This is a genomic window from Limnoraphis robusta BA-68 BA1, assembly GCF_034932365.1.
In the GTDB taxonomy this organism is placed as follows: domain Bacteria; phylum Cyanobacteriota; class Cyanobacteriia; order Cyanobacteriales; family Microcoleaceae; genus Capilliphycus; species Capilliphycus robustus.
The window spans coordinates 1-99,739 of sequence record NZ_JAYGHR010000074.1; the positions used below are offsets into that span (position 1 = coordinate 1).

The 99,739-nt window shown below is 42.3% G+C and carries 89 protein-coding genes, 1 tRNA gene and 1 other RNA gene; 51 read left to right on the forward strand and 40 right to left on the reverse strand.

Annotation, left to right across the window (positions count from 1 at the left end; genetic code table 11):
* Positions 1-172 precede the first annotated feature (172 nt).
* A complete protein-coding gene (locus VB836_RS21075) occupies positions 173-1,063 on the reverse strand; it encodes an alpha/beta hydrolase (RefSeq protein ID WP_323222263.1) in 891 nt (296 codons plus the stop codon).
* Positions 1,064-1,392: 329 nt separating this feature from the next.
* Between VB836_RS21075 and uvrA the strand changes: the two genes are divergently transcribed.
* On the forward strand, positions 1,393-4,440 hold the full coding sequence (gene uvrA / locus VB836_RS21080) for an excinuclease ABC subunit UvrA (RefSeq protein ID WP_323222381.1): 3,048 nt from the start codon (positions 1,393-1,395) through the stop codon (positions 4,438-4,440).
* Between the two features lie 780 nt (positions 4,441-5,220).
* Here the strand turns inward: uvrA and VB836_RS21085 are convergent.
* Complete coding sequence (locus tag VB836_RS21085; RefSeq protein WP_049560755.1) at positions 5,221-6,174, reverse strand: formylglycine-generating enzyme family protein; 954 nt, start codon at positions 6,172-6,174, stop codon at positions 5,221-5,223.
* A gap of 359 nt (positions 6,175-6,533) precedes the next feature.
* Positions 6,534-7,895, reverse strand: a complete 1,362-nt coding sequence (locus VB836_RS21090) for a DUF3370 domain-containing protein (RefSeq protein WP_323222383.1) — start codon at positions 7,893-7,895, stop codon at positions 6,534-6,536.
* A gap of 277 nt (positions 7,896-8,172) precedes the next feature.
* Between VB836_RS21090 and VB836_RS21095 the strand changes: the two genes are divergently transcribed.
* The 5 genes from VB836_RS21095 to VB836_RS21115 all read left to right on the forward strand — a co-directional run bounded on the left by VB836_RS21095 (position 8,173) and on the right by VB836_RS21115 (position 12,298).
* A complete protein-coding gene (locus VB836_RS21095; protein ID WP_407659721.1) occupies positions 8,173-8,733 on the forward strand; it encodes a Uma2 family endonuclease in 561 nt (186 codons plus the stop codon).
* Positions 8,734-8,874: 141 nt separating this feature from the next.
* A complete protein-coding gene (gene alaS / locus VB836_RS21100) occupies positions 8,875-11,505 on the forward strand; it encodes an alanine--tRNA ligase (RefSeq protein WP_323222268.1) in 2,631 nt (876 codons plus the stop codon).
* 42 nt (positions 11,506-11,547) lie between these two features.
* Positions 11,548-11,859 carry a DUF4258 domain-containing protein gene (locus VB836_RS21105; protein ID WP_046280927.1) on the forward strand — a complete coding sequence of 104 codons (312 nt, stop codon included), beginning with the start codon at positions 11,548-11,550 and terminating at the stop codon, positions 11,857-11,859.
* The gene (locus tag VB836_RS21110; protein WP_046280926.1) at positions 11,844-12,062 is read left to right on the forward strand and encodes a DUF2283 domain-containing protein; all 219 of its coding nucleotides are present in this window, start codon (positions 11,844-11,846) and stop codon (positions 12,060-12,062) included. Before VB836_RS21105 ends, VB836_RS21110 begins: the two co-directional genes overlap by 16 nt.
* A 32-nt stretch (positions 12,063-12,094) precedes the next feature.
* Complete coding sequence (locus tag VB836_RS21115; protein ID WP_200906312.1) at positions 12,095-12,298, forward strand: hypothetical protein; 204 nt, start codon at positions 12,095-12,097, stop codon at positions 12,296-12,298.
* Between the two features lie 138 nt (positions 12,299-12,436).
* Here VB836_RS21115 and VB836_RS21120 read toward each other — a convergent pair whose 3' ends face one another.
* Positions 12,437-13,861: a hypothetical protein gene (locus tag VB836_RS21120; RefSeq protein WP_046280924.1), complete on the reverse strand. Its 1,425-nt coding sequence runs from the start codon at positions 13,859-13,861 to the stop codon at positions 12,437-12,439.
* A gap of 99 nt (positions 13,862-13,960) precedes the next feature.
* Positions 13,961-14,317 carry a hypothetical protein gene (locus tag VB836_RS21125; RefSeq protein ID WP_046280923.1) on the reverse strand — a complete coding sequence of 119 codons (357 nt, stop codon included), beginning with the start codon at positions 14,315-14,317 and terminating at the stop codon, positions 13,961-13,963.
* A 4-nt stretch (positions 14,318-14,321) separates the two neighbouring features.
* Here VB836_RS21125 and VB836_RS21130 point away from each other — a divergent pair, with 4 nt between their 5' ends.
* From VB836_RS21130 to VB836_RS21165, 8 genes are all read left to right on the forward strand, one after another.
* Entirely contained in the window at positions 14,322-14,564 is a 243-nt protein-coding gene (locus tag VB836_RS21130) for a hypothetical protein (protein ID WP_046280922.1), read from the forward strand.
* Between the two features lie 162 nt (positions 14,565-14,726).
* Positions 14,727-14,948, forward strand: coding sequence for an addiction module protein (locus tag VB836_RS21135; RefSeq protein WP_046280921.1), 222 nt, complete (start codon positions 14,727-14,729; stop codon positions 14,946-14,948).
* On the forward strand, positions 14,945-15,073 hold the full coding sequence (locus VB836_RS21140; RefSeq protein WP_281062894.1) for a hypothetical protein: 129 nt from the start codon (positions 14,945-14,947) through the stop codon (positions 15,071-15,073). The genes VB836_RS21135 and VB836_RS21140 overlap by 4 nt, the downstream gene beginning before the upstream one ends.
* 236 nt (positions 15,074-15,309) lie before the next feature.
* Positions 15,310-16,377 (forward strand): tocopherol cyclase family protein, encoded by a 1,068-nt coding sequence (locus VB836_RS21145; RefSeq protein ID WP_323222274.1) that lies wholly within the window; start codon positions 15,310-15,312, stop codon positions 16,375-16,377.
* A 559-nt stretch (positions 16,378-16,936) separates the two neighbouring features.
* The gene (glgA, locus tag VB836_RS21150; protein WP_323222276.1) at positions 16,937-18,412 is read left to right on the forward strand and encodes a glycogen synthase GlgA; all 1,476 of its coding nucleotides are present in this window, start codon (positions 16,937-16,939) and stop codon (positions 18,410-18,412) included.
* Between the two features lie 40 nt (positions 18,413-18,452).
* Positions 18,453-19,409 carry an ROK family protein gene (locus VB836_RS21155; protein ID WP_323222278.1) on the forward strand — a complete coding sequence of 319 codons (957 nt, stop codon included), beginning with the start codon at positions 18,453-18,455 and terminating at the stop codon, positions 19,407-19,409.
* Positions 19,410-19,880: 471 nt separating this feature from the next.
* On the forward strand, positions 19,881-20,444 hold the full coding sequence (locus VB836_RS21160; protein WP_323222280.1) for a GNAT family N-acetyltransferase: 564 nt from the start codon (positions 19,881-19,883) through the stop codon (positions 20,442-20,444).
* A gap of 121 nt (positions 20,445-20,565) precedes the next feature.
* Positions 20,566-21,438 carry an alpha/beta fold hydrolase gene (locus VB836_RS21165; protein ID WP_323222282.1) on the forward strand — a complete coding sequence of 291 codons (873 nt, stop codon included), beginning with the start codon at positions 20,566-20,568 and terminating at the stop codon, positions 21,436-21,438.
* Positions 21,439-21,518: 80 nt separating this feature from the next.
* Here VB836_RS21165 and VB836_RS21170 read toward each other — a convergent pair whose 3' ends face one another.
* From VB836_RS21170 to VB836_RS21190, 5 genes are all read right to left on the reverse strand, one after another.
* Entirely contained in the window at positions 21,519-27,860 is a 6,342-nt protein-coding gene (locus VB836_RS21170; protein WP_323222284.1) for a Calx-beta domain-containing protein, read from the reverse strand.
* 540 nt (positions 27,861-28,400) lie between these two features.
* On the reverse strand, positions 28,401-29,156 hold the full coding sequence (locus tag VB836_RS21175; protein WP_046280915.1) for a metallophosphoesterase family protein: 756 nt from the start codon (positions 29,154-29,156) through the stop codon (positions 28,401-28,403).
* 44 nt (positions 29,157-29,200) lie between these two features.
* Complete coding sequence (locus VB836_RS21180) at positions 29,201-29,950, reverse strand: DUF1995 family protein (RefSeq protein WP_323222286.1); 750 nt, start codon at positions 29,948-29,950, stop codon at positions 29,201-29,203.
* 391 nt (positions 29,951-30,341) lie between these two features.
* A complete protein-coding gene (locus VB836_RS21185) occupies positions 30,342-31,517 on the reverse strand; it encodes a cysteine desulfurase family protein (protein WP_323222288.1) in 1,176 nt (391 codons plus the stop codon).
* Between the two features lie 89 nt (positions 31,518-31,606).
* Complete coding sequence (locus VB836_RS21190) at positions 31,607-32,008, reverse strand: DUF7682 family zinc-binding protein (protein ID WP_046280912.1); 402 nt, start codon at positions 32,006-32,008, stop codon at positions 31,607-31,609.
* A 597-nt stretch (positions 32,009-32,605) separates the two neighbouring features.
* On the opposite strand from VB836_RS21190, the gene VB836_RS21195 reads away from it, so the two are divergent.
* The 3 genes from VB836_RS21195 to VB836_RS21205 all read left to right on the forward strand — a co-directional run bounded on the left by VB836_RS21195 (position 32,606) and on the right by VB836_RS21205 (position 35,587).
* On the forward strand, positions 32,606-34,186 hold the full coding sequence (locus VB836_RS21195; RefSeq protein ID WP_323222291.1) for a DUF655 domain-containing protein: 1,581 nt from the start codon (positions 32,606-32,608) through the stop codon (positions 34,184-34,186).
* A 61-nt stretch (positions 34,187-34,247) separates the two neighbouring features.
* Positions 34,248-34,904 (forward strand): DUF1295 domain-containing protein, encoded by a 657-nt coding sequence (locus tag VB836_RS21200; RefSeq protein WP_046280910.1) that lies wholly within the window; start codon positions 34,248-34,250, stop codon positions 34,902-34,904.
* A 95-nt stretch (positions 34,905-34,999) separates the two neighbouring features.
* Positions 35,000-35,587 carry a Uma2 family endonuclease gene (locus VB836_RS21205; RefSeq protein WP_323222294.1) on the forward strand — a complete coding sequence of 196 codons (588 nt, stop codon included), beginning with the start codon at positions 35,000-35,002 and terminating at the stop codon, positions 35,585-35,587.
* Between the two features lies 1 nt (position 35,588).
* Here VB836_RS21205 and VB836_RS21210 read toward each other — a convergent pair whose 3' ends face one another.
* Positions 35,589-35,873 (reverse strand): UPF0175 family protein, encoded by a 285-nt coding sequence (locus VB836_RS21210; protein WP_046280908.1) that lies wholly within the window; start codon positions 35,871-35,873, stop codon positions 35,589-35,591.
* A gap of 130 nt (positions 35,874-36,003) precedes the next feature.
* Between VB836_RS21210 and proS the strand changes: the two genes are divergently transcribed.
* The 12 genes from proS to VB836_RS21270 all read left to right on the forward strand — a co-directional run bounded on the left by proS (position 36,004) and on the right by VB836_RS21270 (position 46,051).
* Positions 36,004-37,818 carry a proline--tRNA ligase gene (gene proS / locus VB836_RS21215; protein WP_323222296.1) on the forward strand — a complete coding sequence of 605 codons (1,815 nt, stop codon included), beginning with the start codon at positions 36,004-36,006 and terminating at the stop codon, positions 37,816-37,818.
* Between the two features lie 365 nt (positions 37,819-38,183).
* Positions 38,184-38,534, forward strand: coding sequence for an ATP synthase subunit I (locus VB836_RS21220; RefSeq protein WP_046280906.1), 351 nt, complete (start codon positions 38,184-38,186; stop codon positions 38,532-38,534).
* A 56-nt stretch (positions 38,535-38,590) separates the two neighbouring features.
* A complete protein-coding gene (atpB, locus tag VB836_RS21225) occupies positions 38,591-39,346 on the forward strand; it encodes a F0F1 ATP synthase subunit A (RefSeq protein ID WP_046280905.1) in 756 nt (251 codons plus the stop codon).
* 121 nt (positions 39,347-39,467) lie between these two features.
* Positions 39,468-39,713 carry an ATP synthase F0 subunit C gene (gene atpE / locus VB836_RS21230; RefSeq protein WP_009782610.1) on the forward strand — a complete coding sequence of 82 codons (246 nt, stop codon included), beginning with the start codon at positions 39,468-39,470 and terminating at the stop codon, positions 39,711-39,713.
* 106 nt (positions 39,714-39,819) lie between these two features.
* On the forward strand, positions 39,820-40,305 hold the full coding sequence (locus tag VB836_RS21235; RefSeq protein WP_046280904.1) for a F0F1 ATP synthase subunit B': 486 nt from the start codon (positions 39,820-39,822) through the stop codon (positions 40,303-40,305).
* A 53-nt stretch (positions 40,306-40,358) separates the two neighbouring features.
* On the forward strand, positions 40,359-40,880 hold the full coding sequence (locus VB836_RS21240) for a F0F1 ATP synthase subunit B (protein ID WP_323222300.1): 522 nt from the start codon (positions 40,359-40,361) through the stop codon (positions 40,878-40,880).
* Between the two features lie 8 nt (positions 40,881-40,888).
* Positions 40,889-41,434 carry an ATP synthase F1 subunit delta gene (atpH, locus tag VB836_RS21245; protein WP_323222302.1) on the forward strand — a complete coding sequence of 182 codons (546 nt, stop codon included), beginning with the start codon at positions 40,889-40,891 and terminating at the stop codon, positions 41,432-41,434.
* Between the two features lie 112 nt (positions 41,435-41,546).
* Positions 41,547-43,064: a F0F1 ATP synthase subunit alpha gene (atpA, locus tag VB836_RS21250; RefSeq protein WP_046280901.1), complete on the forward strand. Its 1,518-nt coding sequence runs from the start codon at positions 41,547-41,549 to the stop codon at positions 43,062-43,064.
* A 91-nt stretch (positions 43,065-43,155) separates the two neighbouring features.
* Entirely contained in the window at positions 43,156-44,106 is a 951-nt protein-coding gene (locus tag VB836_RS21255; RefSeq protein WP_323222304.1) for a F0F1 ATP synthase subunit gamma, read from the forward strand.
* Positions 44,107-44,678: 572 nt separating this feature from the next.
* Entirely contained in the window at positions 44,679-45,338 is a 660-nt protein-coding gene (gene upp / locus VB836_RS21260) for a uracil phosphoribosyltransferase (protein ID WP_046280899.1), read from the forward strand.
* 30 nt (positions 45,339-45,368) lie between these two features.
* Positions 45,369-45,683 carry a hypothetical protein gene (locus VB836_RS21265; RefSeq protein ID WP_323222306.1) on the forward strand — a complete coding sequence of 105 codons (315 nt, stop codon included), beginning with the start codon at positions 45,369-45,371 and terminating at the stop codon, positions 45,681-45,683.
* A gap of 89 nt (positions 45,684-45,772) precedes the next feature.
* Positions 45,773-46,051 carry a YggT family protein gene (locus tag VB836_RS21270; protein ID WP_323222308.1) on the forward strand — a complete coding sequence of 93 codons (279 nt, stop codon included), beginning with the start codon at positions 45,773-45,775 and terminating at the stop codon, positions 46,049-46,051.
* Positions 46,052-46,115: 64 nt separating this feature from the next.
* On the opposite strand, the gene VB836_RS21275 is transcribed toward VB836_RS21270, so the two are convergent.
* The 5 genes from VB836_RS21275 to VB836_RS21295 all read right to left on the reverse strand — a co-directional run bounded on the left by VB836_RS21275 (position 46,116) and on the right by VB836_RS21295 (position 50,841).
* Positions 46,116-46,550 (reverse strand): FxLYD domain-containing protein, encoded by a 435-nt coding sequence (locus VB836_RS21275; protein ID WP_323222310.1) that lies wholly within the window; start codon positions 46,548-46,550, stop codon positions 46,116-46,118.
* An 82-nt stretch (positions 46,551-46,632) separates the two neighbouring features.
* Entirely contained in the window at positions 46,633-47,064 is a 432-nt protein-coding gene (locus VB836_RS21280) for a hypothetical protein (RefSeq protein WP_323222312.1), read from the reverse strand.
* 142 nt (positions 47,065-47,206) lie between these two features.
* The gene (locus VB836_RS21285; RefSeq protein WP_323222315.1) at positions 47,207-48,070 is read right to left on the reverse strand and encodes a shikimate dehydrogenase; all 864 of its coding nucleotides are present in this window, start codon (positions 48,068-48,070) and stop codon (positions 47,207-47,209) included.
* A gap of 234 nt (positions 48,071-48,304) precedes the next feature.
* Positions 48,305-49,651: a P-loop NTPase fold protein gene (locus VB836_RS21290; RefSeq protein WP_323222317.1), complete on the reverse strand. Its 1,347-nt coding sequence runs from the start codon at positions 49,649-49,651 to the stop codon at positions 48,305-48,307.
* Positions 49,652-49,731: 80 nt separating this feature from the next.
* Positions 49,732-50,841 (reverse strand): J domain-containing protein, encoded by a 1,110-nt coding sequence (locus tag VB836_RS21295; RefSeq protein ID WP_323222318.1) that lies wholly within the window; start codon positions 50,839-50,841, stop codon positions 49,732-49,734.
* 175 nt (positions 50,842-51,016) lie between these two features.
* On the opposite strand from VB836_RS21295, the gene VB836_RS21300 reads away from it, so the two are divergent.
* Positions 51,017-51,577 carry a hypothetical protein gene (locus VB836_RS21300; protein WP_323222320.1) on the forward strand — a complete coding sequence of 187 codons (561 nt, stop codon included), beginning with the start codon at positions 51,017-51,019 and terminating at the stop codon, positions 51,575-51,577.
* Positions 51,578-51,611: 34 nt separating this feature from the next.
* Here VB836_RS21300 and VB836_RS21305 read toward each other — a convergent pair whose 3' ends face one another.
* Entirely contained in the window at positions 51,612-52,976 is a 1,365-nt protein-coding gene (locus tag VB836_RS21305) for a hypothetical protein (protein ID WP_323222386.1), read from the reverse strand.
* 491 nt (positions 52,977-53,467) lie between these two features.
* On the opposite strand from VB836_RS21305, the gene VB836_RS21310 reads away from it, so the two are divergent.
* A complete protein-coding gene (locus VB836_RS21310; RefSeq protein WP_323222321.1) occupies positions 53,468-57,010 on the forward strand; it encodes an AAA family ATPase in 3,543 nt (1,180 codons plus the stop codon).
* Between the two features lie 387 nt (positions 57,011-57,397).
* The gene (locus VB836_RS21315) at positions 57,398-58,021 is read left to right on the forward strand and encodes a hypothetical protein (RefSeq protein WP_323222323.1); all 624 of its coding nucleotides are present in this window, start codon (positions 57,398-57,400) and stop codon (positions 58,019-58,021) included.
* Positions 58,022-58,358: 337 nt separating this feature from the next.
* Here the strand turns inward: VB836_RS21315 and VB836_RS21320 are convergent, their stop codons facing one another.
* A complete protein-coding gene (locus VB836_RS21320) occupies positions 58,359-58,667 on the reverse strand; it encodes a DUF3067 family protein (RefSeq protein ID WP_046280847.1) in 309 nt (102 codons plus the stop codon).
* 229 nt (positions 58,668-58,896) lie between these two features.
* On the opposite strand from VB836_RS21320, the gene petC reads away from it, so the two are divergent.
* The 5 genes from petC to VB836_RS21345 all read left to right on the forward strand — a co-directional run bounded on the left by petC (position 58,897) and on the right by VB836_RS21345 (position 61,893).
* Positions 58,897-59,436, forward strand: coding sequence for a cytochrome b6-f complex iron-sulfur subunit (gene petC, locus VB836_RS21325; protein ID WP_046280843.1), 540 nt, complete (start codon positions 58,897-58,899; stop codon positions 59,434-59,436).
* Between the two features lie 96 nt (positions 59,437-59,532).
* Positions 59,533-60,522 (forward strand): cytochrome f, encoded by a 990-nt coding sequence (gene petA, locus VB836_RS21330; protein WP_323222327.1) that lies wholly within the window; start codon positions 59,533-59,535, stop codon positions 60,520-60,522.
* Between the two features lie 673 nt (positions 60,523-61,195).
* Positions 61,196-61,396: a type II toxin-antitoxin system VapB family antitoxin gene (locus VB836_RS21335; RefSeq protein WP_046279334.1), complete on the forward strand. Its 201-nt coding sequence runs from the start codon at positions 61,196-61,198 to the stop codon at positions 61,394-61,396.
* Entirely contained in the window at positions 61,393-61,614 is a 222-nt protein-coding gene (locus VB836_RS21340; protein ID WP_046279333.1) for a PIN domain-containing protein, read from the forward strand. The genes VB836_RS21335 and VB836_RS21340 overlap by 4 nt, the downstream gene beginning before the upstream one ends.
* A 63-nt stretch (positions 61,615-61,677) precedes the next feature.
* Positions 61,678-61,893, forward strand: coding sequence for a PIN domain-containing protein (locus VB836_RS21345; RefSeq protein ID WP_323222330.1), 216 nt, complete (start codon positions 61,678-61,680; stop codon positions 61,891-61,893).
* A gap of 113 nt (positions 61,894-62,006) precedes the next feature.
* On the opposite strand, the gene xth is transcribed toward VB836_RS21345, so the two are convergent.
* The 3 genes from xth to VB836_RS21360 all read right to left on the reverse strand — a co-directional run bounded on the left by xth (position 62,007) and on the right by VB836_RS21360 (position 66,246).
* Positions 62,007-62,792 carry an exodeoxyribonuclease III gene (gene xth, locus VB836_RS21350; protein ID WP_323222332.1) on the reverse strand — a complete coding sequence of 262 codons (786 nt, stop codon included), beginning with the start codon at positions 62,790-62,792 and terminating at the stop codon, positions 62,007-62,009.
* 265 nt (positions 62,793-63,057) lie between these two features.
* Positions 63,058-64,695 carry an acetolactate synthase large subunit gene (locus VB836_RS21355; RefSeq protein ID WP_323222334.1) on the reverse strand — a complete coding sequence of 546 codons (1,638 nt, stop codon included), beginning with the start codon at positions 64,693-64,695 and terminating at the stop codon, positions 63,058-63,060.
* A 186-nt stretch (positions 64,696-64,881) separates the two neighbouring features.
* Entirely contained in the window at positions 64,882-66,246 is a 1,365-nt protein-coding gene (locus tag VB836_RS21360) for an NAD-dependent succinate-semialdehyde dehydrogenase (RefSeq protein WP_323222336.1), read from the reverse strand.
* Positions 66,247-66,588: 342 nt separating this feature from the next.
* On the opposite strand from VB836_RS21360, the gene VB836_RS21365 reads away from it, so the two are divergent.
* Positions 66,589-66,661 (forward strand) — tRNA-Glu (locus VB836_RS21365).
* Between the two features lie 72 nt (positions 66,662-66,733).
* On the opposite strand, the gene VB836_RS21370 is transcribed toward VB836_RS21365, so the two are convergent.
* Entirely contained in the window at positions 66,734-67,666 is a 933-nt protein-coding gene (locus VB836_RS21370; RefSeq protein WP_323222339.1) for an AEC family transporter, read from the reverse strand.
* A gap of 503 nt (positions 67,667-68,169) precedes the next feature.
* Here VB836_RS21370 and VB836_RS21375 point away from each other — a divergent pair.
* The 4 genes from VB836_RS21375 (at position 68,170) to VB836_RS21390 (ending at position 70,882) form a co-directional block, all read left to right on the forward strand.
* Positions 68,170-69,015: a M15 family metallopeptidase gene (locus tag VB836_RS21375; protein ID WP_323222388.1), complete on the forward strand. Its 846-nt coding sequence runs from the start codon at positions 68,170-68,172 to the stop codon at positions 69,013-69,015.
* Positions 69,016-69,021: 6 nt separating this feature from the next.
* Positions 69,022-69,711, forward strand: a complete 690-nt coding sequence (locus VB836_RS21380) for an ATP-dependent Zn protease (RefSeq protein ID WP_323222341.1) — start codon at positions 69,022-69,024, stop codon at positions 69,709-69,711.
* Positions 69,712-69,930: 219 nt separating this feature from the next.
* Entirely contained in the window at positions 69,931-70,293 is a 363-nt protein-coding gene (locus VB836_RS21385) for a PadR family transcriptional regulator (protein ID WP_323222390.1), read from the forward strand.
* Positions 70,294-70,339: 46 nt separating this feature from the next.
* Positions 70,340-70,882, forward strand: coding sequence for a cofactor assembly of complex C subunit B (locus tag VB836_RS21390; RefSeq protein WP_323222342.1), 543 nt, complete (start codon positions 70,340-70,342; stop codon positions 70,880-70,882).
* Positions 70,883-71,124: 242 nt separating this feature from the next.
* On the opposite strand, the gene VB836_RS21395 is transcribed toward VB836_RS21390, so the two are convergent.
* Complete coding sequence (locus VB836_RS21395; RefSeq protein ID WP_046279324.1) at positions 71,125-71,433, reverse strand: DUF3155 domain-containing protein; 309 nt, start codon at positions 71,431-71,433, stop codon at positions 71,125-71,127.
* A 378-nt stretch (positions 71,434-71,811) separates the two neighbouring features.
* Here VB836_RS21395 and VB836_RS21400 point away from each other — a divergent pair, with 378 nt between their 5' ends.
* From VB836_RS21400 to VB836_RS21420, 5 genes are all read left to right on the forward strand, one after another.
* Entirely contained in the window at positions 71,812-73,227 is a 1,416-nt protein-coding gene (locus tag VB836_RS21400) for a sensor histidine kinase (protein WP_323222346.1), read from the forward strand.
* Between the two features lie 190 nt (positions 73,228-73,417).
* Positions 73,418-73,918, forward strand: a complete 501-nt coding sequence (locus VB836_RS21405) for an SLATT domain-containing protein (RefSeq protein ID WP_323222348.1) — start codon at positions 73,418-73,420, stop codon at positions 73,916-73,918.
* A gap of 61 nt (positions 73,919-73,979) precedes the next feature.
* Positions 73,980-74,630, forward strand: coding sequence for a hypothetical protein (locus VB836_RS21410; protein WP_323222350.1), 651 nt, complete (start codon positions 73,980-73,982; stop codon positions 74,628-74,630).
* A gap of 41 nt (positions 74,631-74,671) precedes the next feature.
* Complete coding sequence (locus VB836_RS21415) at positions 74,672-75,991, forward strand: four-carbon acid sugar kinase family protein (protein WP_323222352.1); 1,320 nt, start codon at positions 74,672-74,674, stop codon at positions 75,989-75,991.
* A gap of 308 nt (positions 75,992-76,299) precedes the next feature.
* Positions 76,300-80,838 carry a zinc-ribbon domain-containing protein gene (locus VB836_RS21420; protein WP_323222354.1) on the forward strand — a complete coding sequence of 1,513 codons (4,539 nt, stop codon included), beginning with the start codon at positions 76,300-76,302 and terminating at the stop codon, positions 80,836-80,838.
* A gap of 207 nt (positions 80,839-81,045) precedes the next feature.
* Here VB836_RS21420 and VB836_RS21425 read toward each other — a convergent pair whose 3' ends face one another.
* The 12 genes from VB836_RS21425 to VB836_RS21480 form a co-directional block, all read right to left on the reverse strand.
* Complete coding sequence (locus VB836_RS21425) at positions 81,046-81,249, reverse strand: hypothetical protein (protein WP_323222356.1); 204 nt, start codon at positions 81,247-81,249, stop codon at positions 81,046-81,048.
* Between the two features lie 87 nt (positions 81,250-81,336).
* Positions 81,337-82,152 (reverse strand): acyl-ACP--UDP-N-acetylglucosamine O-acyltransferase, encoded by an 816-nt coding sequence (gene lpxA / locus VB836_RS21430; RefSeq protein ID WP_323222357.1) that lies wholly within the window; start codon positions 82,150-82,152, stop codon positions 81,337-81,339.
* A gap of 112 nt (positions 82,153-82,264) precedes the next feature.
* Entirely contained in the window at positions 82,265-82,771 is a 507-nt protein-coding gene (gene fabZ, locus VB836_RS21435) for a 3-hydroxyacyl-ACP dehydratase FabZ (protein WP_046279319.1), read from the reverse strand.
* A gap of 74 nt (positions 82,772-82,845) precedes the next feature.
* Entirely contained in the window at positions 82,846-83,706 is an 861-nt protein-coding gene (lpxC, locus tag VB836_RS21440) for a UDP-3-O-acyl-N-acetylglucosamine deacetylase (protein WP_323222360.1), read from the reverse strand.
* Between the two features lie 280 nt (positions 83,707-83,986).
* Positions 83,987-84,394: a hypothetical protein gene (locus VB836_RS21445; RefSeq protein WP_152964936.1), complete on the reverse strand. Its 408-nt coding sequence runs from the start codon at positions 84,392-84,394 to the stop codon at positions 83,987-83,989.
* A 76-nt stretch (positions 84,395-84,470) separates the two neighbouring features.
* Positions 84,471-86,537 carry an AAA family ATPase gene (locus tag VB836_RS21450; protein ID WP_323222362.1) on the reverse strand — a complete coding sequence of 689 codons (2,067 nt, stop codon included), beginning with the start codon at positions 86,535-86,537 and terminating at the stop codon, positions 84,471-84,473.
* A complete protein-coding gene (locus VB836_RS21455; protein WP_046279314.1) occupies positions 86,534-86,776 on the reverse strand; it encodes a hypothetical protein in 243 nt (80 codons plus the stop codon). The genes VB836_RS21450 and VB836_RS21455 overlap by 4 nt, the downstream gene beginning before the upstream one ends.
* A gap of 213 nt (positions 86,777-86,989) precedes the next feature.
* Positions 86,990-88,378: a DNA phosphorothioation system restriction enzyme gene (locus VB836_RS21460; RefSeq protein WP_046280239.1), complete on the reverse strand. Its 1,389-nt coding sequence runs from the start codon at positions 88,376-88,378 to the stop codon at positions 86,990-86,992.
* Positions 88,379-88,490: 112 nt separating this feature from the next.
* The gene (locus VB836_RS21465; RefSeq protein ID WP_046280236.1) at positions 88,491-88,901 is read right to left on the reverse strand and encodes a hypothetical protein; all 411 of its coding nucleotides are present in this window, start codon (positions 88,899-88,901) and stop codon (positions 88,491-88,493) included.
* A 106-nt stretch (positions 88,902-89,007) separates the two neighbouring features.
* Positions 89,008-89,379 carry a phasin family protein gene (locus VB836_RS21470; RefSeq protein WP_046280237.1) on the reverse strand — a complete coding sequence of 124 codons (372 nt, stop codon included), beginning with the start codon at positions 89,377-89,379 and terminating at the stop codon, positions 89,008-89,010.
* A gap of 27 nt (positions 89,380-89,406) precedes the next feature.
* Positions 89,407-89,503: signal recognition particle sRNA small type (ffs, locus tag VB836_RS21475), an RNA gene on the reverse strand.
* Between the two features lie 28 nt (positions 89,504-89,531).
* Entirely contained in the window at positions 89,532-89,798 is a 267-nt protein-coding gene (locus tag VB836_RS21480) for a YciI family protein (protein ID WP_046280238.1), read from the reverse strand.
* A gap of 579 nt (positions 89,799-90,377) precedes the next feature.
* Between VB836_RS21480 and VB836_RS21485 the strand changes: the two genes are divergently transcribed.
* Complete coding sequence (locus VB836_RS21485; protein WP_046280700.1) at positions 90,378-90,584, forward strand: hypothetical protein; 207 nt, start codon at positions 90,378-90,380, stop codon at positions 90,582-90,584.
* A gap of 83 nt (positions 90,585-90,667) precedes the next feature.
* On the opposite strand, the gene VB836_RS21490 is transcribed toward VB836_RS21485, so the two are convergent.
* Positions 90,668-92,023: a DUF3370 domain-containing protein gene (locus VB836_RS21490; protein ID WP_407659722.1), complete on the reverse strand. Its 1,356-nt coding sequence runs from the start codon at positions 92,021-92,023 to the stop codon at positions 90,668-90,670.
* Between the two features lie 106 nt (positions 92,024-92,129).
* Positions 92,130-93,221 (reverse strand): metallophosphoesterase family protein, encoded by a 1,092-nt coding sequence (locus VB836_RS21495; RefSeq protein WP_323222368.1) that lies wholly within the window; start codon positions 93,219-93,221, stop codon positions 92,130-92,132.
* A 229-nt stretch (positions 93,222-93,450) separates the two neighbouring features.
* On the opposite strand from VB836_RS21495, the gene VB836_RS21500 reads away from it, so the two are divergent.
* Positions 93,451-95,166 (forward strand): polysaccharide deacetylase family protein, encoded by a 1,716-nt coding sequence (locus tag VB836_RS21500; RefSeq protein WP_323222370.1) that lies wholly within the window; start codon positions 93,451-93,453, stop codon positions 95,164-95,166.
* Positions 95,167-95,313: 147 nt separating this feature from the next.
* Here VB836_RS21500 and ylqF read toward each other — a convergent pair whose 3' ends face one another.
* Together ylqF and VB836_RS21510 are read right to left on the reverse strand one after the other, a co-directional pair.
* A complete protein-coding gene (ylqF, locus tag VB836_RS21505; protein WP_046280702.1) occupies positions 95,314-96,147 on the reverse strand; it encodes a ribosome biogenesis GTPase YlqF in 834 nt (277 codons plus the stop codon).
* Between the two features lie 300 nt (positions 96,148-96,447).
* Positions 96,448-96,864, reverse strand: coding sequence for a universal stress protein (locus VB836_RS21510; RefSeq protein ID WP_323222372.1), 417 nt, complete (start codon positions 96,862-96,864; stop codon positions 96,448-96,450).
* Positions 96,865-97,032: 168 nt separating this feature from the next.
* Between VB836_RS21510 and VB836_RS21515 the strand changes: the two genes are divergently transcribed.
* Positions 97,033-98,235, forward strand: a complete 1,203-nt coding sequence (locus VB836_RS21515) for a phosphoglycerate kinase (protein WP_323222374.1) — start codon at positions 97,033-97,035, stop codon at positions 98,233-98,235.
* A 68-nt stretch (positions 98,236-98,303) separates the two neighbouring features.
* Here the strand turns inward: VB836_RS21515 and VB836_RS21520 are convergent, their stop codons facing one another.
* Complete coding sequence (locus VB836_RS21520; protein WP_323222377.1) at positions 98,304-98,639, reverse strand: XisI protein; 336 nt, start codon at positions 98,637-98,639, stop codon at positions 98,304-98,306.
* A gap of 125 nt (positions 98,640-98,764) precedes the next feature.
* Between VB836_RS21520 and VB836_RS21525 the strand changes: the two genes are divergently transcribed.
* Positions 98,765-99,739: tetratricopeptide repeat protein (locus VB836_RS21525; RefSeq protein WP_323222379.1), on the forward strand; the 975-nt coding region annotated here is incomplete at its 3' end.

A 99,739-nucleotide genomic window follows, 5' to 3' on the forward strand; every position in this document is an offset into this window, starting at 1 on the left:
GATGTTAATGCGGCTAAAAACATTCTGAAAAAAGCCCTAAGTACGGTCGGGCAGACCGGATCTTTAAAGCTTGGGGAGTTTGCACCTCTTTTAATGTTGGATGATTCCTGCGTTGGAAAGTGCGATCCGTGAACCAAGAATCCCCGTCATTTATGGCGGGGAGTGTCAACCTTTAATTCAGGAGTTGGTGTTGACGCAGAAATTCCTGAATGGTTTGAGAAATTTGACTTTCTTCGGTTGCGTTAAATTGTCCGTGTCCGGCATTGGGAAGAGTTAATAATTGATTGTCAACTCCAGCTTGATCTAAAGCTTGATGAAGTCGCACCGCATGGGAGTAGGGAACAACAGTATCCGCATCACCATGAATCGTTAAAATCGGGGGGAGATTGGGTTTAATATAATGAAGTGGAGAAACGCGATCGGCAATTTCCAGTTTATCCGGTTGATTCCCGAACCAGGTTACAGCATAATCTCGAGTATTTGAACCGATGATTAAATCTCTGACATCCGTAATTCCGTACCAATTAATAATCGCTGCAACTTTGAGTTGTTCTTCTGGCTGACCGGGTAAATTCCATTCGGTAGACGCCGGAATCAGTCCAGTCGTTAAAGCCAGATGACCACCAGCAGATTCTCCAGCTAAGATCATTTTATCGGTGTCGAAATTATACTTTTCCCCATGACGAATCACCCAACCCAACGCACAGAGACAATCTTCAACAGCAGCAGGGGCTAAAGCAATATTAGCCAGTCGATACTCTATATTAACGACAGATAACCCCATCTCTAAAAAAGGAATCAGTTTGCTAACTTGTGATTCCTTTTCTCCCCCTACCCATCCTCCCCCATGAATAAAGATGACGGTAGGATGGGGTTGGGAAATTTTGCGTTGATAGACATCCAGTTTTAGGGGATAGCCGTTAACGGTTAGATAGGTAATATTGAGATGGGTATTGTACTGATTTAACAGTTTTGTCATTGCTAAAGCTGAACCTGCTCGTTTTCCCCAGACTTGTTTGAGAAACCTTGTAAAGGCAAGAGGGTAAGGGAGGGATGGGGACATGGAAACGGATATTGTAACGGATGGGTTAACTTTAGGTGGTTGGATAGATCGGGGGTGAGTATAGTTTCAGATAATCTATCCGTTTTGATCTTAGCATGGGTTTAATTATCTCAGCCCCAATTTAATCCGTTACCAGTGGGGTTGTTTGGGTTGATGGTTTTGGAAACGGATAGGGTAACGGATGAGGAGGTTGAGTTATTTTCTATTAAATCACGTTTTGGGGACTGTCTGAGGTTAGAGATTTGATGAAGGCAGCAACATTTGAAAGATAACGCTAAGATGATTAAGGATTATTCCTGGGATTCTCTATGTTCGACTCGGCTAACCTGATGCCTGATCAAACTCATCAGTCCCTCAACGGCTATTCGTTGAACTCAGCCTCTGAAAATACCATTCGCATTCGAGGAGCCAGACAGCACAACCTGAAAAATATTGATCTGGAATTGCCTCGCGATCGCTTAATTGTGTTTACCGGGGTGTCAGGTTCAGGGAAGTCTTCTTTGGCGTTTGATACGATTTTTGCTGAAGGTCAACGCCGCTATGTCGAATCATTGAGCGCCTACGCCCGTCAATTCCTCGGACAGTTGGATAAACCCGATGTTGATGCCATTGAAGGCTTGAGTCCAGCTATTTCCATTGACCAAAAATCAACATCCCATAATCCCAGGTCTACCGTCGGGACGGTGACGGAGATTTATGATTACCTCAGATTACTCTTTGGACGAGCCGGAGAACCTCATTGTCCGGTTTGCGATCGCAATATTGCCCCCCAAACCATTGATCAAATGTGCGATCGCATTCTTGAACTGCCAGACCGCACCAAGTTCCATATTCTCGCCCCTGTTGTCCGAGGGAAAAAGGGGACTCATCGTAAGCTTCTTTCCAGTTTAGCCTCGGAAGGATTTGTTCGCGTGAGGGTAAATGGAGAGGTTTTTGAACTGTCTGATTTGCCCGACTTAGATAAAAATTATACACATAGCATCGAAATCGTTATTGACCGCCTGATTAAAAAGCCAGGTATAGAGGAACGTGTAGCCGACTCCATGGGAACCTGCCTTCGGTATTCACGGGGTATTGCGATTATTGATGTGTTAGATGATACATCGGGCAAGGTATCCGCGTCGCGAGTTGATAGTAAGTATAACCCAACTGACGAAAAAATAGCAAGATCTGGGATGGAATTTAAAGCCGAAAATGGGGAGAATTCCTATCAGCATCACCCTTTACCAGAAGTGGGAAAAACCGCTTTATCTCAACTGATCTTTTCCGAAAACTTCGCCTGTCCCGAACATGGGGCAGTGATGGAAGAACTATCGCCCCGTCTATTTTCCTTTAACTCCCCCTATGGAGCCTGTCCGACTTGTCATGGGTTAGGACATCTCCGCACCTTTTCCCCGGAGCTGGTCGTGCCTGACCCGGAAGCGCCGCTTTATAGTGCGATCGCCCCTTGGTCGGAAAAAGACGATTCCTACTATTTTTCGTTGCTCTATAGTGTCGGTCAGGCGTTTGGGTTTGATATCAACACCCCTTGGAAAAATCTCACCCAAAAACAGCAACAGATTGTTTTATACGGCTCAGAAGAACCAATTTGGATTGAAACCGATTCTCGCTATCGAGAACGACAGGGATATGAACGCCCCTATCCGGGTGTAATTCCTCTGTTACAACGACAATATGATGAAAGTAGTTCGGAGTTACAAAAGCAAAAATTAGAACAATATTTAATCGATCAAGCTTGCGAAACTTGTCGGGGAAAACGACTCAAACCGGAAGCATTGGCGGTGAAATTAGGGCAGTATTCGATTACTGATTTAACAGAAGTTTCCATTCGAGAATGTTTGCAGCGTATTCAGCAGTTAAAGCTGAGTGAAAGACAAGCGCAAATTGCTGATTTAGTTCTGCGGGAAATACGCGCCCGGTTGCAGTTTTTACTCGATGTCGGGTTAGATTATTTAACCTTGGCAAGAACCGCTTCTTCCTTGTCGGGAGGAGAAGCCCAACGCATTCGATTAGCGACTCAAATTGGTTCCGGTTTAACGGGGGTTTTGTATGTCTTAGATGAACCGAGTATTGGGTTACATCAACGAGATAACGGAAGACTGTTGAAAACGTTAATGAAATTGCGAGATTTAGGCAATACATTAATTGTGGTCGAACATGACGAAGAAACCATTCGCGCTGCCGATTTTTTAGTCGATATCGGGCCGGGTGCAGGTTTACATGGCGGTGAAATTGTCGCTCTTGGAAAATTAGACAATATTTTAACCAGTGAAACCTCTTTAACAGGCGCTTATTTATCAGGAAGATGCAAAATAGAAACACCTCCGCAACGTCGTCCGGGAAATGGGCGATCATTAGTTCTCAAAGATGCTCACCGAAATAACCTCAAACATCTCAATGTTGAACTGCCACTCGGAAAATTAGTCTGTATTACCGGAGTGTCCGGTTCAGGAAAATCAACATTAATTAATGAGTTACTTTATCCGGCTTTACAACATCATTTTAGTCGGAAAGTTCCCTTTCCCCAAGACTTAAAAAAATTAACGGGGTTAGATGCCTTAGATAAAGTGATTGTGATCGATCAATCTCCCATTGGTCGGACACCCCGTTCTAATACAGCAACTTATACAGGCCTGTTTGATATCCTGCGGGCGACCTTTGCAGAAACCATAGAAGCCAAAGCCAGAGGATATAAACCCGGACGATTTTCATTTAACGTAAAAGGAGGACGATGTGAAGCCTGTAACGGACAGGGCGTTAATGTGATTGAGATGAACTTTTTACCCGATGTTTATGTCCAATGCGAAGTCTGTAAAGGGGCGAGATATAACCGCGAAACACTACAAGTCAAATATAAAGGATATTCTATTGCTGATGTTTTAAATATGACCGTTGAAGAAGCATTAAGCGTATTTGAAAATATTCCCAAAGCAGCCACTCGTTTACAAACGTTGATAGATGTTGGATTAGGATATGTCAAATTAGGTCAACCTGCACCAACGCTATCAGGAGGAGAAGCCCAACGGGTAAAATTAGCCTCAGAATTGTCAAAACGGGCGACGGGAAAAACGTTATATTTAATAGATGAACCGACAACCGGACTATCGTTTTATGATGTTCATCAGTTGTTGAATGTTTTACAACGGTTGGTGGATAAAGGCAACTCAATGATTGTGATTGAACACAATTTAGATGTGATTCGGTGTGCGGATTGGGTGATTGATTTAGGACCAGAAGGGGGCGATAAAGGCGGAGAAATTGTTGCAGAAGGAACCCCGGAAGCCGTAGCGAAAAATCAGCGATCGCATACCGGGGAGTATTTAAAAGAAGTTCTCAAACAATATCCCCCTGTGAAAGTAGAATCAGGTACAATTTAGCGCCCACCAGGAAATCAATTTCCTGGCTAATACTTGAAGTCAGTTAAAACTGACTGGAGAATTGAATTAAAAATAGTCCTCTTAAGAGGACTTGGGTTTTGAGACCGAGATTTCAATCTCAGGCTAACTAACTAACGGGTTGGGATTTTCAGGCTGAGGTGTTGAGACAGAACTCACCAGGAAATCAATTTCCTGGCTAATACTTGAAGTCAGTTAAAACTGACTGGAGAATTTGATTAAATTTGAGTCCTATATGCGAGGACTTGGCGTTTTAGACAGAGATTTCAATCTCTGGCTGTCTGGCTGTCTGTGGCTGTCTGTGGCTGTCTCTCTCTGACTAACGGGTTTAGATTTTCAGGCTGAGGTGTTGAGACAGAACTCACCAGGAAATCAATTTCCTGGCTAATAATTGAAGTCAGTTGAAACTGACTAGAGAATTTGATTAAATTTGAGTCCTCTGAAGAGGACTTGGCGTTTTAGACAGAGATTTCAATCTCTGGCTGACTGGAGAATTTCATCAAATTTTAGTCCTCTTAAGAGGACTTTGGCGTTTTAGACAGAGATTTCAATCTCTGGACTCTAGCAGGATTAACATTAGACAGATAAACGAGCCAAACAATTGACACAAACTCAACTCTACCGATATAATACCACTACGGTTGAAACCAAAACTAGATCTCCCTCAAACGACCTCAGCACAGAACAACACCAAAAAGCCCTAAAAAAATTGAACGCGCTATGCGCGAAAAGGGCAAAAAATTAAGTGCAAAGGGCTAAGTGCTAAAGGGCAAAGGAGAATCCTGGAACGCACAACACACGAAAACCACCGGAACTGTCGAAGTAGCTGCGCCGAAAAAGGTTGAAGTAGTGGTAGCGGTAGGCAGAACGGCAGAGCCTAGAATCGTAGCCGCGGGAGCCGCCCCGCAGCACCATCGTCGTATGATCATCCATATTTATTAAATTGATTAAATTATCAACATAATTTATATAACGATTATCGTTTACACTTTCATCCCAGACGCTACCATCTCTTGGAGCATTTTCATAGTTTTCATGCCAGGGGTCGGCGCACCATTCCCAAACATTGCCGTGCATATCGAACAAGCCGAAATTGTTGGCAACCTGGAAACTACCGACCGGGGTTATTTCTGGTTTAGCATAGGTATGACTTCTATAGTAGTAGAGGTTGGCGACATCAATTGAAATGGTTTCGCCAAAATGGAAGGGAGTTGTTGTTCCCGCTCGACAGGCATATTCCCATTGAGCCTCACTCGGTAAGCAATAGGATTTACCCGTGTGTTTGGAGAGCCTTGCACAGAACTCTACTGCATCATACCATGAAACTCGCTCAACGGGTCGATTTTCTCCTTGAAAATATGAGGGGTCGGGATCTAAATCTCGCTGAAGCTTGGGGAGAGAAGCCACCGCTTTCCATTGTGCCTCAGTTACGGGATATTTCCCCATGAAAAAGGAGTCAACGCTTACTCGATGTTGGGGTCTTTCGCTATAACAATAACGGCTTACTTCTTCACTCTCTGGAGAACCCATGATAAATTCACCTGCGGGGATTTTCACCATATCGAGGGTGACACCATTCCCCAAGTCTTCCGTGAAATATTCTGCTGACTTGCGTTGTCGTTGACTTTCTTTTCCAGTTTCATCCAGTGTGACCACATCAAACTCAAAGGTTAAAAGTTGCTGTTCCGAATTAGATTCTGGTTGTTGGTCTGTCATGGGATCGCCAGTGTATTGCTACTGTAACTATTCTAACTCGAGTTGGGCTATGTTTGGTCGTTCTATTAATTTATTTTCAGCGAAAAATACACCCACCAGGAAATCAATTTTCTGGCTAATAATTAAAATCAGTTGAAACTGACTCTGAAATTTAATGAAATTTAGTCCTCTTGAGAGGACTTTTGCTTTTGAGACAGAGATTTCAATCTCTGGACTTCTAGCAAGAGATAATAGACAGAGAGGGCGGGTTTATGTAGGTTGTTTATAGGAAACATAAATTTGTTCAGAACCCGCCCCTACAACAGTGGTCGGGAAAATAAATTTGTTGGGCGCAAGCAATAGCGCCCCTACGGGTTGAATTATTGAGAGGTTTTATCGACAGTTTTAACGGTTAAAACTTGCGGGGGCGTTGCATCGGGAGGATAACGAAAATCAACTCGAATGGTTCGTTTTTCTTGAGGTTTTAAGGTAACAGTTAACAAGGGTTCAACCTGTTGACCTCGACGTTGCCACAAATGAACATAGCGAGTTATGGTATTATTTTGTTCATCGAGATACTGTAAGCGCACTGTCCCCCGAAAATAGGGAAAATCCCAAGAAGGCTGACGAAACATTAACCCGCCTTGGGAAAGACGGTCTTCTTTATTGGGTGTTGCGAGGGTGACTGTAACGGTTTGCGGGGTATTGGTGGGGTTAAATAAGGGTAAATTCAAATCATAATGTAATCCATAATTTCCATGAGACTCATAGGCGGTATCGGGATAACGAACTAATAATTTCGCCGCTTGAACTTGTTTTGTTCCCAAGGTTCCCGCCCGGACTGTACTAATCACATAAGAGAACCCTTTTCCTGTTTCAGGAATGCTTAAAATATCTTCACCCTCATCGACTAAATTCGCCGCCCACAGCGAACCCTGTTGAACTCCCGCCACGCGACTGTAAATTAACTGACCGCCAATTTGATCGGGAGGGGTTGGCATTTTATCGCGAGGTTGTGCTAAAGTTTCCGTGTTGAGTAATTGTTGCCACTCAATTAAAGTCGGGGCAATCTCTCTACCGTCTTGGTGCTGCTTCGCGTACATGGCTAAACTGGCAACATAAACCCTAGCAGGGGAATTGGGTGTATCGCCCCGGCTATTTAATATCATAAAGGTAGAGCGGCCATTTACAGGACGTTCTAAACCTTTCACCGGAATGGGATGATTGAGTAACATTCGACTTTCCCCAGGCGGAATTACCAACTTTTCAGGAAAACCCGCTTGTCGAACCCCTCGTAAAACCGTATCTACTGCCCGAATACCTGGGCCTGAATAAATCTCACCATTAGGGTTTTCACTCAAAGGCGGTTTCTGTTTAAACGGTGCATCCGGTTCCATTAAATAACTCGCCGCCCCTAAAATATCGAGTGTTACTTTTTCTGTTCCGGGGTTATTAACAATTATCCCTAAATATAATGTTTTTGACTCCGGTGGGGTGTGAACAAAATGATGAGCAAACAGTTCAAATTTGCCGCTAAGGGGATAGTTTAAATGGGCTTCAGGAACCGCTTTTCCGTCTGTTGGAAAGGTGGAAAGTAAAATTCCTTCTTTTTTCACCCACTCGGGACTATTGCTGTTAAACATCAAAATCTCATCCACTTTTCCCGGTAACGCACGCACTTCACCGGGCTGAATAATCACTTCTGGTGTCGCCGCTTGTAAGGTTTCCGGTTGCGGTGACATTTTGAGAAATATCCCACAACCGCTACACAAGGTTAACGCTGCAACGAGAATAGAAATAGTCGGGTTTTTCATAGGTTCAGAACCGTTGGAAGTTGAGGAAAGCCATTGTTTTCTGTAAAATTTCCTTCCATCATATTATTGACGATTCCCGGATGATTTTTGAGCCTCTCCTGTAGGGTGCATCAGAAAATTAATTGAAGATTGTATAATCAACGTTTTCATACCCAAAATTATGTACAATGAGATTAATATTATTCGTGATATTGACGATTATATGATGTTCGTTCAACAATTAAAACGACGGTTTACTATTTCTGAATACCATCAAATGGCAGAAGTCGGAATTTTAACGCCAAGCGATCGCGTAGAATTGATTAACGGAGAAATTATCTCAATGTCGCCCATTGGAAAACGTCATGCAGCTTGTGTAAATCGGCTCAATCAGTTATTTTATCAGAAGTTAGGCGATCGCATTTTGATTAGTGTTCAAAATCCGATATTACTGAATAATTTATCCGAACCCCAACCCGATATTGCTTTATTACAACCCCGAACTGATTTTTATGCGTCAGGACATCCTCAAGCTTCTGATATTTTTCTCATTGTAGAAGTGGCAGATAGCAGTATAAACTATGATCAAGAGGTCAAAATTCCCCTTTATAGTTCCAGTGGAATAATAGAGGTTTGGTTGGTTGATTTGAATCAAAATCGTTTACAGGTTTATCAACAACCAACAGAGATAGGATATCAAATTATTCAACAATTTCAACCCGAAGATAGCCTATCTCCTCTGGCTTTTCCTGAAATTAACGTTAGAGTCAATGAGATGATTTTGTAATTAGATTTAGAAAATTTAAAAATTTAGGAGAAAAACACTCACGCGAAAGTCTGTAACAGGACTACAATAGAGGTTACACGATTTACGGGTATTAAAATTCTCTTACCCGATATTATTGTACTGTATTGACTTTTAGCGATTATGTCTTTTTCTCCTCAGTTTCTTAGCGGTTCAGAAATTCGGCAAACATTCCTTAACTTCTATGCCGAACGGGGTCATAAAATTCTGCCGAGCGCCTCTTTAGTCCCCGAAGATCCGACGGTACTGTTAACCATTGCGGGAATGTTGCCCTTTAAACCCATTTTCCTCGGACAACGCGCCCCTGAAGTGCCTCGCGCCACCACATCGCAAAAATGTATCCGCACCAACGACATCGAAAATGTAGGACGCACCGCCCGCCATCACACGTTTTTTGAGATGTTGGGCAATTTTAGCTTTGGAGATTATTTTAAATCACAAGCGATCGCCTGGGGTTGGGAATTATCAACCAAAGTGTTTGGTTTACCCGCCGAAAATCTAATTGTTAGCGTGTTTGAAGAAGATGACGAAGCCTTTGAAATATGGCGCGATGAAATTGGCATTCCCGCCCACCGCATCCAACGCATGGGAGAAGACGACAACTTTTGGAAGTCCGGCCCGACGGGTCCCTGCGGCCCTTGTTCTGAAATTTACTATGATTTTCATCCCGAACTTGGTGATGATAACATTGATTTAGAAGATGATAGCCGGTTTATCGAGTTTTATAACTTGGTTTTCATGCAATATAACCGGGATGCTGACGGCAATTTAACCCCGTTACAAAACAAGAATATTGACACGGGAATGGGGTTAGAACGGATGGCGCAAATTCTCCAAAGTGTTCCCAATAATTACGAAACTGACCTCATTTTTCCCATTATTAAAACTGCGGCGGATATTGCGGGAATTGATTACCTAAAAAGCGACAATAAAACTAAAGTTTCGCTGAAAGTAATTGGGGATCATGTTCGGGCGGTGGTTCATTTAATTACGGATGGAGTAACGGCGTCTAATATTGGTCGGGGTTACATTCTTAGACGGTTAATTCGTCGGGTGGTTCGGCATGGGCGGTTAATTGGAATTGAAGGAGAATTTACCCCCAAAGTTGCTGAAACGGCTATTGCTTTATCTGAGGATATTTATCCCCAAACTCGGGAACGAGAAGCGGTAATCAAAGCAGAATTACAACGGGAAGAAGAACGGTTCTTAGAAACCTTAGAACGAGGGGAAAAGCTGTTAGCGGAAGTTCTGGAAAAGAAACCCCAGAAAATATCGGGGAAAGATGCGTTTGTGTTGTATGATACTTATGGTTTTCCTTTAGAATTAACTCAAGAAATTGCCGAAGAAAATGGGTTAACGGTGGATGTTGATGGGTTTGAAACCGAGATGGAAGAACAACGGAATCGCTCTAAAGATGCCCATGAAACCATTGATTTAACCATTCAAGGCAGTTTGGATAAATTGGCAGAAACCATCCATCCTACGGCGTTTTTAGGTCACACTGAACCCGTTTCTGAAGCGGTGGTAAAAGCGATATTAGTTGAAGGAAAATCGGTGGAGTCGGCTGAGGCGGGAACAAAGGTGCAAATTGTTCTCGATCAAACGCCTTTTTATGCAGAGTCGGGCGGACAAATTGGCGATCGCGGTTTTCTCAGTTTTGGGGATACAGTGGTGCGGGTAGAAGATGTTCAAAAAGAGTCGAATATCTTCATTCATTTAGGCAAAGTTGAACGGGGAATATTAACGGTTGGGATGACAGTAAATGCCCAAATTGATCGGGCTTGTCGGCGTCGCGCCCAAGCTAATCATACCGCAACTCACCTATTACAAGCAGCGTTAAAATTAATTGTTGATCCGACTATTTCTCAAGCGGGTTCAATGGTATCCTTTGATCGCCTGCGGTTTGATTTTAATTGTCCCCGTCAGTTAACGCCCGAAGAACTTCAACAAGTCGAAGATCAGGTGAATAGTTGGATCGCAGAAGCACACCCGGCTGTGGTTGCAGAAATGCCTTTAGAAGAAGCAAAAGCCAAGGGTGCAACGGCGATGTTTGGGGAGAAATATTCTGATGTGGTACGGGTGGTTGACTATGTGGGAGTTTCGATGGAATTATGCGGCGGAACTCATGTTAATAATACGGCGGAAATTGGCTTGTTTAAAATAGTCACGGAGACGGGTATTGCATCCGGTATTCGTCGCATTGAAGCGGTGGCGGGACAGTCAGTTTTAGATTATCTCAAAGTGCGGGATAATGTGGTGAAAGAGTTGGGCGATCGCTTTAAAGCCAAGCCGGAAGAATTACCGGAACGGATCACGAATTTGCAAAATGAGTTAAAAGCAACTCAGAAACAATTAGATGCGGCGAAAGGGGAATTGGCGATCGCAAAATCGGATCAATTGCTAGCAGAAGCAGAAACAATTGGTGAGGTGAAAATACTGGTGGCGGAACTTCCTGGCGTCGATGCAGACTCGTTAAAAACGGCTGCGGAACGGTTACAACAAAAGTTAGGAGAAAGTGCGGTTGTATTAGGTTCATCGCCGGAAGAAGGGAAAGTCAGTTTAGTTGCTGCGTTTTCAAAAACGGTGAATAATAAGGGTTTACAAGCCGGAAAATTCATCGGAAATATCGCCAAAATTTGCGGCGGTGGCGGTGGCGGGCGTCCGAACTTTGCCCAAGCAGGGGGACGAGATGCGAGTAAGTTAGCAGAAGCGTTAGACAGTGCAAAAACTCAGTTAGTTGAGGGGTTGAAGTAGTTTGTGTTTGGTGGGCAATGCCCACCTTAAAGTTAAAATAGAATGAAGATATTAACAGATTATCAGGGTCGTTCCGTTAGACTTACAGAAGAACGGTTAACTCACATTTTGCAGCATCCTGAATTAGTAAATATGGAGGATGAAATTGAAATCACGCTGCAAAACCCAGAACAAGTTAGGCGATCGCGTACAGATGAAACCGTTCTCATCAGTTACCGCTATTATACAGGAACTCTCGTCGGAGATAAATGGTTATGTGTTGTTGTGAAATACCTTGAAAATGATGCTTTTGTTTTAACGGCTTATTTTACAGATCAGGTTAAAAAAGGAGAACAGTTATGGCCTCAACCGTAAAAATTTGGTACGACAAAGAAGGGGATTTTTTAGAAGTTCTTTTTTCGGATAAACCCGGATACATGAGAGAAACAGATAATGATGCCATTATGGAACGGGTTGATCAAGATGGAAATTTGTTGGGGTTTTCTGTGTTAGCGGTTAGTCGTCTTTCGGCTGATAAACCGTTAATTGCAGAGTTAATTGCTAGTGTTAAAAGCTGAAGAAATGCGAGTGAGTTAAATGAGGCGTTAGAATGAGTATGACACCCTACCCAACTTTAAAACAAGTTCAAGAGTTAATTCTCAAGTTACCTATTGCCGAGCAAATTGTTTTGCTTGAAGACTTAGAAGAAAGACTAGAAACCATGATTATAATGAACCTAGCAGAAACGGGTTTTCAAGAATGGAATGAACTAGAGGAAGATATTTCCACTAATCAACTGTTAGTGCAGAGTTAATTACTACTTTGAAAGAATTACGAAATGCTACTAAGTTAGTTGAGGAGTTGAAGTATTTCGTTAGGGTGGGCATTGCCCACCTTAATCTACTTTTCACATTAGCCCAGAAATTGATTCCGGGTGAGAAGTGTTTTAACTCTAACTGACAGAGGAAGCTTTACGAATTTCATCATCAATTGAATCGAGAGCATTGCGTATATCACGCTTCAAATCCTCTAGTTCTCCTTCAATTGAATTGCTGTTATCTCTCAAATGTTTTAAATAGGTTTTTATTTTTGTAATCCGTTTTAATGTGGTTCGGATTTGTTCGATTTGAGCTTCTACTGTTTTAGCATCTATGTCCGGTTTAGATGCACGCAAAGCTTCTAATTGTTTCCGAGCGATTAGAAAACGAATTGCTGTAACCATGTGTTCATGTGTCGTTGCAATCCAATTCCCATGTTCACATACTCCCACAGCCCAATCACCAATTTCTTTTCCTAACCCGGTCTCGTTACGACTCAAGTATATAGCAGCATTAGCCTGACGATACGACATTGCTTTAGTAAGTTGGTCAGATATTCTTTTACGTCCAAATCCTGCCGATCCCCGATCTCTTGCCTCAATGACTATTGATATCTCTGTGGCTGCATGAGAGTCTAAGGTAATTTTAACTAAGAAATCACCAGCCTGGTTGTCAACACCGACATAATGGACTTCAGCTCCAGCAACACTTGCCCATTGTTGTAACTTTTCCAAGACTTCTTCTTCATAAGTAAAACCTTTCAAAGTTGTTTGTTGTCGTGCTTCCTCTCTACCCTCTTCTCCTCGAACTTCTAACGCTAAATCTTTCATTTCTTTAGTCAAAGGATCAACAGCTTCCTTAACCACCTTTTTAACGACTTCAGCCAAGATTCCATCTTTAGTCGTCACCTGTTGCAAAGCCGATGTAAATGATCCTTGAACAGAGTCTTTGCGTGCAGGATCTAAGAGATTTTTAAGTTGTTCCAAGGCTTTACCAAGAGTCGATGTATTTCTTGATGGATCTATCTCTCGTGAAAGCAAATCTTGAACATCTTTAAGTTGACGGTGAATTGCTTCTGATACCTCACGAACTTGTTGTTTTACAGGAGCTAAAACCTGACCATTCTCAGTTCCCATTTTACCAATGAGTTCTTTTTGAACTGTTTCCGGTATCTCACCTACTGTTTTCTCTACTTCTGCAACTTTACTGTCTAATTGCTTCTCAACTGCTTCAGGTATTGTCTTCACCGCTTGCTCTACTTGTGTAATCAGAGTATCTATCTGACGCTTAACAAATTCTGTGTCTTGGGTAGTTTGAGTCCTCTCCAGACATAAAATCCCAATCTGAAATGCTTTAATACAAGCTTTTTCCCATTCCTCTTGGGGTAAACGCTGTAGATAGTCTACTGCTTCTTTATCGGATATTTCTAGATTACAAATGGAGATTCGGTTATCCGTAATTTCAATTCTGGAAAACTCACCCTTTTCAGGTTCTTGTTTTGAAGGATGAGGAGTCTGACCGTTTAAGGAAGACACGGTTTCGGAAGAGGTACTTACCATATTTAGAACCTAATTTTCATTGTTTCAATTAGGTTAACACAACTCCATGTGTTTGTATATTCTATTGTTTTATATGGAGTGTTATCGTTTACTTTAAGTCTAAAAAGTCCGATAACTTATAACAAAAAATCTTGAATTGTCCGTTAAATCAACAGGCCCAAAATCATCGGTAATTTCCTCGATAGATTGAATCTTCAACACCTGTATCATCGCTTTCCACTGACGAGGAGTTTGCGATCGCTTCCGTCTCCCCAGAAATTCAACGCTGATAGGTTCGCAGAGGAATTCCACACAACACAGCAAATTCAGCTTGAGACAGTTGGGTTCGTTCAAGCGTTGATTCAATAAATTGAGTGCATTCACAAGTTTAATATTAGCAAAAATGCGTTCACGAAGTGATCGGAGGCGATCGCCTTGACCTGTGGCATAATAAGAACTAGAGTTGATAAAAACCATTTTTATGAACGAAAAATTAGTTAATTCATTGGTAGAAATTATTAGTTCTCTCTCCGAACCAGAACGAAATCTACTTAATAAAAAACTTCTGGCAAAGCTTCAAGCGTCTGAACTTCGTTCAGAAAATTGGCAAGAGGAACCTTTTGTCGGGATGTGGAAAGATCGTCAGGATATCGAAGATAGTACCGCTTGGGTTCGTTCTATTCGTCATCAACACTGGACAGGAAAGGCCAAAAATACTGATTGATACTGATATTTTAATAGACGTTGCTCGTTCTGTTTAACCTTCTTCCCTATCCGTAATGATAGAATATTGCTAACATCAAACTTGGCGATCGCGTAGCGTCTCCCCCTGTTAATAATATGCCTTTGTGCCATAATTAAGTAAAAATAGATCGAGCCGGAAACGATGACGAATTCACTTCTCAACGAAATCCTGAGACTGAGTGTTTCAGAACGACTAGAACTAATAGAAATTATTTGGGATAGCCTGGCGACTACAGGAGATGAACCCGAATTAACAGACGCACAACGCCAAGAACTCGACTGTCGTCTAGAAGCTTACCAACAAAATCCCACATCGGGTTCAAGTTGGGAAGAAGTTAAACAACGAATTCAAAGCCGTCAATGAGTTATCCTATTATTATTCAGCCCGAAGCTGAACTTGATTTTGAGGATGCTTACTGTTGGTATGAACAGCACCGTCAAGGACTAGGTTCAGAGTTTATTCGTGCAGTTGATAACTGTTTTTCCTAAATTGCTGAAAATCCATTTGCTTATCCTCAAGTTTACAAGCAAACTCGTCGCATACTTGTTCGCAGATTTCCCTATGGAATATTTTATTTTATTAACAATAATACCATTTTTATTATCGCTTGCTTTCATACAAAACGCAACCCTAAAACCTGGCAAAAGCGCTTTTAACTTCATTCAAAGTCAACCCAAGAACCATAAAATGATAAACTAATATCGGTTAGCCTCCCAACATCTGTATGTCTCAACAAAACCCCCTACAAACTCCCCACAGTGGCTATCACTGGAATGGTAGCCAACATCGTTTTTTTGAAGGTTGGTACTTTCGCGTCACCCTACCCGAAGCGCGTCAAACCTTTGCGTTTATGTATTCAATTGAAGATCCCATAGGTGGACAGCTTTATAGTGGCGGAGGGGCGCAAATTTTAGGCCCTGATGATGGATATCTCTGTCGCACCTTTCCTGATGTTCAAACATTTTGGGCGTCTCCCCAGGCGTTAGAATTGGGTCACTGGGGTAAAACGGACTTAAATTCAACACCAGGATATCTTGAACCCCAACTTTTTAATCATCATATCCAACAAGGGTATCAAGTTACAACGACTTGGCATCAAGGTATTTTACATGATCCCGGAACTCAACAAACCTGTCGTTGGGAATATTCAACACAACCGATTTATGGTTGGGGAAATGTTGGTCAACCTCAACAGTCTACGGCGGGATGGTTATCTTTTCTCCCCATTTTTGAACCCGGTTGGCAAATCTTAATGGCGCATGGGTTAGCAACAGGTTGGATCGAATGGAATGGTACTCTTTATGAGTTTAACAATGCACCTGCTTATAGTGAGAAAAATTGGGGCGGGGCGTTTCCTCAAAAATGGTTTTGGGTCAATTGTAACTGTTTTGAAAACGAACCCGATTTAGCCCTAACCGCAGGCGGAGGAAGGCGGGGCGTGTTAACCTGGATGGAATCTGTTGGGATGATTGGGATTCATTATCGAGGAAAATTTTATGAATTTGTTCCCTGGAATTCTCAAGTTTCATGGCAAATTAAACCCTGGGGAGAATGGAAAATACAAGCCAAAAATTCACTGTTTCAAGTCACCTTAACCGCCACAACAAAAGAACCCGGAACCCCCTTACGCGCCCCGACTCAAGACGGATTAATTTTCTTTTGTCGAGATACCATGCAAGCTGAAATTCAGTTAGAATTAAAACAGGGTAATCAGGTGATTTTATTCGCTAAAAGTGATGTTTGTGGCGTAGAAGTCGGGGGTCATCCTTGGACTGACACTTGGGTGAATTAAAGGCAATTTCACCCGCTTAGGCAGAAAATAGGGAGATCATTTGTTAACATAGATAGAGTTAGCCAACGTGGGGCTGTGGCTCAGATGGATAGAGCAAGCGCCTCCTGAATATTCGGGCACCCTGAGAGGAAACTTCAGGCGTGAATGTGGTCAAACTCAAGGAAGCCTAAGTTCTGTTAGGATAAGGTAATCTTGAGCCAAGCTTTATCTCAGATGAAGATAAAGAAGGTGCAGAGACTCAACGGCCACCGCCTAAAGGCTTTTTAGCTGATGGTGAAGAAAGAGTCCAGAGAGTGGGGAAACTCACACCAATCTGAAGCGCTAGGTCGCCGGTTCAAGTCCGGCCAGTCCCGTAAATAACAATACCTTATTTGATCAAACTTTCAAGGTTTCACTCAAACGTTTCTGAAACCTTTATCTCCCAGTACCCAATACCCAGTACCCTAAGCTTCGGCGCAATCAAAATTATTGTATTCGTTGTTGGTCTGATATTAATGTATACTTTTGTGAAAATTGTCAATTGAGTTGATCGATCAAGCGAGTAAGTGAGGAGTAAGAAATGTACATCGTACAGATTGCCTCTGAATGCGCTCCCGTAATTAAAGCCGGAGGCTTGGGCGATGTGGTTTACGGACTCAGCCGAGAGTTAGAAATTCGGGGCCATAACGTAGAGATTATTCTACCGAAATATGACTGTATGCGGTATGACCACATCTGGGGACTGCACGAAGCCTATCGGGATTTATGGGTGCCTTGGTATGATGGCGCTATTGTTTGTGATGTTTATTGCGGTTGGGTACACGGACGGTTATGCTTCTTTATTGAACCTCGTTCGGAGGATAACTTCTTCAACCGAGGCTGTTATTATGGCTGTGATGATGACAATATGCGGTTTGCCTTTTTTAGTAAGGCAGCGTTAGAGTTTTTACTCCGCACGAATAAACGCCCAGATGTCATTCACTGCCATGACTGGCAAACTGGCTTAATCCCCGTGATGCTCTATGAGATTTACAAATATCATGGCATGGAGTATCAACGAGTTTGCTATACCATTCATAATTTTAAACACCAAGGAATCGCCGGAATCGATGCTCTTTGGGCGACAGGACTCAATAACGAAGCTTATTATTTTGATTATAGTCGTCTGCGAGACAATTTCAATCCCTTCGCGCTTAACTTTATGAAGGGTGGCATTGTTTACTCCAATTTTGTGACAACAGTTTCACCTCATCATGCTTGGGAAGCCCATCAAGGTGACTGTGGTTATGGTTTAGGGCATACATTGCATGAACACCAACAGAAGTTTAGCGGTATTCTCAATGGCATTGATTATAATGTCTGGAATCCCGAAACGGATGACTATATTCCCTTTAATTATAGTCCTGAAGATTTCGATACCAAAATCAAGAATTCAAAGGCTTTACGAGAAAAACTCTGGCTGCGTCATGTCAATCAACCGATTATCGCCTATATTGGTCGCTTAGACGATCAAAAAGGAGTTCATCTGGTTCATCATGCCATGTATTACGCCCTACACCGACAAGCTCAATTTGTGCTATTAGGTTCGGCAACAGAACGAGGAATTAACGATTGGTTCTGGCATGAAAAGAACTTCCTTAATAGTAACCCAGATTGTCACTTAGAAATCGGCTTTAACGAAGAACTTTCACACCTGATTTATGCTGGGGCCGATATGATTATTGTCCCCAGTAACTATGAACCTTGCGGGTTAACTCAAATGATCGGCATGAGATACGGAACCGTGCCAATTGTGCGAGGTGTGGGAGGGTTAGTCAGTACCGTATTTGACCGAGATTATGATGAAAATAAACCCGAAGAAAAACGCAATGGTTATGTTTTCTATCAAACCGATAATCAGGCCTTAGAATCAGCGATGGATCGGGCAATTGGTTTATGGCATCATTACCCGAAAGACTTCCGTCAGCTCGCCCTACAAGGCATGGAGTATGATTATTCTTGGCATAATCCCGGCCAAGATTATGTCGGGATTTATGACTATATTCGGCATAAATAGAAACGGATGATTTTATCGTTAAATTCGGGGGTGAAGAAAAATGACGAATAAAATTCTTGCCCTCGATTTTGGCGGTACCAAATTAGCTGCGGCTACTCTGATTTCTGGTCAACGACAATGGCACAATACCCGCCGTCAACTGTCTGGAAATTCTCCCACTGCCACGACTGATTTAGAAATCATGCGATCGCTGATTCAGGAGTTATTAGGCGATGAAAAACCCCTTGCAATTGGCGTCAGTTTTGGCGGGCCTGTTGATGCAAAAACGGGAATTGTTCGTTTATCTCATCATGTTTCAGGATGGGAAAATGTGCCTCTACGTGAGATTTTAGAAGCCGAATATAACGTTCCGGTTCGAGTCGATAATGATGCCAATGTTGCGGCTTTGGGAGAATACAAATTCGGCGCCGGACAAGGCTGTGAAAGTTTATTTTACATTACTGTCAGTACAGGTGTCGGAGGCGGTTGGATACTCAATGGTCGTCTTTGGCAAGGTTCCCAGGGAATGGCGGGGGAAATTGGTCATACCGTCGTACAACCAGACGGGCCATTATGTTTGTGTGGAAAACGCGGTTGTGTGGAAAGATTGGCGTCCGGGCCATATATTGCCCAACAAATTCGTCAAGGCTTAAATGAACAACCCGAAAAAGGGGAAATTATTCGCAATTTAGTTAATCATCAACTTGATAATATTACGGCCCAAATTGTTAGTCAAGCCGCAAACATCGGTGATGAACTTTGTCAAAACGCGATCAAATTAGCAGGATGGGCGATTGGGGTTGGTATTGGTAATGCGGCGAATTTTATCAATCCTCAACGGTTTATCTTGGGCGGTGGCGTAACGAAAGCAGGGGATTTATTTTGGCAGCAAGTTCGGCAAATTTCTCGCCAAACCGCGTTACCTGAAATTGATTTTGACATAGTTTCCGCCCAGTTAGGGGATGAAGCGCCTCTTTGGGGTGCCGTTGCATTGGCTGAAACAGCCTTTTACAGTTAACAGTATCACCCCATTGCTTGCCTTTTTTCATATTATAACATTAAACGATATAAAACTTCATCAATTTTTGCTAATTTATATCTGATAAAATTTTAATCAAATTATTCCAGAACTTGTTATTTTTTCTAGGAAAATAACAGAAATTCCGTATTTGTACGCTTGTAGAAACCCTGATCAATCGCTTAAAATTGAAGGAGTAGACAGAGATAAGCCTTGAGTTCAGGTTCAAACCAATCTAAGGAGAAACCATGCTGCTGTCACACGTATCTATCAAAAGTTCATCCTCAACAAAAAAGAAAAAAGCGGAATATGTGAGAAAGCTAGAACCCTATATTTGCCCTCAGTGTGAGGATCAACCCAATACTGATTCTAGCAAATCCTCTGAGAAGGAATGAATGGACTAAATTGCGATCGCTTGAGTCTTGCTTAATGTTATCACGGGTGTACTACTATTAGGCAAACTATCAATCAATGGTACACATCTACTCCTTAAATTTTCGAGAAGCCACTCCTCAAGATTGGCAAAAAATAATGGGTATTCATAACTCTAATGTTAGAGAACAGAATGCCTCAAATTGTCATGGCTTCCTTTTGGCTAAAACCACAGAAGAAGAGATTATAGAAAATATCAATAATCAGACTCTATATTTTGTGGCTGCTAATATTAGCGATGAAATTTTCGGATTTTTAGCGTTATCAAAACCCAAAATCAGCAATGAATTTTTTAATCAAATTATTTGGAAAGACGATTCTTGTCAGAATAAAATATTGAGTGATAGACATTTTTATATTAAAATCGTCGCCACTCACCCCAACCATCAGAGTAAAGGTGTTGCTCAATTTATGTATAAATCCCTGTATGAAAGCTTTCCCAATTCGTTCTTTTCAACCTTTATTGTTTCCAAACCTATTTTCAATCATCGTTCAATACTATTCCATGAAAAGCAAGGGTTTTACCTTGTAGGAACTCTTAAACGCTCATCATTCCTCGACTTAAAAAATTATGAAAGTGTTTTGATGGTCAAAGAAATATAACCCTGTTTTTATTTCAGGTCAGGGATTGAATAAAACCCGCTATACCTTTAATATTAGAGTTAATCAACCGCAAGGCTCTCCCGTACTTTTTCTGAGAATTTCCAATTGATAGGAGGTTTCTATGTCTATTTTAAAAGGAACTTGGACGAGTGAATACATCACTACAAATGGTGTAACCCTGCATTATGTTACCCAAGGTAACGGGCCATTGATGCTCATGTTGCATGGGTTTCCTGAGTTTTGGTATTCGTGGCGCCATCAAATTCCCGAATTTTCCCAAGATTATAAAGTTGTTGCTTTAGATCTACGTGGCTACAACGACAGTGATAAACCCAAAGATTTATCTGCTTATAGCATGAAAGAATTGATCCAAGATATTCGAGGGGTAATTATAGGCTTAGGATATGATCATTGTACCTTAGTGGCTCACGATTGGGGTGGGGCGATCGCTTGGAATGTTGCCTATACTTATCCGGAAATGGTTGATAAATTAATCGTGATGAATTTGCCCCATCCGGCGAAGTTTGCTCAGGGGTTATGGACGATTGATCAGTTACAAAAAAGCTGGTATATCTTTTTCTTTCAACTCCCTATTTTACCTGAGTTATTGTTACAATCCGATGATTATCGAGCGATTGCTTCTGCTTTTGTTAACATGGCAATTGACAAAAGTGCTTTTACTTCTAATGACTTAGAAATGTACAAAAATGCAGCCGCTAAACGAGGTGCGTTAACCGCGATGATCAACTATTATCGCAATGTTTTTCCCGCGTTTTTTAATCCCCCAGATCGACCACAATGGGGTTTATTAACGGTTCCGACCTTGATGATTTGGGGAGAAAATGATGCAGCTTTAGGTAAAGAATTAACCGAGGGAACGGAAGAATATGTACAGAATTTTCGGATTCGTTATATTCCTAACTGTAGCCATTGGGTACAACAAGAACGTCCTGAATTAGTGAATCAATATATGCGAGAATTTTTGAGTGATTAGGCTGAATATTTGAGTCTATTTTTAAAAGGGTGCTTGAAAAATTGCTGAGTTTTTAAGTAGAATTTCGGGGAAATATACCTCTAATTGTTTGGGAAAATTGAGCGGTTCAAGACATCATCAACGGTGAAGGAGTCAATTGCCAATAATTTGATCAATTCTTCTCCGGTTTGTGCTATAGTTAAAATGAGAGAATCTGGGCGCCGGGAGATGGCTAACTGTTCCCAGGTCAAGCCGCCATCGAGAACGATTAGATCTTGACCATCCTCAAAGTCAAGCAACAGATCCAAACCTGAACCTGGTGATACAAAAAAGCGATCGCCTCCTTCCCCACCTGACAAGGTATCCTCCCCCTCTTCTCCCACTAACCAGTCATCTCCATCCCCTCCTGAAAGGCGATCGTTTCCTTCACCTGCATCTAGGGTGTCATCCCCGATATCCCCAAAAATTTGATCGTCTCCCTGGTTTCCATCTAGCCAGTCGTTTCCAACCCCACCATACAGAATATCATTCTCACTATTACCAGACAGTGTATCGTTTCCTTCATTTCCCCATAGCGTATCATTTCCCCCATTTCCCTCGATCCAGTCTTCTTCGAGGTTTCCTTCAATATAATCATTATCGATACCCCCTTGCAAAGTATCTTCACCCTTCCCCCCATGCAAGGTATCGTTTCCTTCATCTCCTGCTAAATAGTCGGCTTCGGTATTTCCATTGATCCAGTCGTTTCCGTCATCCCCAAAAATGCGATCGCTTCCCGAACCTCCATACAGATGATCTTCTCCATTTTCACCAGAAATATAATCATTTTCCTGATCTCCAAACCCTTGATCATCACCTAAACCCATTTGGAGAGTATCATTTCCCTCTCCACCGTGAAGGGTATCGTTTCCTTCATCTCCACTGAGATAGTCGTCATTTTCATTTGCGATCGCAATATCGTCACCTTCACCCGCAAACAGGCTATCTCTCCCTAATAAACCGAAAATTTGGTCATCTGCGGATGTTCCCATAATGCGATCTGAAGCATTCGTCGGAAATGCGATCGCTTCTCCTTCTAATTCTACATCGAATTTCAGATCAAAAGGTCGGTTCGGGGGTGTGATAGGAGGAATGTAAGCAGTCAGATCAAAGAGATCCGATGAACCAGGAACCTCAAAGATAGCAGTGGGTTGGGGTTCAAAAGTGGGTTCTGGAGTCGCTTCAATAGTTGGTGTTGGTGTTGGAATTATTTCAACAGTTGGTGTTGCTTCAACAGTTGGTGTTGGTGTTGGAATTATTTCAACAGTTGGTGTTGGAGTTGGTTCAACAGTTGGAGTTGGTTCAACAGTTGGAGTTGGAGTTAGTTCAACAGTTGGAGTTGGAGTTGGAATTATTTCAACAGTTGGAGTTATTTCAACAGTTGGTGTTGGAGTTGGAATTATTTCAACAGTTGGTGTTGGAGTTGGAATTATTTCAACAGTTGGTGTTGGTTCAACAGTTGGAATTATTTCAACAGTTGGAGTTGGAGTTGGTTCAACAGTTGGTGTTGGTTCAACAGTTGGAGTTGGAGTTGGTTCAATAGTTGGTGTTGGTTCAATAGTTGGTGTTGGAATTATTTCAACAGTTGGTGTTGGTTCAATAGTTGGTGTTGGAGTTATTTCAATAGTTGGTGTTGGAATTATTTCAACAGTTGGTGTTGGTTCAATAGTTGGTGTTGGAGTTGGTTCAATAGTTGGTGTTGGAGTTGGTTCAATAGTTGGAGTTGGTTCAACTATCGGAGTTGGAGTTGGTGTTGGTTCAATAGTTGGAGTTGGTTCAACAGTTGGAGTTATTTCAATAGTTGGAGTTGGTTCAATAGTTGGTGTTGGTTCAACTATCGGAGTTGGAGTTGGAGTTGGTTCAACTGTTGGAAGATCATCACTAATAATAGTCAGAGTGGTTGTACCAGGTGAACCCAATATTAGTTTTTGACTAGGGTTCGGGTTTGTGAGTGCAAAATTAACCGTTTCATCTTCTTCTATATCTTGATCATCTAAAATAGGAATGCTGATGATTTTTTGCGTTTCTCCAGGGTTAAAAGTAAGAACTCCGCGAGTAGCTGTGTAGTCGTCTCCTGCTGTTGCTGTTCCTCCCATCGTAGTATAGTCAATACTAACCGGAATACTCACAACTTGATCAAGATTCACTACTATTTCAACAAAACTATCCGTTTCTTTAACAGTATAAGTAGTCTGTTCTAGACTAACCGTTGCAGTCTTATTATCCGTGATTATTAATTCTGCGGTGTCACTTGTTCCGAGAGTCGCACCAGTAGGGTTAGAAAGTTGCAAGTCTACCGTTTCATCTGCTTCTATAATATCATCATTGTGAATCGGAACTGTAAAACTTTTTTCAGTTTCTCCGGGGTTAAAGGTTAGAGAGCCTGTTTTTTCAGTGTAGTCTGTTCCTGCTATTGCTGTTCCGTTTGCGGTAGAATAAATAACACTAATAGCTGAACTAGATGGGTTACTCAGACTGATATTAATCGTTGCAGTTTCCGCAAGTTCGCTAACAGTATAGATAGTCTGTTCAAAATCAATAATAGGAAGCGGATCATCGTTGGCGATCGCAACGGTTAGAGGAGAATTATTAAAAGTCTTTGTTTCCGATGAAGTGAGACTAAGTTCGAGAGTTTCTTCGGGTTCAAATATTTCATCTCCTAAAATATCTACTGTCAGGGTTTGAGTTGTTTCTCCAACCTCAAAGGTAATGTTTCCGCTTTTATTGACAACCGTTCCCCCAAGCCGAATATTATCATAATCTATTTCAGGAGTCGCCGTACCTTGCAGGGTATAATTAATCTGACTCTGTTGACTCTGATTTCCAGTTCGAGTTATAGTATAAGTAACCGTTTGACTGCTAGTATTTCCTTCAGTTATTTCTGTAGGGTTAACCGATAAACTGTAACTAATCTCATTATCTGCAATATCAACCTCAACATTTCCCACCCCAATATTATCGTAATTTCCATCATTGCTAGTAACGGCATGAATTAGGGTTTGGCTGTGGTTTCCTTCAAGAACCGTATCATCTATTACTGTAATAGTAACCGTTTGGGGAATATTCCAGTTTGTCTCATCAAAAATAACAGAAGAAACTGCTTGAACCTGGCTTCCCGTATCAATAGAAATACTAACAGGTTGAGTCGGTTGGGTGGCGAGTTTAAGGGTGTAAGTTGTTGTCTCTCCTTCGCTAATATCGAGGGTGTTCTGAGTTACAATAACTTGAGGAGTATTATTATCAATGAGAGTCGTAGTTACCGTTTTAGTTTCCGTCTCCGTGCCGTTGATAATGTTATCAATACTAACTTCTACCGTTTCGTTTACTTCGGCGAGATTATCTATCTTTCCGGTTAACGTAATGCTGTTTTCAATCTCCCCTGCTGGAATAATGATCGATGTATTATTAGCCGTGTAGTCTACCCCAAACGTTGCGGTTCCTCCAAAGTTTAAATGAACCGTTACATCTTGGCTTGAAACAGCATCTAAACTCGCAGTAATAGTGGTTGTATTTGCAGTTTCAGAAAAAACAGCATCACTCAAACTGAGGCTAACATGAGGAGGAGGATCAATATCTACCAGCGTAATAGTATGAGTTGAAGTTCCCCCAACTGTCGCGTTAGTTGGTGTTTCTAAGTTGAAAATAATCGTTTCATCGACTTCATCGAGGTTATCTTGACTCAAATTCAGTGAAATAATGGCTTGAGAATTTCCCGCAGGGATGATAATTGAACTTAGGTTAATAGTATAGTCGCTGTTATTGGTTGCTGTTCCTGTCACCGCAAACGGAACCGTAATATTAACTCCCGCTACAGCAGACAGTTGAATAATAGCTGTTATTGTTTCCCCTTCTTCACCGCTTTGGTTAGCCGTTGCAAAATTAACTGTCGGAGCAGTATCATTATCTTGAATAGTACCCTCTCCGGTTCCATCCGTTATCCCTGCATTCGATGGGTTGCTGAGAACTAAATTAAACGTTTCATCTGCTTCAAATAAGCTATCTCCCGTGATACTAACGTTAACAGTTTTACTCGTTTCTCCTGGTTCAAATGTCAGACTTCCTGTTTTTGAGGTGTAGTCTGTTCCTGCGGTGGCGGTAGCATTTTCGGTACTGTAGTTAACTGTAACCGTTTTACTGGTTGGATGAGAAAGACTAACGGTAAAAGTAGTATTGACAGTTCCGCTATCCGGTTCTAAACTATTAACATCATTCACCAATAAATTCGGAATTTCACCCAGAGAATTCGCTGATTTTGGTGTACCATAGATCAGGTTATTATTCGCATCAATACCGTTAATTGTTAGTCCATCATTAGTACGCCAATTATTATCATCTCCGGGTAGAGTCGGATCGATCCGTTCCATTGTAAAACGAACTGGGTTTTTATTGTCACCGGCTACCCAACCTCCACCATCCTCATTCACAATATCAATAATAGTCCCATCAGGAGATTTTAAAGTTAGAGTTTCTCCCTCATTTCCTAACGCTCCTGTATAAATCAAGTCTGCTGTGATATTATTAACAGTAGTCTCATCTGTTCGTTCTAGTAATAAATAACCTTCAGGTGCGATAATTGTTCCATTGGGAATTGTTTTATTAGGAATTCCGTCACTCGCTTCCAATTTCCAACCACTCAAGTTAATGCTTGTATAACCTGGGTTGTACAGTTCGATCCATTCATCATTAACGCTATTCGCTGTTCCCATCCAAGCAATTTCATTAATGACAACACTCAAGGGTAAAATTGCTTCATAAGCACCAATATCAGGTAAACTATCTCTAGATATTCCCCGTTGATCGGTTGTTTTTGCAGTAGATAGATCGGCTGTATTAATAGCAAGACTTCCCGATAATAAACTATGAGTCGGAGTTGAACCTCCGTTATTAACAAGTGTAGAATTGAGTCCAACTTCTGCAAAAGTTCCGGTTAAGTTATTGGTTTGAGTGTTTCCAACCAAAGTATTATTTTGATTTCCCGCTAAAATACTATTGCTGAGAACATTAACAGTATTTAGGTTGTCAATAGCATAACCTTGATTTCCCGCAATTGTGCTATGATTAATCTTGTTAACAACTCCTGTATTAACAATCCCCGAAACTGGGTTACTGCTAATGGTGCTATTTTCTATTGTTAATGTTCCCGTCGTATTAACAATAGCACTGGGAAAAATCCCCCCAGGGATCGCACTATTATTACTAACGGTACTTTCTGTTAAACTTAAAATACCCTCATTGCGAATAGCACTCCCATTTTTACCAGTATTTCCATCAAACCAACTCTTGCTAAGAGTAACAGTGCCATTCGTTGTATTAATCAGTCCCCCACCGCCACTCGCCTCGCTACTATTACCTTGAGCAACGTTGTTAATAATGCTACTATTTATAATAGTCAGAGTTCCATCATTGCCAATTCCTCCCCCATCATCGTTTGAAACATTATTGCGAATAATCGTTTGATTTAGGGTAAGATTTTCTTGATTATAAATTCCGCCCCCATCTTCGCTTCCGGTGACTGTTCCCTTTTCAAGGGTTAATCCCTGGATGATGACATTAATTTGGTCATTTGTGTTATCATCAATCAGAAAAACACGGGAATTGTTGTTCCCGCTAATAAGAATATCAGTTTCTAAACCGTTAATTGTGAGAGCGCTGGTAATGACCAGTTGCGAACCGTTTAGAGTTATGGTAGAATTAGCTAGGCTAGGATGAAATACAATCGTATCTCCTGTAGAATCGTTGTTAGCAGTAATAATAGCTTCTCGTAGGGTAACTAAGCCATCCCCCGCTATCGTGTTATCCGCATTACTATTGACAGTAATAGTAGCGAATACTCCGGGATAAGTTTGCTTAAAAGTCTCTGAAAAAATTGGGTAAATCGTTTGTTTTCCCGTCTTCCAGTCAAAATTCCAACTTCCCCCAAACTTAGGGTTTCCCACTCGCTGGGAAGATGCAATAATCTCTATTCCTAGAATATCACTCAGTTGTTTTAAGAAATTTTGACCTTCTTTCCCGGCTGCGACTTCACATCCATATAAGACTAAAATACTCCCATGCTGGGAAGATGACGGAAACCAAGACTTAAGTCTAGAAGTATAGCCAGGGAGGGTGTGAGAATTTAGCTGAACATTCCCTAAGTTCAAGCATCCGGGTGAACCGTGACTAATCAGGTGAACGGAAGCAAAAGCTGGGTATTGTTTGAGGATTTCCGCTATTTGGATAATAGCATTGCGATCGCGATCAAGCAAGACTATTTCTGTTCCTGGACTAATCCCCGAGATCAGATCAGGATAATCGTTTATGCTAGAATCAATCAGGGCAATAGCAGAGTCAGAACAGAGATTAGGATGAGCGAATGGGGCTAAGACTAGAGGATTTATAGTTGTTAAAACGCTATTTTTACGCATCGCAAAGGCTTAGAGAATTAGTAATCAAAAAAGACGCTTTGAATTGTTTTCAGGCGATATTTTCAATGAGGGTAGGGTTTACTCCTATTTTTGCTAGATTCCTAGAACGAACAAAGTAAACATTTCAAGAGTTTTTCTCGAATCAAGTTTAACTCTCGTTTTCGTTTTAATATTTGATGAGATTTGAGGCTAAGAGGAAAATGCAAGAGATAGAAACAAAAACCTCGAGATTACGATTGATTTCGAGTTGAGTATTAATAATGGCTCAAAACAATTACCCAGATCTTGTCTATCATACCATCAAGCTTACAAAAAATACAAGATATAGCAGAAGTCAGGAGACAGGAGACAGGAGACAGAATTGAAACCTTTATCATAAAAGGATTTGACAGAAAAACAGTGTCCTAATCAACTCTTTCTCTGCTATAAAACCGTGTCATTTTAGGGTTTGGGTGTGATCCGTAACCCCCGCTTAACCTCTGTCAAAATCCTCGCTAATGTGATAACGAATGTCAAGTTATATGAATTTTTGATGCTTTTTTAAGGACGAACATACCGCAAACGAGCGAGAAAAGAGGGACGTTTAAGCTGAGTCACGACTTCTTCTAAAGGCAAAATCCGCACTTTATTACGATGTAAAACATTCACTTGATAAACCTTCTTATTGTTGATATCAAGTCCAGTTAACCAACCACTTTTAGCATGATAAACTCCTGTGTCAATCCCTAACCATCCTTGTCCCTGAACTAAAGTTCCGGGTTCTATGCCATCAAACGTAAACGTAATCGTATGACCAATAATAATCAATTTATTGTTAAAATAGGGCTTAGGGATATTATGAAATTCGCGTCTGATCCAGCAAAATTCAGCTTCAGTTTGTTGAGAAAGAGGCAGATTGGGATGAATTCCCGCATGAACTAACCAGACATCTCCTAAGTCTAAAAAAACCGGAAGTGATCGCATCCACTGAAGATGATCACGGGGCATCATACCCGCTTCTTGATAACTGTTAATCGTCGAATGTCCGCCACTATAAAGCCAAGCCTGCCAAGCCGAAGTATTTTTTCCAACTTCCGGTAAGGCATTTAACATCAATTGTTCGTGGTTTCCCATCAAACAACGATAAGGACTATTTTTAACAAAATCGACGACTTGAGCGCTTTTTGGGCCACGATCTACTAAATCTCCGAGAAAATAGACCTGATCTTCTTCTCCAGGAGCAAGTTTTTCGAGAAGCGTCATCATGCCATCATAATGCCCATGTACATCACCAATGATCAGGCGTCGGTTTGGCATTGTCTTTCACCGGGGGTTCCTCTATGAAAAATGGAGATCAGGCTTTATCGACTCAGAGCATTCAGAAAGCTTTGCAGTCCCGCCAGAAAGCTTTGCTTTTTCGGCTGAGGTTTGGCGGACTCGGTAGAATCTCCCTGGCTTGGGCTAGTTCCTGCTAATATTTGATCGAGCTGATCTCCAACGGGCTTAGTTTGTTCTTGAGTAATAAGCTGATATTCTCCGTCAATTTCTTGCCAGACTTCCCATAAAGAGGGATAACAGCGATAGAGTACGACATCACCTTCTAAGGGTCTGAGATAATAGCAGGATTCAATCGTATTAATAAACCGTTCACGCAAGGCGCGAGCAGCATAGCCTATACCTATAATAGCAACATCTTCTAAGCGAGGATTAAGTAAAATCGTGGCGCGATCACCTGCTAACCGAGATAATTTTTCGACTTGTTCCACCTCCACCGCAGCCGGAGAAACCACCAAAAACCGTCCATCATCGTCTTGAAGACGGCTTTCTATCGGAGAACGACTACTTCCGAGATCGCTAACTCGAAACGGGGTTTCTCCCCAATCTCGACGGGCTAATGCAGCCGCCCCGGTATCTGGAAAAAAGACTTTCAGAATCAGATCAGATTGTTCAATAGCCGGAATAAATTGTTGAGCAATGGCTTGAGCTTGTAGTTCAATTTCTGGAAAAACTAACTCCACTTGCAGCAGTTTATAACCGTCATTGAGAGCGGCTTGAGTTGCTTGAGTGGCCTGTTCTACAGCTTCTTCTATACTTGTGGGTAATTGCGTCATAAACGGTCAAGGTTTACCTAGAATCTTGTTAAAAATCGAATTTCTTTAGGTATTGTATCTTAATTTGAATTCTTGAAATTAGGTAATTTGTAGGGGCGGGTTCCCCATAAATGGATGTCTTCTCAGCAACAGTCTGCATAAACCCGCCCCCTTCAACCTAGTTCTATGTGCAAGGACTGAGGCTTTTAGATAGAAATTAAAATCCCTCGGGTTCCCCATAAATGGATGTCTTCTCAGCAACAGTCTGCATAAACCCGCCCCCTTCAACCTAGTCCTATGTGCAAGGACTGAGGCTTTTAGATAGAAATTAAAATCCCTGTTGAGTTGAGGGCGGGTTTATCTAAGTTGTTTCTGGGAAATATAGATTTTTGCGGAACCCGCCCCTACCCGTTTACACCCTAACAACAACAGGTAAAGGTTTGAGTCGTTGGAGAATTTGTTTTAAAACCATTGCTGTCCAATCAATATCCGCTTCTGTCGTGTCTCGTCCTAAAGTCAGGCGAATTCCCCCTAAAGCCGTTTTTTCGTCATATCCCATCGCCAATAAAATCGGACTCGGGCTGAGTTTCCCACTATGACAAGCCGAACCTGCACTAATACCAATTCCAGCGAGATTCATTTGTCTAACGAGGGTTTTTCCGGTAATAGGTGATAAACTTTCCCCCATTTGCGGCTTTAAACAAAAACTAACATGATGGGGTAATCGGTGAATGCGATCGCCTGTGGGAATTAAATCCGGGACATCAGCTAATAAATCAAACAAGCGATCGCGTAACTGAATTAACCGAGGAGTTTCTGTTACCATATCTTCTAGTGCGAGTACGGCCGCAACTCCAAACCCCACAATCCCCGGAACCGCTTCAGTTCCAGAGCGTAACTTCGTTTCTTGGCCTCCTCCGGTTAACAGAGGTTTGAGTTCAACTCCGGGCTTGACGTAAAGGGCGCCGCTTCCTTGAGGGCCATAAAGTTTGTGACTGGAAAGCGATAATAAATCAACCGGTAAAGTTTGAACATTGATCGGTATTCGTCCAGCGACTTGTACCGCATCGATATGAAATAAAACCCCATGAGATCGGGCAATTTTGCCTAACGCTTCAATCGGTTGTAACGTGCCGATTTCACTTTGTCCGTAAATCACCGATACTAAGACAGTATTGGGTTGTATTGCCGCTTGCAAGTCTAACGGATGAACCCTCCCCAGGCGATCCACTGGCAGACGTGTTACCTGCCATCCCCATTGTTCCAGTAATTTTGCAGGTTCGGCGATCGCGGAATGTTCGACACTGGAAATAATCAGATGTTGAGGCGTAGAATAACATCGAGCCACGCCCATAATAGCCATGTTATCGGCTTCAGTACCGCCTGATGTAAAAATAATTGATTCAGGGGGAGCGTTAATCAGATGAGCAACTTGGCTTCTAGATTTTTCTAACACGGTTGCTGACCTTTGACCCCATTCATGTAAGCTGGAAGGATTGCCCCATTGTTGCGTGAGAACGGCTTGCATCGCGGCGATCGCTTCGCAACGAGTAGGTGTGGTTGCACTATAGTCTAAGTAGATTTGCATAGGTTTATTGGTTTCTTTTCAGTCTGAATGAGAAAGGCTAATTTTTGGGGAACTCAGAAACACCTTGATTCGTCTACAATAGCGTTGGATCAATCTCCTGGCTTACAAACGTTGTAATCTTCGTGAGAGAGAATTCTCTGAGGGACTACAAAATTGCCGCTATCTTGACAAAGCATCCGATAGTTGCGAGTCACGGGAATACTGATAATAAAGCGATTATGTCGCAGTCGTTTCCCACCAAAGTCACGGTAGGTTTTATCATCGCTTAATCCGGCTAGAATCGCCCGTGCTTTAATGACCACATAATCAGGTAAGCCTCTGAGATCGATGATATCTTGCTCGAAGGACGCTTCCCATTCTTGCTTTTTATTTCGTTTCTCTGCTAGCTCTTGATCTTCTCGCTGTTCTACCATTTGCTGGTGTTTACACCGATGGCAGATTTGTCCATATCCCTTGTGGCCACACTGAAATGTTCTCTTTCTTCTAGGCATAACACTAATGTGAGGGTTCTGACCCAGGTCGTGCGAACAAAATAGGAAGTCCTACAACCCTTGTACGACTAAAGGTTGCGGGATATTATGCAAAACTAACTTTGCACAGATTTAAGTTAAGCTCTATTTAATAGATTACCTGCCTTCCGAGACATCCCCCAAGCGGATGTGTTTGAAAAACTCACTCTTGTTAGTCCCAATGTTAAAAGTGTAGAATATCAACGGGTTTGAAGAGATTTGGGAAATATTAAGATTCTCAACCTCAACAATATCCCTCAAAAGCTGACATTCTCAGGAAAACTGGACAGAATAAACCTTCGTCAGAGAATTTGTTAATCTCAATAACAATCTATCCTCAGACGGTTGACTGCTGACTAAAATAATATTTATATACCAGTCGAAGCCGAGATTAGGACACTGTTTTTCTGTCAAATCCTTTTATGATAAAGGTTTCAATTCTGTCTCCTGTCTCGGTGTCTCCTGACTTCTGCTATAAATGATCGCTCATTCCATAAACCCGTGCATTTACTTCAGAAAAATAGACTAATTATCGGTTTAGCAGTCGTCTTAGTTATATTTCTTTTCAGCCGTTGTTTGATGGATAAAAAAACGTCTCAATCGGCTTTAAAACCGCTTCTTGAAACCTTAACTCAAGATCCTTTAATTCAAGCTTACTTTAATCAATCTCAGGCTTCTGTTTATACCGAACCCTATCGCCAACAAACTCGCCTGGGAGATGATCTCGAACAAATTATTATCGATAGGATTAAAACGGCAACTTCTACTATAGATGTCGCTGTTCAAGAATTCCGTTTACCTCAACTAGCAGAAGTTCTCGTTAACCAACATCAAGCAGGGGTTAAAGTTAGAATCATCCTAGAAAATAATTATAGTCGTCCCTGGAGTCGTTTAACAGAAAATGAAGTCAATCAACTCTCCGAACAAGAACGCGATCGCTATTTAGAATTTGTTAAATTAGTTGATATTAATCAAGATGGTCAACTTTCTACAGAAGAAATCAATCAACGCGATGCTTTAGTTATCATCAATAATGCCAAAATTCCCTGGATAGACGATACCGCAGATGGTTCAAAAGGATCAGGGTTAATGCACCATAAATTTGTGATTGTTGATGGTAAAACTATCATTCTCACTTCCGCTAATTTTACCCTCAGTGATATTCATGGAGACTTAGACGAACCGGAAAGTCGCGGAAATGCCAATAATTTATTAAAAGTTGAAAGTTCCCAATTCGCCCGTTTATTCACTCAAGAATTTAATTTGATGTGGGGAGATGGCCCTGGGGGTGAACTTGATAGCCAATTTGGAACCAAAAAACCCTATCGTCGGGTTGAAGATGTTACCGTTGGAAATACCCCTATTTTAGTTCAATTTTCACCCACTCCTCGCAGTCAAACTTGGGAAAATAGTGTTAATGGTTTAATTGCTAAAACGTTAACTGAAACCAAACAATCAATCAATTTTGCATTGTTTGTTTTTTCAGAACAAAGGTTAGTTGATATGATGGAAACAACCGTTCAACGTTCGATAAAATTACGGGGAATCATTGACCCGGGTTTTGCTTATCGGGACTATAGCGAAATGTTAGATATGATGGGTATTGCTGCGGTGAATAACTGCAAATATGAGGAGAAAAATCGTCCTTGGAAACAACCCATTTCAACCGTTGGCGTTCCCAATTTACCCCCCGGAGATAAGTTACATCATAAGTTCGGAATTGTTGATAATGAAGTTGTTATTACAGGTTCTCAAAACTGGACAGAAGCCGCCAATACAACCAACGATGAAACCTTAATTGTGATTAAAAATCCCACAGTTGCAGCCCATTTTAACCGAGAATTTAATCGACTCTATGATACCGCAACATTAGGAATTCCTGGGGGAATGTTGGCAAAAATTCAACAAGAGATAGAAGCTTGTCAAGGAAAAATTGAAAGCGTCTCAAAGCCTCCCCGTTGGAGTTTAGGATACAAAATTAACTTAAATACCGCCACTTTAGAAGAATTAGAAACTTTACCCGGCGTTGGCCCCAAATTAGCCCAACGTATTATTCAAACCCGTCAACAACAACCGTTTACTTCCCTAGAAGACTTCCAACGAGTCCCCGGAGTTGGGCCAAAAATGATTGAAAAATTACGAGATCAGGTAACATGGTAGGGATGCTACATCATTTTGAAATTTAGTTAAAATTATCAGTAGAGGTTTATCAACTCAAATCATGGAAAATACCGCAAATCAACAATTTAAAATAACCCAGCTTACAGCAGTTAATGTTGCTAAAGCAATACCAATTTTCTTGTTAATTGGCTGTGCAATCTTGTTTGGAATTCACGATGTGCGGCAAGTCATTTATCTCTGTTTGCATATTAGTTATTGTGTTTGGTGGTTGGTTGAACAATGGTTTTATCCAAAGCGTGGAGAGATGTTATTTAATGAACCTGCTGGAGTGTTTGAATTTATATTCATCCTCTTCTATGTGGGGTTTCTTTACACACTTCCGGGTTATTTAGCCTTTGTTAACCCCGAACCCATTTCAATGATTACGGTTGGAATTGCTTTACCTCTGTTCTTTTTTGGCAGTTTAATTAATGCCAGTGCGGACGCACAAAAATTAACCGCAAAAGAGTTCGGTGCGGGTTTGGTTCAAGATAATATTTGGCGACTTTCTCGCAATATTAACTACTTCGGAGATTTGATGAGATATCTCAGTTTTGCCGTGGTTGCGGGTTCGCTCTGGGCTTATATTGTACCGGGGCAAGTCATGGCACTTTATCTACTAAGAATGAATCAAAAAGACCTCAGCATGAGCGAAAAATATCCCGAATATCAGGAATACAAACAAAATACTCGCAGATTGATTCCCTTTATTTGGTAATTTTCATTAGGATTAAAAGAGATGAGGTAAAAGTATTAATACAATCCTCATCTTTTTTGTTATAATCAAAATAATTCCTGAGTCTGTTGAGAATTATGGCGATCGCAACTCCTAAACGTTTTACAGTAGCAGAATATCACCGTTTAACTGAACTCGGATTTTTTACCGAAGATGATCGGGTTGAACTTATTAGCGGAGAATTTTTTGATATGGCGGCGAAAGGAACCCCTCACGCTGTTTGTGAGACTCGTTTAGAACGGGAATTATACAAGCTTATTGGAGACAAAGCAACTCTCAGAGGACAACAACCGATTATTTTATCTTCCAATAGCGAACCAGAACCGGATCGGGTTATTGTTGTTAACCGTGAAGATGATTATTTAAGTTCTCATCCAACGGCTGAGGATATTTTACTGCTAATTGAGATATCTGATTCATCTTTAGATTATGATCAAGAAATCAAGTTAATGGCTTATGCTGAAAATCATATCAAAGATTATTGGATTTTTAACTTAATTGATTATCAACTGGAATGTTACAACGAACCCTATCAAAAACTTGATCAATCTTTTGGTTATCGTCGCAAGTTAATTATGTTACCGAATGAAAGCGTTATTTTACCTTGTTTTCCAGAATTATCCTTAGAATTATCAAAAATATTTCCACCTCAGTTTAACTCTTAAATTACAGTAATATTTTCATAACTTGAGTAACTTCTTCTTGCAAGTCCTCTACAGTCATGGTTTCATCAAAAGGACTAATTTTATATTCACGCATTATATTAGATAATTGTCCGCGATTAATTTTTAACATTTCTGCGGCACGTCCAGCACTAATTTCAGCATGGCGTAGCAAGTCCATAACAAAGGCTTCTTTTGCTTTTTCTTGGGCGGCGAGAAATCGTTCTTCAGTGATAAATTCTGGAATCTCTGTAATGGTAAAAGTTACTTCCCGTTTCCGAAATGACATTTTTTTACCTCAGAATACTCAAATTTTAACTTCGTTTATCTAATAATATAATACATTTTAAAGCCGATAGGCGATTAACTTACCACAATCTGAGATAATAGTATGTTGCTCTCTACAGGAAATCAAAACCATGCGACTCTCGAAAATGTTATTTGTAACGTTGCGTGAAGATCCAGCCGAAGCCGAAATACCCAGTCATAAACTCTTGGTTCGTGCGGGTTATATTCGTCGCATTGGAAGCGGAATATATGCCTATCTTCCCCTCATGTGGCGGGTTTTGCAGAAAGTTTCGCAAATTGTCCGCGAAGAAATGAACGCCACCGGCGCCGAAGAATGTTTGCTACCTCAAGTTCAACCTGCGGAGTTGTGGCAAGAGTCCGGTCGATGGGATACTTATACTAAAGCAGAAGGGATTATGTTTGCTTTAACCGATCGCCGTAACCGAGATTTAGCCTTAGGGCCAACTCACGAAGAAGTGATCACAACTATTGCTAAAGAAATGATCCGTTCCTATCAACAACTTCCCCTACATTTATATCAAATTCAAACCAAATTTCGGGATGAAATTAGACCGCGTTTTGGGTTAATGCGGGGACGAGAATTTATAATGAAAGATGGCTATTCGTTCCATACTGATGAAGACAGTTTGAAAGAAACCTATAAAGCGATGGATCAAGCCTATCGTAATATGTTACGGCGCTGTGGGTTAGCATTTCGGGCGGTAGAAGCAGATTCTGGGGCGATAGGCGGATCGGGTTCTCAAGAGTTTATGGTGTTAGCGGAAGCGGGAGAAGATGAAGTTCTCTACACCGAAGATGGCAAATATGCAGCCAACGTTGAAAAGGCGGTTTCTCTCCCTGCTGATGCCGAACCTTCGGCGTTTAAAACCTATGAAAAACGAGAAACACCGAATACAGCAACCATAGAAACGCTGTGTAATTTTCTCAAATGTTCGCCGACGCAAATTGTGAAAAATGTTCTTTATCAGGCTGTTTTTGATAACGGGATGACGGTGTTAGTATTGGTGAGTATTCGGGGCGATCAAGATGTTAATGAGGTGAAGTTGCAAAATGAGTTAACTAAATTAACGAGTCAATATCAAGCAAAAGCCTTAATTTCCTTAACGGTTCCTGATGAGGAAGCACAACAAAAATGGGCAGCTAAACCGTTACCTTTGGGTTATATTGCACCCGATTTAGCGGATGATTATATAACCGGAAGTAAGCAGGTTAACGCTAAGTTTTTACGAATGGTTGATCAGACGGCTGTAGAGTTGGATAATTTTGTAACGGGGGCGAATGAGTCGGGATATCACGTTGTTGGGGCGAACTGGAAAAAAGAGTTTGAATTGCCTAAACTTGTAGTCGATATTAGAACTGCAAAAGCAGGCGATCGCGCAGTTCACGACGCCAAACAAATCTTAGAAACAGCCAGAGGAATTGAAGTCGGTCATATCTTCCAATTGGGAACAAAATATTCTAAAATAATGGGAGCAACCTGTACGAATGAAAAGGGCGAAGAAATTCCCTTAGTCATGGGGTGTTATGGGGTTGGGGTGTCGCGTTTAGCCCAGTCTGCGGTTGAACAATCTTATGATAAAGATGGGATTATTTGGCCTGTAGCGATCGCACCTTATCATGCTATTGTTACGATTCCTAACATTAACGATAGTGAGCAGGTAGAAGTGGCAGAAAATCTGTATAATCAGCTAAATAAAGCCGGAATAGAGACATTACTGGATGATCGCGACGAACGAGCCGGAGTCAAGTTCAAAGACGCGGATTTGATCGGGATTCCCTATCGGATTGTAACAGGGCGATCGCTCAAATCGGGTAAAGTGGAGATTGTTGAACGAGCTACCCACAATTCCCAAGAAGTCGCCATAGAAGATGTCGTCAAATATCTCCAGCAGTCCATCGCAGCAGCAATAGACAGTGAACAGTGACCAGTTATCAGTGACCAGTGGGGACAGTTATCAGTGACCAGTGACCAGTGACCAGTGGGGACAGTTATCAGTGACCAGTGACCAGTGACCAGTGGGGACAGTGAACAGTAACCAGTGACCAGTGACCAGTGACCAGTTAGCAGTTAAAGACTTCCCCTCTTGCCTGTTGCCTGTTGCCTGTTGCCTAAATTGCCATTTTTGTTACCGATACATGGTATTATCAGTGATGGCTTGCAGAGCGCAGCCAAAAACCCAAGTTTGAGTTTGTGAGTTTTGTTACCTTGTCTGACTCCATAGTTGAAACCACACCCCCCGTAGAGAACAGTTCCGACTCAGGCGTGCTTAATCCTGAACCGGACCCCTCCATGCAGGAGTATTATCAGCTCCAGCAGGACTTGCTAATCGTGACGGTTATATTGACAGGCGTTATTTTTGTGACGGTCTGCTTTTTTTATCCGCTCAAGATTGCTCTAAATTATTTATTAGGAGCGGTTGTAAGTGTGGTTTACTTAAGAATGTTAGCAAAAGACGTTGAGAAACTGGGTAGACAGCAACAACGTCTGAGCAAAGCTCGGTTAGGTATATTTATTGGGTTGATTGTTGTTGCAACTCAATGGAATAGCTTATCGATTCTGCCCATCTTTTTGGGATTTCTGACGTACAAAGCTGCGCTCATTCTGTATGTGCTGAAAACAGCACTGATGCCAGAGAGCTAGTCTGTTGCAGGCAAAGTCAGACTTGGGGCCTGTACTTGTAAGGGGAAGCCTTTTGAATGCAAATGCTTGAATCTTTCAACGCTATTAACTGTTTTCCCCTCGCCAGTTTGGAAGTCGGTCAGCACTTCTACTGGGAGCTGGGCAATCTAAGAGTACACGGACAGATTTTCCTCACCTCTTGGTTTGTGATAGCGGTGCTAATGTTGGCTGCTATTTTAGCAACGACCAACATTCAGCGTATTCCCAGTGGAATGCAAAATTTCATGGAGTTTGTCCTGGAATTTGTTCGCAACCTGGCTAAAGACCAAATCGGGGAAAAAGAATATCGCCCCTGGGTACCGTTTGTTGGTACATTATTTTTGTTCATCTTTGTGTCGAACTGGTCAGGGGCATTAGTTCCTTGGAAGCTCATTGAGCTACCCGCAGGAGAACTTGCCGCTCCGACGAGTGACATTAACACAACGATAGCATTAGCACTGCTGACCTCCGGGGCGTATTTTTACGCAGGTATTAGCAAAAAAGGCGTTGTCGGCTACTTTGCTGATTATGCCAAGCCAGTACCTTTTCTTGCCCCCTTCCGGGTGATTGAAGATTTCACCAAGCCTCTTTCTCTGAGCTTCCGTCTGTTCGGTAACGTGTTGGCGGATGAATTAGTAGTAGCGGTGTTGGTATTTCTGGTACCTCTATTTATTCCCCTGCCGTTGATGGTCTTGGGTTTATTCCTCGGTTCCATTCAGGCACTGATTTTTGCCACTCTAGCAGCTAACTATATTGGGGAAGCTCTAGAAGGGCATGGTGAAGAACATCACTAAAGTGAAAACTGAGTAGACCTCAAAATTCTCAGCCGAGATGAATAGTGCTGAGAGTGGAAAAGAGAATGTTGATTTGTATTGTCTTGATTGTCAATTTCGTCATTTAGGTAAGGAAATCATTATGGATCCGTTAATTGCTGCTGCTTCCGTTATTGCTGCTGCTCTAGCTGTAGGTTTAGGTGCAATTGGGCCTGGTATTGGTCAAGGAAATGCAGCTGGTCAAGCTGTAGAAGGGATTGCTCGTCAACCTGAAGCAGAAGGTAAAATTCGTGGTACTTTGCTGTTGAGCTTGGCATTCATGGAAGCTCTGACCATTTATGGTCTTGTCGTTTCTCTAGTGTTGCTATTTGCTAACCCCTTCGCGTAAAAAGTTTAGAGTTTAGGTTTTAGATAGACTGGATATTCTTCACCCAAAAAGTCTGAAATCTAAACTCTCAAACCAGACAGCATGGGAACTCTAGACACAATAACTAATGATGCACTGGACGATTCTACTCGCAGTTGAAGAAACGGCAAAAGAGGGTGGGCTATTTGATATAAATGCAACCTTGCCTCTAATGGCTGTACAATTTTTGCTCCTTGCAGTCATTTTAAATGCTATTTTTTACAAGCCACTCGGAAAAGCAATTGATGAGCGTGCCGAGTACATTCGAGAAAATAGACTGCAAGCTCAAGAGCGATTAACAAAAGCGGAAAAGTTAGCTCAACAATACGAGCAAGAACTCGCAGAAACCCGCAAGCAATCTCAAAATGTGATTGCCACCGCTCAAGCGGAAGCCCGGAAAATCGCATCGGAGAAAATGGCTGAGGCTCTACAAGAAGCCCAAAAGCTAAGAGAGCAAGCTGCTCAGGAAATTGAGCAGGAAAAGCAACAAGCTTTAGAAACTTTAGAGCAACAGATTGAACCACTCAGTCGGCAAATTCTAGAAAAGCTATTAGGGCCTGAATTGGTGAGATAACCCTCAATTATTTTAGGTCAAACTGTTAGCAGCGCAGTTATGAGAAGAACATCATGGAGACCGTAGTATTACTAGCTACAGAGGCAGCCTCTGAAGGCGAGTTTGGCTTCAACTTCGATATTTTAGACAGCAACCTGATTAACCTTGCCATATTGATTGGAGTTCTAGTCTTTTTTGGACGAGGTTTTTTAGGAAAGCTCCTCAGTGAAAGACGAGCCAATATCGAGCAGGCGATACAAGAAGCAGAGCAACGTCAAAAACAAGCCTCTGTTGCTTTAGCCGAGCAACAACAAAAGTTGACTCAAGCTCAAGCCGAAGCCGAGCGCATTCGAGCCGAAGCCCAAGAACGAGCCAAAGCCGTTCAAGCTCAAATAGAAGCTCAGGCTGTGCAGGATGTCGAACGCATGAAAGCTGCGGCAAGTCAAGAAATGGATGGAGAACGAGAACGGGCGATCGCTCAGTTACGCGCGGTAGCCGTAGCAATGGCTCTAGAACGCTCAGAAGCCAGACTAAAAGAACAACTTGACCATTCTGCTCAAGAACAATTAATTGACCGCAGTTTGGCGTTATTGTGAGGTAATGAATGAGCGCAATTGTCGGTGAAATTGTCGAGCCTTACGCACAGGCTTTGATGTCAGTAGCCAAGTCAAACAATCTAACCAACGAAATTGGAGACATTCTCCGCTCTTTGTTGGAATTGATGGAAAATTCCGAACCGTTGAGAAAGTTTTTGGGAAATCCTGTGATCAAACGGGATGACAAAAAAGCAGTGATTGGGCAAATTTTCCGCGAGGAAGCCAACCCCTACGTGCGAAACTTTGCCATGCTTTTGGTCGATAGAGGACGGATTTCCTTTCTCGAACCGATCGCCAAGCAGTATCTCGCTCTACTGCGTCAACTCAATAAAACCGTATTGGCAGAAGTCACCTCGGCGATTGAGTTAAACGATGGTCAAAAACACACCCTCTGCGAGAAAGTCAAAGGGATAACAGGCGCAGAGAATGTAGAAATCATCACCAAAACTGACCCCGATTTGCTCGGCGGTGTGATTATTAAAGTCGGTTCTCAGGTGATTGATGCCAGTCTGCGCGGTCAATTGCGTCGGATTGGAATTCGCCTGAACGCTTAACAGTTTACAGTTTACAGTGACCAGTTAAGAGTGAATACTGATAACTGCAAAACTGATAACTGTAATTGCCAATCAACAACAGAAATCTTGCAGAGCTAACGACTAGAGAACTATGGTAGCAATTAGACCAGACGAAATCAGCAGCATCATTCAACAGCAGATCCAACAGTACGACCAAGATGTAAAAGTCTCCAACGTCGGAACCGTTCTGCAAGTCGGAGATGGGATTGCTCGTATTTATGGCTTAGACAAAGCCATGTCTTCAGAACTGCTAGAGTTCCAAGATGGCACCATCGGCATCGCCCTCAACCTAGAAGAAGACAACGTGGGAGCGGTGTTGATGGGAGAAGGTCGTGGAATTGAAGAAGGTTCCTCCGTCATCGCCACCGGAAGAATTGCTGAAATTCCCGTCGGTGAAGGGATGCTGGGTCGGATTGTCGATGCTTTAGCTCGTCCCATTGATGGTAAAGGCGAAATTAACGCCTCAGAATCTCGTCTACTCGAATCTCCTGCCCCTGGAATTGTTGATCGCCGCTCCGTTTGCGAACCCATGCAAACTGGAATTACAGCGATTGATTCCATGATTCCTATCGGCAGAGGTCAGCGCGAACTGATTATTGGCGACAGACAAACAGGTAAAACCGCGATCGCGATCGACACCATTATTAACCAAAAAGGCGAAGACGTAATTTGCGTCTACGTTGCGATCGGTCAAAAAGCCTCTACCGTTGCTCAAGTAGCAGGAACCTTGGCTGAAAAAGGCGCAATGGACTATACCGTAATCGTAGCTGCCAGTGCCAGTGAACCCGCTACCTTACAATACTTAGCGCCCTACGCGGGAGCCGCGATCGCAGAATACTTCATGTACAAGGGTAAGCACACCCTCGTCATCTATGATGACTTGTCGAAGCAAGCTCAAGCCTACCGTCAAATGTCGCTGCTTCTGCGTCGTCCTCCCGGTCGGGAAGCCTATCCCGGAGATGTTTTCTATCTCCACTCTCGTCTGTTAGAACGAGCCGCCAAGTTGAACGATAAACTCGGTGGCGGAAGTATGACCGCTCTGCCGATTATTGAAACCCAAGCGGGTGACGTTTCGGCTTACATCCCCACCAACGTAATTTCCATTACCGATGGTCAGATCTTCTTATCGGCTGACTTGTTTAACTCCGGTTTACGTCCGGCTGTAAACGCAGGGATTTCAGTATCCCGTGTAGGTTCTGCCGCTCAAACCAAAGCGATTAAAAAGGTTGCAGGTAAGATTAAACTAGAGTTGGCTCAGTTTGCTGAGTTGGCGGCATTTTCTCAGTTTGCTTCTGACTTGGATGAAGCCACTCGCAAACAGTTAGGTCGGGGTGAACGCTTACGCGAACTCCTCAAACAACCCCAAAATTCGCCTCTGCAATTGTTTGAGCAGGTTGCGATTATTTACACGGGGATTAACGGTTATCTTGATGAAGTTCCGGTGGAAAAAGTGGTTTCTTTTGCTGCTGGACTGCGGGATTACCTGAAAAACAACAAGCCTAAGTATTGCGAAATCGTCCAAGGCGAAAAAGTCTTAACTGACGAAGCCGAAAATCTCCTCAAAGAAGGAATTAGCGAATTTAAGCAAACCTTCCTTGTTTCTGCTTAGTTAGGTTTTGTGACCAGTGAGAAATCCGGCATTTAGCTTTGAGAAAATCTCATTGGTCACTGTTAACAAATAACTGATAAGTGACCACGCTATGTCAAACTTAAAAGCGATTCGCGATCGCATTGCTTCAGTCAAAAATACAAAAAAAATTACTGAGGCAATGCGTTTAGTTGCCTCTGCCAAAGTTCGTCGCGCTCAAGAACAAGTCTTAGCAACTCGTCCTTTTGCTGATAAACTCGCCGGGGTTCTTTATGCCTTGCAGTCCCGTCTACAATTGGAGAATCTTGATTCTCCTTTACTCGAACAACGGGATGTTAAAAAAGTAGGATTGCTGGTGATTTCCGGCAACCGGGGTTTGTGCGGTACCTACAACAGCAATATTATCAAACGGGCGGAAAGTCGCGCTAAAGAATTGATGGCTGAAGGGGTTGAATGCACTTATATCCTAGTCGGACGTAAAGCCATTCAGTATTTTCAACGCCGGGATGTACCAATTCAGAAAAAGACTGAAAACCCTGAAAAAACTCCCCCAGGCGATAAAGTTGCAGAATCGGCGGAAGAAGTTCTTTCGTTATTTTTATCAGGAGAAGTGGATCGGATAGAATTAATTTACACGAAATTTGTTTCGTTGATTAGTTCACGGCCTGTGGTTCAAACACTCCTTCCCCTTACTCTTCAAGGCTTGGAAGTTCAAGATGATGAAGTCTTCCGCCTGACGACAAGCGGGGGACACCTGGATGTTACTCGTGAAAAAGTCGCAATCACGCCGAAAACTCTACCCCGTGATATGATTTTTGAACAAGATCCAGTGCAAATTCTGGATGCTTTGTTACCTTTGTATTTGACTAACCAGCTTTTACGGGCGTGGCAAGAATCAACCGCGAGTGAGTTAGCCGCCAGGATGACTGCAATGAGTAACGCCAGTGAGAATGCTGGAGAGTTGATGAAAAGCTTGACGTTATCCTACAACAAAGCTCGACAAGCTGCAATTACTCAGGAACTCTTAGAAGTTGTTGGTGGTGCGGAAGCGCTCAACGGTTAAACGACATCTGCCTAAAATTTGCGATACACCATCAGGGTTGTGAAATTCACAGCCCTTTTCTTCATTCCATAAGAGAGTTATAGCAGAGAAAGAGTTGATTAGGACACTGTTTTTCTGTCAAATCCTTTTATGATAAAGGTTTCAATTCTGTCTCCAGTCTCGGTGTCTCCTGATTTCTGCTATATGTATTTAGAAATCTGTAGCGTCCATCAGACAATAGGGCGATGATCTCCTCAATAAATGAGAACTCAATGCAATAAACTGGTTTGTTTTAAAAGGGATCACAGCAGCTCGGACTCCTATTTAGTCTAGCCTCTAGCTTCCTTCTCACCCCGTCAGCCTGAACTGCCATCCTCAGAATAAACAAAAACGGGAGCGGTTGATTACCTGCCGTCCCGTCTGCCGATCCTTTGAGAGGAGAACACTAAAACTTACTATAGCCTTATTGAAAATAATTGTCAAATATTTGGAGTGTTTTGATCGAACCTGCCGAAAAATCAGGAGAATTGATCAGAACGGCAGCACTGGCGAGTTATGATAGTTGAGGATTTCCAGCAGATAGAATCGGCTCTATGGCTTTGCAACTGCGTATTTATGTTCCTCCTCATCCGTTGATCAAGCACTGGCTCTCGGTGGCTCGTGACGTGAATACCCCCTCGGCGATTTTTCGTTCCGCGATGACAGAATTGGGGCGATGGCTCACCTATGAAGCGGTGCGAGACTGGCTTCCCATCCTAGAAACGACAGTGCAAACGCCTCTGGCGGAATGTCCAGCGACTTATGTCAATCCTCAAGTTCCCTTAGCGGTGATTCCGATTTTACGAGCGGGGTTAGCTTTAATGGAGGGAATTCAAAGCGTTGTCCCCCTAACTTCGGTGTATCATCTGGGCATGGTACGCAACGAGGAAACTTTAGAATGTAGTTGCTATCTCAACAAACTGCCTCCAGCTTTTGATCCTCAAACTCGTGTATTAGTCAGTGAACCGATGCTGGCGACAGGCGGAACGATAATGGCGACGATGGAGGAATTAACCAAACGTGGAGTCGATCCGGAGTTAACGCGGATTATTTCAATTGTAGCCGCTCCCCCAGCGTTACAACGGTTGAGTGTAGCCTATCCTCAGCTTAAGGTGTATACGGCGATTATTGATGAGACAGTAAATGACAATGGGTTTATTGTACCCGGCTTAGGGGATGCTGGCGATCGCACCTTTGGGACGCACGAAGGGTAAAATAAAGCTATTGAGAAGAGAAAACCGCATATGAGTAATCGAGAAGGATTTACCAGTGGATTGATGATCGGAGCGACTTTGGGGAGTATGATTGGTGGCGTTTTAGGGGTGGTGTTAGCCTCGCGAATGTCCAATGAAAACTCAAGCAGTCAGCTACTCGAAGCGAAAAAAACCAAGAAGAAATCCCCTCAACACGACGCCGAGAATATCGAGATAGCCCGTTTGAGTCTTGAAGATAAAATTGCTCAACTCAATCAGGCGATTGATGATGTTCGCCAACAGTTGGGAAGCGTTAACGGTAATGTTACCCCGGAAAACTCCGAATCGCTGCAAGAGGATGCCTGAGACGGGAACATCCTCCTAGAACCTAAAATGTGATAAACTATCAAAGACAAGGCAAACTTTAAAATTGAGTAGAAAATCAATAAACTTCTATGAGTTCCCCAATACTACTTCTGGCTAATACAATAGCTCAGTTTCTACAAATTTATATGGTTCTAATCTTTATTAGAATCTTGTTAAGTTGGTTTCCGAATGTGGATTGGAGTAATCCTTTCTTCTCGGTTTTAAGTCAGTTGACCGATCCTTATTTGAATGTTTTTCGTTCCATTATTCCCCCCTTGGGAGGAATTGACTTTTCGGCTATTATTGCCATTTTTCTCTTGCAAATTGTGGCTGGAATTCTCCCCCAACTTTTGTATAGTTTGGTATAAAAGTCAAAGATTCAGGTTGGGTGCTTCAGTCGCGTTACCCAACCTAACAGTTGATTCAAGTTGATTATCGACCAATTCGAGCCGTAAACCCAGAGGCTTTGAACTGTTTTAAGCTTAAAGGCGGTTTGAGATTGGTTGGCACAGAAATTCTAATCTCAAAATCAGTTACCACACCCGGAGGAACTTCAGGAATACTTCCGAGGCGAGTCCTGTTTTCCATGACTCTATTTCCATTGGCATCATAGATGCGACCAAACACATCCGCATCCACGACATATTTTCCCGTAGTATTCTTCGCTTTTCCTGTGATCATATAACAGTTAGCAGCTTGGGAAGAAAAACTGGAAGTCATTCCTTCTGCAAATTCAGCCGGACAGTCTTTTAAACCTAAATCATAAATTTCTACAGGAATCAAGGCTAAAGCAGGCGGAGTCCAAAACCAAGTCAAAAGACTGATAAAACCTGCCAATAAAACACTGGGAAAGATTCGCGATCGCATAAATCTGACCTTTTCGATTTAAACTCTAGCTTACCGCAAATCAGCACTGAAACACCATTAACTTCCTGCGAGCAGCATCTCCTTAGCGTTTGGGTTGACGAAAGTGCTTTTGATTTCCCTTAACCCAAATATAAAACATTACCCCAGCAAACATCATACTCCCTCCTATTCCGATAATCCCAAAGAAAACAATATAAAGATGTTCTGCTGTGTCTGCTTTGATTAAAGATTGTTTTGCAAGTTCAATCATCTCTGCTAGGATAATCCCACAAACAAACAAAGAGGGAAACCCTAAAAATAGCCAACTACTCCACATTACCCACCGAGGAGCATTCCCCTTAGAAAGATTACGATAGGCGGAACCTTCTAAACCAATTGACTCTAGGGGTTCAAAGCCCGAATAAATCTTTTCTGGATTTTGAAACGGGTGGGAAGGCGGAATTTCAATAAACTGCTTTGAGTATTCATTCGACGGCTTGGGGAATTGAAAATCATCATTGTCGTTAGAATTCATGGGAGTTTTTCCTAATCTCTTGACTCAGATTCAAGAGATATTTCAAATATAACCACCAGACGGGTCTACTGTCTGTAATCAAATTGTGTAGAAATACTTAGAAAAGAGTGACTCATTCTAACAAATTGTAAACAATGTAAAATTACAATAACCCTAACTGTTGTTGGAGAGACTGACGCATCACATCAATAGGAACCTCTTGTTGTAGCCAAAGCTGTAAAGCCGCAGCACCTTGTTGTACTAACATTTCCAAGCCATCAATAATAATCGCACCTTTCGCTTTAGCGAGGGTTAAAAATTGAGTGGGGTGAGGCGTATAAATCAAATCATAAGCAATTATATCCGATTTGATTCGATTCATCACCTCTTCTTCTAGGGGAGAATCTTCGACATGAGGATACATCCCAACTGGCGTCGTATTCACTAATAAATCAGCTTGATGAATGATCTCCGATAAACTCTCCCAAGTCTGAACGTTTAGCGATAAAGCCAAAGGAGAATTTAACCAACTCTGCTGAAATGCTTCTAACTTTTGTAGATTTCTTCCAACGACATAAATATTGGTAATTCCTAACTCCACACATCCAGCGACAACCGCCCGAGAAGCACCGCCATTCCCTAAAATAACGGCAGTTTTTTCAGACCAAGAAATGTTAAAATCCTGTAGAGGAGCAAGAAAACCAATAACATCAGTATTGGTTCCTTCCCAACCTTTGGAAGTTCGCCAAACCGTATTAACAGCACCCACCGCTTCCGCTACTTTAGAGACTTGAGAGAGTCGAGAAAGAATCGCCTGTTTATGGGGAATCGTCACATTAAATCCCTCAACTCCTATGGCTGCAAATCCCGCTAAAGCCACATCTAAATCAGTAGATTTAATCGGAAAAGGAAGATAAATGTAATCGACTCCCATCTCAGTAATCGCAGCATTGTGCATAACAGGAGAGAGAGAATGTTCAATCGGATCACCAATCACACCCAGGAGTTTTGTTGTCCCTTTAATCATAAATTTCTTCAGGCTCAGTCCTTCATTATTATTGCATGAATTGAGAACCTTCTAATATCCCTTACTCAAAACCTCAACAACCCCAAATCAATCTATCCATTACAATGTCCGTTATAACTCACGCCACGCCCACTCTTCTCAACAAGACCCGAGAAACCGGGTTCGATAACGAAAAATATAGGCAAGCCTATTGCAGTTACCAGAAACCCGGTTTCTGACACTAGAAGATCTAAATTATAAGCGAAACTCTGGGGCTTCAATTAAAATGGGATTAACATCAAACCAAAGGTCTTTACGGTAATGATATTCAAAGACCCACAAACTCCGCAGCAGCGTTTGATAATCTGTTAAACCACTTAATTTTTTAGTTTTCCCAACCAGACGCAACATTTCCCATTCATTGGATTCAATCGCTAATAATAACTGATGACGACGTTGCAAAATCACATCTTCCAAAGCCTCCCTAGACAGAGGTGGATCTTGTTTTTGCAAACAGCTATATAATAAAACAAGCAACGTCCTAACATGACCCCCACTCATAATACACAAGCGATCTAATGTTTCCGATGTGTCAAAAACTTGAGTGATCAAAGCAGAATATTGATCCGGTTGAATGTCAGGAAAAGATCGCGCCATTACCATTTGTCGCAATAATTCTATCCCTTCTTCGCAGGGAGTTTCATCTTGAAAACGCACCGGAACCATCGGTAATGTTTTCGGATCACCCCCAAATCGATTAGTGAGTCGTCCTAAATCATTCGAGAAAATTAAACCCAACGGAATCGTATAAACAACATGACAACTTAACTGATTTAATTGATCACCGCGATCAATAAATAGATATTCCGGTTGAGGTCTTCCGGTGGCGGTTCTCGAACTCATAATTCGATCCAGATTATCAACAATCACCACCAATCCTTGTTTACCTTGCTGTTTGAGTTGTTCAATCGACGGTTCCAGCAATTCTTGATTAATCGCTTGTAAAATCGTGTTGGTACGCGGTTCTAAATATTGACGTAAACGAGTTCGTAAGTCGCGACTATCTCTGGCTTTAGCAGTAATTTTACCAATTCCCAAAGAGAGAGAAAATTCTCCGTCTGTATTCGCACTGACGCTTCCCAACGCCGGGAGATCTGCTTGAATATCAATCTGTGCTTGCAGAACATTGGCTAAACCCTGAAGTAAGGCTTTAAAACCTGTGGGTTGCAATTGAATATTCAGTTGCTCTATACTTTCACTCACCTGACGAGCGATCGCCAGCAAAATATCAGTAATGTCTACATCCGCCATATCGAGATCTTTACTCGATTCAAAGTAGACCACATGAAAATCTTGTTCTTCTAACTCCGCCTTCAGTCGTAACAACTCAGTAGACTTTCCTGAGCCAATATGTCCGGTAAAAAGCTGACAAGTGGGATTATCAGGAGAAAGGCGAGTAATCGTCCGGGCGATTTGTTCAATCAGTTTCCCACCCCGAACTTCTGAGAAATCAATGTAATATTGTCGATCTTCTATTGTACCAAAATTTAGCGTTTTTGCGGGATTAGAAGCCCGAAAAAATCTGCGTAAATTGAGTTCCATTGTTGTCCACCCAAGCCAAACCAGTGTCCGTAAACTCTCATTCTTGCGGTTATTCTTTGAATCAGTAGGGAACAGCAAAATCAACCTCTATTTGCTAGCCAGTATCCCAGTGATAATCCTAAGCCAGAAGTTGTAGCGAGAATTATAAAAGTATAAAACTCATTGAATGACTCGAGCAATTTTTCACCAGAAACCATTTGCGCGATCACTCCAGAGATCACGGTAATAGCACCCCAAGTTCCAAAAATCACTTCTAAGCCCGTTTTCTCAATCGCTCGGATGACGGCGTTTTGTCCTGCACCCGCCCATGCGCCTAACCAAGCACCGAACCCAAATCCAAAGACGCTTCCTGCACCTATTTTGCTCCGGGTTTTAGCTTCAGAGAAAGCTTTATCAGAAACCATTCCCATCGTCGTCCCTATGAGCGCCCCTAGCATACCCCCCAACAGCGCTCCCCGCCAATCTCCCGTTTTGCTTCCCGCCACTAATCCGGCGATCGCCGAAATTCCTGCAATCGTCAGTATCCATAAAATCGCTTTAATTTTGGCTTCTGAACCAGCGATCGCCCCCAACACAACACCAATCACAGCCCAAACCGTCCCTGTGACAATTCCTCCAGCTTGATTTCCCGCCACCCATCCAGCAATTCCCCCTGCAACCATCAAAGCTATAAACCAGGAATGCTCAAAGCGTTTCCCACTACTGGCGGAAATAGCGCTCGTTAGCCACAGGATGAGGGCGAGAATTTCATTCCACAACGGGATGGATAACATTGTTAAAATCCAACCGATCAGGGTGTAACCCAAAAAAGTACCTGTTAGCCATCCCCAAGGAATTAAAGGCGTATCTGGAGAGGAAACCGGAGAATCAACAGGGGTCGGGGAATCCCGAGCAACTCTGGCTGTCTGAAAATTGAAATCCGTCGCTTCAGGTGAACTCGACGGGGCGGGTTGTGAGGTTCGTCGAACATAAACAGAAACTTGCGGATCACTCAATCGCGATCGCAAATAAACATAAGCATAATTTATTTCTTTAAATTTTTGTTCAGCCTCAGCCTGTAAGCGAGAATCGTGGGGGTAACGATCAGGATGCCAAATCAATGCCAAATTTCGATAAGCCTGCTTTACGTCGTCGAGAGAAGCACCAGGCTGAAGATTTAAGATTCGGTAGTAGTATTCTATCTCATCCACGTTTTAGACTAATAGCGAAATCTGACTAGCAGTGGCGAATCGTTTGAGTCAGTATTTGATAACAATTGGTCATCACCTCAAACGGCAATATTTTTGTATTTTTGATGACCACTCAAACAGACCCTGATTAAATTTAGGGTTCAATTCCATGATAGTTCAAAAGTCCCAGAGAACGATGAAAGACGTAAAACTTGGAAAATATCTCACCCTAGAAGCCTTTTGTACCTGCACTCAGACTTATCAAAAATATGCCAACCAGATTAATCCCTATCCCGATTCGACCGAAAGTATTGTCGCCATTCAAGCATTAAATCAATTCCTGATTGATCCCATTATTCACTATTTTGGTATCGAACGATTTCAACTCACCTATGGGTTTTGTTCAAAAGATTTAAAACGGTTTCTTGAAAAAAAAGATCCGATAACCGGACTCAAAAATGGTCGAGTTGCACCCAACCTCGATCAACACATGGCACATGAAGTCAAAAAAAATGGTCAATATTATTGTGATCGACTGGGTGCGGCTTGTGATTGTCTAATTAAAAATTTAGAGAGTGATCAATTTATTGATTGGATTTTAGCAACAAATTTGCCTTTTGATTCCCTTTATTTTTATGGTCAAAACAGACCCATTCATCTCAGTTATGGGCCGCAACAAAAACGCGATATCTGGACGTTTAACACAGCAGGTTTACCCACAAAAAAAGGCACAGAACGTTGGAGCAAAGACCGTTAACAGTTAACAGTTATCACGGGTCACTGATAACTGTTTAATAACGACATAAAGCGGCTTTTCGACTATCAAATAACTTCACAATTCCATCTGTTACCGTCTTTTTAACATGAGCATCACAACCGGCTAAAAATTCCTCTGGAGAAATCACATTTTGAAAGAATTCTTGAGCGCGGTTTCGTTGGTGTCGAATCTCATCAAACCCCATAGATTTAACCATGTAAGTCGCTAGAGGAGAGTTTTTAATATCATAGGATGCGTTTTGAGTGCGTCCTTTATCTAACAGCGTTAAAACCTGTTGTTCTAACTGATGTTTAGGTTCATAAGGATGGGAAATTTCCGGTAAAAAATCAACCAAAGAAGCCGCCACAAAGTTTTCAGTGGGCATTTCTCCCATCAAAGTCGAAACCGGAATGACTCGGCCAAAGCGGAGAGAAAGGGCTTCTAGAAAAGCAATTGTAAACAGTTTACTACCGAGATAGAGTTGTCCAACTGCAATATTTTTGCGAGCGCTCTCGACTAAATGTTGATAAACTTCATCTTCCGGATATCCCTGAAACTGATGAAAAATCACTTCCGGCTTAATAAAATTGAGAAAGCCTTCCATCTTTTGTAAGGCGGTACGATATTGATTAATTGTATAAGAACTGGAATATTTTAGATGATGATTAGTTTCGGGGAGTAAATTCCAAGTATTATCTAAAAATCGAGCCGGATTCGGATGAGCAAAACTGCCGACATCTCGATTAGAAAGGCGCACGGAGCGGATAATATTAGCCTTCAATTCCTGATCTGTTAGCTTCAGATTCAACTGTTGAGTAATCGCTTGTAAACGGCGATATAAAATATCACTATTGTTGAGTCCTTCTGCATTATGAGTTCGGAAAGGAATCGTGGCTTCAATACAAGCAACAATTTGAAGAATCAATTCTGGCGGAATAAATGAATCCAGAACCTTCGCCGCCACCAAGGCACTCAAAAACTCATTTTGTCCCTCCAAAGGAGAAAGTGTCTGACTGGGGGCAAAATAAAAAACCCGCATCACCATCTCAAAACTCTGGTCAGGGGGCAATTGAGAACTATCGCGAATGATCAGACGCTCTCCGACCTGTCGGATAAACGGAACAATGTAATAACTTAAATTAAAATTAACACTTTGATCGACCTGTACATAAACAACATCGTGAAATAAAGCGGCCAGAACCTCAATAGCATCCTCCGACCCACCCACTTCAAAAATGTGTTCTGGCGTGTGAAAATAACGCCAAGGCCCTGTCATCGTCTGGACGATGAGTTCTGTAATTTTAGCTAACTCCTGGCGTTCTACAGCAATATCAAGCTGACTCATCGCCCAAACTAACTTATCAAGGCACTGTTGGTTGTAATCCGGTTCAACACTCATCCGACCTTCGCACATTACGTTTGTCATTGTTTCAATCACCGAACGCGGCGAAAAACGCTTTTGACCTAGCCGAAGCTATAGGTTTTCCTGCAATGATTGATTCAGACCAGTATGGATTCTTGATTACCTACCAGTGACTCGTCTGATTCCCCGAATTGGTGCCCTTGTACAAACTGGATACCCAAAGGGTAGTTTACACGTTAGTCGGGTGGGTGATCGACTAACGAACATTTTAGCATTTATTATCGGTTACAAAGGCTTCTGTCTGGCTGATTTAAAAGGCATGGGAATTCCCCCTCAGTCTTCAAATTTAATGATCCCTCTGTGTTTCGACAGTTCTAACAATCACCCCCCTAAAAACAACTGCGGTGTCAAAGCATAAAACGGGTTAAGCCGATAGAGAGAAAAATGAACGGATCTTTCTGAAACTCTTCGATACGATGCAAGGTATGCGAAAGTTTGACAGATAACTCCCTGCCTTGAGGTATGAGATGAGCAAAAGTTCTTCCCTAAGCCAGAATATTCAGGTAATGGTGAATTGCCCGAATTGTGGCATTTTAAATTCAGAAGGTGCGAAATTCTGTGCCGAATGTGGCACATCTCTGTATAAAACTTGTTCCAACTGTAAACATAAAAATTCACCCCAAGCGAAATATTGTACAGAATGCGGTACATCCTTAAAAAGCGAGGGTAAGCCCAAAACGGTCAGCCCCATCAGACCCGTAGAAGCAACTCCCATGCGACCGGCTGAACGACGTCAGCTTACGGTGATGTTTTGTGACTTGGTGGGTTCGACAGCCTTATCGGAAGAACTCGACCCCGAAGAACTCCGAGAGTTAATTCAAAAATACCAAGAAACCTGTGCCGAAGTCGTACTCAAATATGAAGGACACATTGCCCAATATCTCGGAGATGGCATTTTAGTCTACTTTGGGTATCCCATTGCCCATGAAGACGATGCCGGACGAGCGCTGCGGGCTGCTTTAGGGATTATTCAAGCCATTGCCACACTCAAACTCGGTTGTATTGCTAACCGTTGTCTGCAACTGTCAGTCCGCTTAGGTATCCATACAGGCTTAGTCGTGGTTGGAGAAGTCGGGGCGGGAAATAAACGGGAAGAATTAGCCATCGGCCAAACGCCCAATCTTGCAGCCCGACTGCAAGGGTTCGCTCAACCCAGTACCGCCGTTGTCAGTCCCACAACCTATCGACTGGTGCAGGGTATCTTTGAATTTCAGTCATTAGGTCAACATTCACTCAAAGGCATCTCAACTCCGGTCGAAATTTACCAAGTGTTGCAAGAAGCCTCCTCCTGCAAGCGTCAGAAAGTCGCCGAAAGCAGTTGGACTCCCTATGTCGGCCGAGAAGCCGAACTCGAACAGCTACAAGGCATCTGGGAACGAGTTAAATCCGGGCGGGGAGAAGTAGTATTATTAATGGCAGAAGCCGGATTAGGGAAATCCCGCCTCGTTCAAGCTTTCCGAGAACGCATTGCTAACGATACCTATACCTTGCGAGAAGTTTTCTGTTCTCCCTACTATCAAAATACGCCTTTCCATCCCATTATCGAACTAATCGCCGAACGAGTCTTAAAACTAACCCGTGAAGACTCACCCGAAGAGCAACTTGACAAACTTGAACAGTTCCTCGACTCTCATCAAATTCCCCGTCAAGAAGCGGTTCCTTTGTTCGCTCAGTTGCTATCCCTATCTGTCGATCAACAGGATTATCCAACCCTTAACCTGTCGCCCCAAGCCACTAAACAAAAGCTGTTAGAAGTCATGCTGGCGATGATCCACAAGAGCGCTAGTCAGCAACCGCTTTTAGTTCTCGTTGAAGACCTGCACTGGATTGATCCTTCTACCCTAGAACTAGCCGACCGTCTGATCCGCGAAGAAACCAATTATCCCATTTTGCGGATTTATACCATGCGACCCGGTTTTCAATCCCATTGGCTGCGTCTCCCTCATGTCACTCAGATTAACCTCAACCATCTTCCGGCCAATCAAATTGAACAAATCATTCACGGTGTTACAGGTGGTAAACGCTTACCCTTTGCGGTGTCTAAACTTATCGTTGAAAAAAGTGATGGTATTCCCCTGTTTATTGAGGAGATGACCAAAATGGTGATTGAGTCGGGGCCATTTGAGGAAACCTCAGACAGCTACGAACTCACAGGCCCTCTACCGACTCTTAGTATTCCCGACACTCTTAAGGGATTGTTGATGGAACGACTCGATCGCCTCGATGGAGCTAAAGAAGTTGCCCAACTCGGCGCTACCATTGGTCGAGAGTTCAGTTATGAATTATTGCGATCGCTGGCTCTGTACGAAGAACCCAGCCCGACTCTGACCAATGGCCGTCAAGCTTTACCCGCAATTGCTCTCGATCAAGCCAGTATTATTCGAGGTTTAGAAAAGTTGGTTGAGACACGGCTCCTGTTTGTTAACGGAGAACTCCCTAAAGCCACCTACAGCTTTAAAAACGTTCTCATTCAAGATGCCGCCTATGAATCCTTACTCAGAAGCACCCGAGCGCAATATCATCGTCGGATTGCTCGCGTCCTGGAAGCTGAATTTCCGATTGTGGCGGGGCGTGAACCGGAATTACTCGCCTATCATTATACCAAAGCTGGATTGCCCTTTTCTGCGATTAACTATTGGCAAAAAGCAGGAGAAAAAGCGTTTCTGGCTTCAGCCAATGAAGAAGCCATTGCTCATCTCAAATCAGGACTTGATTTGATTGACACCCTCAAAGCTGAACAAGGTCGAACCATTTCTTTATTAGGAGGCGCTTCGAGTGTAGATTTCTTAAAGCAAGAACTGGATTTACAAACGACTCTTGGAAAGGCTTTGATTGCAACCAAGGGTTACGCTTCTCTAGAAGTCGAACAAATCTACAAACGCAGTCGAGAAATCTGTCAGGAATTGGGAACGACACCCCAATTATTTTCAGTATTTTGGGGATTATGGGGATATCACGCGGCTCGTTGTGAACATAAAATCGCCCTTGATTTTGGCAGTCGGTTAATGGGTTTAGCTCGACGTCACAATGATCCGATTTTGGAGATGGAAGCCCGTTTTACCCTGGGATTTGCCTTATTTTATCTCGGACGTTTGCAGGCGGCTCACGAACATTGGAAAACCAGCTATGAACTTTATCAAAAAACCAATCGTACTTGTCAAACTCGTCTGACGGGGCAAGATGTCGGAGTGGCGAGTTTATCCTATATGTCGTTGAGTGCTTGGCTACTCGGACAAAGCGAAGCCTCTGTACAGTACAGTGAAGATGCGATTCATTTGGCGTTGGAGTTGTCTCATCCTTACAGTACCGGGTTTGCGCTTTGTATGAAGGCGATGTTTCATCAACTGCGCCAAGAACCGGAAGCGGTTGAACAACAAGCAGAAGCCGCTATTGCATTAGCCAGTGAACAACGCTTTGAGTTTTGGTTAGCCACAGGTGTGATTATGCAAGGCTGGGCCTTAGTCGAACTCGGACAAACTGACTTAGGAATTAATCAACTCCGCCGAGGAATTGCGGCTCATGCGGCAACAGGCGCTAAAATTTCTTGGACTTATTTTTTGGGATTGTTAGCTCAAGCTCATGCGAAAGCGGGACAATTAGAAGCGGGGTTAGCAGTGTTGAAAGAGGCTTTGTCTACGGTAGAAAGAACCGGAGAACGCTTTTGGGAAGCTGAACTTTTCCGCCTGAGAGGAGAGTTAATGTATACCAAAGGTGGAGGCGGACAAAGTTTGCATCCAGAACAAGTGGCGATGTTGGTGGCTCAAAGTCAAGCGTCTGCTCCTCATTCCCAATCTGTGGAATATTATCTCAATAAAGCCATTGAAATTGCTCATGCTCAGGGCGGAAAGCTGTTAGAACTCCGAGCAGCTATTAGTTTAGCCCAGATGTGGCATCAACAGGGTAATCTGAAGCTAGCACAACACTTGTTAGCAAGGGTTTATAGTCAATGGCCGCAAGGAATTGAGAGCATTGATAGCACTGATGTTAAACTGCTATTGGCGATCAAATAATGCACTACGCTTTTTGAGTGGGTTAAATTGTATTTGGTGTGAGGGGTGATTTCAAATGCTGTTCAAAATGAGAACCTCAAATTTGAGGGGTTCCTACAATTTATACCGAGAAATGCTTGACTCGGCATCTTGTATTTTTTCAAGCAATTGTGCGACAATAAAAAATCATCATCAGGAGCAAAATGATCAAAAATGCCACCTATGATGATTTTCTTATTGGAGGGAAAAGGGACTTCTGTTCAACCGTAGAAAGATATTACCCGGGGACTACAAATTTTTTAACAAATCTTAAATTCACCCGTTTGGATGACCTGGACTGGGGATTTTATATTGACTTTTTGCCCCTATATTGAAAATATAAATAAGCTTTGAATTAGGGGAACTCAAATGAACAAATTACAAAAAGGATTTGCTACGGGTTTAGCTACTCTCGGTATTTTAGGGAGTCAAGTTCTACTCTTTCCTATTTCTCGCGCCCATGCTGCCCAACAGCTATATTGTAATGGTCAAATGAATAATGGCTGGACATACTCTGCAACATTTCTAGATGGTCGTTTTACTCAAATTCGTTGGCAACGTTCAGGACAACCGCCTCAAATCTCTGAATTAACTTATGATACTGAAAATGATCAAGGTCAACCCATTTATCGGGGTTCGTTTCAGGGGGCGACGGCGGTAACATTAGTAGACTTATCTGGGGGTGGAACAAGACCGGGTTCTCAAGTTTCTGTAGGAGTTGAAGAATGGGGTTGGTCTACAGGAACTTGTGGGGTATCTTCTTCTGAACGTCCTTCTAATACTATTAATTTAGACACTCTAAATCAACAGTTAAGAGGACTTGAACCTTCTGAAGCGGCTAATCAATTACGAGGACAAAATTTCTTTTTTGTACAAACTTTAGAACACACTGAACGTCAAATTATTGAACGTTGGGACAGACAGGCTGATCATTCAAGTATTCAGGTTGTTTATACCAATAACAGAGTCAGCACTGTTAGAAATAGTCAATAAGTAGCAAACGCTAGCAGTTCAGGAGTGGGGAGTCTGTCAACACTCGCTAATTTTCCCCCTGTGAGGGCAGGGCCGTTTCATTCTCGGTTCAAAAATGCGATCGCCAAATCTTAAAAGCCTTTCTCTGTAAAGAAAAGGAGGATTATTTCAACAGTTTTGAGATTTTCTGTTTAAATAGAGCCTAAAACTTGCCCCCCATCAAAGGTTTAGCGATCGCCAAAAATTAGAATGAAACAGCCCTGCCCTGTGAGGGGGCGAGTTGATATAGGTTGCTTGTAGGAAGACAGACATCTAGATCAAACCCGCCCCTACAGAATTTATCATTCCCAGTACCCTGTTATAAGATCCATTCTGAAGCCCGTTCCCCCAAGTCTAGAGGAATACTCACCGCTTTACCCAGGCGGGGTTTTTCTCGGGTATTTTGAATGTAGTTTTTCACCAACTCTACACTGCCCCATCCGTTAAGATATTGAGCGATCGCGTTCAAATGAGCAATGTAGTCCGCCTCACTCAACGGAAAAGACATCTGTTCGAGGTATTTCCACATGATCTGCAAGAAAACCCTGCCTCGGGTTCGCCGCAACTGAACGTCATAGGATACCCCCCACTTGTCCAACAGTAGCTGATGTAATTCTCTGCCCGTCATGGCTCGCTCCTGAATGAACCCGTTTACATTTTGTAATAATAAAAGAGCTTGTTTAAAAAATGTAATAATACTCTGATGATGGGAAAAGCCTGATAGAACCATTCTGTCTAGTCTTGATCCATAGCAGACTTGGTGCAATAGTTCAAGCTAATCTGCAATACATTTTTTGTTTTTGGCTGCAAAGCTCTCAAAAACTAACATACACAAGATAGAATCAACTGCGTCAATTATGACTCAAATTTCTGAAACGCCAGAAGCTCCTAGTATGGGGCGTCGCCAGTTTATGAACCTTTTAACGTTTGGGTCAGCCACAGGTGTAGCTCTGGGTGCGCTTTACCCTTTCGTTAAATATTTTATCCCCCGCTCAAGCGGTGCTGCCGGTGGGGGTGTGATCGCCAAAGATGCCGTTGGGAGTGATATCCTTGCCAGTCAATTTTTAGCCAGCCATAACCCAGGCGATCGCACCTTAGCCCAAGGCTTAAAAGGTGATCCGACTTACTTAGTGGTGGAAACAGACGGCACATTGTCGGACTATGGCATTAATGCGGTCTGTACGCACTTAGGCTGTGTTGTCCCTTGGAACGGCAGTGAAGACAAATTTATCTGTCCTTGTCACGGTTCACAGTATAATGCCCAAGGTAAAGTTGTTCGGGGGCCTGCTCCTTTATCTCTCGCCTTGGCTCATGCCAATGTGGAAAACGACAAAGTAACCTTTACCCCCTGGACAGAAACCGATTTCCGTACAGGTGAAAACCCCTGGTGGGCTTAATAAATTTGCATAAAATTTGAGATTGGGGAAATTAAACCCTAAAATTCCTAATCTCAAGTAGAATCCCTTGACTTTGAGCGAGTAAAAACATTTCTAATGTCAAAATCTGACCAAACTGCAATGCTGCATCGTAGCATTCGGGCAACTTGGAAGATGATGCTGGTTGCGATCGCATCCGTCACTTTCTTCCTAACAAGCGATATTGCCCTCCCTCAAGCGGCGGCTGCCTATCCCTTCTGGGCGCAGGAAACAGCCCCACAAACTCCCCGCGAACCCACTGGACGAATTGTTTGTGCGAACTGTCACCTGGGCGCAAAACCGACAAAAGTTGAACTTCCTCAGTCTGTTCTGCCGGATACTGTTTTTAAAGCAGTTGTTAAAATTCCCTATGACACCAGCGCCCAGCAAGTTTTAGGCGATGGTAGCAAAGGTGGTTTAAACGTCGGTGCGGTTTTAATGCTTCCTGAAGGCTTTAAAATTGCCCCGCCTGAACGGATTTCCGAAGAATTACAAGAAGAAATCGGCGATCTCTATTTCCAACCTTATAGCGAAGATCAAGACAATGTGGTTTTGGTTGGGCCGTTACCCGGTGAACAATACCAAGAAATTGTCTTCCCGGTTCTCTCTCCTGATCCGAGAACAGATTCTTCTGTAACTTACGGTAAATACGCTGTTCATGTCGGTGGAAACCGAGGTCGTGGACAGGTTTATCCGGCTGGAAACCAAAGTAACAACGCGGTTTATAAAGCCTCTGCTGCCGGCACGATTACTCAAATTACCTCTGAAGAAGGTGTTGGCTACCAAGTCAGTATTAAAACGGCTGAGGGTAAAACCGTTGTTGATACCGTTCCTCCTGGCCCTGAACTGCTCGTTTCAGAAGGTCAAGAGGTAGCCGCAAGTCAACCCCTAAACCGTGATCCAAACGTCGGTGGTTTTGGTCAAGCGGATACTGAAATTGTCTTGCAAAGTGCAGGTCGCATTCAGTGGTTGTTGGCTTTCTTTGCCTTAGTCATGTTGACTCAAATTATGCTGGTTCTGAAGAAGAAACAGGTTGAAAAGGTTCAAGCTGCTGAAATGAACTTCTAGAATTGGTACAGGTTCAATAGAATCTTGATGCTGAGGAGTTAGAGGTTAGTCGTGAGGGAGACTTCAAGGTTAATTTCTGACTCCTCAAATTTTCTTCTTGTTGTCAAACCTGTTGACTGATAAATGCACAAATACTTTATTTTGTCAAGATGCCGATTTTGGGCTTTTGCTTCCTAGCTGAAAATTCGTGCATCGCTGTTTAAAAATTCAGTCAGGATAGGCTGATATTTAACGACAGAATAAGGGTTGTAGGCTCTATTTTGACCTGTAGACAGAGTAAACCCTTGGGTGGTGTTTTTAACATTGTACCAGAACCCCTAGAATTCCGTCAACTATTTAAGAAATTTTCTCAATTAAAAATCCGATTTTACCCATAAACTTTTATTTTTCAAAACGATTTCCAGTTATTGATTAGAAAAACTTAACTTACAGTCAAACTTGAGTCGGAGTGGGAAGCGATCGGTTAATTTGTAAGAGTAATGAAGATAGATCTCAGTTGAAAAGGTTCAAGCTGCGAAATTGAACTACTAGAATTGGCTCTTGTTCAATAGAATCTTGATGCTGAGGAGTTAGAGGTTAGTCGTGAGAGAGACTTCAAGATTGACTTCTGACTCCTCAAATTTAATGGGATTGTCTAACATAGGAATCAGTAAGTCAGATTTAGACAAAATACATGGTAAACAACCTGAAAATCGATGAAAAACTGCTTGAAGAAGCTCTTGCTTTAAGCGAGTATTCAACGGCAAATCTCTTGATTGAAGCGGCTTTGCGTGAATACATTCAACGTCGAAAACAACTCAAAGTCTTGGATTTATTTGGGACAATTGACTATGACGAAGATTATGATTACAAGCAACAAAGACAAAAAACATGAAGGTTATTGTAAATACTTCTGTTTGGTCACTTGCATTGCGGCGCAATACACCAAACGATGACATTACTACCGTTAATGTACTACAAGATTTAATTACAGATGGAAAGGTCATTTTACTGGGGGTAATTCGTCAAGAAGTGCTTTCTGGTATTCGCTATAGTGAACAGTTTACTCGATTGCGAGACTATCTTCGTGCTTTTCCAGATTTAGAACTATAGCAATGAGCAGGTTAATGTTTACAACTTCTTTGTGTCTTTGTGTCTTGGTGGTAAATTCAAGGCTTGACCCTTGTAAACAAGCCAGCGCGACCTGCTATAACAACCGAAGACTATGAACTCGCCGCAGAATTTTTCAATACCTGTCGCCGTAATGGTGTTCAAGGTTCAAATACTGATTTTTTAATCTGTGCAGTAGCTCATCGTCGTGGTTATAGTATTTGTACCACAGATAAAGATTTTGAAAATTTTCGGTCGTACATTCCGGTCGTTTTATATTAAAATTAATAAGCTGGGATGATTAAGAATTAGGCTTACAGCTAGTCCTTGATTTTATGAAAAAGTTTGATTCACAGTCTTAGTAAAATTATCAAAGGTTTTGCTTAAAAAATATTTCACAACTCGACAATAACGGGGGTATGATCGCTGGGTTTTTCTAGGGTTCTGGGGGTTTTATCAATGATACAACTTTTGGCTTTATCATACAGAGATGAACTCAAATAATGATGATCGATGCGCCATCCTTTGTTACGCGGAAACGATGCGGCGCGATAGTCCCACCAACTAAATTGTCCGCTTTCAGTGTTAAATTTACGGAAGGCGTCGGCTAACCCTAAGTCTAGAATTTCTGTTAAGGCTTGACGTTCAGCTTCTGAAGCCATGATATGATTTTCTCGACCTTTTGGATCGTGAATATCTCGATCTTCTAAGGCGATGTTAAAGTCTCCACAAACACAAATATTTGGGGTTTGTTCTAGGGTTTTTTGCAGATATTCTTTTAAGAGTTTTAACCAACTAAGTTTATAGATATATTTTTCACTTCCGACGCTGGCACCATTGGGAACGTACAAATTTATGATTCTAATTCCGTCAAGAGTTCCGGCGATCACTCGTTTTTGTTCATCAAAGGTTTGAACGGTATTTGGATCTAGAATAGCAGCAAAGCCAACGGTAACATCTTCTAACGGTTGACGGCTAAAAATGGCGACTCCGTTATAAGCTTTTTGTCCAGAAATAGAAAGATGATACCCTAAATCTTCAAAAGGAACTCGGGGAAATTGTTGATCCGTAACCTTTGTTTCTTGTAAACACAAAATATCAACAGGGTTAGTCTGTAACCAACCTAAAACTTGTTCTTGACGGGTACGAATTGAGTTAACATTCCAAGTCGCAATTTTCATTATAAATTGAGAAAATCAGTTAGTTCTAAATTGCTCCCTTTGATTATTGTTACAGAAAAGGGTTCATTTTGGCAATCTATATTATTTTAATAAGCTACAACTCAGTCGGCTGGGTGAGAGTAAAAAGTTGGTGATCTCAGCAGTTGAATAATTGGTTGTCACCCACTGAGTAATATCAGTAGGGTGGGTGACAGCAAAAAGTTGGTGATCTCAGCAGTTGAATAATTGGTTGTCACCCACCCGAAAATAAAGCGGGTTTTTTAGCTTAAATCGGACAAGATAAGCCTTCTGAACGTTGACTAAAACGAGCGTTTTCTCGATAGTCAACGGGACAATCAATTACAGCCGGAACATCTTGAGCGAGTGCTTCTTTTAAGATAGGAACTAAGTCCGTTGCTGACTCAACCCGATAGCCTTTTAACCCCATACTTTCGGCAAATTTGACAAAATCAGGATTCCCAAATTTAATGAAGGAAGAATCACCATAATGGTCTTCTTGCTTCCATTCAATTAAGCCGTAACCGCCATCATTAAAAACGAGCGTTACAAAAGCCGTTCCGACTCGTAAAGCTGTTTCTAACTCTTGGCAATTCATCATAAACCCACCATCGCCTGTCGCCGCCACAACTTTTAAATGGGGATTCACTAATTTAGCCGCCATTGCACCGGGAATCGCAATTCCCATCGCTGCAAAGCCATTAGAAATGATACAAGTATTGGGGCGATCGCAATGAAAATGACGAGCGATCCACATTTTATGAGCGCCAACATCAGAGATGACAATATCCTCTGGCCCTAACACCTGACGCAAATCATAAATGAGTTTTTGGGGTTTAATGGGGAAGCCATCATCATCAGCATATTGTTCGTAGTCGCGACGAATTTCTGAGCGTAATTTTAACGCATAAGGTTCAGGTTTTCCCGCGCGATCTGAACGGCGCAAAATCTCATTGAGCGAGTCTGAAATATCGCCAACAATTTCAGCAATGGGGATATAACTACTATCGACTTCAGCCGGAGTAGCACTAATGTGAATAATCGGGATTTTGCCTTCGGGGTTCCACTTTTTAGGAGAATATTCAATCAAGTCGTAACCAATGGCAATCACCAAATCCGTTTTATCAAAAGCACAACTAATATAATCCCGCTTTTGTAATCCCGTTGTCCACAAAGAAAGGGGATGAGTATAGGGAATAGCACCTTTCCCCATAAACGTATTGACAACGGGAATATTCAGTTGGGTGGCAAACTCAGTTAGGGAGTCACTGGCATTCGCTCGTAAGGCACCATTTCCCACTAAAATAATCGGATTTTTAGCTTTAGAAATGGCAACGGCTGCCTCATTCATACTGTGATAAGCTGAATAGACTTTTTCACGCTTATCTCGTTCGAGAGGCTGTCCAACTGCTGCCATCGCCGCAATATTTTCAGGCAGATCGATATGAACTGCGCCGGGTTTTTCCGCTTGGGCGAGTTTAAAGGCTTTCCGAACAATTTCCGGCGTGTTACTGGGTCGAACAATTTGGGAATTCCACTTAGTAACAGGAGCAAACATTGCCACCAAATCTAAATATTGATGAGATTCAATGTGCATTCGATCGGTTCCCACCTGTCCGGTAATAGCCACCAGAGGCGCACCATCGAGGTTTGCATCAGCCACACCTGTCATTAGGTTGGTTGCTCCCGGCCCAAGGGTGGACAGACAAACTCCGGCTTTTCCCGTCAGGCGTCCGTAGACATCGGCCATAAAAGCGGCGCCTTGTTCGTGGCGGGTGGTAATAAACTGAATGGAGGAGGTTTTCAAGGATTCGAGAACTTCCATGTTCTCTTCACCGGGTAGTCCGAAGACATACTGCACTCCTTCATTTTCAAGGCATTTCACCAGAAGTTCTGCTGTGTTCATGTGAGGTCTAAAAATTGGAAATTTTGAAATTAGATGAGATTCATTGCCGTATCGTCCGGGAGTCGGATTCAAAGTTCACCCTTTACAGGCTTACTTTATTATCATTGCAACGACGGTCAACAATTCTTCTATCTATCAGTTGAGCCTGAATTCTTTTTACTTTGAATCCTCAATTCCGAATGATTTTTACTGAATCCAAACGGTTTTGATGTTGACGAATTCGTGAATGCCCTGAATACTTAACTCTCGTCCGTAGCCTGAGCGTTTAATTCCACCAAAGGGTAAACGCGGGTCAGACTTGACTAAACCGTTGATAAAGACAGCACCCGCATCTAGCTCTGAGATTAAGCGATCGCGCTCCGCTTCATCTGTAGTCCATGCACTTGCACCCAAACCAAAGACTGTGCTATTTGCTAATTTTATCGCTTCATCGAGGGTGGAGACACGGAACATTAACGCTACAGGGCCGAAAAATTCTTCCTCGTAGGGGGGGGTTCCGGGTGGGATATCACTCAAGATGGTGGGTGGATAAAAGTTTCCCGGTTGTGCCAGGGGTTGACCGCCTATCAGCACTTTAGCACCTTTTGCGACGGAGGCTTTCACTTGGTTGTCGATATCTTGTAGAATGTCAGGTGTTGCTAACGGCCCGACATCCGTATCGGCTGCCATCGGATCACCGATTTTTAAAGCTTGGAATTTTTTAACTAAACCCTGTTCAAATTGATCGGCGATCGCTTCGGCTAGGATAAAGCGCTTGGCTGCAATGCACGACTGACCATTATTTAACATTCTAGCGGTGACTGCCGACTCCACCGCCGCTTCTAGATCTGCACTTTCGAGGACGATAAACGGATCGCTACCCCCCAATTCTAATACCGTTTTTTTGATGTGTTTCCCGGCAAGAGAGGCGAAACTCATGCCCGCAGGTTCGCTTCCGGTGAGGGTTCCCGCTTTGACGCGATCATCAGCGATCACTTGAGCGACTTTATCCGATCCGATCAGCAAGGTTTGAAACACGCCTTCGGGAAAACCCGCCTCAGTGAAAATTTCAGCGATCGCCAGCGCACATTGGGGTACATTGGAAGCGTGTTTGAGCAAGCCGACGTTCCCCGCCATCAGTGCTGGTGCCGCAAACCTCAAAACTTGCCAAAAGGGAAAATTCCAGGGCATGACGGCTAAAATAATGCCCATAGGTTCATAGCGCACGTAGCTTTGACTCGCATCCGTTTCAGCCGGAACAGGGGCGAGAAATTGAGCGGCGTTTTCAGCGTAGTAGCGACAAACCGAAGCGCTTTTTTTGGCTTCTGCGATCGCTGAAGTGAGAGGTTTTCCCATTTCCAGCGTCATCAGTTTAGCGAATTTCTCGGCATCAGTTTCAAGAATATTCGCCGCATTCTGCATCCAGTTGGCTTTTTGTTCGTATGGCAGATGCCGATACTGTTCAAAGGCTTGTTGGGCGAGGCTGAGACTGTTTTCGATTTGAGCGTCTGTTAACGCTTCAAATGTCTTCAGCAACTCCCCTGTCGCTGGATTTATTGTAGCAATCCCCATAGTAACTTTTAGTTTTTTTAAGATAAAAGTTCGGACGGGTTTCTAGGCCTGTCCCGTTCTCCTTTATCCTAACTCTGAACAACTCCTAACTCTTGTTTAACTTATTTGTTGCTGATCAGTCTACATAAATCGATACATTTCACAAAAGAATGGAGATTGACATCCTCTCCAGTTAACCCTCCTCAAGGTTAACGGTATTCAATCCTACAAGCTAACTTGCAAGGGAGTTTCAGCGAATTTCCTCATGGATCTCCAAAAAATTTTGCCAAAGGGGTTGACACCCAAGAATAATCTCTCTATAGTAGTAAAGGTGAAAGGCAAGAAATGCTAAACACAAGTTTTGCCCCCATCGTCTAGAGGCCTAGGACACCTCCCTTTCACGGAGGCGACAGGGATTCGAATTCCCTTGGGGGTATTAAAAAATAAACACCGAGTTAAAGCTTGAGGTTCTATACACTCAGGCTTAAACTCTTTTTAGGGCTAATCGTTATGACGATCCAAATAAGAACAACCAAAACGGTAGAGTTATTAATAAAACGACAGAACCGACAGCGAGAGTCGTAACCGTTAACTCCCGATCTAGATTAAACGCTTCTGCTAACACCAACGTTGCAAAAGCAGGGGGAGTTGCCATTAATAATACCATAACCAAGAGCGGTGAACCCCTAACGCCCAAAATCGAGAGAATTGTACCGATAACCAACGGAACAATAAACATTTTAATCGTCAGACTGACAGAAGCTTGTTTCAAATAACGCCAAGAAGACAGTTGACTCAAGCGCATTCCCATCAAAATCAACGATAAAGCAATCATACTCCAAGCCGTTACTCGTAAACTCTGTTCGACTCCAGAAGGGAAAGGAACCTCCCGAAAAACCAAGCTAAACCCTAAACTCCACAACGCCGGATTTTTCAACATGACTATCATCAAAGATAGAGGGTTTTGAGTCTCTAAACCAAACTTAGCTGCTAATAATACTCCCAACCCATAGGCGCCAATAGCAGAACCCAAACCATCATAAAATACCGCCCAACCAAAATATTCTGTTCCCACCAATGATAAGATAACAGGAAAACCAATATAACCCGTATTTCCCACCATTGAACTTAAAATAAAACTCCCTTGAGTAGGGCGACTCCAAGATAGATTGAGATGAGAATCATGGCGTTTTTGACTGATCCAAACCCAAGCCAAACTCGCACCCGATAAAATGGCTATCCACGCCACAACCGGGGCTAACCAAATTCCTCCCGATAAGTCAGCTTGACGTAAAAATGCAAAAATTCCGACAGGAACCCCAACCCAAAATAAAAATCGTCCAATCCAAACGGGAACAAAAGAGGGTAAAATAAGTCTGAGAATCCATCCCAAAAGGACTCCGCCAATTAACCATTGATAGAGTTGTAGAAGTTGAGTCATTATCTTAGAGATGAGCCTCGAATTTTGGTGAATTTAATCATCATTTTTTCGCGATTTATTCAAAAATAAATTAGCTTTTTTATCTCTAATTTTCAGCCGAACCTTTGAGGAATTCCCCAAGAAATCAATCCCAGCCCAAAAATATATAAACCGATCCGGAACAGTGATAGTTGTTATTGAAAACTCAATTGTATAATGTTGGAAAATTAATCTTTGGTAAAAAGGATACCCATTGCGGCTTTTACCTTATATTAAAAGGTTGAATCGCCAAATCAAGACTCAAAAATTAGAGCTTGTAAGCCTCTGAGAGTGGGTTAGGGTGTTTAAGTGCTGCATCACGCAGCTTTTACACTAGATTTGAGTAAAGCTGCCTAAATCCTAAACTTAATGCTGATAATTTTCAACTCTCAGTCTAAAATCGATAAGTGGTGCTTTGACGAAAAGCAGGAGTGAAGCTGTTGAATAACGCAAGTCTGCCCGAAAACACACAACCCCTCTCCGAAATGGTTGCAGAAGATATCCCGGAAGCCATTCGAGATCCTAACGATACTGAACCCACCGCCAGCCAGTCGCAGCGAAAGTGGCTGTTTTGGAAGTTACTGGGACTCGCTACAATAGCATTTGGTCTGACGCTGTTGCTCAACTACCAGTTTGGCATCTTGATGACACAGGCACCAAGCGACTTAGCGCAACCCAACCCAACCGTTGTTTCGACTGAACCCTCAGTCTCTGCGACGGCTTCTCCGGCTGGGGAAAACCCCTTAACAGAGGAAGCGAGTTCCGGTGATCAACCCTCAGAAGACTTGCTTGGACATCTTCCCTACGAAGAAGCATCCCCAGATGAATTGAAAAATATTACAGCAGATGGCAGCATTAAATTGCGTTCTGCTGCTGCCCAAGCTTACCTAGAAATGGCAGATAGCGCTCGGCAAGAGGGAATTCGCTTAATTCCTTTATCTGGATTTCGCACCATTCAAGATCAAGAATATCTGTTTTTTGAGGTGAAAGCCCAACGGGGACAAAATGCCAGCAAACGCGCTGAAGTGAGCGCTCCTCCGGGTTATAGCGAACATCATACAGGTTATGCTCTCGATGTTGGGGATGCAGATTTTCCCGATACTCATCTGGCTGTCAGCTTTGAAAAAACAAAAGCCTTCGAGTGGTTGGCTGAAAATGCAGCTTTCTACAGTTTTGAGTTATCCTTTCCCCAAGACAATCCTCAAGGGGTGAGTTATGAACCCTGGCATTGGCGTTATGTTGGCGATCGCCATAGTCTAGAAACGTTTTATAAAGCCAAGTCAAAGTTGGAAAATTCCCTTGATATCCCCGAAGCTGAGATCGAACCCTAATCTGTTATGAAGCAAACGTCCCTAAATCTGATTGCGATTACGATTTTTACCCTAACGATGTCCGCTCTGCTCGGGCCATTAATTCATTTATCTCCTATCATTCCTGCAAGTTTAGTGTTTTCGCTGCTCGTTTTGGGGACCATTGATACCCTAGCGCTCCAAGGTCAGGGTTCAACCGTTTTAATTGAAAGTATAGAAGGAATTTCTCCAGAAAAACGCGATCGCATCCTCCGTCACGAAGCTGGACATTTTCTGGTAGCCTATTTAATGAATATTCCCATCACAGGTTACGCCCTGAATGCTCTCGAAGCCTGGAGACAGGGACAAACGGCTCAAGGTGGCGTTCAGTTTAATGATAGAGAGTTGTTGGGACAACTGCAACAAGGTCAGCTTTCCGGCCAATTAATTGATCGCTACTGCACCGTTTGGATGGCGGGAATCGCAGCAGAAATTTTAGTTTATGACAAAGCAGAAGGCGGCGCTGAAGATCGAGGAAAAATTAGAACCGTTTGGAGACAACTCAGACGCCCTCTTTCGGAAGCTACTCTCAAAGAGCGTTGGGCGACTCTACAAGCCCAAACTTTGATTGAACAACATCAGTCCGCCTATGAAGCCTTAGTTGAGGCGATGGGACAACGCACCCCAGTCGAAGAATGCTGTCAGATTCTTGAGAAAACCTTAAAAATTAACCCTTAAAAACGGTCAAACTGCCCATTTTTCCGTCGTTATTCCCCTAATTTTCTTCCTTGACGAGCAATTTGCATTAATTCATCCTTCAAATGGTGACAGTCTTGACTAAATGCTGATCGGTAGGCGCGATAAATTATTTAGCAAGCAGTCAGTGGACAACCTTTGCCACCGTTGCTGTGGAAAGGCATATTAAGCGGGAAGAATCCAATGACTATGACTATGACTATGACTTTCGATGACATTTATCGCTATTTCCAAAGCCCTCCGCCTGTTTATCTTAATAAAGAGTTGGCGGTTTGCTACATCTTATCTGTCGTCTTACAGGGAGATTCCTATGGAACCGAGTTGATTGACCGACTAGAAGAAGAATATGCCATCTACAGACTGTCAGATACGGTACTCTATAGCGCCCTGAAGTTTCTCGAAGCACAAGATAGTATTACCGGGTATTGGAAGAAGGTAGAAGGACGGGGGCGTCCTCGCAGAATGTATCAACTCACTCCTGAATTTCGGAACAAAGCTCAAGAATTGGCTCGTCTTTGGTACGAGTATGCTCAGGAGTATGCCGGAGAGGCTCAACTTGTGTAAAGTATTCTAAGGAAAACTTTTACTCAAGCTGTCTCACTTGTCGCCCATGACTGTTCCTGTCTTACCTTCTACCTTTGTACTCACGTCCCTAATGGTTGTCGGTCTGTTTTTCTTCATTAAGGCTTCTGTTAAAGAGCGCATTCAACAAGAAAAACTGATCGCTCCACAAGAGGCTGAGTCCTTGTTGACTCAGCTTCAACTTCACTTTAATTCACGGGCTTATCGAGTGGCACAAACGAACCCTGAAGAAAATCAAATCATCTTTGAGGGGCTTGTTCGTCCAAGTGGGTTTCTGGCTATTTTTTTAACATTGCTCACCGCCGTAGGATTGTTATGTTTAGCCCTAGTTCTATCCATGATCGTTCCGCAGAATGGTCAATGGTTTCTGGGGCTAGTGATTCTTTCTCCCTTAACGGGTCTGTTTTATTGGCAACGAGCTAGACGCATAGAGCAGGTGACCCTGAAGCTCGAAGTGGCTGTTGACTCCGTTACTCAACCCCAGAGTATCATTACCGTTCGAGGACATCGAGATGAACTCGCTACCCTGAAACAGTCTCTTGGGTTGAAATCCTGGGAAGAAACTCACTAAACGGGTAAAGTTAGGCTTTGAGCAAGGGGTGATCACGGAGAGGAGATAGAAGTCCTCACTCCTCAAAATTTAGACTTCCTGTATGATTTGCTTTCTAGAGAGTTATAATTAAGTCTTACTCATCTAGTTAAGCGTCTCATCGGTCAGGCCACTTCTGCCGAATCACAATCAACTCTAGGAATTCATCTTGATTCTGCTCTGAGTCCGACAAAAAAAAATGATGTTGCCCACAACACCATAAACTAAGCCCGAGCAGGACTTGCAGTCGTTTTCTCTGCTATTTCTTTTAAACTTGGGAACAGAAAATGGTTTTCTTCGACATACTGGGCGCCGAATAAGCCCTTCTCAGCCCAAAAGTATCGATCGGTGGTATGTTCGTTTCGCTTGACAAGTAGCAATGCTGGAGGAATGATTCCCTCTGCGTGAATAAACTTGCGGGCAGCTGTTACGGGCTTGTCTTCTCCACTAGAAATGCTGTATTGGGGTACACATTCTAGAATCCGACGGCCTTCTTGTCTGCGACGGCTCTTGCGCTTACGTCTTCTAGCCAACTTAAGTTACCTCCTGTTTTTTGCAGACTTGTTGTAAATCTAGCTACCAAATCCGGTAGAAGTATATCGATTCTGGCTCAAAATTTCAATATCTTTTAACAGATTGATACAAAAAAGCCTTGCCATAAAGCTAAAGCAGTGCTATTAACGTTAATCATAACTTATCCCCTCGGGAATAGAAAGAGCTGAGGGCCAAAAAAGCTGAAAAAAAATATTCTCAAGGGGTAAGTCGCCTGGGACAGTGACCAGGGGGCTTGCTGTCGCTCATCTGTTGAAAATGCTCTAAAATGCAAGATAAGCTCGCAAAATCAACTGGGTTTGCGGGAAAAGCAGACTGCTCACAAGCTTTAACCCCCAATCATTTGCTCCTCTGCCCTCATGCCAACCCGTTCTGAGTTCGTTACACTCTGCCAAGCTCAAGTCTCCCTGGTAGCCAGTTTGGGAGCATCATTGAGTATTGTCTATTTAACAGAAGACTGGGTTGAAGGCGGTCACAGAAAACTGATCCCCGTGGCAGCTTATCCCGAAAGTAGTAATGTAAATCAGCCAGAAAGTCAAGCCTTGATGTCCTCAAGCTTAGATGTAGAAGACAGTCTCATGTCTCGTCCTCGTTTGCTGGCCCCAACCTCATCGAACCCCGCAAATACTATTCCCCGGGTTGAGGTTGAATCTAGAATCAATTTTGAGATCCCTTCATCAAAACCCCCTCTAGAAGAACAGCAACCCTTAGAACAGCGTCAATTCGTCTTGCCCCTGATGCGGGATGGTGTAGTCATGGGGTTTTTAGTCACGAGCCGAGAAGATCGACCTTGGACCCCTCAAGAACAGCATCAAATTCAAGTGATCGCTCACACCCTGACCACAGCTTTTATTTTAAATCGACGCTTGCAATGGCTTCAGCAACAATTTACACAGCAGCAAAAATTACAAGCTCAACAATACGATACCCTACACAGTCTCCTGCACCAGTTGAAAAGTCCCCTGACAGCAGTGCGAACCTTTGGAAAATTGTTGATCAAACGTCTTTTACCCGAAGATAGAAACCATAAAATAGCAGATGGGATTCTTCGAGAAAGCGATCGGATCAAAGAACTGCTTGAACAAGTCGATCACACCCTCGCCGTCAACGAAGAACAAATGCGTTTACCCCTAGCATCCGATCAGGTTCAAGATCTCGAAGACAACTATCTCGCCGGACAACCCCACCCATCTCCCAGTCTAAAACCCCCAGGATTGCTCCCGGCTGGCCAATTTTTAGAAGCCACTTCAGTCCAAGCCGTTCTTGAACCCTTGATCCTCTCGGCACAAGCGATCGCAGAAGAACGTCAACTCACCTGTATTACTGAGATTCCCCCCCAATTACCCCTCGTACAAGCCAATTCTCAAGGCTTGCGTGAAGTTTTGAGTAATCTGATTGACAATGCCCTCAAATACACCCCACCTCACGGCTGCATCTCCATTCGGGTTCATCCTCCCTCAGAAAACAGCAAATTATCCCATCCCTTAAGAATTACCATCAGTGACACAGGTCCCGGTATTCCCCGCAAAGACTTAGAACATTTGTTTGAACGAGGTTATCGAGGCATTCAAGCGACTGGTAACATTCCCGGAACGGGTTTGGGACTAGCGATCGCTCGCGACTTAATCAAGCAAATGCAGGCAGAAATACAAGTTTTTTCCCCCGTCAACTCGAACTTACAATTACCCAACCTCGGCCAACTTTCTCATCCGCAGGGTCAGGGAACAACCTTTGTGATTGGGTTGAAGTTGTGGGGTTGCGATTCCCCTTTTTAAGGTTCACCAAATATCGTATAATGCGAGTCGCAGACTTAGACCCACCACTCAAAAGAGTTACAATTTTTCTACCATTAACATGAACACAAATGACCCTGATCTACCGAATCAGGATACTCCCCCAATCAGTGATCCTGCTGTAACCAGCACCCCCCCTAACCGGGATTCTCTAGTTCAACGAGAAGATATTATGGCACGAGCAGAAGATCGCCGTAATATTTGTCGAATTTTGAGTCGGGCGCACGTTTTAGTTTCGATTCGCTGGTCAAATACTCATCTTTATATTGGCATTCCCAGTACCGTTTTTGCGGCTTTAGCAGGGGTTCAAGCCATCGCGGATCTGGGGCAAGAAAAAAATACTTGGGGAACCATTATTCAGATTATTCTCTCGATTTTAGTCGCGGGATTAGCCCCTTTACTGACTTTTTTAAATCCGAATGAAAGAGCCAATACTCATCAAACCGCTTCACGAGTTTATGAGCAAATTGGCGATCGCTATGATGCTTTTTTACTGCAATGTCTAGTCGAGTCTCGAGGCTTAAAACAGGAACTCGATGATTTAGTGCAGTTAAATCTATCTTATTCAGAAGAAAAAAAACCGCTTCCTCTGACGCCAGAATGGGCATTTCAACGAGCCAAACAAGAACAGATGATTGCTCCCTTTGCTAAAGAACATAAAAGTCAATCATAAAAAGCCAAACTCTGTTAAAATAGAGTCTAAATTTATAGAAGTGGCTCGTCGATAGTTCTCCATGCAATCTGAACTTCAAGGCTTAGAAATTACCAAAGGAGAATTCAAACACCTCAGTGGTTTGGGGATGGATCAAGTTTATCGACCACCAACCTGGCAAAAATTCCTCAAGGAAGGATGTAAAACCTTAATCACATCCATCCTGATTTTAATCAGTTATGGGATTTTAGCAACGATATTTGAACAACATCACCCGTTGCTAATCTTCATACATCTTCTAGCAGCACTGGCAGTCATTATTGATGATCTCTATAAAATAATCACGACTCTGAGAAGCCCGAATTTATTGCAAATTTTTGATGAAGTTGATCGCTATAATACGATTGTACAGGCCGTCATTCTCTATGATCACTTAGAACAAGCAGGCAACTCTCAAGTTAAAATTTATCAGCGAGAAGAAGTAATCACTGCTTTAAAAATTATTCGAGGCGATCTGGTTAGAGCATTAAAAACTGAAAAAATTCTTCGCAAAAATCATCAATTTATTAGCGAACATCAAGAACTTCTAGAAACCGACTTCAACCGCTTAATTCAGCCGGGGAGTGGCGATCGCAGCACAGAAGAAAGCCGCCTGCTTCACCAGTCACGACAACTGGCGACAGAAGTCCACCAAAAACTCAAACAACTCCAACAGAAACACTCAACCCGTTAAATGTTAGGCTGTTGTATTATGCACTCGACAAATATTAGCCGATGCAACCTAAAATTATTGTACTCGATGACGATCCAACAGGCTCTCAAACCGTTCACAGTTGCTTGTTGCTCACCCAGTGGGATATCGACACCTTGCGACTCGGACTTTGTGATCAATCTCCCATTTTCTTTATCCTGACTAATACCAGAGCGTTAACCCCAGAACAAGCCGCCAGCGTCACTCGGGAAGTCACTCAAAACCTTAAACAAGCGATCGCCGCAGAGTCTATCGAAGATTTCCTCGTCGTTAGTCGTTCTGATTCTACCCTACGCGGTCATTATCCCATTGAAACGGACGTGATCGCCGAAGAACTCGGTGGTTTTGATGCTCATTTCCTCGTTCCCGCCTTTTTTGAAGGAGGACGGATCACTCGCAATAGCGTTCATTACTTGATAGTGGATGGCGTTCCCACTCCGGTACACGAAACCGAATTTGCGAAAGACTCTGTATTTGGCTACCATCACAGCTACTTACCCGACTACGTGGCGGAAAAAACAAACGGTAAAATTCCCGCTACCTCCGTTGAACGCTTTGTTTTAGATGATATCCGCAGTGGAACTCAACATCGCCTCATGCAGCTTTCTGGGAACCAGTGTGTTGTTGTTGATGGAGAAACCCAAACCGACTTAGATCACTTTGCTTCTGATATTTTAGCGACTGCCAAAAAAGGAAAACGTTTTCTGTTTCGCAGTGCCGCCAGTATCCTCACCTCCCTCGCCGCCCTTGGCCCTCAACCTATCCCGGATGTAGAAATGTCTAAATACAGCCGTGAAGGGAAACCGGGTGTGGTGTTAATGGGTTCTCATGTGAAGAAATCAACCCAACAACTCGAACGTTTGTTGCAAGAATCTAACATTGTGGGAATAGAAGTGGATGTCTCTCATTTACTCGAAGATAGCACTGTTCAACGTCAGGATTTATTAACCCAAATACTTCAACAAATTCAGCAAGTACACCGCGAAGGAAAAACACCTGTTATTTACACCAGTCGTCAAGAACTTACTTTTAGTAGTACCGAAGTTCGGCTAGAATTTGGCGTGGCTGTTTCTGATTTATTGATGGATATTGTGCGAGGTTTACCCGAAGATATCGGATTTTTAATCAGCAAAGGTGGAATTACCTCTAATGATGTTTTGAGTAAAGGTTTAGCTTTGAAAACCGCTCGTTTATTGGGTCAGGTTATTGCCGGATGTTCTATGGTGAAAACCTCCGATCATCATCCTCAATTTCCCAATTTACCTGTTGTGTTGTTTCCGGGAAATGTTGGTGATGCGGATGGGTTAGTTACGGTTTATCGCCGACTCAGCCAACAAAATTAACGGGAGTTCAGGGGGTGATCCAAGAGCGATCAAGGTGGTTGTCTCAGCTTCATAGCCTTCATCCCTCCTGATCAAATAGGCTTTTTAGGATTGCTAAATCTTTATACTAAATTTCCACATTTCCAGGGAAACCCGTCATCTGACTCCAGAGTAAACGGTGGCTTTTCATGTGAACCTTTTGTGTTACATATTTTCACTGAGACAGTAAAGTGATTAAAGTTCGATAAATTTCAGTAAAACCACTGAGGCGACTTGTTCTAAATTAAGATATCCTAGAAATAAAAATGAATCTAGAAAAAGCTTAAGTTGTGAACAATAAGCCAAACATAAAAAAAGCATATCAGGGTCTCGGAAAAAATCAGAAAATGTTTCTCAAATCTTTATACAGAGGCTCTCTTTCAATCCAAAACTCTGTTTATTATCAACGGCTTATCTCTGGTCTTGAAAGTAGAGGTTTAGTTGAATTTGTAGAAGAACAGCTAGTTTTGACACCGTTGGGCAAATCAATGTGCGAGCTAGGACTAAGAACCAAAAATGATATAAACACTGCAACAACTATTGATGAGTCTTCAGAAAATCCTATTGCAGAAACAAGAAAAGAAAGCAAAAATTCAATAAATAAGCAAAAAACACTTGAAAAAAGCAATCAATTTCTAGAACTGTATAAACAGGGACTCAGTTATCAGGATATAGGAGATAAGTTTGGATTAAGCAGAGAAAGAGTGAGGCAGATTCTTGATATTAATCCTGCATTTTATGAGTATTTGGAAGAACGTGAGAAAGAAAAACTAGCTGAAGATGAAGCAAAAGCACTCGCGGAACAAGAAAAAGCAGAACGCTTAAAGAAAGAATTTTATCTAAAGAGTTTAGCTGTTCTCTATCCCGAAAGAGTTGCAGAATTATGGGACTACGAAAAGAATGGAGATCTCAAACCTGAAGATATCCAGGCTGGGAGTGCCACCCAATTTATTTGGCTTAAATGTCCTATTGATGGACACTCTTGGAAGAAGAAACCAAACGACATAAGAAGAAGTTGGACTAAAAGTGGAACAAGTGGATGTCCGGTGTGTGCAGGTAGAAAAAAGAAGGCTGAAAAGCAGCCTAGTTTAATAGAAGTTTATCCTGAACTGATTAGTCAATACTGGGACTACGAAAAAAATAAAGAATTTGATTTAGATCCAGTAACCCTTTCTTTAGGTAGTAATAAAAAGGCTTGGTTTAAATGTCCTCATGATGGAAATGAATGGCAAGCACAAATTTCCTCAACAATCAATCAACAGTGGTCAAAGGGTAATGCTGGTTGCCAAGTTTGTAATGGGACTCATGAAAGAAAGCGAGGGGAATGGGGTAAAGCAAATCCTATTGGAATTGAATTTCCTGATCAGGTTTCTAAATATTGGCTATATCAAGCAAATAATCAGCTAGAACTCGATCCTATGAAATTAACAATAGGATCGAAAAAAGAAGCTTTCTTCAAGTGTCCTATTGATGGTTATGAGTGGGTAGCAACAATAACTGCGATCGCAAGAGGATCGTGGAAAAAAGGGAATAGTGGTTGTCCAGCTTGTAGAGGGTTAGTCGCCACTGAAACCAATTCACTGATTGCTCTTTATCCTGAATATGTTGCTCAATATTGGGATTATGAAAAAAATAATCAACTCAGTATATTTCCTGAAAAGGTAACTAGAGGTTCTCAACAAGAAGCTTGGTTTAAGTGTCCACATGATGGATATGAGTGGAAGACTAGGATAGGTAGTATTACTAAGGCATCATGGAGTTTAGGTAATAGTGGTTGTCCAGCTTGTAGAGGTAAAATTTCCACTGAAACCAATTCACTGATTGCTCTTTATCCTGACTATGTTGCTCAATATTGGGATTATGAAAAAAATAACCAACTTGGTTTAGAACCAACAGCATTGACTAAAGGATCTAACCAAGAAGCTTGGTTTAAATGTCCTATAGATGGATATGAATGGAAAACTCAGATTAATACTATTACGAGACCTTCTTGGAATTTAGGTAATAATGGTTGTCCAGCTTGTAGCGGTAAAATTGCCACTAAAACTACATCATTAATTGCTCTTTATCCTGAATATGTTGCTCAATATTGGGATTATGAAAAAAATAATCAACTCAGTATATTTCCTGAAAAGGTAACTAGAGGTTCTCAACAAAAAGCTTGGTTTAAGTGTCCACATGATGGATATGAGTGGAAGACTATAATAGGCAGTATTACTAAGGCATCATGGAATTTAGGTAATAGCGGATGCGCTCGTTGTTTTGGCTGGTCTTTAGAAGCAATTCGTCAGTTTGTGGCTAGTTTAGAAGTTCATATTCCAAACCTAACCCAAGCTGAACTGTATAAAATATTTGAGCAATCAGGTGTTTTAGATACACAGAATGCCGAGGGACTCAAGATTGTCAAAGATATCATTAAGGGCAAACTTTCCGGGCAGAAACTTCGAGAGGTAATTCAAGGGAAGACAATCAAAATCTCAGAAGTAGAGACGGTCTCAAATGTAGATTTAAAAGCTGATTCTGAACTTAAAGTTGTTGATAAAGCCTCTCAAACTTTTGAAACAAACAGTGATTCACCAGAACAACTTAATGAATCTAATGAACTGCCTAGTGTAAAAGTACAAAAAAGCCTAGAATTTCTAAATAGTAAAGTTGTCGCTTCAGCAGATCAAGAAGCTATTGATTTCTTTATTGCTTCTAGGCTTAATCGAATTTGGGCAGAAGTTTTTGAGGATGAATCTGCTGTAGAAGGTGTAGAAACTTTTTCGGATGAAGGTTATGGTCATCAGGTAAGAGATCAATTTCTTGACGAGTATAACCAGGCGCAAGATATGTCAATTCCATCAGGTTGGGCGTTCCGTGTTAATGGCAAAATTACCCCTCCAAACTTAATGCAAAAGTTGGCTGCGGTACGGCTACGCAATCAAAAGCGAATGCTAAATCTATCATTAACTGGAACGGGGAAAACAATTGGTGGAATTCTTAGCAGTCGGATTATTGATGCTCGTCTTACAATCATTATCTGTCCGTTAGATACACTGCAAAATTGGCATGGGGAAATCAAGCACGTTTTTCCAGATAGTCGAGTAACAATCAAAAATTTTAATCCTCATTGGTCAGATATTGAGGAGGGAAATCACTACATTCTGCTAAATCATGAAATGTTCCAGCAACCCTCAACACCTCACCAGATCCGACGACTGCTAGACCGATATAAAATTGACCTGATCATTGTGGATGAAATTCATCGCTGTAAACATCGTAGTAATGACCCATCCAAGCGGCGACAGATGGTTCTTGCACTCATTACGAATGCAACAGAGAAGAATCCCGATCTTCATGTGCTGGGAATGAGCGCAACTCCTGTAATTAATAACCTAAAAGAAGGTAAAAGTTTAGTTGAGTTGGTGACAGGTATAGAACGATCAGATTTAGGGGAATCAGCTACAATCAACAACTGTATGCGTTTGTATCAGGCACTTGTCACTTTAGGAATTCGTTCTAGGGTTAAACCCAAAATCCAAATTGACAGGGTTACTATTCCAGTTGATTGCACTCACTTGGTTGATGAAATTCGGCAAGAAGGTACATCTCTTTTAAAAATGGAGCAGATTCTTACCCGTGCCAGAATTCCAACAATTGTTAAGGAACTTCGAGCAAAAACAATTGTTTATACTCATTACGTTGAGGGCATTGTTGATCAACTAAAAGAAGCAATTGAAGCAGCAGGATGGACTGTTGGTTTCCACATCGGAGGAGATAAGAGTGGCCGTAATAATTTTATTGATGGTTCTACTGACATTTTGATTGCTAGTAGTGCAATGGCGACTGGTGTTGATGGGTTTCAACGAGTTTGCGATCGCCTAATTCTCAATATTCCCCCCTGGACAAGTGCTGAATTAGAGCAGTTAGAAGGGCGTTTAAATCGTCAGGGACAATCCCATGATACCCTCACTATCCTCATGCCTGTAACTTATGGTTTAGACAACGGAGAACGCTGGAGTTGGGATGAAGGGCGTTTAGCTCGGCTGCAAAACAAACAGACGGTTGCTGATGCTGCGGTTGATGGTGTAATGCCTAAAGGTCAGCTACGCACAGAATCTCAAGCATTTCGAGATCTGCGGCAATGGTTAGAACGCTTGAAAATAGGTGAACAAAAATCAATTATTCGCCCTAGAATCTTTGTTCCACTTCCAGATGTTGATCCTATAGATGTGCAGCGACGTAATGCTCAGTACGGTGACTTTAGCCGGATGAATGCCCGTTGGAATAATAGTTACAGTCACACTACCTACGAACGTTTGCAAGCCAATCCAGAAGAATGGATGCAATATCATACCCTTTATCAAGATGCTCGAAAAACTTGGTCGGTTATTCCTTACGAGGAAGCTATCAAGTGGCTTCAGAAACGTTCTGATTTAGTTGTGGCTGATTTTGGTTGTGGGGAAGCACTAATTGCTAAAGTTTTTGCTAGTAAACATATTGTTCATAGCTTTGATTTTATTGCTATTAATGATTCAGTCATCGAATGTGATATTGCTCGTGTCCCTTTAGAGGATAGCTGTCTAGACGTTGCTATGTTTAATCTATCGCTGATGGGTTTAAACAGTGCTGATTATATTGCAGAAGCAGCCCGGACACTCAAACTTGATGGACAACTCTGGATTTATGAGGTAACATCCCACATTAAAGATCTTCAAGGGTTTGTTAGGAAGCTTGAACTAGCAGGTTTTAGAATAATTGAAAATACGCCAGTATGGAAGTTCCAGTATATTCGAGCTATCAAATCCGAGGAAGTCGAACTTTCTCAACTCATCCTTGATCTCTAGTTCCCTTAGCATAATCGGCAGGGAATCGATAGTTCTTTTGCTGTGATTTGGAATTATTCTAACCTTATGAATCAGCCTCTACTGAATTGATATCTTCTGGGGGTGGATGACGACCGAGTAATTCCTCTTCTGCCCGAATTGCCAACATAGTTGACCGATTCAAATCAAGGGCTTGAACCGTTGCTCGACCGATTGCTGTTAACCCAATTACTGGCTCACTCGTGTTGAACGTAACTGTAACAACGATAAAAATTCCATCAATTCAACCAGCCCCTCGGCTTCCTGTCGTTCGGCTTGAGACAGGGTATAGCCAGAGTCCTGACGATCTAAGAGAAATTGCAAACGAGCTTGAACTGCGGGTGACAGTTGAAAGCGAGTGAGTTCTAGGGGAATTTCGACGATTTCGGGCATAGAGCAGTCAGCCTCGGTCTGTAATTCTTTGACTCTATTTTAGGCGATCGCATCGAGTCAGGTTTCCCTCTACAAATTCTATAGCTATTATTGTTCTAAACCCGATGAACTGCGTTTCCCTGGAACTAAACCTCGACGTTCTGGAGTAAGTGCTGATCTCATAAAACGACTTAAGTGTTGTAGATGAGGATGATCGGATAATAATTCTAACTGTTCTAACGCTTGTTCGAGTCGATAGCCGGAACGATACAAAATCCGAAACGCTTTTTTCAACAGTGCTAATTCTTCTGGGGTGAAACCTGCCCGTTTTAAACCAATCGTATTGAGCGATCGCACTTTTGGGGGAGTTCCTTCTACCATCATAAACGGGGGTACATCTTGAACAATGCGCGTCAATCCAGCAATCATTGCTAGTTTACCAATATGAACAAATTGATGCACACCCACCAGCCCACTAATTCGGGCTTGAGACTCAATGTGAACATAACCCGCCAACGCCACGCCATTGGCAATGATCACTTGGTTTTCTATCACACAATTATGAGCCATGTGAGAATAAGCCATTAACAGATTTTGATTGCCTAAAATCGTCGCTTGACCTTCATAGGTCGCCCGATTAATGGTGACATATTCTCGAATTACATTATCATTGCCAATTTTAACAAAACTAACCCCTCCGGTATACTTGAGATCTTGAGGTTCAGTTCCAATCACTGCACCGGGAAAAATTTGATTGCGATCGCCAATTTCTGTCCAGCCCTCAATCACCACATGAGGGCCAATGGTTGTATCACGCCCTACCTTAACATTTTCCCCAATCACAGCATAAGCTCCCACTTGTACACTGGGGTGTAGTTGTGCTTTGGGATGAATAACAGCCGTTGGGTGAATTAAGGTGAGCATAGGGATTTTTAATTTTAGGGTATGTGATGTTGGGTGATTTCAGGAGATTGATAACCGGAAAACTCTGTTCATTTTAATCCGATCTCTAAAATCACCTGACAACGCTGATGAGTTAAATACAAGAAAACATCAATTCGCCTTCACAAGCCCGTTTACCATCGACTTCTGCGAGGGCTTGGACTTTGGCGAAACGACGCCGTTTCAAAGAAAGGATGTCAACCGTCATAATCAGTTGATCACCGGGAACCACTGGACGGCGAAATCTGACTTTATCGATGCCTGCAAACAGGAACAAGTTCCCATCGAGATCGGGTATTTGCGTTAACACGACACCCCCCACTTGGGCCATCGCTTCGACGATCAATACTCCCGGCATGATCGGTTTTCCGGGAAAATGCCCTTGAAAATGAGGTTCGTTGAAGGTGACATTTTTGATTCCCACGGCCCGTTTTCCGGGTTCATACTCAATAATGCGATCAACGAGGGCGAAGGGGTAACGATGCGGTAACAGCTTTTGAATTTCTTCGATACCCATCACAGTTTGAACTACGGTTGTAGCGGTGCCGTTGGGGGTTTCTATCGCGTTAGAATCAACAGGATCGGATTTCACGTCAGACATTTTTTCAGGTTGACAATTTTAGAGTTTGCTTCCCATCTTTTGGGCGGCTAGGGCAACGGTTAACGAGAGAAGCTTCAGAGGGCGACTAAGGCGGCTTGCTGAATGCGTTGAACCAGTTGGGTATGTAGGTGATGACCTGCCTTGTAAGCCAAGTAATGAGCTTGAGGAATCACTCCCAACAAGCTCAAATCCCCTACTAAGTCTAAAATTTTATGACGCACGGGTTCATTTGAAAATCTCAACGGGGGATTTAACCAACGGTCGTCGCCGCAAACCAAGGCGTTATCGAGGGTTCCGCCTTTGATTAATCCCGCTTGTTGCAGGTGTTGAACTTGTTTTTGTAAAACGAAGGTGCGGGCGGGGGCGATCGCGGTTGTAAAATCTTCTTGTTGCGGCGTCCAACTGTACCATTGTTGACCAATTGCGGCGCTTTCAAAATCTATCCCGTAGCTAAAGCGAGTTTCATCTGAGGGGATAGCGACAACGAAAGCATCGCCCTGACGAATGATTATTTCTTGGGTAATGGCTATCGTCGGGCAAATTTGGGAAGTGATCGCCAGCCCAACGTTAGCGATCGCCTCTGCCCAGATTTTAGCCGATCCATCTAACAACGGAACTTCTGGCCCGTCAATTTCGATGCGGGCGTGATCGACTCCCATTGCGGTTAAAGCGGATAATAAATGTTCGACGGTACGAATACTAATTTTTGCCGGGTTAATTTTCTCGAAAATCCCTAATTCAGTGGAAAGCGTCGTTGAGACAACGGATGTAATTTTTGCAGGAATAATCGGTTTTTCGGGTAAATCCACCCGCACAAAATAGCGTCCGACGGCAGAACTTGGTAAAATGCGAACGGTTGTTTCTAAGCCGCTATGTAACCCGATACCCGATTGAATAATTTCATCGGCTAGGGTATGTTGACTGGTTTCGGTCATGGGGTTTTGATCGAACTTGACGGTGCGTTAGCATAGAACTCAAAAGTTGTGACTACAGAGTATCATGGAAACTCAATTTTTGTGGACTCAAAACTGGTATCCGGTTATTCCACTGAATTATTTGGATGTATCTTGCCCGACTGCGTTGACGCTTCTTGATAAAAAGTTAGTCATTATATCTTTCTCAGTAGCGTTCCCCAAAAAGGTTTACCTATTGTCAAGCTTTATTCTTAAATTTTGTAGTTTAAATCCCGGTTTTTTTGATAAACTGGGGTTGAAGCTAAGGGATTGACATTAGAGAAGCAGCCGTACAAACCCGCATCATCATTTCATCAGTTGTCGCATCATAAATTGAATAAAGGTTTCCGTTCCCAATCGCTGACGGGGGTGTAATATTATCAATTTCATTACGATTTGAAACGCCAAGAATATACCACTGCCAAGTGCGACAATGGCTTTTAGCATAAATCATTTCATCCCCGATTTTATAGGTGAATAAAGTTTCTCCTTTGTCATATAAACGAATACTGTACATGGAAACATCAAGATAAAGTTTTTGTCCCATTGATTCTCCCATATAGGACCAATAAAAAGGAGAATTTTGGGCAACAGCTTGCGGAGAATGTACCAATCCTAAAGTTGTCACAGCAATCGCAAGAGTTTTAGCAATAGATTTGATATTCATCATCAGAACTGAGGTAGACGGCTATTGACTGATTACGAATATTTCGCCTCAAAATCAGCATATTTATCAAAAATATTTTTTAAAAATCATCCGTCACTTCTAAAATCTCCGTGTATTCAAACGCATTGGGACTATGTTTGACTAATGGATAACGAACTCTCCCTGACTCGATGAAATCTTCCTCACAATCTGTTTTTGGGGAATTATAAGACAAAACATATTCTTTTCCAATGCGTTTTTCCATCTCTTGGGCGACTTCTCCCCGCCATTGGGTTTTCGTGACTAATACAACTAATTGATTTGCTAATTCGGGAATAATTTTAGCAATTTGACGCCGATAAATTTCATCTAAACTGCCAAAAGGAGAATCCATTACAATCGGAAAAGTGCTACTATCTGGCCCCATGAGGGTATTTTTTTGACTCCATTCTCGCACCCCTTCAATAATTCCACCAATAAAAGATAAGCTGAGAATCTGATTTTCTCCCGTAGAAGCAGCGACTTCTGCTTCATCTCCGGCTGTGGTTTCAATTAATTTTAATTCATATTGCTCATTAAGTTTAGGAAGATAGGGCGTAAAAGAAATTCGACTAAAAATATTCTGTACTCTGCTTTCTAATTGCCAACGAAATTGTTGATCTAATCTGTCTTTAATTTGAGTTAAGCAGTGAATTGACTCTTGAGTTTTTTCAATCCGTCTTTGGGCGATAACTTGTTTCATCTCATTCATTTTTTGTTTATCAATCTGTTTTTCCAGTTGACTCACTGAACTGTTTGCAGTTTCGATTTGTTGTTGGTTTGAACCGGTTTCGCGGTTGAGGTGATTAATTTTGGCTTCGACTTCATCTAAACGTTTTTGGAGTTGCTGAATATCTTCGTCAGGGTAGCTTCTCAGCTTCTTCTTGACATCATCCAGTTGGGTTTCTAGCCGAGACAATTCTGCACGATTTTGATTTAAGTTGGCTTGCTGTCGATCAACTTTTTCCCAAAATTCAGGAACTCGTTTTTCAATTTCATCTACTTGGGTACTCATGCGAATTGCGGTTTCTTCGATGTCTGCAACTCCCGCTTTTCCTAACCAGCTTTCTACCTGTTCTCGGTTGGGTGTTCCTGCTGTTAATTCTGTTCCACAAATACAGTGCTGTTGATGGAGTAAGTCTTGAATAAACTGTTGTGTAATTCCGGTTTGCAGTTCTCCTTTTTCTCTCAACTGTTCAAATTTTTCTCTAAATTTCAGAAGCGTTTCTGAGAGTAAAACCGTATAACCTCGTGTTGAAATTTCTCGACGAATGATTTCATTGGCTTGTTTCAGTTGTTCTCGAATTAACTTCGCTTGTTGTTCGAGTTCATCTCGGCGTTTTTGCAGTTCTCCAGCACCTTTTAAGTCTAATAAACGACTACTTAAAGTTCTTTTTAATTCATTGAGATGTTCTAACTCTTGTTCAATTTCGGTTTGACGTTTATTCAGACGTTCTATTTCTTGTTCACATTTTTTCTTGTCTTTAATATATTTTTTCGTTTCTGCATCTCCAATCACACTCAAATCCGTTTCCAGAGACTTTCTGGCTTCTCCTAAATGTTTAATCGCTCGATTTAACACTTCTACACCTAATAATTCTTTCGTCGCTTCGGCGATTTCTGCTTTTTTATCATCCCTAACAATTTGTTCAATTCGTTCGCCATCAAAGAAAAAATATTGATGTAAACTAATCGGTAAAATTCGATTCACAATATCATCAGGATGTTGCGGCGGTATTGTCCAACGTCCATCATCTCCGGCGACTTGCATATACAGTTCACTGGGCGTTTGTTCAATGTCTTTATTGTTTTTATACGCCCGACAAACTCGTTTCAGTTGGTAACGTTTGCTATCATGTTCAAACACAATTTCTACCCAACAAAGTACAGGTTTTCCGGGTTCAGATTCCGTGATCGCTCTTTTATTGACCAAATATTCAGAAGCCGCAAACGCCGCACTAAATCTATCATACAACACCCAAGTAAACGCATTCATTAACGTGGTTTTTCCCGCCCCATTATTCCCATGAATAACGGTTGTATTGCGTTCTCCCGAGGCTAAAATAACTTCTGGGGTTTGACCATAAAATTGACGAAAATTGCAGAGACGAATTGAAATCAGTTTCATTTTACCACCTCTTTAATAATTTTCAGGATATCATCATTAATATTACGTGGCGTTTTCATATAGAGTTTATCCCGTTCCGCTTGCAAAACTCGTTCAATGATTTCTTTGGCTTCGGGAGAGACATCCGCCAGGGGATCTTGAAGGCTATTCGGTTCTGTTTTTGGGTTATAAGAGGATTTTTTCTCGGCAAAAACATTAGAAATTGTGGAAATTAAACTATCAGAATATTGCAAACTCATGTTATACTATGTCCGGTTTATTAATGCTGTTATGGGGTGGGGGCGGGTTTATTGAACTTTAGTCGTGGATGTCAGAGATAGTCTAGAACCCGCCCCTACATAATGATAATCGATTAATCGGACATGATATTATTGGGGATCGGATTCTTTCTAGATTTTACTGTATGATGACTCGAATTTCATCGGAGTTATGTTAACTTTTTTGCGACAAAATCAAAGATCTAACAAACCATATCGCTTTTGTAATTCTAATAATTGCAGTCTCGCTTCTCCGGCGTTGTCAGCTAAATCGGCAAATTCTAAAAACCGTTTTAACTCTTTTCTTAACAAATTTCGTTCGACTTCTAAGGTATCTCGCCCTAAGTCTGGCGGCAGCACAATCATATCAAATAAAGTTGCTCGTTCTTTATGCGGATGAGGGCGCAAAATTCGCCCCCGACGTTGTACAAATTGACGGGGATTACTACTACTCGCAAGAATTACTGCATTTTGAATCGCCGGAATATCAACGCCTTCATCTAAACATCGAATCGCAACTAATCCTTGTAATTGTCCCGTTTCAAACTGATGACGGAGTTTTTCTCGTTCGATTAACGGGGTTTCTGCGGTATAAGTATTAATCCGATAACCGAGTTTTACCCCTAATAATTCAACCGTTGCTTCAAACTGACGAGTTGATGAATATTCACTGCTATCCATACTCCCATCTCCACAATAAAATAGGGTATGAGTCGTCTGTAAACGGTTTTTCATCAATTGATGCAAGGCGTTAATTTTATTAGAGGCTGAACCGATGAGTCGCGCCCGTTGGATTAATAAAGCAGTAATCGTTTCATTTTTTTCCAGGTTTTCTTCATCCATCAACGCCCAACCAATGCGAGTCGTTAATCGAGAATAGGCGCGACTTTCGGCTTCGGTTAATTCGACTAAAATCGGATAATATAAATAGTGAACTAAAGCCCCCTGACGAATCGCATCAGCGAGGGTGAGTTCCGGTTGCAAAACTGAACCAAAATATTGTAAAATAGAGTCAGTTCCTTCTTCATCAAAATGACGTTCAGGAGTCGCAGATAAGCCCAAACGTAGCCCTATCTTTCGCGGTAAACTTTCCTCTAAACGGGGTGAACCTAAGTTATGAACTTCATCGCCAATAATCAAAGTTTTTTCGGGAAAATACCGCAGTTGTGACTGAAGACTCTCTGAAATTAACGTCGCATTGGTGGTAATAATTGTAAGAAAGGGTTGCAAACCGGAACGAATATTATAGAGTTGGGCGGAAAGTTGACGTTGCCAGTTATGAACACTTTCAAATGCCAATAACGGTTTTAAGCCAAATTTTTCCGCCTCTCGCGCCCATTGCGTCACCAGATGACAATAGGGGCAAATCACGAATAAAACTTGTAAATTAATTTTCTGATAAAGTTCAGTGGCAATCGCTAAAGCAGTAATGGTTTTACCACTTCCGGTTGCCATTTTTAAAGTTCCTCGTCCCCGGTTAGAAAACCAGCTTTGAACCGCCTGTTTTTGATAAGAACGCAGTTGAATAGATGCCGGAAGTATTGGAATTCCTAACAGGGATGTATCCTGTACTGGTAGATTCACCACTTACTAAAAAATGGAATAGGGAATGAAAAATTCCGAACTTATATTTTTGTTATCTAATAGAGTTTGATCAGGCTTGCTTTCTAGATTTTTTCTGCTAAAAAGACAAATTCTAGGGTGCTTCCCAATCTGGACAGGTTTCATCCTCTACCCCGGTCGGGTGCATGGCACAGACGAGTAAATTGCCGCCATAAACTTGGCCATGATAATGTTGACAACCCCGACAAGCTGCATTTTGATGAGAGTTAGGATGAACGTAGGTAACAAACGGTTCAAACTCACTTTCATCGAATTCTAATTCTAGATCAAAATAGATGTCGAGAATCGGTTCGACAATTTCATTAAAATACTCTTCCAATTCGGGGAAGATTTTATTGTGAACTTCTTCGGTAATTTCTTCTGAAAATTTGGTCAGTTCATCAACCATTTGGTTCCAGTCTCTACTTACTTCTTCAAATAACTTTTCGACTTCATAAACTGCCGTTCCGACTGCTTCAAAAAAGCTTTTTGACCAATCTTCCATCGGATTTGCCGCCTGCGTGCTAACAATTGTTCAGACAAAGCCTCACCAAATCGGCTTCATCTGAAAATCCAGTATAACACTGCCATCTCCCTTAACCCGGCAGATTTTACTCTCGCTTAAGACGACGCAGTTCTTCTTGTAATTTTTCGACTTGTTGACGTAACTGTTCAGCAGAGTCTACTGATTGAGACTGATCATCCTCAGCGTCAATAATCTCAATTTGACGAGGTTCTGGGGGTTGTTGAGTCGGATTTTTTGCGGGGTTCGGTTGTTGTTGGGCTTGCTTGAGGGTCTCTTCGACAAAGCGACGGGCTTCTTCTGTGGTCATCTCGCCGCGCTTTACCAATTCATCGGCGAGTTTTTGGGCTTCGGTTCGCAACTCGGCCATATTTTTAGCCGCTTTCTCACCTGCGTAAGCCGCTAATCCAACCCCTAAGTAAACAGCTTTCTGGACGAGATCTCCTAAACCTCGCTGCATAATGCCTCCTATCTGCCTACAGACAAAAGTGACCCGGAGACTACGCCTATCAAGAGCATCCCGTATTGCTGCTACCTTCCGGTCCTGACAAGATTTGGGCGTCTTGATCGCGTAGGTCCAGGTCACTTATCAGTTTAACATAGATTTTCAATTTATTCGACAACAACACACCATTCGAGAAGTTCATAGGTAACGCAGCCATTTTGAACCAGGGGGTCTTGCTCAACAATTGCCTTTGCTTCTTCCTTGGAAGCCGCCTCAAACAGCAGCATTCCTCCGCCTCGCCTTCCCCAGTAGCCCGTTTTGGCTTTGTGTCCTTTGGCGATTAAGTCTTTCACGTAGGCGATGTGAGCCGGAACATACTGATCGAAGACTGGTTTTTCGACAATTCCTTGTTCTATCTTGACAAACCAGGGCATTTGTGTTAACGATTAGTGCTAGGTTCTAGATCTATTATCTGACATTTCTGGACTGCTGTTTTGACACTCCCAAACAAAATCTTTACCAAAAATTGCCGCACACGCCCCTACCTTTTAGGTATGGGGATATAAGGCCAGGAAAAATGCTATAATAACTCTACTGGCAGGGTATTCAACCAGTTGAAAAACCCAGCATCTAATCGATGCAATGAACCTTGAAAACTTAAGGTATGGGGTTCTTGCAAGAAATGCTTTGGCAAGATAAAACCTTAAAGCACCAAGTACAGAGAATAAAGCATTTTTTCTCAAGTACGGTAGGGCATACCGAAACTATCTCTGAAATGAGATGAACGACTGGGGAGACTCACCCCTCTGGAGTTGATTGGGAAACCAGTTGGCTGTAAGGGTTGTCAATGAACCAGTAATCCAAATCCGCTCGTGTTTGGAGAATCCTCTGGCTTTAGCTATGAGGAGTATGTCAAAAAGTTGGCATCTTAACTTTACAGAAAGCCCTTGCATTTTCCTCTCTGCATTCCCTACTTTGAATTGTGTAAGATCAGCGCATCTATTATTTTCAATATGGGTATTATCAACCGATTAGTCGAAGAAGCCCTGAAAACAGGCTATCTAACTCTAGAAGCCGAAGAACAACTTCGCAAGTTAGTCCAAACGACTAAATACAGTCAAGATGACTTTGATGCTTTTGTGAGTTTACAACTCGCCGCGCAAGAAGGCTTAATTCGTCAAGAATCCCGCGAAGCCTGGAATCAAAATCAGTCTAGCTAACTTCACTTCACCGTCAAAACCTCAACAGGTTAATCCCAATTTTCGCAACAGTTTGTCTCAATAGAAACCAGTCATTAATTTTTTCATTCTTCTAACGTCTGGATTGTTAAAACCTGTGGGGGTGACGCATCAGGAGGATAAAGAAAATCAAATTCTACTCGTCGCTGTTGTTGAGGTTCTATTTCTAATTGTACTAACGGTTCTTCCATTTGTCCTCGTTTTTGAACCAGATGAACATATCGGGTTTGACGATTTCCCCCATCATCAAGATAGCGAAATCTAACCGTTCCTCGTAAAAAAGTTTGAGGGCCAACTGGGTCTAAAAAACGCAATCCTCCTTGAGAGAGTTGATCTTCTTTCAGAGGCGTTTGTAGACGAATCACGACTGTTTTTGTTTGTTCAGTCGGGTTATAAAGCGGTAAACCTAAACTGTATTGAATCGCATAATTTCCATGTGCTTGATAGGCAGTATCTGGATAACGCACTAACATTTCAGCACTTTGATTTTGGTTTGTTCCTAATAAACCTCTCGGTAAGGTACTTATTCCATAGGAAAAAGCCTCTCCCGGTTGGGGAATTGTTAAATGAGAAACCCCGAAACCATCAACTAATTCAGCATTCCAAACAGAACCTCTCGCTACTCCCGCGACTCGTCCATAAATCATCTGATTCACATCAGTATTGGGAGGCGTTGGAGGGCGATCGCGAGGCGTTGATAACGCTCCTCTAATTAATAAACTTTCCCACTCAGGAAGCGAGGGAGAAACTTCATTTCCATCTCGTCCTGTGCGGGCAAATTTGGCTAAACTGGCAAGATAAACCTCTCCATTACTTTCTAAACGCATTAACGTTGAACGACCATTTAAAGGCGGTTCTAAGGTTCTTACGGGAATGGGTAAATTAAGTAACATTCGACTGGTTCGAGGCGGAATAACCAGTTTATTCTGGAAAATATTCTGTCTTTTTCCCTGTAAAATATCACTCATTACTCGACTTCCGGGTCCTGCAAAAACACTGCTATCAGGATTATCAACAACAGCCGGAAGTTCAATAAACGGGGCATCCGGTTGACTTAAATAACTCGCTGCTTGTAGAATGTTAACTGTTACCGATTTATTACCGGGATTATGAACTAAAATTCCTAAATATAAAGTTCGTAAATCTTCCGGTGTCGGTGCTTTAGCCACATGATGAGCAAAAATATCAAACCGTCCTTTAAACGGAAAATTCAAATGGGCTTCCGGTGTTCTTTTGTTATCCGGTGGAAACGTAGAAAGTAAAATTCCTTCTGATAAAATCAACTCAGGACTATTACTATTAAAAACCGGAATATTATCTAACTCACCCGGTAACGGACGTACCTCTTGCGGTTGAATAATTTCTGTAGCGGGAGGTGCAGTTTGTGCGAAAAAAATAGACGTTAACAAAAAAGGCAATATCATTTCTGTAATCAGAACAGTTGAAAAGTAGAGTGTTTGATACTATAGCATTTGTAAGAGTCCAAAAACCCGGTTTCTTCGAGAAAAGGCACGAGTACGTCAGCTACTATTCCTCCTGACGCAATACCCAACGGTTTAGACTGTCAATTTTCTCGGGAAGTTCCCGAAGATTAATGACTTCTAACGTTTTCATATCGTAAGTCGTGTAAACTGTGGTTTGAGGAGATAAATTAATATCAACAACCGTTAAAGTATTTCGAGGTGATAAATTACTATTCAGCAGAGAACGTGGCCCACTTCCTAACGCACCTGTATGAAGTAATTTTAATTTATTTTTGTAAGCGGGAAAATAAGCATGATGATGACCACTAATATAAAGATGAACGTTATTTTCTTCTAATACGGTTTGTAATTCTTCAGCTTGTGTGAGAACCTCTCCAAACTTATCTCGTCCAACCGCCACCGCATAAAGGGGTAAATGTCCCATGACAATTCGCAGTTTAGCCGTTTTTGCTTGTGAACTTGCGAGGCTGTTTTTTATCCAATTGATTTGTTGAGTTGGAATGTTAAAAGTAGACGCATCCCAAACCAGATAAAATATTTCATTCTGTAGAAAACTATAATAAAACGGAAACCCACTGTCATCAATAAAATTCAGGTTTAAATCAGATTTATGCTGCTTCCAATAAGCTTGTGCTAAACGACGTTCTTTTTCAAAGATAAACTGTCCTTGATCACTGAGAGTTCCTGACCCATCGTGATTTCCCATTGTCATTGCAAAAGGGAGTTTGTCTTGACGCAAAGGACTGGCAATATCCCGTTCAAACCCCTCCCACATCGCTTGAATATTGGCTTCTGAAAGGGATAGTTTTTGTCCGGCTACCATATCACCCACGCATAATATTAAGTCCGGTTTCCACTGGGGAATTAAAGCAACCGCTTGAGTTACTTGCGGTTCATAAGTTGTTGAACCATAGCGACTGTTTAAATCACTTATAATCACCAGTCTTACATCTCCTTTAACCGGAGCGAATAAACCTTCCGGTGCAATTTTCAAGGGCGGTAAAGGGGGTTCAGGCTCAGATATATTAACGAATTGATTATCTTGATTTGTGTCGCTTTTACCAAGATAAATCGCACTTCCGACTCCTAAAATACTGCCTAATAAAATGATAATTTTACGACGATTAAAATTCATTTGTTATTTTTAAACAGTTCAAAATTAATGATTTAAAGATTGATAATATCATAAAAATTCCCAATCTCATCCGAGAAAAAAGTTTAATCTCTCGTTAATCAAAGTTTAAACAAAAACCTACTGCTTTAGATCCCTCAACTGCTTAATCTAATACGAGAATACCTCTGAGCGTTTCAGGCGTAAGTTGTTCAACCTGTTACTTGGATTTTTTGTTAAAATAGAAAAAGCTATGCGTATCAACCTGTCCCAATTCTATTTAAGTTTGCTTTTAATGTTATCAATGGGAATGGCTTTACCTTCCTTTGCATCGGAGTCTCTTAAGACTTGCAAAAACGATCAAAATTCACAGTCAGAAACTTCTGTTAGTCAATTTTCCCAAATTTTTAATTGGATTGTCAATCCTGAAATCGCATTAGCTAGGATTATTCATACTATTGGACATCAAATGATGGTTCAGGCGAATAATCATCTAAGTCCCTGGCCAACTATTCACGAACAAGCGAGATTAGCCAGAGTTCCTGTGATCATGTATCACGATATTTTACCCCAGAAACAAGTCTCTTTTGATGTGACAATCAAACAATTTAAACAGCATTTAGAATCCATTCAAGAAAACGGTTTAACTCCCATTAGCATTGAACAGTTAACCCAACATTTACAAACCGGAAAATCTTTACCTGAAAAGCCAATTGTATTAACCTTTGATGATGGTTACTCCAGTCACTATGATATCGTTTATCCACTATTAAAACAATATAATTATCCGGCAGTATTCTCAATTTATACGGATAAAGTAGACGGTAAAATTGTAGGACGTTCCAGCGTAAACTGGGAACAGCTTCAAGAAATGGCAGCCAATCCTTTAATGACAATTGCTTCCCATAGCGTCACTCATCCTAAAGATTTAACCACAGTATCTGATAGCCAACTTCAGAAAGAAATTGTTAATTCCAAACAGATTTTAGAAGAAAAACTCGGTATTCAGATTGATTATTTTACCTATCCAGAAGGAAACTATGATGAGCGGGTTAGTGCTTGGGTAAAAGCTGCGGGATATGAAGCCGCTTTAACAATGAAAAATCATAAAAATATTCTCAGTAATCAATCAAAAAGTTTACTGGCTATTGACCGTTTTGGTCAGTCTGGTTTAGAAAAAGCGATTGATCAGTCTTGGGGAGGAATGCAGTTACCCACAGAAAAAACAGGCTTTGATTTTAACGCTCCTATTGTCAAAAATGAAGTCAATCTTGATCAGGCTTCATTAATTTTAGTTTCAGGTGGAAAACCGATGACCATTCATGCAGATAGCCGTTATCAAGTTCAAGAAATTTTAGAAAAAACTAACGCTTTTGCCGGAGTAGATGGCGGTTTTTTCTCAATGAAAACACTGACAACGAATCAAATGATCGGGCCTGTTTTGAGTCAAACAACGGGAGAGTTTATTCCCGGAAATAACAGTGAAAATCGTAAATTAAAAAACCGACCTTTAATTTTAATTGGTTCTGATACTGTTCGATTTATTCCCTTTAATCCCGAAAAACATAATACTTTAGAAGGAATTCAAGCAGAGGTTTATAACGTGACGGATGCGTTTGTTGCAGGCGGGTTTTTAGTGAAAAATTCTCAACCTCAATCTCCCGAAAGCTTTGGAGGATTATTTGATTTTGATGCACCTCGCCATCGTGCTTTTTGGGGAATTCATCGCAGTGGTCAACCGATGATTGGGATAACAGCTAAACGAATTGATTCAGTTTCTCTCAGTCAAATTTTAGCACAAATTGGCTTTCGAGATGCGGTAATGTTAGATTCCGGTGCCAGCACTTCTATGGCGTTTCAAGGACAGTCTATGGTTAAACAATATGTTCCTCGACCTGTTCCTCATGTAGTTGCGTTAATATCGCCTGAAGTTGCTTTTAATCAGACTTGTATGATGGCAAAACAGTGAAATATAGCATTTTCTAATTAACCGAGGGCGCAAGCCTTGCACCTACAGTTCACAACACCGGAAAAGCTGATAAAATCTAACAGGGCGGGTTTATAGAAATTGTTTGTGGGAAGTTCTAAATCGATTTGAACCCGCCCCTACACAAGATTAATCAGGCGGTAATTCTAACGGAAGCGCCCCTAATAACCCTTTGCGAAAATCATTTAAAATATGCCTTGAAGTGCGTTCAATATCATTTTGATAAGAATGAGCTGCAAGTTGTTCTAAATAAAGCACTCCCGTCATGTCATCCACCGCGAGTTTATAGCGATCGCCCAGCTTCTTTTCTAATCCTAAATCTAGTAAAAACTCTACCAACGCCGCAGCAACTTCTTGGTTTTCATAAGCCGCCTCGCCGATATCTTCACAGATGGCTAATTTTAACGCTTTTTCTTCATTTTTAATCTGAGACGGAATCACTCCCGGCGCATCTAATAACTCAATTTGATCGGAAATTCTCACCCAACGAAGCGATCGCGTTACCCCGGCACGTCTGGCGCTATCAACGACTTTTCGCTTCAAGAGTCTATTAATTAAAGCCGATTTTCCCACATTGGGAAACCCAATCACCACCGCCCGAACCGGACGAGGAAGCAGACCGCGAGTACGGCGCTTTTCATTCACCTCCGCCCCCACTTTTTGAGCGGCTCTTGCTATCTCAGCCACCCCTTGCCCTTGTTGAGCGTTGGTAAAATAAGGCGTTTCGCCCTGTTCGATGAACCAATCTTCCCATTGTTGTCTGACTTCTGGGGAAATCATATCCATGCGGTTAAGCACCAACACCTTCGCCTTGCTTCCCACCCATTGAGGAACTTGAGGATGGTGTGTTGACAGAGGAATACGAGCATCCCGCACCTCAAATACGACGTCAACCCGTTTGAGTTGTTCTTGGAGGCTGCGTTCAGCTTTAGCGATGTGACCGGGATACCATTGAATTGCCATTACAGTTAACAGTTATCAGTAACCAGCTTTTACAGTTATCAGTTATCAGTTTACAGTGACCAGCTTTTACAGTTATCAGTTATTAGTTATTAGTTATCAGTTATCACTGTTGACTGGTCACTGGTCACTGTTGACTGTTGACTGGTCACTGGTCACTGGTCACTGGTCACTGGTCACTGTTTACTGGTCACTGGTCACTGGTCACTGGTCACTGGTCACTGGTCACTGGTCACTGGTCACTGTTCACTGTTTACTGGTCACTGTTCACTGGTCACTGGTCACTGGTCACTGGTCACTGTATTAGGGAACAACTAAAACGGGACAGGGAGAGAGATTAATCACGCGGTTGGTGACACTATCAGCAATATTCCCTTCCGCTAAACCGATCCCTCGGCTTCCCATAACGATGAGATCCGCCTCTATTTCATCAGCGACATCACAGATGGTAAAAGCAGGTTTCCCTTCACGTTCGAGAGTTTTCACCTCGATACCCGCACTGACAAACATGGCTTGGGCTTCTGTCAGCAATTTCTGAACCGCTTCTTCAGACGTCATTTTCTCCGAATGAGGAGGTTCACCCGTTTCTGTTTCGTCCGGTTCTAGAACAGCGAGGATAAAAAGATTCGCCTGGTAAGTTTTGGCAATGTTAAGGGCAACATCCGCCGCTTCACGGGCTTCTCGGCTTTGATCGATAGGAAGTAAAACAGTCTTAAACATAACACGCCTCTCCAAGTCGCGGAGTCCGGTAAAATGTTTACTGTGAACGGTTATTGATGTAAATCTATCATCAATAGAGTGATGGACAGCTTATTCGGCTATTAGTCAGCAGCTCCGCCCCGATTTCATTTGAACTCGATCATAATAACCAATTAGGAGGTTAACCCGGTGACAAAGAAAACTGTAAGAGATTTATCGGCATCAGACTTATCCGGTAAAAAGGTACTGGTGCGGGCGGACTTTAATGTGCCAATTGACAACGGTTCCATTACAGATGATACTCGGATTCGCGCTGCTCTGCCGACGATTCAAGACTTGACCTCAAAAGGTGCCAAGGTGATCCTCACCAGCCACTTTGGACGTCCAAAGGCTAAGGTTGTTGATTCTATGCGGTTAACGCCTGTTGCGGTTCGTTTGTCTGAACTGTTGGGTCAAGACGTTAAAAAATGTGACGATTGTATCGGTGATGAAGTTGCAGCCGTTGTCAACTCGATGAATAATGGCGATGTTGCCCTTCTGGAGAACGTTCGCTTCTATCCAGGTGAGGAAGACAACGATCCTGAATTTGCCAAGCAATTAGCGTCTGTTGCGGATCTCTACGTTAATGATGCGTTCGGAACCGCCCACCGCGCCCATGCTTCCACTGAAGGCGTGACTAAATACCTCAGTCCTTGTGTGGCGGGTTATTTGATCGAAAAAGAACTCCAGTTCCTCAAAGGCGCTATTGATGAACCAAAACGTCCCTTAGCGGCGATTATTGGCGGTTCTAAGGTATCCAGTAAAATCGGTGTGATTGAAGCCTTACTCGACAAGTGTGACAAACTGCTGTTAGGCGGTGGGATGATTTTCACCTTCTACAAAGCACGGGGCTTGAGTGTGGGTAAATCTCTGGTTGAAGACGATAAAATCGAATTGGCGAAATCCCTAGAAGCCAAAGCCAAGGAAAAAGGCGTTACTATGCTACTTCCGACAGATGTGATTGTCGCCGATAAATTCGATGCAGAAGCCAATTCTCAAACCGTTAGCGTCGAAGCTATTCCCGATGGTTGGATGGGTTTGGATATTGGCCCCGATGCGGTGAAAGTTTTCCAAGATGCTTTAGCCGACTGCAAAACGGTGATCTGGAATGGCCCGATGGGTGTATTTGAAATGGAGAAGTTTGCCAAAGGAACTGAAGGGATCGCTTATACTTTGTCTGAACTGACGGGAACAGGTACAACAACCATTATCGGTGGCGGTGACTCCGTTGCTGCGGTTGAACAGTTGGGTTTAGGCGAAAAAATGAGCCATATTTCTACAGGCGGTGGCGCGAGTCTGGAGTTGTTAGAAGGGAAAGAATTACCCGGTATTGCTGCTTTAGACGAAGCGTAATTTCTAACTCAAATTATCATTTTTAGGTAAGATCCCAAAAACCCGGTTTCTCTGAGAAACCGGGTTTTTTAAGATAGAGCATAACCAGTATAAGGTCGTTTGTAGGGTGGATGTAAACCCAAAACAATATCTTCGGGAGGAATTCCCCGATTAACCAGTTCTTGAGCAATATTAACCTCTGTGAGATTGCGTTGAATCCAAATTTTGTGATCTTTAATATCGAGATGAATAAAACAGTTGTAAACCCGCTTGAGTCCCTGCCATCCAATATCTAGCAATTGATAATGATCATGTTCTCCATCAAAAATCAGTTGACACTCCACATCGGACTTATGACTTTCTCCAACACTTTGGTCAGTCATAAATTGGCGGATACATTGGCGATAGCGTTCTAACTTATCCATCTTTCAATTCCTGCCAACATTATGGAAACGACAACTTAATTTTACCGAACTCTGCTAGGCTGAGAGAAATTCCTTGACCTCTGTCCCCATTTGCATAACCTCCCGAACACCAGATATATATTGTGATGAGTGGTTCTTGCGGTGAGGAAATCCCATTCATGCGTCTACCCCAACTGTGGCTATCTATTCTCAGCGTTAACAGCATCTTTCTGTTGAACTTGGGTTTCCCTGTGTTAACCCTACCCCCAACCCTGCATCGGGGAGAAGCGATCGCCCAAACAGACCCCAATGCTGAAGCAGAAAGATTATTTAATCAGGGACTTGAACTCTTTCAACAGGGGACAGCAGAATCTTATAAACAGGCAATTGTAGCTTTAGAAAAGGCGCTACAACTTTATCAGCAAGCAGGAAACTTGAAAGGACAAGCGGTTAGTTTGTTAGGACTGGGTAGAATTTCTGATTTATTAGGAGATAAACAAATTGCCCTCGATTACTACAACCAATCCCTTCCTTTAAGCCGACAGGTGGGGGATAAAGCGGGGGAAGCCACCACTCTCAACAATATTGGCTTGGTCTACGATGCTTTGGGAGACAAACAACAGGCCCTCGAATACTTCAACCAATCCCTTCCTTTAAGCCGACAGGTGGGGGATAAAGCGGTGGAAGCAGGCACTCTCAACAATATTGGCGCTGTCTACAATGCTTTGGGAGACAAACAGCAAGCCCTCAAATTCTACAACCAATCCCTTCCTTTAAGCCGACAGGTGGGGGATAAGGCGGGGGAAGCAGCTACTCTCAACAATATTGGCGGTGTCTACAATGCTTTAGGAGACCGACAAACTGCCCTCGATTTCTACAACCAATCCCTTCCTTTAAGGCGACAGGTGGGGGATAAAGCGGGGGAAGCCACCACTCTCAACAATATTGGCCGTGTCTACGATGATTTGGGAGACAAACAGCAAGCCCTCGATTTCTACAACCAATCCCTTCCTTTAAGCCGACAGGTGGGGGATAAAGCGGGGGAAGCCACCACTCTCAACAATATTGGCTTGGTCTACGATGCTTTGGGAGACAAACAACAGGCCCTCGAATACTTCAAC

Excerpts from the sequence above, each read along its gene's own strand:
- VB836_RS21445 (WP_152964936.1), bottom strand. The coding sequence starts at position 84,394 with ATGATGAATATCAAATCTATTGCTAAAACTCTTGCGATTGCTGTGACA.
- VB836_RS21415 (WP_323222352.1), top strand. The coding sequence starts at position 74,672 with ATGCAACCTAAAATTATTGTACTCGATGACGATCCAACAGGCTCTCAA.
- VB836_RS21195 (WP_323222291.1), top strand. The coding sequence starts at position 32,606 with ATGGATAAAAAAACGTCTCAATCGGCTTTAAAACCGCTTCTTGAAACC.
- VB836_RS21175 (WP_046280915.1), bottom strand. The coding sequence starts at position 29,156 with ATGCCAAACCGACGCCTGATCATTGGTGATGTACATGGGCATTATGAT.
- VB836_RS21410 (WP_323222350.1), top strand. The coding sequence starts at position 73,980 with ATGCAATCTGAACTTCAAGGCTTAGAAATTACCAAAGGAGAATTCAAA.
- VB836_RS21235 (WP_046280904.1), top strand. The coding sequence starts at position 39,820 with ATGATGCACTGGACGATTCTACTCGCAGTTGAAGAAACGGCAAAAGAG.
- VB836_RS21510 (WP_323222372.1), bottom strand. The coding sequence starts at position 96,864 with ATGTTTAAGACTGTTTTACTTCCTATCGATCAAAGCCGAGAAGCCCGT.
- VB836_RS21355 (WP_323222334.1), bottom strand. The coding sequence starts at position 64,695 with ATGAACACAGCAGAACTTCTGGTGAAATGCCTTGAAAATGAAGGAGTG.
- VB836_RS21270 (WP_323222308.1), top strand. The coding sequence starts at position 45,773 with ATGAGTTCCCCAATACTACTTCTGGCTAATACAATAGCTCAGTTTCTA.
- VB836_RS21320 (WP_046280847.1), bottom strand. The coding sequence starts at position 58,667 with ATGACGGGCAGAGAATTACATCAGCTACTGTTGGACAAGTGGGGGGTA.
- glgA (WP_323222276.1), top strand. The coding sequence starts at position 16,937 with ATGTACATCGTACAGATTGCCTCTGAATGCGCTCCCGTAATTAAAGCC.
- lpxA (WP_323222357.1), bottom strand. The coding sequence starts at position 82,152 with ATGCTCACCTTAATTCACCCAACGGCTGTTATTCATCCCAAAGCACAA.
- VB836_RS21140 (WP_281062894.1), top strand. The coding sequence starts at position 14,945 with ATGAGTTATCCTATTATTATTCAGCCCGAAGCTGAACTTGATTTTGAG.
- VB836_RS21090 (WP_323222383.1), bottom strand. The coding sequence starts at position 7,895 with ATGTCACCGCAACCGGAAACCTTACAAGCGGCGACACCAGAAGTGATT.
- VB836_RS21310 (WP_323222321.1), top strand. The coding sequence starts at position 53,468 with ATGAGCAAAAGTTCTTCCCTAAGCCAGAATATTCAGGTAATGGTGAAT.
- VB836_RS21075 (WP_323222263.1), bottom strand. The coding sequence starts at position 1,063 with ATGTCCCCATCCCTCCCTTACCCTCTTGCCTTTACAAGGTTTCTCAAA.
- VB836_RS21370 (WP_323222339.1), bottom strand. The coding sequence starts at position 67,666 with ATGACTCAACTTCTACAACTCTATCAATGGTTAATTGGCGGAGTCCTT.
- ylqF (WP_046280702.1), bottom strand. The coding sequence starts at position 96,147 with ATGGCAATTCAATGGTATCCCGGTCACATCGCTAAAGCTGAACGCAGC.
- VB836_RS21390 (WP_323222342.1), top strand. The coding sequence starts at position 70,340 with ATGACTGTTCCTGTCTTACCTTCTACCTTTGTACTCACGTCCCTAATG.
- VB836_RS21165 (WP_323222282.1), top strand. The coding sequence starts at position 20,566 with ATGTCTATTTTAAAAGGAACTTGGACGAGTGAATACATCACTACAAAT.
- VB836_RS21145 (WP_323222274.1), top strand. The coding sequence starts at position 15,310 with ATGTCTCAACAAAACCCCCTACAAACTCCCCACAGTGGCTATCACTGG.
- VB836_RS21360 (WP_323222336.1), bottom strand. The coding sequence starts at position 66,246 with ATGGGGATTGCTACAATAAATCCAGCGACAGGGGAGTTGCTGAAGACA.
- VB836_RS21110 (WP_046280926.1), top strand. The coding sequence starts at position 11,844 with ATGGCCTCAACCGTAAAAATTTGGTACGACAAAGAAGGGGATTTTTTA.
- alaS (WP_323222268.1), top strand. The coding sequence starts at position 8,875 with ATGTCTTTTTCTCCTCAGTTTCTTAGCGGTTCAGAAATTCGGCAAACA.
- VB836_RS21375 (WP_323222388.1), top strand. The coding sequence starts at position 68,170 with ATGGTTGCAGAAGATATCCCGGAAGCCATTCGAGATCCTAACGATACT.
- VB836_RS21210 (WP_046280908.1), bottom strand. The coding sequence starts at position 35,873 with ATGTCATTTCGGAAACGGGAAGTAACTTTTACCATTACAGAGATTCCA.
- VB836_RS21095 (WP_407659721.1), top strand. The coding sequence starts at position 8,173 with ATGTTCGTTCAACAATTAAAACGACGGTTTACTATTTCTGAATACCAT.
- uvrA (WP_323222381.1), top strand. The coding sequence starts at position 1,393 with ATGCCTGATCAAACTCATCAGTCCCTCAACGGCTATTCGTTGAACTCA.
- VB836_RS21340 (WP_046279333.1), top strand. The coding sequence starts at position 61,393 with ATGAAGGTTATTGTAAATACTTCTGTTTGGTCACTTGCATTGCGGCGC.
- VB836_RS21385 (WP_323222390.1), top strand. The coding sequence starts at position 69,931 with ATGACTTTCGATGACATTTATCGCTATTTCCAAAGCCCTCCGCCTGTT.
- VB836_RS21220 (WP_046280906.1), top strand. The coding sequence starts at position 38,184 with ATGCAGGAGTATTATCAGCTCCAGCAGGACTTGCTAATCGTGACGGTT.
- VB836_RS21255 (WP_323222304.1), top strand. The coding sequence starts at position 43,156 with ATGTCAAACTTAAAAGCGATTCGCGATCGCATTGCTTCAGTCAAAAAT.
- VB836_RS21290 (WP_323222317.1), bottom strand. The coding sequence starts at position 49,651 with ATGGAACTCAATTTACGCAGATTTTTTCGGGCTTCTAATCCCGCAAAA.
- VB836_RS21450 (WP_323222362.1), bottom strand. The coding sequence starts at position 86,537 with ATGAAACTGATTTCAATTCGTCTCTGCAATTTTCGTCAATTTTATGGT.
- VB836_RS21185 (WP_323222288.1), bottom strand. The coding sequence starts at position 31,517 with ATGCAAATCTACTTAGACTATAGTGCAACCACACCTACTCGTTGCGAA.
- VB836_RS21335 (WP_046279334.1), top strand. The coding sequence starts at position 61,196 with ATGGTAAACAACCTGAAAATCGATGAAAAACTGCTTGAAGAAGCTCTT.
- proS (WP_323222296.1), top strand. The coding sequence starts at position 36,004 with ATGCGACTCTCGAAAATGTTATTTGTAACGTTGCGTGAAGATCCAGCC.
- petA (WP_323222327.1), top strand. The coding sequence starts at position 59,533 with ATGTCAAAATCTGACCAAACTGCAATGCTGCATCGTAGCATTCGGGCA.
- VB836_RS21180 (WP_323222286.1), bottom strand. The coding sequence starts at position 29,950 with ATGACGCAATTACCCACAAGTATAGAAGAAGCTGTAGAACAGGCCACT.
- VB836_RS21105 (WP_046280927.1), top strand. The coding sequence starts at position 11,548 with ATGAAGATATTAACAGATTATCAGGGTCGTTCCGTTAGACTTACAGAA.
- VB836_RS21135 (WP_046280921.1), top strand. The coding sequence starts at position 14,727 with ATGACGAATTCACTTCTCAACGAAATCCTGAGACTGAGTGTTTCAGAA.
- VB836_RS21285 (WP_323222315.1), bottom strand. The coding sequence starts at position 48,070 with ATGATTAAAGGGACAACAAAACTCCTGGGTGTGATTGGTGATCCGATT.
- VB836_RS21275 (WP_323222310.1), bottom strand. The coding sequence starts at position 46,550 with ATGCGATCGCGAATCTTTCCCAGTGTTTTATTGGCAGGTTTTATCAGT.
- VB836_RS21085 (WP_049560755.1), bottom strand. The coding sequence starts at position 6,174 with ATGACAGACCAACAACCAGAATCTAATTCGGAACAGCAACTTTTAACC.
- atpB (WP_046280905.1), top strand. The coding sequence starts at position 38,591 with ATGCAAATGCTTGAATCTTTCAACGCTATTAACTGTTTTCCCCTCGCC.
- VB836_RS21125 (WP_046280923.1), bottom strand. The coding sequence starts at position 14,317 with ATGGTTTTTATCAACTCTAGTTCTTATTATGCCACAGGTCAAGGCGAT.
- VB836_RS21190 (WP_046280912.1), bottom strand. The coding sequence starts at position 32,008 with ATGCCTAGAAGAAAGAGAACATTTCAGTGTGGCCACAAGGGATATGGA.
- VB836_RS21170 (WP_323222284.1), bottom strand. The coding sequence starts at position 27,860 with ATGCGTAAAAATAGCGTTTTAACAACTATAAATCCTCTAGTCTTAGCC.
- VB836_RS21425 (WP_323222356.1), bottom strand. The coding sequence starts at position 81,249 with ATGCCCGAAATCGTCGAAATTCCCCTAGAACTCACTCGCTTTCAACTG.
- VB836_RS21115 (WP_200906312.1), top strand. The coding sequence starts at position 12,095 with ATGAGTATGACACCCTACCCAACTTTAAAACAAGTTCAAGAGTTAATT.
- VB836_RS21120 (WP_046280924.1), bottom strand. The coding sequence starts at position 13,861 with ATGGTAAGTACCTCTTCCGAAACCGTGTCTTCCTTAAACGGTCAGACT.
- VB836_RS21485 (WP_046280700.1), top strand. The coding sequence starts at position 90,378 with ATGGGTATTATCAACCGATTAGTCGAAGAAGCCCTGAAAACAGGCTAT.
- fabZ (WP_046279319.1), bottom strand. The coding sequence starts at position 82,771 with ATGTCTGACGTGAAATCCGATCCTGTTGATTCTAACGCGATAGAAACC.
- VB836_RS21480 (WP_046280238.1), bottom strand. The coding sequence starts at position 89,798 with ATGCCCTGGTTTGTCAAGATAGAACAAGGAATTGTCGAAAAACCAGTC.
- atpH (WP_323222302.1), top strand. The coding sequence starts at position 40,889 with ATGAGCGCAATTGTCGGTGAAATTGTCGAGCCTTACGCACAGGCTTTG.
- xth (WP_323222332.1), bottom strand. The coding sequence starts at position 62,792 with ATGAAAATTGCGACTTGGAATGTTAACTCAATTCGTACCCGTCAAGAA.
- upp (WP_046280899.1), top strand. The coding sequence starts at position 44,679 with ATGGCTTTGCAACTGCGTATTTATGTTCCTCCTCATCCGTTGATCAAG.
- VB836_RS21495 (WP_323222368.1), bottom strand. The coding sequence starts at position 93,221 with ATGAATTTTAATCGTCGTAAAATTATCATTTTATTAGGCAGTATTTTA.
- VB836_RS21160 (WP_323222280.1), top strand. The coding sequence starts at position 19,881 with ATGGTACACATCTACTCCTTAAATTTTCGAGAAGCCACTCCTCAAGAT.
- petC (WP_046280843.1), top strand. The coding sequence starts at position 58,897 with ATGACTCAAATTTCTGAAACGCCAGAAGCTCCTAGTATGGGGCGTCGC.
- VB836_RS21305 (WP_323222386.1), bottom strand. The coding sequence starts at position 52,976 with ATGAGTGTTGAACCGGATTACAACCAACAGTGCCTTGATAAGTTAGTT.
- VB836_RS21280 (WP_323222312.1), bottom strand. The coding sequence starts at position 47,064 with ATGAATTCTAACGACAATGATGATTTTCAATTCCCCAAGCCGTCGAAT.
- VB836_RS21130 (WP_046280922.1), top strand. The coding sequence starts at position 14,322 with ATGAACGAAAAATTAGTTAATTCATTGGTAGAAATTATTAGTTCTCTC.
- VB836_RS21265 (WP_323222306.1), top strand. The coding sequence starts at position 45,369 with ATGAGTAATCGAGAAGGATTTACCAGTGGATTGATGATCGGAGCGACT.
- VB836_RS21405 (WP_323222348.1), top strand. The coding sequence starts at position 73,418 with ATGGCACGAGCAGAAGATCGCCGTAATATTTGTCGAATTTTGAGTCGG.
- VB836_RS21300 (WP_323222320.1), top strand. The coding sequence starts at position 51,017 with ATGAAAGACGTAAAACTTGGAAAATATCTCACCCTAGAAGCCTTTTGT.
- VB836_RS21200 (WP_046280910.1), top strand. The coding sequence starts at position 34,248 with ATGGAAAATACCGCAAATCAACAATTTAAAATAACCCAGCTTACAGCA.
- VB836_RS21315 (WP_323222323.1), top strand. The coding sequence starts at position 57,398 with ATGAACAAATTACAAAAAGGATTTGCTACGGGTTTAGCTACTCTCGGT.
- VB836_RS21240 (WP_323222300.1), top strand. The coding sequence starts at position 40,359 with ATGGAGACCGTAGTATTACTAGCTACAGAGGCAGCCTCTGAAGGCGAG.
- lpxC (WP_323222360.1), bottom strand. The coding sequence starts at position 83,706 with ATGACCGAAACCAGTCAACATACCCTAGCCGATGAAATTATTCAATCG.
- VB836_RS21465 (WP_046280236.1), bottom strand. The coding sequence starts at position 88,901 with ATGGAAGATTGGTCAAAAAGCTTTTTTGAAGCAGTCGGAACGGCAGTT.
- VB836_RS21500 (WP_323222370.1), top strand. The coding sequence starts at position 93,451 with ATGCGTATCAACCTGTCCCAATTCTATTTAAGTTTGCTTTTAATGTTA.
- atpA (WP_046280901.1), top strand. The coding sequence starts at position 41,547 with ATGGTAGCAATTAGACCAGACGAAATCAGCAGCATCATTCAACAGCAG.
- VB836_RS21455 (WP_046279314.1), bottom strand. The coding sequence starts at position 86,776 with ATGAGTTTGCAATATTCTGATAGTTTAATTTCCACAATTTCTAATGTT.
- atpE (WP_009782610.1), top strand. The coding sequence starts at position 39,468 with ATGGATCCGTTAATTGCTGCTGCTTCCGTTATTGCTGCTGCTCTAGCT.
- VB836_RS21205 (WP_323222294.1), top strand. The coding sequence starts at position 35,000 with ATGGCGATCGCAACTCCTAAACGTTTTACAGTAGCAGAATATCACCGT.
- VB836_RS21520 (WP_323222377.1), bottom strand. The coding sequence starts at position 98,639 with ATGGATAAGTTAGAACGCTATCGCCAATGTATCCGCCAATTTATGACT.
- VB836_RS21400 (WP_323222346.1), top strand. The coding sequence starts at position 71,812 with ATGCCAACCCGTTCTGAGTTCGTTACACTCTGCCAAGCTCAAGTCTCC.
- VB836_RS21470 (WP_046280237.1), bottom strand. The coding sequence starts at position 89,379 with ATGCAGCGAGGTTTAGGAGATCTCGTCCAGAAAGCTGTTTACTTAGGG.
- VB836_RS21380 (WP_323222341.1), top strand. The coding sequence starts at position 69,022 with ATGAAGCAAACGTCCCTAAATCTGATTGCGATTACGATTTTTACCCTA.
- VB836_RS21155 (WP_323222278.1), top strand. The coding sequence starts at position 18,453 with ATGACGAATAAAATTCTTGCCCTCGATTTTGGCGGTACCAAATTAGCT.